At 49.6% G+C, this 98,052-nt stretch carries 90 protein-coding genes, 5 tRNA genes, 1 pseudogene, 2 riboswitches and 1 other annotated feature (1 of these 99 running past the window's edge); of the genes and pseudogenes, 29 read left to right on the top strand and 67 right to left on the bottom strand.

The window, feature by feature from the left end; translation table 11 throughout:
• Positions 1–102 (top strand): annotated as a pseudogene (locus tag ABCW45_RS07020) (Type 1 glutamine amidotransferase-like domain-containing protein); the annotation flags it as partial.
• A gap of 371 nt (positions 103–473) precedes the next feature.
• Here ABCW45_RS07020 and tyrS read toward each other — a convergent pair.
• Positions 474–1,697: a tyrosine--tRNA ligase gene (gene tyrS / locus ABCW45_RS07015; protein ID WP_015553064.1), complete on the bottom strand. Its 1,224-nt coding sequence runs from the start codon at positions 1,695–1,697 to the stop codon at positions 474–476.
• A 705-nt stretch (positions 1,698–2,402) separates the two neighbouring features.
• Between tyrS and uraA the strand changes: the two genes are divergently transcribed.
• Together uraA and ABCW45_RS07005 are read left to right on the top strand one after the other, a co-directional pair.
• Positions 2,403–3,656 (top strand): uracil permease, encoded by a 1,254-nt coding sequence (uraA, locus tag ABCW45_RS07010; RefSeq protein ID WP_215704709.1) that lies wholly within the window; start codon positions 2,403–2,405, stop codon positions 3,654–3,656.
• A gap of 327 nt (positions 3,657–3,983) precedes the next feature.
• Positions 3,984–5,246 (top strand): M20/M25/M40 family metallo-hydrolase, encoded by a 1,263-nt coding sequence (locus ABCW45_RS07005; RefSeq protein WP_118531088.1) that lies wholly within the window; start codon positions 3,984–3,986, stop codon positions 5,244–5,246.
• Positions 5,247–5,382: 136 nt separating this feature from the next.
• On the opposite strand, the gene atpC is transcribed toward ABCW45_RS07005, so the two are convergent.
• The 12 genes from atpC to ABCW45_RS06945 all read right to left on the bottom strand — a co-directional run bounded on the left by atpC (position 5,383) and on the right by ABCW45_RS06945 (position 15,879).
• The gene (gene atpC, locus ABCW45_RS07000) at positions 5,383–5,787 is read right to left on the bottom strand and encodes an ATP synthase F1 subunit epsilon (protein WP_117513781.1); all 405 of its coding nucleotides are present in this window, start codon (positions 5,785–5,787) and stop codon (positions 5,383–5,385) included.
• Positions 5,788–5,798: 11 nt separating this feature from the next.
• On the bottom strand, positions 5,799–7,190 hold the full coding sequence (atpD, locus tag ABCW45_RS06995; RefSeq protein WP_021904594.1) for a F0F1 ATP synthase subunit beta: 1,392 nt from the start codon (positions 7,188–7,190) through the stop codon (positions 5,799–5,801).
• A gap of 162 nt (positions 7,191–7,352) precedes the next feature.
• On the bottom strand, positions 7,353–8,228 hold the full coding sequence (atpG, locus tag ABCW45_RS06990) for an ATP synthase F1 subunit gamma (protein ID WP_343220533.1): 876 nt from the start codon (positions 8,226–8,228) through the stop codon (positions 7,353–7,355).
• Positions 8,229–8,243: 15 nt separating this feature from the next.
• Positions 8,244–9,746 (bottom strand): F0F1 ATP synthase subunit alpha, encoded by a 1,503-nt coding sequence (gene atpA / locus ABCW45_RS06985; protein ID WP_021904592.1) that lies wholly within the window; start codon positions 9,744–9,746, stop codon positions 8,244–8,246.
• Between the two features lie 98 nt (positions 9,747–9,844).
• A complete protein-coding gene (atpH, locus tag ABCW45_RS06980) occupies positions 9,845–10,393 on the bottom strand; it encodes an ATP synthase F1 subunit delta (protein ID WP_015553055.1) in 549 nt (182 codons plus the stop codon).
• Entirely contained in the window at positions 10,381–10,896 is a 516-nt protein-coding gene (atpF, locus tag ABCW45_RS06975; protein WP_021904590.1) for a F0F1 ATP synthase subunit B, read from the bottom strand. The genes atpH and atpF overlap by 13 nt, the downstream gene beginning before the upstream one ends.
• Before the next feature lie 69 nt (positions 10,897–10,965).
• On the bottom strand, positions 10,966–11,220 hold the full coding sequence (gene atpE, locus ABCW45_RS06970) for an ATP synthase F0 subunit C (protein ID WP_015553054.1): 255 nt from the start codon (positions 11,218–11,220) through the stop codon (positions 10,966–10,968).
• A 113-nt stretch (positions 11,221–11,333) separates the two neighbouring features.
• Positions 11,334–12,026 carry a F0F1 ATP synthase subunit A gene (atpB, locus tag ABCW45_RS06965; RefSeq protein WP_015553053.1) on the bottom strand — a complete coding sequence of 231 codons (693 nt, stop codon included), beginning with the start codon at positions 12,024–12,026 and terminating at the stop codon, positions 11,334–11,336.
• Between the two features lie 89 nt (positions 12,027–12,115).
• Complete coding sequence (locus tag ABCW45_RS06960; protein ID WP_215704707.1) at positions 12,116–12,502, bottom strand: hypothetical protein; 387 nt, start codon at positions 12,500–12,502, stop codon at positions 12,116–12,118.
• Positions 12,503–12,618: 116 nt separating this feature from the next.
• Entirely contained in the window at positions 12,619–12,927 is a 309-nt protein-coding gene (locus ABCW45_RS06955; protein ID WP_117513775.1) for an AtpZ/AtpI family protein, read from the bottom strand.
• A gap of 307 nt (positions 12,928–13,234) precedes the next feature.
• Entirely contained in the window at positions 13,235–13,855 is a 621-nt protein-coding gene (locus tag ABCW45_RS06950) for a hypothetical protein (protein ID WP_343220532.1), read from the bottom strand.
• Positions 13,856–14,772: 917 nt separating this feature from the next.
• Entirely contained in the window at positions 14,773–15,879 is a 1,107-nt protein-coding gene (locus ABCW45_RS06945; protein ID WP_021904586.1) for a M20/M25/M40 family metallo-hydrolase, read from the bottom strand.
• Positions 15,880–16,275: 396 nt separating this feature from the next.
• Between ABCW45_RS06945 and ABCW45_RS06940 the strand changes: the two genes are divergently transcribed.
• A complete protein-coding gene (locus ABCW45_RS06940; RefSeq protein ID WP_343220531.1) occupies positions 16,276–17,820 on the top strand; it encodes an AbgT family transporter in 1,545 nt (514 codons plus the stop codon).
• Between the two features lie 83 nt (positions 17,821–17,903).
• Here the strand turns inward: ABCW45_RS06940 and ABCW45_RS06935 are convergent, their stop codons facing one another.
• The gene (locus ABCW45_RS06935; protein ID WP_117503115.1) at positions 17,904–18,530 is read right to left on the bottom strand and encodes a nuclease-related domain-containing protein; all 627 of its coding nucleotides are present in this window, start codon (positions 18,528–18,530) and stop codon (positions 17,904–17,906) included.
• Positions 18,531–18,912: 382 nt separating this feature from the next.
• Between ABCW45_RS06935 and ABCW45_RS06930 the strand changes: the two genes are divergently transcribed.
• The gene (locus tag ABCW45_RS06930) at positions 18,913–20,451 is read left to right on the top strand and encodes an AbgT family transporter (RefSeq protein ID WP_015553046.1); all 1,539 of its coding nucleotides are present in this window, start codon (positions 18,913–18,915) and stop codon (positions 20,449–20,451) included.
• 142 nt (positions 20,452–20,593) lie between these two features.
• Here ABCW45_RS06930 and ABCW45_RS06925 read toward each other — a convergent pair whose 3' ends face one another.
• Entirely contained in the window at positions 20,594–21,118 is a 525-nt protein-coding gene (locus ABCW45_RS06925) for a C-GCAxxG-C-C family protein (RefSeq protein WP_015553045.1), read from the bottom strand.
• Between the two features lie 148 nt (positions 21,119–21,266).
• Between ABCW45_RS06925 and ABCW45_RS06920 the strand changes: the two genes are divergently transcribed.
• Positions 21,267–21,338, top strand: a tRNA-Gln gene (locus ABCW45_RS06920).
• 199 nt (positions 21,339–21,537) lie between these two features.
• Here ABCW45_RS06920 and ABCW45_RS06915 read toward each other — a convergent pair.
• The 11 genes from ABCW45_RS06915 to ABCW45_RS06865 all read right to left on the bottom strand — a co-directional run bounded on the left by ABCW45_RS06915 (position 21,538) and on the right by ABCW45_RS06865 (position 28,642).
• Positions 21,538–21,611 (bottom strand) — tRNA-His (locus ABCW45_RS06915).
• 36 nt (positions 21,612–21,647) lie between these two features.
• A tRNA-Arg gene (locus tag ABCW45_RS06910) sits at positions 21,648–21,721 on the bottom strand.
• Positions 21,722–21,744: 23 nt separating this feature from the next.
• Positions 21,745–21,815: transfer RNA gene (locus ABCW45_RS06905), tRNA-Gly, on the bottom strand.
• 90 nt (positions 21,816–21,905) lie between these two features.
• Positions 21,906–21,980, bottom strand: a tRNA-Pro gene (locus ABCW45_RS06900).
• A gap of 282 nt (positions 21,981–22,262) precedes the next feature.
• Positions 22,263–22,787 (bottom strand): metallophosphoesterase family protein, encoded by a 525-nt coding sequence (locus ABCW45_RS06895; RefSeq protein WP_015553044.1) that lies wholly within the window; start codon positions 22,785–22,787, stop codon positions 22,263–22,265.
• Positions 22,788–22,790: 3 nt separating this feature from the next.
• Positions 22,791–23,393, bottom strand: coding sequence for an XTP/dITP diphosphatase (locus ABCW45_RS06890; protein ID WP_343220530.1), 603 nt, complete (start codon positions 23,391–23,393; stop codon positions 22,791–22,793).
• Positions 23,394–23,400: 7 nt separating this feature from the next.
• Positions 23,401–24,924: a lectin like domain-containing protein gene (locus ABCW45_RS06885; RefSeq protein ID WP_343220529.1), complete on the bottom strand. Its 1,524-nt coding sequence runs from the start codon at positions 24,922–24,924 to the stop codon at positions 23,401–23,403.
• A 68-nt stretch (positions 24,925–24,992) separates the two neighbouring features.
• On the bottom strand, positions 24,993–26,159 hold the full coding sequence (locus ABCW45_RS06880) for a THUMP domain-containing class I SAM-dependent RNA methyltransferase (RefSeq protein WP_117551832.1): 1,167 nt from the start codon (positions 26,157–26,159) through the stop codon (positions 24,993–24,995).
• A 259-nt stretch (positions 26,160–26,418) separates the two neighbouring features.
• The gene (locus tag ABCW45_RS06875; protein WP_015553041.1) at positions 26,419–26,733 is read right to left on the bottom strand and encodes a rhodanese-like domain-containing protein; all 315 of its coding nucleotides are present in this window, start codon (positions 26,731–26,733) and stop codon (positions 26,419–26,421) included.
• A 291-nt stretch (positions 26,734–27,024) separates the two neighbouring features.
• Entirely contained in the window at positions 27,025–27,201 is a 177-nt protein-coding gene (locus ABCW45_RS06870; protein WP_015553040.1) for a hypothetical protein, read from the bottom strand.
• An 82-nt stretch (positions 27,202–27,283) separates the two neighbouring features.
• Entirely contained in the window at positions 27,284–28,642 is a 1,359-nt protein-coding gene (locus ABCW45_RS06865) for an MATE family efflux transporter (protein ID WP_015553039.1), read from the bottom strand.
• 372 nt (positions 28,643–29,014) lie between these two features.
• A riboswitch (THF riboswitch) is annotated at positions 29,015–29,112 on the top strand.
• Between the two features lie 66 nt (positions 29,113–29,178).
• Here ABCW45_RS06865 and ABCW45_RS06860 point away from each other — a divergent pair.
• Complete coding sequence (locus tag ABCW45_RS06860) at positions 29,179–29,763, top strand: folate family ECF transporter S component (RefSeq protein ID WP_117483501.1); 585 nt, start codon at positions 29,179–29,181, stop codon at positions 29,761–29,763.
• 127 nt (positions 29,764–29,890) lie between these two features.
• Here the strand turns inward: ABCW45_RS06860 and ABCW45_RS06855 are convergent, their stop codons facing one another.
• The 3 genes from ABCW45_RS06855 to ABCW45_RS06845 form a co-directional block, all read right to left on the bottom strand.
• Complete coding sequence (locus ABCW45_RS06855; protein WP_117551835.1) at positions 29,891–30,577, bottom strand: C40 family peptidase; 687 nt, start codon at positions 30,575–30,577, stop codon at positions 29,891–29,893.
• A gap of 378 nt (positions 30,578–30,955) precedes the next feature.
• Positions 30,956–31,450, bottom strand: coding sequence for a DUF1700 domain-containing protein (locus ABCW45_RS06850; protein WP_117551836.1), 495 nt, complete (start codon positions 31,448–31,450; stop codon positions 30,956–30,958).
• A gap of 6 nt (positions 31,451–31,456) precedes the next feature.
• Positions 31,457–33,394 carry a fructose-bisphosphatase class III gene (locus ABCW45_RS06845; protein WP_015553035.1) on the bottom strand — a complete coding sequence of 646 codons (1,938 nt, stop codon included), beginning with the start codon at positions 33,392–33,394 and terminating at the stop codon, positions 31,457–31,459.
• Between the two features lie 428 nt (positions 33,395–33,822).
• Here ABCW45_RS06845 and ABCW45_RS06840 point away from each other — a divergent pair, with 428 nt between their 5' ends.
• The 5 genes from ABCW45_RS06840 (at position 33,823) to ABCW45_RS06820 (ending at position 38,098) form a co-directional block, all read left to right on the top strand.
• Complete coding sequence (locus ABCW45_RS06840) at positions 33,823–34,632, top strand: MBL fold metallo-hydrolase (protein ID WP_117551837.1); 810 nt, start codon at positions 33,823–33,825, stop codon at positions 34,630–34,632.
• A gap of 148 nt (positions 34,633–34,780) precedes the next feature.
• Positions 34,781–35,329 carry an NUDIX hydrolase gene (locus ABCW45_RS06835; RefSeq protein WP_117469035.1) on the top strand — a complete coding sequence of 183 codons (549 nt, stop codon included), beginning with the start codon at positions 34,781–34,783 and terminating at the stop codon, positions 35,327–35,329.
• A gap of 195 nt (positions 35,330–35,524) precedes the next feature.
• On the top strand, positions 35,525–36,670 hold the full coding sequence (locus tag ABCW45_RS06830; RefSeq protein ID WP_343220528.1) for a DUF4317 domain-containing protein: 1,146 nt from the start codon (positions 35,525–35,527) through the stop codon (positions 36,668–36,670).
• Position 36,671: 1 nt separating this feature from the next.
• Positions 36,672–36,986, top strand: a complete 315-nt coding sequence (locus ABCW45_RS06825) for an MGMT family protein (RefSeq protein ID WP_343220527.1) — start codon at positions 36,672–36,674, stop codon at positions 36,984–36,986.
• Positions 36,987–37,096: 110 nt separating this feature from the next.
• Positions 37,097–38,098 (top strand): SH3 domain-containing protein, encoded by a 1,002-nt coding sequence (locus ABCW45_RS06820; protein WP_343220526.1) that lies wholly within the window; start codon positions 37,097–37,099, stop codon positions 38,096–38,098.
• 172 nt (positions 38,099–38,270) lie between these two features.
• Here the strand turns inward: ABCW45_RS06820 and ABCW45_RS06815 are convergent, their stop codons facing one another.
• The 4 genes from ABCW45_RS06815 to ABCW45_RS06800 form a co-directional block, all read right to left on the bottom strand.
• Positions 38,271–38,444, bottom strand: a complete 174-nt coding sequence (locus ABCW45_RS06815) for a helix-turn-helix domain-containing protein (protein ID WP_158552993.1) — start codon at positions 38,442–38,444, stop codon at positions 38,271–38,273.
• A 15-nt stretch (positions 38,445–38,459) separates the two neighbouring features.
• Positions 38,460–39,068 (bottom strand): sortase, encoded by a 609-nt coding sequence (locus ABCW45_RS06810; RefSeq protein WP_181968459.1) that lies wholly within the window; start codon positions 39,066–39,068, stop codon positions 38,460–38,462.
• Positions 39,069–39,284: 216 nt separating this feature from the next.
• Positions 39,285–40,100, bottom strand: coding sequence for a Cof-type HAD-IIB family hydrolase (locus tag ABCW45_RS06805; RefSeq protein ID WP_243021258.1), 816 nt, complete (start codon positions 40,098–40,100; stop codon positions 39,285–39,287).
• A 94-nt stretch (positions 40,101–40,194) separates the two neighbouring features.
• The gene (locus ABCW45_RS06800; protein WP_118297281.1) at positions 40,195–41,520 is read right to left on the bottom strand and encodes a glycosyltransferase; all 1,326 of its coding nucleotides are present in this window, start codon (positions 41,518–41,520) and stop codon (positions 40,195–40,197) included.
• A gap of 163 nt (positions 41,521–41,683) precedes the next feature.
• Positions 41,684–41,938, top strand: a binding site (T-box leader).
• Positions 41,939–42,233: 295 nt separating this feature from the next.
• On the opposite strand from ABCW45_RS06800, the gene ABCW45_RS06795 reads away from it, so the two are divergent.
• The 3 genes from ABCW45_RS06795 (at position 42,234) to ABCW45_RS06785 (ending at position 45,299) form a co-directional block, all read left to right on the top strand.
• Entirely contained in the window at positions 42,234–43,313 is a 1,080-nt protein-coding gene (locus ABCW45_RS06795) for a TRAP transporter substrate-binding protein (protein WP_015553025.1), read from the top strand.
• 236 nt (positions 43,314–43,549) lie between these two features.
• Entirely contained in the window at positions 43,550–44,038 is a 489-nt protein-coding gene (locus tag ABCW45_RS06790) for a TRAP transporter small permease (RefSeq protein ID WP_117483514.1), read from the top strand.
• A gap of 1 nt (position 44,039) precedes the next feature.
• Positions 44,040–45,299 carry a TRAP transporter large permease gene (locus ABCW45_RS06785; RefSeq protein WP_015553024.1) on the top strand — a complete coding sequence of 420 codons (1,260 nt, stop codon included), beginning with the start codon at positions 44,040–44,042 and terminating at the stop codon, positions 45,297–45,299.
• 154 nt (positions 45,300–45,453) lie between these two features.
• Here the strand turns inward: ABCW45_RS06785 and spoVG are convergent, their stop codons facing one another.
• The 3 genes from spoVG to ABCW45_RS06770 form a co-directional block, all read right to left on the bottom strand.
• Entirely contained in the window at positions 45,454–45,729 is a 276-nt protein-coding gene (gene spoVG, locus ABCW45_RS06780) for a septation regulator SpoVG (RefSeq protein WP_015553023.1), read from the bottom strand.
• 128 nt (positions 45,730–45,857) lie between these two features.
• On the bottom strand, positions 45,858–46,979 hold the full coding sequence (glgD, locus tag ABCW45_RS06775; protein ID WP_117469024.1) for a glucose-1-phosphate adenylyltransferase subunit GlgD: 1,122 nt from the start codon (positions 46,977–46,979) through the stop codon (positions 45,858–45,860).
• On the bottom strand, positions 46,976–48,250 hold the full coding sequence (locus tag ABCW45_RS06770) for a glucose-1-phosphate adenylyltransferase (protein WP_117503103.1): 1,275 nt from the start codon (positions 48,248–48,250) through the stop codon (positions 46,976–46,978). Before ABCW45_RS06770 ends, glgD begins: the two co-directional genes overlap by 4 nt.
• A 489-nt stretch (positions 48,251–48,739) precedes the next feature.
• Here ABCW45_RS06770 and yfcC point away from each other — a divergent pair, with 489 nt between their 5' ends.
• The 3 genes from yfcC (at position 48,740) to fucO (ending at position 52,390) form a co-directional block, all read left to right on the top strand.
• Positions 48,740–50,251 (top strand): putative basic amino acid antiporter YfcC, encoded by a 1,512-nt coding sequence (gene yfcC, locus ABCW45_RS06765; protein ID WP_015553020.1) that lies wholly within the window; start codon positions 48,740–48,742, stop codon positions 50,249–50,251.
• Positions 50,252–50,482: 231 nt separating this feature from the next.
• The gene (locus tag ABCW45_RS06760; protein ID WP_343220525.1) at positions 50,483–51,064 is read left to right on the top strand and encodes a TetR/AcrR family transcriptional regulator C-terminal domain-containing protein; all 582 of its coding nucleotides are present in this window, start codon (positions 50,483–50,485) and stop codon (positions 51,062–51,064) included.
• A 177-nt stretch (positions 51,065–51,241) separates the two neighbouring features.
• On the top strand, positions 51,242–52,390 hold the full coding sequence (gene fucO / locus ABCW45_RS06755; RefSeq protein WP_015553018.1) for a lactaldehyde reductase: 1,149 nt from the start codon (positions 51,242–51,244) through the stop codon (positions 52,388–52,390).
• A gap of 91 nt (positions 52,391–52,481) precedes the next feature.
• Here the strand turns inward: fucO and ABCW45_RS06750 are convergent, their stop codons facing one another.
• Positions 52,482–53,792, bottom strand: coding sequence for an amidohydrolase (locus tag ABCW45_RS06750; RefSeq protein ID WP_117483517.1), 1,311 nt, complete (start codon positions 53,790–53,792; stop codon positions 52,482–52,484).
• A 264-nt stretch (positions 53,793–54,056) separates the two neighbouring features.
• Here ABCW45_RS06750 and asnS point away from each other — a divergent pair, with 264 nt between their 5' ends.
• The 3 genes from asnS (at position 54,057) to ABCW45_RS06735 (ending at position 58,572) form a co-directional block, all read left to right on the top strand.
• Positions 54,057–55,448, top strand: coding sequence for an asparagine--tRNA ligase (gene asnS, locus ABCW45_RS06745; protein WP_343220524.1), 1,392 nt, complete (start codon positions 54,057–54,059; stop codon positions 55,446–55,448).
• 215 nt (positions 55,449–55,663) lie between these two features.
• Positions 55,664–56,740: a metallophosphoesterase family protein gene (locus tag ABCW45_RS06740; RefSeq protein WP_117469018.1), complete on the top strand. Its 1,077-nt coding sequence runs from the start codon at positions 55,664–55,666 to the stop codon at positions 56,738–56,740.
• Entirely contained in the window at positions 56,737–58,572 is a 1,836-nt protein-coding gene (locus ABCW45_RS06735) for an ATP-binding protein (protein ID WP_117469017.1), read from the top strand. Before ABCW45_RS06740 ends, ABCW45_RS06735 begins: the two co-directional genes overlap by 4 nt.
• A 369-nt stretch (positions 58,573–58,941) precedes the next feature.
• Here the strand turns inward: ABCW45_RS06735 and ABCW45_RS06730 are convergent, their stop codons facing one another.
• The 13 genes from ABCW45_RS06730 to ABCW45_RS06670 form a co-directional block, all read right to left on the bottom strand.
• Positions 58,942–60,480, bottom strand: a complete 1,539-nt coding sequence (locus tag ABCW45_RS06730; protein ID WP_343220523.1) for a nitrite/sulfite reductase — start codon at positions 60,478–60,480, stop codon at positions 58,942–58,944.
• 137 nt (positions 60,481–60,617) lie between these two features.
• Positions 60,618–61,112 carry a tRNA (uridine(34)/cytosine(34)/5-carboxymethylaminomethyluridine(34)-2'-O)-methyltransferase TrmL gene (trmL, locus tag ABCW45_RS06725; RefSeq protein WP_343220522.1) on the bottom strand — a complete coding sequence of 165 codons (495 nt, stop codon included), beginning with the start codon at positions 61,110–61,112 and terminating at the stop codon, positions 60,618–60,620.
• A gap of 192 nt (positions 61,113–61,304) precedes the next feature.
• Complete coding sequence (locus tag ABCW45_RS06720) at positions 61,305–62,477, bottom strand: aminotransferase class I/II-fold pyridoxal phosphate-dependent enzyme (RefSeq protein ID WP_117469014.1); 1,173 nt, start codon at positions 62,475–62,477, stop codon at positions 61,305–61,307.
• Complete coding sequence (locus tag ABCW45_RS06715) at positions 62,474–62,956, bottom strand: Lrp/AsnC family transcriptional regulator (RefSeq protein ID WP_015553011.1); 483 nt, start codon at positions 62,954–62,956, stop codon at positions 62,474–62,476. The genes ABCW45_RS06720 and ABCW45_RS06715 overlap by 4 nt, the downstream gene beginning before the upstream one ends.
• Before the next feature lie 24 nt (positions 62,957–62,980).
• Positions 62,981–63,571 carry an AIR synthase-related protein gene (locus tag ABCW45_RS06710; protein ID WP_117483522.1) on the bottom strand — a complete coding sequence of 197 codons (591 nt, stop codon included), beginning with the start codon at positions 63,569–63,571 and terminating at the stop codon, positions 62,981–62,983.
• Positions 63,572–63,596: 25 nt separating this feature from the next.
• Positions 63,597–65,123 carry a VanW family protein gene (locus ABCW45_RS06705; RefSeq protein ID WP_117503096.1) on the bottom strand — a complete coding sequence of 509 codons (1,527 nt, stop codon included), beginning with the start codon at positions 65,121–65,123 and terminating at the stop codon, positions 63,597–63,599.
• Positions 65,124–65,473: 350 nt separating this feature from the next.
• Positions 65,474–66,217: a 3'-5' exonuclease gene (locus ABCW45_RS06700; protein WP_015553007.1), complete on the bottom strand. Its 744-nt coding sequence runs from the start codon at positions 66,215–66,217 to the stop codon at positions 65,474–65,476.
• 54 nt (positions 66,218–66,271) lie between these two features.
• Positions 66,272–68,125 carry a B12-binding domain-containing radical SAM protein gene (locus tag ABCW45_RS06695; protein ID WP_343220521.1) on the bottom strand — a complete coding sequence of 618 codons (1,854 nt, stop codon included), beginning with the start codon at positions 68,123–68,125 and terminating at the stop codon, positions 66,272–66,274.
• Between the two features lie 11 nt (positions 68,126–68,136).
• Positions 68,137–68,625: a deoxycytidylate deaminase gene (locus ABCW45_RS06690; RefSeq protein WP_343220520.1), complete on the bottom strand. Its 489-nt coding sequence runs from the start codon at positions 68,623–68,625 to the stop codon at positions 68,137–68,139.
• A 134-nt stretch (positions 68,626–68,759) separates the two neighbouring features.
• The gene (locus tag ABCW45_RS06685) at positions 68,760–69,830 is read right to left on the bottom strand and encodes an L-threonylcarbamoyladenylate synthase (protein WP_343220519.1); all 1,071 of its coding nucleotides are present in this window, start codon (positions 69,828–69,830) and stop codon (positions 68,760–68,762) included.
• A gap of 331 nt (positions 69,831–70,161) precedes the next feature.
• Positions 70,162–70,956 carry a creatininase family protein gene (locus ABCW45_RS06680; protein WP_343220518.1) on the bottom strand — a complete coding sequence of 265 codons (795 nt, stop codon included), beginning with the start codon at positions 70,954–70,956 and terminating at the stop codon, positions 70,162–70,164.
• Between the two features lie 199 nt (positions 70,957–71,155).
• A complete protein-coding gene (locus tag ABCW45_RS06675) occupies positions 71,156–71,794 on the bottom strand; it encodes an ECF transporter S component (RefSeq protein WP_117566743.1) in 639 nt (212 codons plus the stop codon).
• Positions 71,795–71,953: 159 nt separating this feature from the next.
• A riboswitch (FMN riboswitch) is annotated at positions 71,954–72,071 on the bottom strand.
• A gap of 59 nt (positions 72,072–72,130) precedes the next feature.
• Positions 72,131–73,294, bottom strand: coding sequence for a polysaccharide deacetylase family protein (locus ABCW45_RS06670; protein ID WP_015553001.1), 1,164 nt, complete (start codon positions 73,292–73,294; stop codon positions 72,131–72,133).
• 292 nt (positions 73,295–73,586) lie between these two features.
• Here ABCW45_RS06670 and ABCW45_RS06665 point away from each other — a divergent pair, with 292 nt between their 5' ends.
• The gene (locus ABCW45_RS06665; protein WP_015553000.1) at positions 73,587–74,897 is read left to right on the top strand and encodes a M18 family aminopeptidase; all 1,311 of its coding nucleotides are present in this window, start codon (positions 73,587–73,589) and stop codon (positions 74,895–74,897) included.
• 47 nt (positions 74,898–74,944) lie between these two features.
• Here the strand turns inward: ABCW45_RS06665 and ABCW45_RS06660 are convergent, their stop codons facing one another.
• From ABCW45_RS06660 to ABCW45_RS06650, 3 genes are read right to left on the bottom strand one after another with little or no spacing between them, the layout of a single operon-like run.
• Positions 74,945–75,391 carry a hypothetical protein gene (locus ABCW45_RS06660; RefSeq protein WP_117469005.1) on the bottom strand — a complete coding sequence of 149 codons (447 nt, stop codon included), beginning with the start codon at positions 75,389–75,391 and terminating at the stop codon, positions 74,945–74,947.
• Positions 75,348–75,524: a hypothetical protein gene (locus tag ABCW45_RS06655; protein WP_165859933.1), complete on the bottom strand. Its 177-nt coding sequence runs from the start codon at positions 75,522–75,524 to the stop codon at positions 75,348–75,350. The genes ABCW45_RS06660 and ABCW45_RS06655 overlap by 44 nt, the downstream gene beginning before the upstream one ends.
• 17 nt (positions 75,525–75,541) lie before the next feature.
• The gene (locus tag ABCW45_RS06650) at positions 75,542–76,240 is read right to left on the bottom strand and encodes an N-acetylmuramoyl-L-alanine amidase (protein ID WP_117514484.1); all 699 of its coding nucleotides are present in this window, start codon (positions 76,238–76,240) and stop codon (positions 75,542–75,544) included.
• Between the two features lie 253 nt (positions 76,241–76,493).
• On the opposite strand from ABCW45_RS06650, the gene ABCW45_RS06645 reads away from it, so the two are divergent.
• The 4 genes from ABCW45_RS06645 to ABCW45_RS06630 all read left to right on the top strand — a co-directional run bounded on the left by ABCW45_RS06645 (position 76,494) and on the right by ABCW45_RS06630 (position 80,985).
• Positions 76,494–77,546: a threonine aldolase family protein gene (locus tag ABCW45_RS06645; protein WP_343220517.1), complete on the top strand. Its 1,053-nt coding sequence runs from the start codon at positions 76,494–76,496 to the stop codon at positions 77,544–77,546.
• Positions 77,547–77,607: 61 nt separating this feature from the next.
• Positions 77,608–78,993, top strand: a complete 1,386-nt coding sequence (locus ABCW45_RS06640; protein WP_343220516.1) for an amidohydrolase — start codon at positions 77,608–77,610, stop codon at positions 78,991–78,993.
• Between the two features lie 239 nt (positions 78,994–79,232).
• The gene (locus tag ABCW45_RS06635) at positions 79,233–80,087 is read left to right on the top strand and encodes a tyrosine-type recombinase/integrase (RefSeq protein WP_117469002.1); all 855 of its coding nucleotides are present in this window, start codon (positions 79,233–79,235) and stop codon (positions 80,085–80,087) included.
• 106 nt (positions 80,088–80,193) lie between these two features.
• On the top strand, positions 80,194–80,985 hold the full coding sequence (locus tag ABCW45_RS06630; protein ID WP_343220515.1) for a tyrosine-type recombinase/integrase: 792 nt from the start codon (positions 80,194–80,196) through the stop codon (positions 80,983–80,985).
• 27 nt (positions 80,986–81,012) lie between these two features.
• Here the strand turns inward: ABCW45_RS06630 and ABCW45_RS06625 are convergent, their stop codons facing one another.
• The 4 genes from ABCW45_RS06625 to ABCW45_RS06610 form a co-directional block, all read right to left on the bottom strand.
• Positions 81,013–82,662, bottom strand: coding sequence for a glycosyl hydrolase family 18 protein (locus ABCW45_RS06625; protein ID WP_343220513.1), 1,650 nt, complete (start codon positions 82,660–82,662; stop codon positions 81,013–81,015).
• A 347-nt stretch (positions 82,663–83,009) separates the two neighbouring features.
• The gene (locus ABCW45_RS06620) at positions 83,010–83,309 is read right to left on the bottom strand and encodes a hypothetical protein (RefSeq protein ID WP_117483596.1); all 300 of its coding nucleotides are present in this window, start codon (positions 83,307–83,309) and stop codon (positions 83,010–83,012) included.
• A 277-nt stretch (positions 83,310–83,586) separates the two neighbouring features.
• Positions 83,587–84,189 carry a hypothetical protein gene (locus ABCW45_RS06615; RefSeq protein WP_147327029.1) on the bottom strand — a complete coding sequence of 201 codons (603 nt, stop codon included), beginning with the start codon at positions 84,187–84,189 and terminating at the stop codon, positions 83,587–83,589.
• Positions 84,138–85,490 carry a serine/threonine protein kinase gene (locus ABCW45_RS06610; protein ID WP_158552990.1) on the bottom strand — a complete coding sequence of 451 codons (1,353 nt, stop codon included), beginning with the start codon at positions 85,488–85,490 and terminating at the stop codon, positions 84,138–84,140. Before ABCW45_RS06610 ends, ABCW45_RS06615 begins: the two co-directional genes overlap by 52 nt.
• 274 nt (positions 85,491–85,764) lie before the next feature.
• Between ABCW45_RS06610 and ABCW45_RS06605 the strand changes: the two genes are divergently transcribed.
• Complete coding sequence (locus ABCW45_RS06605; protein ID WP_117503086.1) at positions 85,765–86,529, top strand: adaptor protein MecA; 765 nt, start codon at positions 85,765–85,767, stop codon at positions 86,527–86,529.
• Positions 86,530–86,801: 272 nt separating this feature from the next.
• On the opposite strand, the gene ABCW45_RS06600 is transcribed toward ABCW45_RS06605, so the two are convergent.
• Complete coding sequence (locus tag ABCW45_RS06600) at positions 86,802–87,008, bottom strand: DUF1858 domain-containing protein (protein ID WP_015552988.1); 207 nt, start codon at positions 87,006–87,008, stop codon at positions 86,802–86,804.
• 577 nt (positions 87,009–87,585) lie between these two features.
• On the opposite strand from ABCW45_RS06600, the gene ABCW45_RS06595 reads away from it, so the two are divergent.
• The gene (locus ABCW45_RS06595; RefSeq protein WP_117483534.1) at positions 87,586–87,756 is read left to right on the top strand and encodes a DUF362 domain-containing protein; all 171 of its coding nucleotides are present in this window, start codon (positions 87,586–87,588) and stop codon (positions 87,754–87,756) included.
• 120 nt (positions 87,757–87,876) lie between these two features.
• Here the strand turns inward: ABCW45_RS06595 and ABCW45_RS06590 are convergent, their stop codons facing one another.
• The 4 genes from ABCW45_RS06590 to ABCW45_RS06575 form a co-directional block, all read right to left on the bottom strand.
• Positions 87,877–88,542, bottom strand: a complete 666-nt coding sequence (locus ABCW45_RS06590) for a helix-turn-helix domain-containing protein (RefSeq protein WP_117468996.1) — start codon at positions 88,540–88,542, stop codon at positions 87,877–87,879.
• A gap of 249 nt (positions 88,543–88,791) precedes the next feature.
• Positions 88,792–90,126: a replicative DNA helicase gene (gene dnaB, locus ABCW45_RS06585; RefSeq protein ID WP_343220511.1), complete on the bottom strand. Its 1,335-nt coding sequence runs from the start codon at positions 90,124–90,126 to the stop codon at positions 88,792–88,794.
• A gap of 173 nt (positions 90,127–90,299) precedes the next feature.
• On the bottom strand, positions 90,300–90,746 hold the full coding sequence (gene rplI / locus ABCW45_RS06580; protein ID WP_015552983.1) for a 50S ribosomal protein L9: 447 nt from the start codon (positions 90,744–90,746) through the stop codon (positions 90,300–90,302).
• A 1-nt stretch (position 90,747) separates the two neighbouring features.
• Positions 90,748–92,787, bottom strand: a complete 2,040-nt coding sequence (locus ABCW45_RS06575) for a DHH family phosphoesterase (RefSeq protein WP_117567665.1) — start codon at positions 92,785–92,787, stop codon at positions 90,748–90,750.
• 1,034 nt (positions 92,788–93,821) lie between these two features.
• On the opposite strand from ABCW45_RS06575, the gene ABCW45_RS06570 reads away from it, so the two are divergent.
• A complete protein-coding gene (locus tag ABCW45_RS06570; RefSeq protein WP_343220510.1) occupies positions 93,822–94,634 on the top strand; it encodes an MBL fold metallo-hydrolase in 813 nt (270 codons plus the stop codon).
• 62 nt (positions 94,635–94,696) lie between these two features.
• On the opposite strand, the gene ABCW45_RS06565 is transcribed toward ABCW45_RS06570, so the two are convergent.
• The 5 genes from ABCW45_RS06565 to ABCW45_RS06545 all read right to left on the bottom strand — a co-directional run.
• Positions 94,697–95,872, bottom strand: a complete 1,176-nt coding sequence (locus tag ABCW45_RS06565; protein ID WP_343220509.1) for a DUF819 family protein — start codon at positions 95,870–95,872, stop codon at positions 94,697–94,699.
• Positions 95,873–96,523: 651 nt separating this feature from the next.
• Complete coding sequence (gene rpsR / locus ABCW45_RS06560) at positions 96,524–96,790, bottom strand: 30S ribosomal protein S18 (protein ID WP_015552975.1); 267 nt, start codon at positions 96,788–96,790, stop codon at positions 96,524–96,526.
• A 121-nt stretch (positions 96,791–96,911) separates the two neighbouring features.
• Positions 96,912–97,406, bottom strand: a complete 495-nt coding sequence (locus ABCW45_RS06555) for a single-stranded DNA-binding protein (protein ID WP_021905147.1) — start codon at positions 97,404–97,406, stop codon at positions 96,912–96,914.
• A gap of 18 nt (positions 97,407–97,424) precedes the next feature.
• The gene (gene rpsF / locus ABCW45_RS06550) at positions 97,425–97,712 is read right to left on the bottom strand and encodes a 30S ribosomal protein S6 (RefSeq protein ID WP_015552973.1); all 288 of its coding nucleotides are present in this window, start codon (positions 97,710–97,712) and stop codon (positions 97,425–97,427) included.
• A 240-nt stretch (positions 97,713–97,952) separates the two neighbouring features.
• On the bottom strand, positions 97,953–98,052 hold the final stretch of the coding sequence (locus ABCW45_RS06545) for a tripartite tricarboxylate transporter permease (protein ID WP_117468990.1). 1,403 nt of this gene lie beyond the right edge of the window; only the last 100 of its 1,503 coding nucleotides appear in the window; its start codon lies beyond the right edge, outside the window — the gene reads right to left on this strand; it ends in the stop codon at positions 97,953–97,955.

The following is a 98,052-nucleotide window of genomic DNA, read 5'->3' as shown; positions in this document are numbered from 1 at the left end:
AAAATAATGACTGAGTTTTCGGATTTGAATCTATGCCCAATTAACAACCGTCAGGGAATTGTAATTGATGGTGAAGATTCAAAGGTTATTTGCAAAGACTAATTTGAAAATTCCAGTTTGTCAATTACAAGTGACATTGAAAGAGTCAGCCCATTCAAGGTGCTGGCTCTTTCAAAAATTCCATTCTAATAAATTGCATGATAACTTAGAGTAAAAATGAATACCCATTAGCCGGAAATGAATAGAAAATGAATAAAAGTGTGGTGTTTCGTATAATTATGAGTTAGTATGCATCAGACACACTTTTGTAAAAAGGGAGTTTTTTTATTTAACGTTACAGTACACGGGCACTCCATGCCCGCGCACTGTAACAGGATTTTGCCGATGCTTCGCATTCCGAATCGGCAAAATCCGCGGTCATGACGGTATCATACGGAATTTTCAGTTCAGAAAATTCCTCCCATGAAAAGTAACTATTTGACTACAACGCGTCTGAAGTTCTTCTTACCGCGCTTTACAACGATTCCTTCACCGGAAAGCTGCTCTTTCGTGTATACAGCCTTAATATCCTTCACGATCTCACCGTCTACGGAAACGCCGCCCTGCTCTACGTTTCTTCTCGCCTCAGAACGTGACGCGCAGAGGCCGGATTTCTGTACGATGGAAAGGAGGTCGATCGAACCATCAGAAAGATCTGCGTCGGAAAGTTCTGCTGTCGGCATTTCTGCCGCAGCGCCGCCTGCGAATAATGCACGTGCGCTCTCCTGTGCTTTCTTTGCTTCCTCCTCGCCGTGAACAAGGCTTGTAAGCTCGTATGCAAGGATCTCCTTCGCCTGATTTAACTGGCTGCCTTCCCATTTGTCCATCTCATCGATCTGCTCAAGCGGAAGGAATGTGAGCATGCGCAGGCACTTTAATACGTCTGCGTCACCGACGTTTCTCCAGTACTGGTAGAACTCAAACGGAGTTGTCTTATTCGGATCAAGCCATACAGCGCCGGACTGGGTCTTACCCATCTTCTTGCCCTCAGAGTTTAAGAGCAGTGTGATCGTCATTGCATGAGCGTCCTTGCCGAGTTTTCTTCTGATCAGCTCTGTACCACCGAGCATGTTGCTCCACTGGTCATCTCCGCCGAACTGCATGTTGCAGCCATATCTCTGGAACAGCTCGTAGAAGTCGTAGCTCTGCATTAACATGTAGTTGAACTCTAAGAAGCTTAAGCCTTTCTCCATTCTCTGCTTGTAGCACTCCGCGCGGAGCATGTTGTTGACGGAAAAGTGCGGTCCGATCTCTCTTAAGAAATCAATGTAATTTAAGTTCATAAGCCATTCAGCGTTGTTTACCATCATGGCTTTTCCTTCGGAGAAGTCGATGAAACGGCTCATCTGCTTCTTAAAGCAGTCACAGTTGTGCTGAATTGTCTCAACCGTCATCATAGTTCTCATATCGGTACGTCCGGACGGATCTCCGACCATTCCGGTGCCGCCGCCGATCAGCGCGATCGGCTTGTTTCCAGCCATCTGTAAACGTTTCATTAAGCAGAGTGCCATGAAATGTCCAACATGAAGGCTGTCCGCAGTCGGGTCAAAGCCGATATAGAATACGGCCCTTCCCTCGTTTACCATTTTACGGATCTCTTCTTCGTTTGTGACCTGCGCGATTAATCCACGGGCCTGTAACTCTTCGTAAACTCCCATTTTGTTTACTCCTTTTCTGTAATTTTCTGCGGATGTTCGTTTCTTCCGCCTGTGTTGGTCTTTATATGAAGACCTGCTATCCGGACGAAGCGTTCTTTCTCCTGCTGCCTGACTCTTTCAGTCTCAGTCCAGTCCGGCAACTCCGGCACTGAACATTCTCATTGCAGGTACAAAAAAGCCCCGTCCCTTGTTTCCCAAAAGGACGAGGCATACGCTCGTGTTACCACCTGATGTTCCCGAAACGCTCACACGCTCCGGCTCATGGAGTCCTCATCATAAAAGACCCCGGCATTTCTAACGGGTGCCAGTTCCGTCACAGCCTACTCACATTCTCCGGATATCTCCGTTCACGCTTTCGGTGTGCAGCTCCGGGATGTATTCAGAAAAAGAAGTCCGCGCGCCTCTCATCCACCGGCAGCTTTCTGTGCGGAGCAGGTCATTTCCCTACTTGTTCCCTTCATCGCTTTTCCATTATATACCGCATGCTTTAACGCGGCTATATGGGTCATTATATGGAGATTCCAAAGCTTTGTCAAGAGCGGAAGCCCAGAAATTCGTTAACTTCATATCCTTTCCTGCAATTTCCCCCTGATTTTTTCTGGACAAATAACAGGAATGTGATAGAATAGAAAAAATGCCTGAAACCGGGAACGTCCGGCGCAGGAGCAAGTACTAAAAAACCAATTATTCTCAAGGAGGTCCCGTATGGAAAGCCATAAGATCATTCAGGTGGACGAAAAGGTTCCCTTTAACCTTCTGATCCCCCTGAGCATCCAGCACATGTTCGCCATGTTCGGCGCATCTGTTCTCGTTCCGTTCTTATTCGGAATTAATCCAGCCATCGTTCTTTTCATGAACGGTGTCGGCACCCTCATGTTTATCTTTATCACAAAGGGAAAAGCTCCCGCCTATCTCGGTTCCAGCTTCGCGTTTCTCGCTCCTGCCGGTATCGTGATCGCAAAATTCGGATATGAATATGCCCTCGGCGGATTCGTTGCCGTCGGTTTCGTCGGATGTATCCTCGCATTCATCATTTATAAGATCGGATATAAATGGATCGACGTCGTTCTCCCGCCTGCTGCCATGGGGCCGGTCGTAGCCCTGATCGGATTGGAGCTCTCTTCCAGCGCGGCAAGCAATGCGGGACTCTTAGACGAGACCATTGATCCGAAGAATCTGATCGTGTTCCTCGTGACACTTGGCTTTGCCGTTTTCGGTTCTGTCCTGTTCCGGGGATTTTTATCTGTTATCCCGATCCTGATCGCCGTGATTGCCGGATATGTCGCTGCCGTTGCATGTGGGATCGTTGATTTCTCTGCGGTTGCCGCTGCCCCGATCTTTGCGATCCCGAACTTCACCGCTCCAAAATTTAATATGGAAGCGATCATGATCATCATGCCGGTCATCCTTGTCATCACCTCCGAACATATCGGACATCAGGTCGTAACAAGTAAGATCGTCGGCCGCGACCTCTTAAAGGATCCGGGACTTCACCGCAGCATCTTTGGTGACAACTTCTCCACCATGGTATCCGGTCTCATCGGCTCCGTACCGACGACCACCTACGGTGAGAACATCGGTGTCATGGCTGTCACAAAGGTTTACAGTGTGCAGGTCATCGCCGGAGCGGCTGTGATCTCCATCATCTGTTCCTTCATCGGCAAATTATCGACCCTGATCCAGACGATCCCGGGTCCGGTCATCGGCGGAATCTCCTTCCTGCTCTACGGTATGATCGGAACCTCCGGTCTCCGCATTCTGGTCGACTCAAAAGTCGACTACGGAAAAAACAGGAATCAGGCCCTGACCGCTGTGATCTTCGTAACCGGTCTCTCCGGGATCAAGGTGAATTTCGGCAATGTGCAGCTCACAGGTATGGTCCTTGCATGTGTTGTCGGTATGATCTTAAGCCTGATCTTCTATATTTTTGATAAGATGAAGCTTACAAATGATCAGTAAAAGTAACTAAGTGTAACCATCTGGAATAAAACGTAAACTTGCAGGTTCTGCTCCGGTATGCGGTTCATCTCCGCTATCGTTTCAGAACCTGCTTTTTATTTTTTCTACAGCCTGTCCCGCACACATTTCCCCGTCCTTTTTATTTTTTACTCCCGGCTCATTCAAACCGATACTTTTTTTCTGCCCTCTTTTCCCTTTTGTTATCTGACGATATTTCCTATATAAACTATACTTACAGAATTATTAGTTTTCTCTGTTTTATTTACAAATTTTCTTTTTCGCGCTATGATATTTCTATCATATACAAATCGAAAGGATGGTTCCCACATGAAAGAAGCGATTCAGACACTTATAACGTCCGACAAGATGGCTCACGCCTTCGAATACCTGAAACAGGATGAAGCGCACACCATCGACCAGCAGATCGAGCTTGTTCAGATCTCCTCCTTCAGCCCATTTGAGGAGAAGCGCGCGATCCGTTTTAAAGAGCTTCTGACCGAGGCAGGTCTCGATCCGGTGATGGACGAGGTCCACAACGTGTACGCCCATATCCATGGAACCGGAAACGGTCCGACTCTCTATGTCTCCGCTCATCTGGACACTGTATTCCCGCCGGAAACTCCGCTCCCGGTGAAACGCGAAGGAACAAAGATCTACGCACCCGGAATCGGCGATGATACCCGCGGACTGGCTGAGATCCTTACGCTGGCAAGAGCCATCAAAGAATCCGGCTTAAAACCGGTCGGAGATATCATTATCGGCGGCAACGTCGGTGAGGAAGGTCTCGGAGACCTCCGCGGCATGCGCCACTTCTTCTCGAAAAACGCTGATAAGGTTGACGGTTTTATCTCCGTTGACGGTGCAGGCTGCCTGATCTGCCACGGCGGCACCGGAAGCCACCGCTACGAGGTAACCTTCCGCGGACCGGGGGGACATTCCTTCGGCGCCTTCGGTCTTGTAAACCCGATCTTTGCCATGGGCCGCGCCATCTCCTATATCTCTGAGCTCCGCACCCCGAGAGAACCGAAGACTACCTTCTCCGTCGGTGTCGTAAACGGCGGAACCTCCATCAATGCCATCGCGTATGAGTGTTCCATGCTTGTCGATATCCGTTCCAACGGCTTAAAGGAGCTTGAAGAGCTTGATGCAAAGCTTCAGGAGTGCATCAAACGTGCAGTTGAGGATGAAAATAACCGTTGGGAAACCGAGCGTTCCTACGAAGAATCTAAGGACAGCTTCGATCACAACGGACGTATCACAGTGGATGTAAAACAGATCGGAAACCGTCCGGCAGGAAGCCAGCCGAAGGACTGTGAGATCGTGAGCGCCACAGCCTCTGCGTTCCAGGCATGCGGCGAAGATGTAGAATTCGAAAGCGCAGGAAGTACCGATGCAAATATCCCGATCAGCCTCGGAATCCCTGCGATCTGCGTCGGCGGAGGCGGAAAAGGCGGTGCCTGCCATTCCGTTGACGAGTGGTACGACAGCAAAGACGCCTATAAGGGATCTCAGAGAGTCCTTGCGGCGATCTTCGCGCTTGTGGGACTCGATGGGGTAAGTGAGCCGCTGCTTTCCAGGCGGAAAAAATAAGCTCCGCGCCAAAATACCTTTTGTCTCCAACATCATAAAATAAAACAGCATGCCGGAAAGTCTCCTGTAAGTCCTTCTTACAAGCGTTCTTCCCGACATGCTGTTTTATTTTCCACTGCGTTTCACAGTTCTATCTTTAGTTTCCATCCACCAGCGACAGTCTCACCAGCGCCCGCTTCAAAGCGGCTTCAGCGCGGTCAATATCGGTCTGTGGATTCTTTTCCGCCAGACGTCTCTCTGCGCGGATCCTGGCTTCATTGGCTCTCTTGCCATCGATGTTTTCCGGCCACTCGCAGGATTCCGCGAGGATCGTTACCTTCTCCGGCAGGATCTGTAAAAATCCGGAAAGCAGCGCCGCTTTTTTCACGCCGTCTGCCCCGTGGATCTTAAGAACGCCCGGTGCAACCGCGACGACCATCGGGATATGCTTCGGATAGATTCCGGCTTCCCCGTCTGCCGTGTTGAGCTCCACCATCGAAACCTCTCCGTCGAAAAACGCCTCATCCGGCGTAACGATCTGAAGTCTCATCATTTCCGCCATGTCCACACCCCCTATTTCACGCGGGCGAGAACATCATCAATATTTCCTGCGTTGAGGAACAGATTCTCCGGAATATCGTCATGTTTGCCTTCGAGGATCTCCTTGAAGCCCTGGATCGTCTCGGAAAGCGGAACATAGCGGCCTTCCAGACCGGTAAACTGTCCGGCTACGAAGAACGGCTGGGATAAGAATCTCTGGATCTTTCTCGCACGGGATACGGTAAGCTTATCTTCCTCGGAAAGCTCATCCATACCGAGCATTGCGATAATATCCTGAAGTTCTTTATATCTCTGCAGCACTTCCTGTACGCCGCGGGCAACCTTATAATGCTCCTCACCAACAATACGCGGATCAAGGATACGGGACGTAGACTCAAGCGGATCTACAGCCGGATAAATACCAAGCTCTACGATGGAACGGCTGAGTACGGTCGTCGCGTCCAGATGGGTAAAGGTATTTGCCGGAGCCGGGTCTGTTAAGTCATCGGCCGGAACGTAAACTGCCTGCACAGACGTGATGGAACCGTTCTTTGTGGAGGTGATCCGCTCCTGGAGGGCACCCATCTCTGTCTGTAAAGTCGGCTGGTAACCTACGGCTGACGGCATACGTCCGAGCAGCGCTGATACCTCGGAACCAGCCTGACTGAAACGGAAGATATTGTCGATGAATAACAGCACATCTTTTCCGCCTTCGTCACGGAAATATTCTGCCATGGTAAGACCGGTAAGGCCCACACGCATACGGGATCCCGGCGGTTCGTTCATCTGGCCGAACACCATGGTCGTCTTATTGATAACGCCCGAATCGGACATTTCATAGTAAAGGTCATTTCCCTCACGGGTACGCTCACCAACGCCTGTAAATACGGAATATCCACCATGCTCTGTCGCAATATTTCGGATCAGCTCCTGAATCAGGACTGTCTTACCTACACCGGCACCGCCAAACAGACCGATCTTTCCACCTTTCTGGTACGGGCAGAGAAGGTCAACGACCTTGATACCTGTCTCAAGGATCTCTGTCTCTGTGGACTGTTCCTCAAAGCTCGGGGCTTTGCGGTGGATCGGGAGCTTTTTCTCCGTCTTCGGAGCTTCTTTATTGTCGATCGGCTGTCCCAGAACATTGAAAATTCTTCCAAGTGTCTGCTCACCGACCGGCACCATGATCGGTCCGCCGGTCGCTACGGCATCCATGCCGCGGACAAGACCGTCGGTGGGACCGAGAGCGATGCATCTTACCGTATCATCACCGAGATGCTGGGCAACCTCAACCGTGAGGACCCCGCCATCCTTTGTGGTGATCTCAATGGCGTCATTGATCTCAGGCAGCCCGCCCTGGGGAAATTTGATATCCAGAACGGCACTGATGACCTGAGTAATTTTACCAATGTTTTTCTCTGCCATCTCACTTCTCCTTGTCTCTATCATAACTATTCAGCCACTCAGGCCAGCGGTAAAAATCCATTCCAGCACATTATGTTGACTGATTTCTGTCTCCTGTATGCTGTCTTTTACCTCCAGCACCGCAAGTACGCAAGTCTGCCAAATAATTACTCATATTTCTTTTTAACCATCGATGGCATTCGCGCCCGCGATGATCTCTGTCAACTCCTGAGTGATAGATCCCTGACGCGCACGGTTGTACTGCAGCGACAGTTTTTCGATCATCTCTTCCGCGTTGTTCGTCGCCGAATCCATTGCAGTCATTCGCGCGCCGTTCTCACTGGCAACGGCCTCCAAGAATGCCCCGTAGATCAGGCTGCTCACATACTTCGGAATAATTGCATCCAGAACTTCGTCCTCGTCCGGCTCATAGTTCATAATGAGAAGATCCGGCTTTTCTTCTTTTACTTCGCCCTTTGGCCCTGCTGCCGCAAGATCCACCGGCAGAAGCTTTAAGAACGTCGGGATCTGGCTTACGGTATTTTTGAACGCCGTGTACGCCAGATAGATCTCTCCGATCTCATTCTTCTCAAACATGGCTAAAAGCTCTTTTGAGATCTGCTGCGCGTCGGAGTAAAGCGGCTCGTCGATCACATCGGAGTAATCCGCTTTGATCTCATAGCCTTTCCTTGCGAGTCCGTCGCGTCCTTTCCGCCCGATTGCGAAGATGAGGGCGTCCTCTTTCGGGATCCCACTCTCCGTCACGAGACGGATGATGTTGGAGTTATATCCGCCGGCAAGTCCGCGATTGGAAGAAACGACGATAACTGCCTTTTTCGTCGAATCCCCGCTCTTTAAATAGCGGTGCCGGATCCCGGTGGATTTCTTCAGCATCTCCTGGATCGTCTGGTACATCAGATTGAAGTACAATCTCGAATTTTCCGCCTTCGTTCTGGATTTCTGGAGTTTTACAGTGGCAACAAGTTTCATGGCTTTGGTAATCTGCTCGGTACTCTCAATACTGGATTTCCTTCGTTTAATATCTCTCATGGTTGCCATGATACATCACCTGCCTTATCTTGCTGCCTTGCACTCTTCAATAGCTTTTTTCAGCAATTCTTCAGTCTCCGGTGTCATCTGCTTTGCCTCGCGGATGCTTGCCGGAATCTCCGGATACTTTGTATCGATAAACTTAAACAGCTCTTTCTCAAAATCAAGAACCTGATTTGTCGGAATATCGAGGAGATATTTCTTTGTCGCCGCGTAGATAATGATGACCTGATACTCGACCGGCATCGGCTGATACTGCGGCTGCTTTAAAACTTCACGGATGCGTTCGCCCTGGGCAAGCTGTTCCTTTGTGCTGGCGTCAAGCTCGGAACCGAACTGGGCAAAGGAAGCGAGCTCGCGGTACTGGGCAAGCTCCACACGGATCGGGGCAGCGATCTTCTTCATCGCCTTGATCTGTGCCGCGCCGCCAACTCGGGATACAGAAAGACCCGCGTTGATCGCCGGACGGAAACCGGAGTTGAACATCTCGGTCTCTAAGTAGATCTGTCCGTCTGTGATGGAGATGACGTTTGTCGGAATGTAGGCCGATACGTCACCCGCCTGCGTCTCAATGATCGGAAGTGCGGTAAGGGAACCGCCGCCAAGGTCATCGGAAAGTCTGGACGCGCGCTCTAACAGTCTGGAATGCAGATAGAAAACATCGCCCGGATATGCCTCACGTCCCGGCGGTCTCTTAAGAAGCAGGGACAGGGTACGGTACGCCGCCGCATGCTTACTTAAGTCATCGTAAACGACAAGCACATCCTCGCCGTTCTCCATCCACTCTTCACCGATTGCGCAGCCGGAATACGGGGCAATATACTGTAACGGGGCAAGGTCAGAAGCTGTGGATACGACAAGTGTCGTGTAATCCATCGCGCCAAACTCCTCAAGAGTTTTCACGATTGTCGCAACTGTTGATGCTTTCTGTCCAATTGCAACATAAATGCAGTGAACTCCCTGTCCCTTCTGGTTAATAATCGTATCGATCGCGATCGCCGTCTTACCAGTCTGACGGTCGCCGATAATAAGCTCACGCTGTCCGCGTCCGATCGGAACCATGGCATCGATCGCCTTGATACCTGTCTGAAGCGGGGTATCTACGGATTTTCTCTCGATAACACCGTGGGCAACACGCTCGATCTTTCTGAATTTATCCGTAAGGATCGGACCTTTTCCATCGATAGGCTGTCCTAAGGCATTCACGACACGTCCTGTCATGGCATCGCCCACAGGAACCTCAACGACACGTCCTGTCGTCTTTACGGTGTCTCCCTCACTGATGCTTGAGGAATCACCGAGCAGAACCGCTCCGACGTTGTCCTCCTCAAGGTTTAACACCATGCCGTAAACCTCTCCCGGAAATTCCAGAAGTTCTCCCTGCATGGCATTCTCAAGACCGTGGATTCGTGTAATGCCGTCCGCTACCTGGATGACAGTACCCACGTCAGAGACTTCCAGCTTCGTCGAATATCTTTCGATCTGCTCTTTGATGACCGAGCTGATCTCTTCTGGTTTTAAATTCATTTGAGGTCTGCACCTTCTTTCTTTTCCATTTCATCACGTAACTGTTCAGTATTATTTCTGCTGCCGGACTGCTGTTTCCGGTCCCGGATCCGCCGGGATCACGCCAGCTGCAGCTTCATTAAGTCTCTCCGGATCTCACCGAGTCTTGTCCTGATGCTGCTGTCCACCACACGGTCACCGATCCTGATCACGAGTCCGCCGAGGATCGCAGGATCGACGCTATAGGTAACTTCCAGACTCACAAAAGCTGTGGTCTCCAAAAGCTTCGCCTCCGTATGGGCCTTCTGCTCCGCGGAGAGCTCCACCGCGCTTGTGACAGTTACGATACCGATCTTTTTATATTCCTTTACACGATTCACAAAATAGTCGAGGATCTTCGGGAGTTCCTTCTGCCGTCCCTTTTCGATCACGGTCTCAAGAAATCCCATCAGGTCATCGGAAACTCTTCCTTTAAAGATATTTTCCACGACCTTTAACTTCTCTTCTTTTATGATCTGCGGATGGTTCAAAAATTGTACAAGGTCTGCATTCTCCATGAGGATCGTCTGCAGTGACTGTACTTCCTCATATACGGGCGACAGCATATCCCGCTCCATGGCAGCTTCAAACAGCGCGTCGCCGTAGACCTTTGACACTAACTTTGCCATGTGCTCTCACCCATTTCCTTTAAAGTCTCCTCGATCAGGGAATCCTGGATCTTTACATCCATGGAAGCGGCAACCGCCTTCTCTGCCATCAGGGACGCAATGGAAACGATCTCCGTCTTCATGTCCTCAAGCGCTTTCTTCTTCTCCAGCTCGATCTCCCGGTTTGCCCGGTCAACGATGCGGTTTGCTTCCTCTCTCGCTTCCGCTAAGATATCAGCTTCCTGCTTTTTCGCTTTTTTCCTCGCTGCGTCGAGAATTTCCTGCGCCTCTTTGTCGATGGACTTTATTTTATCCTCATACTCTGCTTTCAGCGCGAGCGCATCTTCGCGGCTTGTCTTTGCCGTTTCCAGATCACCCGCGATCCGTTTTCTTCTTTTTTCCAGTACTTCACGCGCCGGATTAAAGAGGAAATACGACATTACAAAGAACAGGATAAAAATATTGATTCCCGTGATCACAATGTCGTTGATCCATTGAGGGTCAAAATTTATTAACCGTTCCAAGGTCTCATCTCGCCTCCTTTACAAACTTCCGCGCATACCCGGAAGTTTTTTCCTGTTCCCATATCCGGATCAACCGAACGGCTTAACGAACATAAGGATAATGGCAACAACAAGACCATAAAGACCGGTCGTCTCGGCAACGGCCTGTCCAAGAAGCATGGTCGATGTAATATCAGATTTCGCGCCCGGGTTGCGGCCGACTGCAGATGCGCCGAAACCAGCGGCGATACCCTGTCCAACACCAGGTCCGATACCGGCGATCATCGCGATACCGGCGCCGATTGCTGAGCAAGCATGGATCAAATCCTGTCCTGTAATATTCATAGATAAAACCTCCTGTAAAAAAATTTTATAGCTGTCATTCGCAGCTACAGGCAAAATCCTTTCCGATCGACTGCGTCGATGGGGTCCTGCCTTCCCTGTTCTGCCCTGCGTTCCTACAGTTTATCATTTACATAGACCATAGTCAGCATGCAGAATACGTATGTCTGGATACATCCGGAAAACAGGTCGCAATACACATGAAGTGCGGCCGGAATACCGATTTTTAATAAGACCGGCATCATTCCGTACCAGAGACCCATGATAATAACTCCGGACAGCATGTTCGCGAACAGACGAAGGGAGATCGAGATCGGATTCGCAAATTCACCGATCAGATTGATCGGGAACAGCACCGGGAGAGGTTGAAACAGTCCCGTAAAGTGTCCGACACCATGATTTTTGATTCCCTGGTACTGTACGATCGCAAACGTGACCAGACCAAGAAGGAACGTAACACCAAAGTCGGCAGTAACCGTTCTCAGGCCGAACAGACCGCTCAGGTTGCAGAACAGAATAAACAGAAAAATCGTTCCGATATAGTTCGCAAACCGGTTCGCTGAACTGCCAAGAATCCCCGTGGTCATATTTTCCAGCATTTCCATACCGAATTCGATGATATTCTGGAATGTTCCAGGTACATCCGTTGCATGTTTTAATGCACGGTTCGCGGCTATCACCAGAATCAGCAGAACGATCGTAACGATCGTCATTCCGACCGTTGTTGTCGTCAGCCAGAGTTCATGACCGAAGAGATGGTATTTCACGATCCCGTGGATCATGAAATCAGCACCACTGCCACCACTCATTCTTTTTCCTCCTTTCCTTAAGACTCATGAAAGACTGCTGTCTGTTCCAAAACAGCAGCGTATAAGGCTCTATCCGTCAAGCCTGAAGCTCAGGCCTTACGGTCGGTTCGTTTCTGAAGTACCGGATACACATAAGCTCCGGTCTTCAATCCCAGTGCGCCGAAAACGACCGCCAGAAGGTTGATCGTCGTAAATTTCCATAAAAGGCACACCAGTATTACCGCGCACAGGCTGCGGATCAGCGAATGGATCACCATCTTTTTGCTGCTGTACGCCCCATCAGCCGATTCCACACAGAGTTCCGTGGATCTCGCGATACTGATGAGCAGTACCTCCGCCGCCGCGGCTCCGATCAGCACTCCGGCGATCACCGGAACGGTTCGGAAAAAAATAAGGCAGATGAGAAGCAAGATCATATTATGGATCAGAATCCCGATGCTCATTCCCACTACCTGCCTCTTTGTCTTATCACTCACGATTGTTCCACCCTTTCAATTACCCTGCCGAGGCTGTCTTCTGCCGGACAGTTCCCTGCTGCTTCATATTCCGCTTTCGTTTACGGGTACCGTCTTCTTTGCCGTCCCTTCGGCCGTCACCGCCATCTTTTGGGACGGTCAGCACCGTCTCCGGTTCCGAAACGGCTCTCCCACTGCTTTACCTGCTCTTTCTTTTCCCTGTCTTCGTCTTCTTTCTCTCTGTCTACGATATGCTTCGCCATCTTATATGCACTCAGGCCGCCCGAAAGAACCCCCAGGATCAGAAAGATCAGAACGGTATGAAGTCCGGTCTTTTTATCGATCCAGCTTCCGAGAAGCACACAGATAAGGACCGGTGTCACAACATTGAGTCCGAACTGGGTGATCAGCACCAGGTTTTCGAGTCCGTTTTTTTTCTGACGCATTTTCTCCCACCTCACTTACCGCGTAACGCATACCGCCATTATACTAAATATTTGCGGATTTGTCCATTTCTACGCATCAACTTTACAGATATTTCATGAATTCTTTTGTCAATAATTTGCTATATTTGGACACAGTTGGATAATTGTCCTAAAATCGTCAAATGGCTTTCCGGGCAAATCCAGATCTGATTCATATTTCTTCTATATTTATATATAGAAAAAAGAGACACAGATACTTCTATGTCCTTTCATTTTTCTTCAGACTTTATTTTCTTATGTAGAGGATCCATCGGTCCGCCCATGATTTTCAGTAATTCATTCCTGTGATCGCAAGTTCTCCGTCCACGGTAATGCCGAGGATGATATTCGGAACACCATCGCCCAGAACGATTCCTGCCATAACCGGTTCAAGGGTATCAACATCCACCTTTCCGATCGCTGCCTCCATCTCATCGGAGAAGATCTCAACCGGGTCCAGTTTCATGAAATCTTCCTTTGTATCCACCATTCCGCCGTTTGTCTTCACACAGGAGATAAACGCCGGAAAATCAATATGGTCCGCGAGGCCTTCCATATCCTTACTCTTCACGATCTCGACAAGCTCCTTTGCGTAAGACTTGTAATCCGTTTTTTCAAGCTTTGCAGCCACCTCACTCTGGAGCTTCGCCAGCTCCTCACCGGAGATCTCCTCCACCTGTACACCTTCAGAGCTCTCATCTGTCTCGAACGCTCCCGGACCTTCCGCCATCTTCGGATCCACATTAGAAAGATCCGGTTTTGTCGTGTCCGCCGCTTTCGTTTCCGCATCGGAAGCTTCTGTCGTTGTCTCTGCTGCGGTTTCCTGTGTCTGTGTATGTTTTGATCCGCATGCGGTCGCCATCACTGCTGTCATGCAGAGCGCCGCCGCCAGTAAAACGTGTTTCTTCATGATTAAAAGTTCCTCCTCTGATCTTATATGTGCTCCCGGATTCTTCTTTTATATGTGCTCCAGGAATCATCTGCTTTTCCGGTTTCTGCCTCGCAGACATCTCCCCGGGTACTCAGGGCATTTTCCGGCGTACAGCCATCTGTTATACTGCATCAGAACTATACCACGGCTCTTTTTTCATGACAATAAACAATTTCTAAAGAAATGGTTATTTTTTCGTTAGAAAATCTCCACTTATTTTATTTTCCTTTTAGAGTTTCTCCATACTTCCGTCACATTCTTCCTGTATACTTTGTATCATAAAAGATACCAATCAGCAAAAACATCACGAAGCGTTTTATAAAAACGAAAGACGAGGCGTGTAGCGCCTGATCAGGTATATATAAAAATGGGGCCGGCAGGCAAATGAAATGCGCGCACATTTATGCCGGACTCGACTAAACATAATTCTCGGATCCACAAGGATCCGGAATTGACATATATTCGATACTCATACATCCCCCTTTTTTAGTATTTGTGTGAAAAAACTCCGGTATGCCAGAACCGGAGTTTTTTCATGTCTGAAAATCAATCGACGTGTCCTCTCACCCGGCACAGGTATTTACGACAATCTGCATCTTCACGCGAATGCGCATCTTAGGGCACGTTAGTGCCTTTTTTATCTGGTCGTTCCATCGTAATCTCCTGTTAAATAAAAAAGAATGTGCCTTGGCACATTCTCGCGCCTCGCGCGGTCGCTTGCGACAGTCTACATCTTCGCGCGAGTGCGCATCTTTGGCACGTCAGTGCCTTTTTATGTAACAGGAAATTCCTCGGAATTTCCTGTTACATAAAAAACAGAGCAGCCCTTTTATCGGCTGCCCTGTAATCTATTTGCCTTCTTTTTATATATTCCGCAAATCTTATTCTATTATTCATTAGTGTGTCATCAGATCCAGAACAAGCTCCGCGCACTTATTGAGGTTCTCGATCTTCAGCGTCTCGCCCGTAGTATGTACCTTCGTCATACCGGTAGAGAGAACGATCGGCTTGATTCCGTGAAGGGCCATTACGTTCGCGTCGCTTCCGCCGCCGCCCTTTGCAGTCATCGGTTCGCAGCCGATGCGCTTGCAGGACTCGAACACTCTCTGTACCATCGGATCGTCGTTCGCAACATTGAAGCTTACATAGTTTGTCTTTAACTCGATCTCAAGCTTTGCGCCCATCTCGTCACAGGCATCCTGTAAACATTTCTGCATATGGGCAGCCTGCGCGTTTAATTTATCGAGGTTGCGGCTTCTCACCTCTGCCACGAACTCAGCCTTTTCCGGAACGATATTGGTTGCGTACTCAGCCTTTAAGGTACCGATATTGCAGGTCGTCTCCTCATCAATACGGAGCAGGTTCATCTTTGCGATTCCCTTTGCCGCTACCTGGATCGCACTGATTCCCTCTTCCGGAGCAAGTCCTGCATGGGAGGAACGTCCGATGATCGTCGCGAAGATCTTGATCTGGCCAGGTCCGCAGGTTAAGATCTTTCCAACATCACCGCTGGCATCGAATACCATTGCCTCTTTGCCTTTGATCATGGACAGATCCATATTTTTAACGCCGTTCATTCCGCCCTCTTCACCGATGGTGAATAAGATCTCTGTGTTGCGGCACGGAAGATTCTGCTCTTTGATCACCTTGACAGCCTCCATGATCGCCGCGATTCCAGACTTGTCATCACCGGAAAGGATCGTAGATCCGTCTGTATGGATAATTCCGTCATCGATCAACGGTTTGATCCCGTTACCCGGAGTCACGGTATCCATGTGCGCACACATAATAGTCGGCTCACCCGGAATCGTTCCCGGAAGATATGCGCATACGTTAAATCCGTTGGATCCGAACCCCTCTCCGGCCTTATCGGTCTTTACTTCCAGACCGAGTGCCTTCAGATCCTCAACTAACTTTTCCCCCATCGCTTTCTCATTCTTTGTCTCGCTGTCGATCATCGCGTAGCCAATGAATGTGTCGAGCAGTCTCTTTTCGTTAATCATCTGCTAACCCCTCCTGTTTTTCCTGCTGCAAAGACCTCTTTTCCGGGCCCTGCATCGCAAATCTTACTCAATCATCTTAACATGGATCTGCCATCTCCGCAAGAAAATACCTCAGCTTTATCCGGTTTCCTGACCGGATCTCTCTGGATCCATTTTGTTTTTGTCTGAATTTTCTAATTTATTCGAATTGCATTAATAATATGAGCTGTAAAAACATTTGACTAAATAAAAAAAGGTGTGGACAGTTATTTACAAAAGATATATAATCGTTTTATAAAAAGTTAATATTTTTCATTCTTAGCAAAGAATTAACTTTTTACTTTATCGGCGAAATTGCTGGAAATCTTCCTGTTTTTTCAGTTATTTCGTACTTTTACTATCACAGGAGGTTTCTGTATGAGCGAAAACACCAATACTGCAACAAAGCAGACCTGGCTCGACAAGGCATTGACCGTAGTCGAAAACGTATGTAACAAACTTCCCGATCCGGTAATCCTGTTCTGCTGGCTCTTCCTTTTCACAGCGATTATCGGTACGATCGCAACGATCAGCGGAGTCAGCCTTATCAACCCGGCATCCGGAGAGACCGTTGTTTCCCAGAACTTCTTCTCGGCAGACGGACTTGACTGGTTCCTTAATAATATGGTAAAGAACTTTACTGGTTTCGCACCGCTTGGTCTGGTAATCACCATGACACTCGGTATCGGTCTCTGTGAGGAGTCCGGACTGATAATGTCCCTCTTAAAGGGATGTCTGAGCGATGTTCCTCCGGCTCTTATTCCGTACCTCATCGCATTCGTCGGTACGATTGGAAATATTGCTTCCGATACCGCAAACATCATCGTTCCTCCGCTTGCTGCACTCCTCTATATCGGTGCAGGAAAACATCCGGTCGTTGGTATGATCTGTGGATACGCAGGCGCGAACGCCGGCTTTACCGCAAACTTGATGGTTGCCGGTACCGACTCCCTGCTTCAGGGGCTTACAAACGATGCAATCAAGGGCTTTTTACCGGATACAACTTTCCAGGTAGATGTTACCTGTAACTGGTTCTTCATGATTGCTTCTACATTCCTCTGCTCGATCGTGATCGGTTTTGTTTGTACAAAGGTTGTAGAGCCGCGTTTCGGAAAATACGAAGGCAATACTGATGAAAAGATTGAAAAGCTGACAAGCGAAGAAAGCAAAGGACTCCGTGCCGCTGCAATCACAGCCATCGTGTATATCATTCTCCTCGTAATCGGCTTCTTTACCGGTCCGTTAGCCGCTGAGAACGGTGCCTTCGTTGGATCTCCGCTCTTAAAGGGTCTGATCCCGATCCTGTTTGTATTCTTCTCCGTTTGTGCGATCGCATATGGCTTCGCTTCCGGTAAATTCAAAAAATCCGGCGACATCAGTAAAGCAATGAACAAGCAGATGGCAGCAATGGGCTCCTACGTTTCCTTCTGTTTCTTCTGTGGACAGTTCCAGGGCTTATTCAACTGGACAAAGCTTGGTACACTCCTTGCGATCGGCGGTGCTGATCTTATTCAGTCCGCAGGCTTCACAGGTATCCCGTTATTCATCTGCTTTATCTTCGTTGTAACCTGTGTAAACATTTTCATGTCCTCCGGTTCCGCAAAATGGGCGATCTTCGCACCGATCTTCGTTCCGATGTTCATGCTCCTTGGCTACCATCCGGGCTTTACACAGTTACTTTACAGACTTGGCGATTCCCCGACAAACGCAGTTACTCCGATGTCTGCGTATATCTGGATGATTCTTGCAACCGCACAGACAAAGTACATGAAGGATATAAAGATCGGTACTCTTATTTCCAACCTTCTTCCGATCGCTGTTATCCTTGAAGTGATCTGGGTGATCTTCTTCATCATCTGGTATCTCATCGGTCTTCCGATCGGACCGGGTGTTGGTTCCACTCTTCCGGTTGGTATCCTTTAAAACTTTCGGCAGTACATAACAGATTTGTCAAAAAACGGGCAACTCCATTCCGGAACTGCCCGTTTTATTCATCTTCCGTTTTCCTATTTTGCAAGTTCTTTTATAATAGAAGAAACCTTATCGTAATCGTACTGGACTTCTTTTACACCCGACTGTTTTTTATACCAGCTCTTTAATTCCTGATACGTTGTGGAGAAAGAACCATATCCGAGATACAGCTCCGGAGTCTGGAAGTTGTCCGCGAATACGACCATCGGCATCACCTTCAGGCTCTGAACTCCGTTTTCTTCCATCACCTTTGTGATCTCCGCCGCGCCTTTTTTCAGCTCCAGAAGCGGATTTTCAAACTCCTCTTTTCTCTTTGCGTCCTCTCTCCGCCACATTGCTCCGTCCGGAGTTCCGTATATCTTAATTCCCCAGCCGTAAGTTCTTACAAGGTAAACGCCTCTCTTATCCATAAGGACCACATCAAACGTCATTTTTCCTTCCGGCAGATTTAAAGTCGCGTTCTTTAAAACCTCACCGGGCTTTCCGCAGATCTTCTTCAGCCGTCCGGAAACCTTTTCCACTGCCTTCTCGTGGTTCCGCTGTTTGTTCATGTGTTTCGCGATCAGCCAGAACACCAGCACACCGGCCAGTATGTAGGCAAAGAACATAAAGTAGTCCTGCGCCGAATGAAGTTTCCATGTCTGAAAGTTTCCACCAAACATATTATATCCTCCCAGGTATTCAATTAACCGCACATTGGCACTTGCTGCCACTGACAGTCTTTTTTGAATCCGTCAGGCAGGATTCCTTTATTATCTGTCATCACGTTTCATGCACGATACTTTATCTTAACATGAAACCACTATAAACGCAATAATCTTCTCATAATCGCCATTTCCTGATTTGTGCATTTTTACCAAATATTTATCATTCCATTTGGCGAAATCTCCGGCTTTTTTTTCAGTTTTCTAATCTAAAAATAAAAATTATAAACACTTTATAAAAAACATATAGCTTTTTTGAACCATTTATAGTATAATATCCATGCAAGCGGGATCTCGGGGGTTTAGGTCCCGTAAATTAAGTTTACAGGAGGTTTTTCAAATGAGTGAAAACACTACCGCTAAGAAAACCGGCGTGGACAAACTGATTGATGGTATCGAAAAAGTTTGTAACAAATTGCCGCCGCCAGCGATTCTGTTCTGCTGGCTCTTCCTTATCACAGCCATCATCGGCTGCATCTTCAGTGTAATGGGCGTTGCCCTTACAAACCCGGCTTCCGGAGAGGTCGTAACATCTGCGAACCTGTTCTCCAAAGACGGCGTTGACTGGATCTTAGGCAACATGGTAAAGAACTTCACAGGCTTCGCTCCGTTAGGTCTGGTTATCACCATGACACTCGGTATTGGTCTCTGTGAGGAGTCCGGAATGCTGATCTCCATGCTGAACAGTTCCTTAAAGAACGTTCCTGCAGCTATGATCCCGTACGTAATCGCATTCGTTGGTACCGTTGGTAACATCGCTTCCGATACCGCTATGGTCGTTATCCCGCCGATGGCTGCCATCGTTTACATGGGCGTAGGCAAGCACCCGGTAGTTGGTATGATGGTTGGTTACGCAGGTGCTCAGGCCGGTTTCACAGCAAACCTGATGGTTGCCGGTACTGATACTCTGTTACAGGGTCTTACAAACGATGCGATCAAGGCATTCATCCCGGATACAACATTCCAGGTTGACCCGACCTGTAACTGGTTCTTCATGATCTTCTCCACCTTCCTCTGTGCAGCAGTTATCGGATTCTGTTCCGTACATATGATCGAGCCGCGTTTCGGAAAATACGAGGGTGCCGGAGAAGCAAAACTTGAAGAAGTTACTCCGCAGCAGAAGAAAGGTCTTAATGCTGCAGCTCTTACCGCGATCATCTACATCATCATCATTGCAATCGGATTCTTCACCGGTCTTCTTTCCGGCGAGAACGGTGCGTTTATCGGATCCCCGCTCTTAAAGGGCCTGATCCCGATCCTGTTCGTTCTGTTCTGCCTCTGCGGTCTTGCATACGGCTTCACTGCAGGCACATTCAAGAACGCTGTTGATGTCAACAAGGCAATGTCAAAGCAGATGGCCGGTATGGGTTCCTACGTTCTGTTCTGCTTCTTCTGTGGACAGTTCCAGGGCTTATTCAACTGGACAAAGCTTGGTACACTCCTTGCGATCGCAGGTGCTGACGGACTCGAGGCTGCTGGCTTCACAGGCATTCCGCTCTGTGTAGCTTTCATCCTTCTCTGCTCCTTCGTCAACATCTTCGTATCCTCCGGTTCCGCGAAGTGGGCTATTTTCGCTCCGATCTTCGTTCCGATGTTCATGCTCCTCGGTTATCATCCGGGCTTCACACAGTTACTTTACAGAATTGGTGACTCCCCGTTCAACTGCTGGACACCGATGTCCGCATATATCTGGATGATCTTAAGTGTTGCTCAGACAAAGTACGTTCCGGATCTCAAGATCGGTACTCTGATCTCCAATATGATCCCGATGTCCATCGTTCTTCAGATCGCATGGATCATCGTAGTTGTTATCTGGATGATGATCGGACTTCCGTTCGGACCGGGCGTAGGCGTTGCTCTTCCGGCTGGAATCCTCTAATTCAGAGTATAGCAGCTTACAAAGCTTATTGTGTAAAATATAACGGCAGAATGACCCGTCGCTTTTGCGGCGGGTCATTTTTTGTTGCCATAATGATACCTCAGAGATGAGTTCTTTTCTTCTCAAGATCGGAAATTCAATTCTATTTCTGTAGTTCTTCCAAGTGTCTCTCCAGAATATCCGCTGCACAGGCTGCAAGCTCTGCACATGGGCGCTTTTTATAGTAGCTCTCCGTTCTCGCCTCCGGAACCGGAGTTGTATCCGAATTGATCCCCGATAAAAGTTCCCTGCAGATATAGCTGCCGTTCTCGTCTTTAAACGTCGTTACAAGCTTCTGAATCCTTTTATAGTGATCCTGCTTCTCCGCCGCCGCTTTCGGGTCTGTATAGCCTTCCAGAGCCCCACAGACCAGTGCCATTCCGCTGACACAGCCACATACCTCCCGAAGTCTTCCGAGGCCGCCGCCAAACGAGGACGCCAGGCCTGCCGCCATCTCTCTGCTGATTCCGCGCGTCTCCAGTTCATCCGCAAACGCCAGTGTCACCGCCTGAGAGCAGTTGTAACCTTCCCGGAACAATTCTCTCGCCAGCTCACCTCTCGATTTTAAACAGACTGATCCGTTTTTTTCTGTGTTTTCCACAACCTTTGCTGTTTTTTCCTCTGTCATTGCTATATTCCTTTCCTGTCAAACCATAGTTACAGTTCTGCCATGCGCTTTCTCATCCAGATCAGCATATGGCAAACCAGATGGCAAGTTGCCAATCCTCTGCTTGTTTTTTTTTCAGTCTTATGATAGAATACTAATGTTATGGCAATGGGCCATCGCCAAGCGGTAAGGCACAGGACTTTGACTCCTGCACTCGAGGGTTCGAATCCCGCTGGCCCAGCGGAAAAAGGCTGAATTTCTATTATGGAAATTCAGCTTTCTTCATTTTCGTTGAGTTCATTTTCTATTTCCTGAATCATCTTCAGAATGCTTTCCCGACAATGTTCCACCGCATCCGCGCACACGTCCAGATCTTCCTTCAAATCTAACCTTTCATAAAATACAAAAAAGCCCCGGGAACTGCTTCCCAGGGAAATACGGGTGGATACAGGGATTCGAACCCTGGGCCTCCAGAGCCACAATCTGGCGCGCTAACCAGCTGCGCTATACCCACCATAATATAAAATTCGAAATCACACTTGATTTCAAATGAGCCTGAAGGGATTCGAACCCCCGACCCACGGCTTAGAAGGCCGTTGCTCTATCCAACTGAGCTACAGACTCATTATGCTTTTTCGCAAAAGCAAAGCGGGTGATGGGAATCGAACCCACGTATCCAGCTTGGAAGGCTGGTGTTCTACCATTGAACTACACCCGCAGGAAAATTTTTCTTTTTTCGCTGACCATTAGATTATATCTCACATCCACTCATTTGTCAACAAGTTTTTTATCTTTTTTTCGATAAAAATCGGGGTGACAGGATTCGAACCTGCGACTTCCTGGTCCCAAACCAGGCGCTCTAGCCAAGCTGAGCCACACCCCGGGGATTTCGCAAAGCATTTAAAAACAAAAGTTCACTAAATGCGTTTAAAATTATACCGTAGATAGGTTGGATTGTCAACCACTTTTTTTATTTATTCGAGGCTTTATTCGAGGCTGAATCCTCCACTATCTCTGTTCCGGCGGCATTTCTTCTACAATTGGCTGCATACGCACTTTCTGCGCAGGCAGCTATCTGATTTCATACAAAAAGCAGTTCCGAACTTATTCTTCGAAAACTGCTTTCTGATTTTATCTGTTTTGTGCCAATTATTTCCGGTCCCGCCTAGTAAAGTCCCGACGGAATATCCCTGTCCTGATCCACATAACAGACCGTATAATGTGCCTCACCGTTCCGATCAAGCTCCATCAGCATGTAGGACGGCTTTCTTCCGTCCTGTCTCGGATAGGAGAGACTTCCCGGGTTCAATACAACAAGCCCGTCCTCACAGTACTCCAGATGCGGCTTGTGGGTATGTCCGAACATGACGATATCGGCTTTTCTGGCTCTCGCCTCTTCCTTGATCGTCTCCAGCTCGAAAGATACGCCGTACATATGGCCATGGGTCAGAAATGCCCGGTATTTTCCGATCGAGATCTCCTTCTCCCTGTCTGTCTGGGAGAAGAAGTCATTATTTCCGCGCACCACGCGGATCACGCAGTTATCATTATTTACCCATTCCTTAAAATATGCCTCGCTGCCCTCGGTATCGCCCAGGTGGATCAGCATATCGAACGGGGACTGTTTCTCAATAATTTCCCTGAGATTTCCATCTCTTCTGTGGGTATCGCTCACGATCAGAATTTTCATACTTTATTCTCCGATCTCTTCTGCAAGACGTTTCTTCATCGCCCGAAGCGCTTTTCCGCGGTGACTGATGGCATTCTTCTCATCCATGGTGATCTCCGCCGATGTCTTTCCGTACTCCGGCAGCATCAGGATCGGGTCATAGCCGAATCCGCCTGCGCCAGCCGGTTCATGGGCGATCACACCCTCCATGGTTCCCTCCGCTGTCAGGGTTCTTCCATCCGGGAGAACTGCCGCGATCACGCAGACGAAACGCGCCGTGCGCTTTTTCTCCGGAACACCATCAAGGCGGTGGATCAGGTTCCAGTTTTTAATTTCATAGGAAGTCTTCTCTCCCATGTAGCGCGCGGAGTAAACGCCCGGCTCCCCGTTCAACGCATCGATCACAAGACCGGAGTCATCTGCCAGAACGATCCCGCCTGTCTTCTCCCACACGGCTTTTGCCTTAATTAACGCATTTGCCGCGAATGTATCTCCATCCTCAACAATATCAATATCCACACCGGCTTCCTTCATGGACAGGATCTCCGCCCCGAGGTCTTTTAAAATCTCGCAGATCTCCCGCATTTTTCCGGCATTTGATGTTGCAAAAACAATTTTATGTTCCATGTATCTCTCACTTTCCAATTTTCCGGCTGTAGGCCTTCAGGCACACGTTGCATCTCTTGGATGTCTCCGTCCGTTCCCACAAAGAGCCATCAAAACTAATATACCCCTCGCCGTCGCCTATGTCAACATTTCCGGTCCGTCCGCTCCCAGCATACTCCACCGCCACCGGCTGCGTCGTCCCAGGCGTGCGGATCTTTACCGCCACAACGAACAGTTCCCCTGCGTCCAGTCCTTGGGACTTTGCCAGGTTCACCGTATAAAATCCCGTATCCGGCAGTGTCCCGGATGCCAGGATTTTTCCACTGTCCGCCTGAAATTTCACATTGTTTTCCACATGTTCACGGAAGCTGTCCCCGTCAAACACATACACTTCATACTCCGTGTCCGGTGCCGTAGCGTAGAAGCCCACTGCCTCCAGTGTCTCGTCCGACTCCGCTGTATACGCGTTTGCCATCCAAGCCTCAGGCTCGCCGAATCCCATCTGCCCGGTCCAGCCGCAGAGGTCGCTCTGGTAATTCCTGTCGAAATTGTCCGCCGGTTCGATGCCGCAGTAGGAGATTCCGCTCTCCGCGATCCAGCTGTCCTCGTAGGACACATGGAAAAAGCCGCCGTCTCCGAAGTTCTCTCCCCAGCTGTTCACGCAGAGGAACGCTCCGTCCGATTCCGGGGTCGATGCAAATTTTTCTTTCGGATAGTTGTCATCCCATCCGATGATCACCGCGTCATGGTTCGGTTCTTCGCTGCCTTTGTAGCAGACATCCTCATCACTCACCCGGTTTTCTGACGGGAGGTAGAGGGACGTCTGGACACCGCCATATAAATACACTGCCCGTTTTACCGCGTCGTAATTCCGTTCCGGCAGGATCCGGATCTCCTGGGCATGGCAGACAGGTGCAAGACCGTCCGGCGAAGTGCTGTCCCCATAGGGATCATCCTCCTCAGAGACAGGTCCCTGCCAGGCTAAAAGGTACGCCATCGCCATACTGTAATCGCCGCCGGAATTCTGGCTGATCCCAAAACTGTTATGGATCGACATGTGGTCCGCCGAGAGCGGCACCGCCATGGACTCCGGCATGGAGGTCTCCACCGCCTTTAACGCCGCAAACGCCCAGCATGTGCCAAGATCTCCCTGGTCGGAGACGGAGACAGTCCGATGCTCACGGATGTCATAGGATGAGGGGAGTTCTATGGCTTCCGGATCCGAATTTCCGCTGCCGGAAGCCTCCGTTCCTGCATCTGTATTCTTCTGGTCAGGATCAGCTCCCGCTTCATCTGTTTCTGCCAGATCTACGCCGCCATCTGTCAGCGTTTCCTTACCGCCGTCCGTGCTTTCCACACGCTCCGCAATATCCTGGTCAGATTCTTTCTCTCCGCCTTCCTGTTTCGGATCCAGCACAAAGGCGATCTCTGTGGTTACCAGATCCAGGATCTCTGTCCTCGCTGTAAAGACAGCCCCGGCTGCCAGCACCGCGATCCCGCAGATCCACAGACCGTCCCTGTTTCTGCGCCCTTTTCTTCTTCGACTTCTCATATCCGCTTACCTGCGTTTCTGCCTGCAATCGGCATTTTTGTCATCTCTGTGTGTCTGCTGCCGTTCTGTTATCTCTCTTCTCTTCTGTCCTCACGCTTTCTCGGTGGTTTCGGTCCTAAGAACTGGTAGAAGTAGGTCTTCATCATACCATTGTAGATCTTCCGATTCTTATCCGCCTTGCGACCGAAATACCGCTCGGTGTCTTCGTAAGCCGTAATGATATAGGCAGACCAGGAATCCAGCGCTGCGAAGCGCTCGCCGATGGTCTTATATAACTCCGGCAGGTTCTTTTTATCTTCAATTCGCTCACCGTACGGCGGGTTCGTGATCAGGAAGCCGTACTTTTTCGGGTGGCTCAGGTCGCTGACGGATCTCTGCTGGAAATGGATCAGCTCATCCACTCCTGCTGCCTTCGCGTTCGCTCTCGCCGCACGGACGATATCACCGTCGATATCATATCCTTGAATATCCGTCTGGACGGAGAGGTCCACGAGATCGTTCGCCTCGTCCATGGCGTCATACCAGCATTTTCTGGGGATCAGGTGCTTCCAGTCCTCGGACAGGAACTCACGATTCATTCCCGGTGCCATGTTTGCCGCGATCATCGCCGCCTCGATGGGGAAGGTGCCGCTTCCGCAGAACGGGTCCACGAGGATCCGGTCACTCTTCCACGGGGTCAGCATGATGAGAGCCGCCGCCAGTGTCTCCGTGATCGGTGCTTTACTCGTCAGTGTGCGGTAGCCGCGCTTATGCAGGGACTCGCCGGTGGTGTCGAGAGCCACTGTCACCGTGTCCTTGTGAAGGAAGACACGGAGCGGGAAGCTCGCGCCGTTTTCCGGGAACCACTCGATCCCGTACGCCTTTTTCATCCGCTCCACCATGGCTTTTTTCATGATGGACTGGATGTCAGACGGGCTGAAAAGCTTGCTCTTGATGGAGGACGCCTTTGCGACCCAGAATTTCGCGTCCTTCGGGAGATATTCCTCCCACGGGATCGCGCGGGTTCCCTGGAACAGATCCTCGAAGGTCTCCGCATGGAAGCTGCCGACTTTTAAGAGCACGCGCTCTGTCGTTCTGAGGAAAATATTGGCGCGGCAGATCGCCTCCGCATCGCCGATAAACGTCACACGGCCATCCTCCACCTGGCTGACCTCATATCCGAGATCCAGGATCTCCTTTTTCATGACTGCCTCCAGGCCGAAATGGCATGGGACGATTAATTCAAATGTATTCAATCTGATTTTCTCCGTTCTGATGTGTCATGTAACTGCCTGGTATCTTAGCAGTTACTGTATTTTCATAGTTTCGCGCCATCCATGACTTACGCCAAATGGTCATATTCCATTTAATTTTAAGGGTTTGCAGCGTCCCTGTCAATCCCTGCCGAACCTCAAAGCAGACTTACATTCCACATTTTTTCCGAACTGCTTATACAATAAGCCTGGCTCCCGGATGCAGCTTATCGCTGATAGCCGCGTTCGGTGCAAGAATGTGCTACTCTTTACATCTCACATAATACTTCCCTCTATAATAATGAAGTCCCCCAAGTGCATTCACCGCGTCATACCCGCACCCTGCAAGCTTCCTCGCCGCAAGCAGGCTCTGGCCCCCGTAGGCGCAGTAGATGACCACCGGGCGGTCTTTCGGAATCTCCGCCTCCACTTCATCCAGCCGCTCATAAGGCAGGTTCACAGCCCCCAGGAGATGTCCTGCCTCATATTCCCTCTGCTCCCGCACATCCAACAAGGTGAATGTCCGCTCCCCGTCCAGAAGATACTCCAACTGCTGCACCGAAATCGTCCGAAACATATACCTTCTCCTGAAACATATCCTTAATGTAAGGTATGCCGGGCGGTCCGGACAGGTTCTATGTACACTATTACACAAAAAATGTGCCTTGGCACATTCTCGCACCTCGCGCGGTCGCTTGCGACAATCTGCATCCTCGCGCGAGTGCGCATCTTTGGCGTGTTAGTGCCTTTTTATGTAACAGGGATTTCCCAGGAATTCCCTGTTACATAAAAACAGCGGCAGGTTCTGCTCCTGCCGCCGCTTTCATCATATTCTGCGAATGTGTGCTGTCTTCACATCCACATCTTTTTATCTCTTGCAGTTTCTGCCATTATCCATAGAGTCCCTGGAACTGTTTCTTGTGCGATTCTGGCTGCTGTTTTCAGAACGGTTCTGGCTGTTTCTGCTCTGATTCTTTGTCTTATCGTAGGTCTCAGACTCGCTGCTCTTCATGTTGTCGTCCATATCATAGCTGTTTCTTGCCATTTTTTCGTACCTCCTAGAGTGGTTTTCAAGCCGCGGACATTTTCCGCCGCTGCATCCTCTAGTATGGTCCGTTCCCGAACGATTATGCAGCTTCCCCGAAAAGAACTTTTAATTTTTTCATACAGTGGAAGAACGCCGGGATCAGGAAAGCATCCGCGAAGATCCACGCTAACGGGCTTGCAAAGCATGCCGGAAGGAAGCCGAATACCGGAACGAGGCAGAAGCCCACGAGAGATCGCGCCGCCATCTCGCAGACACCCGCGAGGATCGCGAATGTGGAGAATCCCATTCCCTGGATCGTAAAACGCACCACATTCACAAAGGTAAGCGGTATGTAGAACATGCTGTTTCCGATAAGGAACATCGCCACGCGCCCGATGATCTCCGTCTGGTCCGCGTCCATGAAGAGCAGCGCGATATACTTTCCACCGAAGAACAGGATCACAAATGCGATCACGGAGTAAATGATTCCGATCAGACTCGCCGCCTTCAGTCCCTCTTTCACGCGGTCCAGCTTCTTCGCTCCCACGTTCTGTCCCGCGTAGGTCGCCATGGTTCCACCCAGAGCATCAAACGGACAGCAGAAGAACATGCTGACCTTGCTTCCTGTGGATACCGCCGCAACCGCCATGGAACCTAAGGAGTTTACCGCAGTCTGGAGCACAACGCTGCCGATGGCCGTGATGGAATACTGGAGTCCCATAGGGATTCCCATACTGCAGAGGGTGCCGAGCATTCTTCCGTCTGGCTTCCACTCGCCGTTTTTCATATGAAGGATCGGGTAATGCCTGATCATGTAGATCAGGCACAGTACCGCGGAGATTCCCTGGGAGATGACCGTCGCCAGAGCCGGTCCGCCAACGCCCATGCCAAGGACCAGGATCGTAAAAAAGTCGAGACCGATGTTCATGAGGGAGGACAGGAGCAGGAAGTAGACCGGTGTCTTGCTGTCGCCCAGACTTCGGATGATGCCCGCCAGCATGTTATAGAGGTATGTGACCGGGATTCCAAGGAAGATCACAAAAATGTAATCATAGGCGCCCTGGATAATGTCCTCCGGCGTATTCATCCACTGTAAAATGTTCATGCAGAGCAGTCCGACGATCGTCGTCATGACCACCGCAAACACCGCTGAGAGCCATCCGGCGTTCGCCACGAACTTCCTCATTCCCGTATAATCACCCGCGCCGAACTTCTGCGCCACCGGGATCGCAAATCCGCTGCAGGCACCGGTACAGAAACCGATGATCATAAAGTTGATAGAACCCGTCGAACCAACTGCCGCCAGGGACGATACCCCCAGGCATTTTCCGACAATGATCGTGTCTACCATGTTATAAAACTGCTGAAAAAGAAATCCCAGCAGCATCGGAACTGCAAAGCTTAAGATCAGCTTCATTGGCGATCCGACTGTCAGATCCTTTACCTCACTTTTCTGCATATGTAACTCTCCTGTGTCATTTTACTCAGTTTTTATGTTCTGTAAATCATGGTTCCGGTTGAATCTTCCTGACTCTCTGACATACGTTTCCCATGGTCTACATGTTTCAAACGAACTTGCTGTATTATAAATCAGTGTTTTCAAAAAGTATATATATCAAAACACCGAAATTACGTAAATTTTTTCCACATTCTTTCGTCAAAAAAGCTTTTCGGCCGTATAGTTTCGACCCGCCTGCGTTTTCCGGGTACATGTTCCGTCTGATTTTCGCCTTTCTTCCGTTTTTTCCTTATTTCACCCTTTACATTCCGCACCATTCATGATACTGTAATTGCATCAGGGGCGCTGACCGCCCTGAAAATCAAACAAACATGCAGAGTAGACGTGTGCGCGTCAAGTGCCCGCCAGACAGGGAGTTGCTGGCAGGACGAAGGGAATTTCCCGCGGTGCACATATCGCATCCCGCTGCATCAGAAGATAGCTCCGTATATTATCTCCTGTTGTGGTCCGAGAATCTGCAAAGGAGGTATTTTTTTATGCAAAAAAGCTCGAACGACCTCTTTTCCAGGATCTTTGAATCATCCCGTGAATTCAAGAAGGTCACCACTATCACTACCTGCGCCATGTTCGGCGCGCTGTCCGTTGTACTTGGATACTACTCCTTTAAAATCACACCAAACTTAAAGATCGGCTTCGGTTCCATCCCAAATATGCTGGTGGATTATCTGTTCGGCCCGGTCGTCGGCGGATTATTCGGCGGCGCTATGGATGTGATCAAGTTTATGTTAAAGCCGGACGGCGGATTTATGCCGGGCTTTACGTTCAACGCGATGCTTGCGGCGTTTATCTACGGCCTGTTCTTCTATAAAAAGAACCTTTCCCTGCCGCGGATCCTCACGGCAAAGCTCGTGGTGATCGTTCTCTGCAACATCGTCCTCGGCACTTACTGGTTGACGCTCTTAAACGGAAAGGGATTTTTAGCAATTCTGCCAGCCCGCGCCATCAAGAACCTGATCCAGTGGCCGGTGGACTCCCTGATCTTCTTCCTCGTGGCGAAAACCTTGGAACAGGCAGGAGTGTTTAAGCTTATTCTTCATGCTGGGAACCGTCAGAGAAGATAGTATAAATCTGCTGCTGACGACCTCTTTCGAATGTATCGCAGTAAAAAAATGCTCTCTGCAGCAATCCTAACGATCTGCTGTAAAGAGCACTTTTTTAATCCCTTTTATCCTTTATCCAATTTTCAGGTTAATCGCCAAGTACATTTACGATTCTCACCGGTGTGCGGTAGTTCCATCTGGAAACCTTGATTCCGGTTCTCTCTGTGGAGGCATGTACGATCTGTCCGTTTCCGATGTAGAGAGCAACATGGTTGATCCTCTTTCCGGATCCGTAGCAGATAATATCGCCCGGGCGCATCTCGGAGCTGCTTACCTGGCGGCCCATACGAGACTGTCCGCCGGAAGAATGCGGAAGTTCCACTTCTGCTGCGTGACGCATTACATAGGAGGTAAATCCAGAACAGTCAACACCAGTATTCGGGTTTGTTCCGCCGTATTTGTAGCGGTTTCCTACGAACTGGAGCGCATATGTAACAATTTCGGAACGGAGATCATTCTCAACTTCGATAGCTGCCTCAAGTTCTGCCTCGTCGGCTTCTGACTCAGCCGCTTCCTCCTCATCGGAGTCTGCCTCATCAGCATTTGCTTCTTCTTTATCTGTCGTCTCTTCAGAACTCTCTGTTTCTTCTGTCGCTGTCTGCTTGTCCTCTTCCAACGGGTTTCCGTTTTCATCGAAGTGGATGATTCTTACGACCATCTTGTCCTCTTTTACAGATGCCGTTGTCTCGTCCGCGAAGGAAACGATCGGAAGGGCTGCTGTTAAGGCCATACATAAGCAGGTGATTTTTAAAGTTCTGAAAAGTTTATTTGTCATTGAAATCCTCTTATTATTAAACTTTAATGGTTTGTAATGTTTGTTACAAATATATTACGTTTTGTTACAAACAAATTATATTTCCTAAGGCTCCTTTTGTCAATAAAAACAAAGGAATTCATAAACTCTTAATAATTTAGGCAAAAACCGCCAACAATGTGGCAAAAATGCGGCGTTCCATACTGAGAGCGCCGCACATGTTTACATAACTTATTTCAATTGTAACATCCTGTAATCTGTTGATTTTTTCAGTAAAATCAGGGTTTTTCGGACATTTTCGTCTTTAAATCCATGAACTGATCCGCCATTTTCTGTGTCCGTATCTGCAGCTCACATTCACGGTCGCCTGTTCATTTCTTCCTATTAACATCTGTTTTATTACCTGCCCCGGAAGTTCTTAACAAGCCAATAAATAATAAGGCACATTAAGATAGGTCCGGAGAACCGGATCAGCAGGTAAAACACGCTGCCCATAATGCTGAACACAACAGAGATCACAAGGAACAAGAGCACAACAAGGGCTAATTTCCAGTACCACTTATTCAGATCGAAATAATGGATATTCGGCGTGGAGCCGTTCTGATAACTTTCCTGGCTGTAAGTGCTTCTTCTGTCATCGCCCCGCGGGGACGCGTCCTCAAAACTTCCATAACCGTCTCCAGTCTCTCCCGCCGCCTCAGCGGAATCGATGATCGTTCGGGCCACGATATTCGGCTCGCCGATCTCCTCAATAATTTCATCCATGGTACGGCCTTTTCCCAACTCCTGGGAAAGATAATCCGCGTAATAATTCAGGTTGTCGCGGATGACCGACGCCGGGACCTCACCCGAGAGTGCTTCCTCCAGGCGTCTTAAAAATTCGTCCTTGTTCATGTAATTTTACTCCAGTTTTTCTTTAATGATGCCGCCGCGGTACACTGCCACGAGCTCCTTGAGGTCCGCGATCTTCGCCGCAAGCTCTTTTCCTGTATCCGTATCCGCAACCATCACACGCTTTTTCATCTTCTCTACGATCATGACTTTCGGCGTGTTTTCATGGTTCCGGTCAAAAGGCTTGTGCTCCGCCAGGGCAAGGTGGTGGGAATTGAAGATCAGGGTGTAGCCCGCGATTCCCGTCTTCGGCTGGTAAGACTTGGAAAGACCGCCGTCAATAACGAAGAGCTTTCCATTTCCCTTGATCGGACTCTCGCCGTCCTTTAATTTAACCGGGACATGGCCGTTGATGATGTGGGAGCCTTCGATCGGAAGTCCGAATTCCTTGAGGATTTTATTACAGAATTCCTCTTTTTCGCACAGTTTATAATACGGGTTCATGTTTTCCTTCGCGGCTGCCTTGTCAGCGACAAAGTAATTCTCGAAGGTCGCCATATTGTCCTTTCCGTATACCGGGGACTTCGGTCCGCACCATAAATACCACATAAAATCGCGGTACCAGTCCTTCGTCGGATCGTCATCCGGCAGGAAGTATGCCATCTTCACCACGTCCTCGAGATAGTCAAGCAGACGTTTTCCGGAGTAGATGATCCCCTTGAGCTTCAGTTCCTCGAAGGTTCCATCCTCTTTCATCGGGATGCAGCCGTGATATAAAAGGTTCGAGTTGCACCGCTTGTACATCGCGCCGTGGGAATACACAAAGCGGATATGGCGGTGAAGCGTCTCGCTGTGGCGGAAGGAAAGTGCCAGGCTGTTGATCAGCTCCTGCTCTTCCTTCGTGAGCTTTAACGGGTCCTTCGGGTCGATCGTCGGGAAGTTCATATCCAGCATCTTGTAGTCTTTTCCGTGGATATTTACGGTTCCCTTCTCAAAATTGATATGTTCCAGATGGATCCGGTCATTGATCTGGTAATCCGGGTGGCGCTTCGTGATCTGGCCTTCCACCTTGAACTGGATCACTGTGATCGCCTTGTGCATCTTCGCCGCAAGTCCCGGGTCTACCGCATCATAGATATTTTCATCCAGAATCTTCGGAAGGAACCGCTCACACGGGTCATCCCGGTAGACCTTCGCCGCAAACATGGACAGCGGGCGGAGATTGATTCCGTAACCGTCCTCAAGAACGTCGAATCCGTTGTAGCGGATCGCGATCCGGAGCACATTGCAGATGCAGGCCAGATTGCCTGTGGCTGCGCCCATCCAGGAGATATCGTGGTTGCCCCACTGGATATCTACATCGTGGAAGTGCATGAGCTCGTCCATGATAATGTCCGCACGCGGTCCGCGGTCGAAGATATCACCGATGATATGCAGGCTGTCCACGGTCAGGTTCTGGATCAGATTGCAGAGTGCCATGATGAACTGGTCACCCATCTCGATGTCGATGATGGAGTGGATGATTTCATCATAATAAACTTTCTTGTTGTCATCGTTGTAGTCCACATGAAGGAGCTCGTCGATGATATATGCGAATGCCGGGGGCATTTTTTTTCGCACTTTCGATCTTGTAAATTTTGAGGATACTTCCTTACAGATGCGTACCAGGCGGTAGATCGTAATTCTCTGCCAGTCTTCTGTAAATTTCCCCTCTTTCTGGATCCGGCGGATGTTCCGTTCCGGATAGTAGATCAGATTCGCTAAAGCGATCTCCTCCTCGTCTGAGATCACGTAGCCGAAGGTCTCCGATATTTTTTCACGGATGATACCGGATGCGCTGCGGAGCAGATGAATGAACGCTTCATATTCGCCGTGCAGATCGCTGAAGAAATACTCGGTTCCCTTCGGAAGTCCGCGGATCGCCATCAGGTTGATGATCTCACTGGATGCCGCTTTCACTGTCGGATACTCTTTTGCAAGCAGCTTCAGGTAGTCCAAATCTCTCATTGTCTCTGTTTTCCTCCCTGCGTTTTTCCGGGCGCGTAAATTTTCTCCTGCCGTTCCTGGTCCCGTTTTCCCCACATTTTTGCTGAGTTTTTCGCGGGATCTTTCCGCTTTGCCGGTTAAAAATTTAACCGCCTGGGAATTGCTTTTCCATTTATTTTATAGTAACATATTCATATTCAAAACTCAACAAAAGAATGGATGACACCGGGGACCGGACCTTCACTTTGGTTACTGTTCACGCTTTGCGCAAACAGTAACTGATTTTGCCGATGCTTCGCATTCCGAATCGGCAAAATCCACTACCACCACTGTATTGTACGGAATTTTCAGTTCAGAAAATTCCTACCCGTGTACAGTAACCCACTTTGGATTGCCCAGGAAGCAGATTCTGCGCAGTCAATGTACTCTTCAGAAGGGAGATTTTTCTTATGAACAGCGAACTTCTCTACGTTTTTGGGACCGGAAACGCGACGGTCACAAATCTTTACAATACATGCTTCGCCCTCAGAGACGGGGATGAATATTTCATGGTGGACGCCGGCGGCGGAAACGGGATCTTAAAGATCCTGGACAACATGCAGGTTCCGTTAGAGCACATCCACCACATTTTTGTGACCCACGCCCACACGGACCATGTTTTAGGCATCGTCTGGATGGTCCGCATGATCGCCACAAAGATGAAAAAGGACCAGTATGTCGGAGATGCCTATATCTACTGCCATTCAGAACTTATCGAGACGATCAGGACGCTCTGCCGCCTGACGATCCAGGATAAATTTTACAACATGATCGGCAACCGGATCCATTTAGAGGAAGTGAAGGACGGCGAGACCCGCCATATTTTAAGCTACGACGTGACATTCTTCGATATCCACTCCACGAAGTTAAAACAGTTCGGATTCACGCTGACATTAAATAATGGAAGAAAGCTCACCTGCGCCGGGGATGAACCGTACAATCCGGTCTGTGAGAAGTATGTCCGCGGCAGCGACTGGCTACTCCACGAGGCATTCTGCCTCTATGCGGAGCGGGATATCTGGAAGCCGTACGAGAAGCACCACAGCACCGTGAAGGATGCCTGTGAACTGGCGGAGTCCCTGGGGATCCCGAACCTCGTGCTCTGGCACACGGAGGACAGCAATGTTGCCGGTCGGGAACGGCTTTATAAGAGTGAGGGAAAACGCTATTACAGCGGAAATATTTATGTGCCGGATGATGAGAGTTTAATCGCTTTATAGTGAGACTGATCGCAGTATGGCACTCTGTTCTCCATCATCTTTTGTCTGCCTGGGCATTTTGCCGGTTCGGCAATTCGTTAAATTGGTCTGTCCTCTTGCGCAGGCTGGATTTTAGGTTATATTTGTCCTGATTTAGGAGGAAAAGGTTATGTCTATTAAACCGTGGATCTGCAACGGATCCAGGACGATCGTAAAGGACCGCTGGATCGATCTCCACGCCGATGACTGCGCACTGCCGGATGGCACGAAGATCTCTCCGTTTTATGTAAATGATGTTCCGGATTTTGTTGTCGTGGTCGCCGTCACCGTTGACGGGGACTTCGTTTTCGTGCGCCAGTACCGCCATGGAACGAGACAGATCCTTTTGGAGCTTCCTGCCGGATGCATGGAGCCGACAGATGCGAATCCCGCAGCCGGGGCTGCAAGGGAACTCTTCGAGGAGACCGGCTATGCCGGAAGTGAGCCGGTATTTCTCTGCAAGGTCGCGCCGAACGCGGCGTGTATCAGCAATTTTGCCCACTGTTATCTGATCACAGACTGTAAGAGGGTCAGCGGGCAGCATCTCGATGCCACCGAGGATCTGGAGATCGTTGTGATGTCCGCCGGGGAGACGCGAAAGCTGATGACGGAAGGCGGACTCGTGCAGGCGGTGCATGTGGCGGCGATGTATTATGCGGAGAAGATATTAAATAAGTAGATATCTCTACAGCTATTTATTTTCAGCTGCCTTTCGTTCCCCTGTGCTCAGCGCAACAGCTGCACGACGCTGTCAATCAGAGGATCCATCGATCATCAATGATTTTCTCTCCAGCCATACTTTCATTTTTATTACTTTTACAATTAAACAGAACGTCGTTTATAGCTGGAGATTTATTTGAAAAGGATACATATTATGAATAAACGTGAAATTTCAGAAATCAAGAAACAGTTTAAGAAGGATAACAACGCCATCACCCGCATCTGCGGATGCTACGTTGATGCCGAAAAGCAGATCAAGACGACCTTAAAGGAGGCGTTCTTCGCCCTGTCCGAGGAGGAGATCTTTAAATACTACGAGATCTTCAAAAAAGCCCTCTCCGGGGGAATCGGAAAGAATCTCCACAACCTGGAGTACTCTATCCACGACGAAGGTCCGGACAGCGCCCACGAGCTTCTCATGAAACTCCGCGATGAGAAGCTCGCCGACGATGAGACCGTGGATACCTTTTATAATAAGGTAATCGAAAATTACGAGTACGGCGAAAACTACTATATTATCCTGATCCACAGCGCCTACGATGTGCCGGGAAAAGCGTCCGACAATGAGGAAATGTTCGACGCATCCGAGGAAGTCTACAACCACATCCTCTGCTGCATCTGCCCGGTAAAGCTCTCCGAGCCGGGTCTCTCCTACAATGAGGCGACCAACGCCATCGAGGAGCGCCCCCGGGACTGGTGGGTACAGACTCCGATGACTGGATTCCTGTTCCCGGCCTTCAACGACCGCGGCAGCGATATCCACGGTGTCCTGTATTTCTCCAGGAATCCGGAGGGGCTTCACTCCGAGTTCATTGACGCCTGCCTCGGCGCTCCGACACCGATCTCCTTCAAGTCCCAGAAAGAAGCGTTCCAGGAGATCCTGACGGATACTCTCGGCGAAGAGTGCGACTATGAGATTGTCCGCCAGATCCATGAGAATCTCACGGAGCTTGCGGAGGAACATAAAGAGGATGAGATTCCGTTAACGCTCACAAAGCCGGAAGTCAAAGATCTTTTGGAAAAGAGCGGCGTGGAGCCGGAGCGCCTGGAGCACTTCGATAAAGTCTACGAGGAAGCCGCCGGGGAGAATACCGCGATCCTCGTTCCGGCGATCACCGGAACCGGAAAATTTGCCGTGAAGACACCGGATGTGGATATCAAGGTCAACCCGGACCGTCTCGATCTCGTAGAAACCAAGTTCATCGGTGGACGCCGCTGCCTTGTAATTGCCGTTGAGGACAACGTGGAAGTCAACGGCATGCCGGTGAAGATGTGGGAGGAGCAGAAGGAGGTGCGGTAACATGGCACCATCCGCCCGTTTTACTGAAGATTTCGCATACGAGGTCCTGTCCGTAGTCGGGGAGATTCCCGAGGGAACCGTCACCACCTACGGCCAGATCGCCCGCCTCATCGGCAGGGACAAAAACTCCCGCCTCGTGGCCCGGGTCCTCTCCCACGCCTCAAACTACGGAGACTTCCCCTGCCACCGTGTCGTAAACCACTCCGGCCGCCTCGTCCCCGGCTGGCCGGAACAGGCATTTCTGCTGCGGCAGGAAGGCGTAGAGCTGAAGGACGCGATGCATGTGGACCTCAGGAAATATCAATGGGAATGCTGATTTGACAAATTTCTCCATTTTTGCTATAATTTCTTCGTAATAGTTTTGTAATATTTGAAATAATTCCCGCAATATAACCGGGACATTCAACTGATATGAGGAGATTTGGCATGAGAAAATTACAGAATCTGATTTCTGACTTTTCAAAGAAGTTTCTTTTAAAAGCGGCCGCTGCCGCGTCTGTCCTGTTCCTTTCCACTGCACTTTTAACTCTTCCATCTTTCGCCGCATCCGCCTACGACAATCTTGCCGTGGCAAATGTGACAAGTGAACCGTTAAATATGCGGACGAAACCGTCCACGGACGGAGAGATCGTCGGAAAGTGCTACCGTGGAGCGGGCGGAACCGTATTAGAGAAGAAAGATGGCTGGACGAAGGTCCGTTCCGGAAAAATTGAGGGATGGATGTGTGACAAATATCTGCTCTTTGGGACAGATATCGAGCCATTGGCGAAGGAACTCGGTCTTCTATCCGCGAAGATCACCGCGACGACCTTGAACGTCCGCGAGATTCCGTCCACAGATTCCGCAATCTTAAAACAGGCGGCCGAAGGGGATTCCTTCCCTGTCTTAAGTGAATCCGACGGCTGGACAAAGGTCCAGCTCTCCGCCGACACAAACGGCTATATTTCCAGTAAATATGCCTCCATCGGCCCGGTTCCTGCTGCCGCTGTTGACGCAAAGGAAGAGTCCGCGGCGCTGAGCGCATCCGGAAACGGAACCTCTGCGGCACCGTCCTATGTAATCTCCGCCACCGAAGATGAGATCTACCTGATGGCAGCCTGCGTGGCCATGGAGGCCGGTGACGATTCCTATGAAGATAAGCTCGCTGTAGCAAGCTGTATTGTAAACCGTGTAAAATCCGGAAAATGGGGCAAAACGATCTCCGACGTGATCTACGCCGATGGCCAGTTCCCCGGCGCGTCCTCCGGCCTGTTGGACAAATACCTGGCAAAGGGTCCGTCCAAGTCCTGCATCAAAGCCACCAAAGATGCTCTGTTAGGTTCCAACAATATCGGCGACTATCTCTACTTCAAATCCGCCAAACACGCCTCAACAGGCAGCTACTCTTCCTACAAGATCGTTGGCGGGAACTGTTTCTACAAAAAATAATATTTTATCTGCAAGACCTGCCATCGGCAGCTTCTTTCAGATGAATTGCAGCAAAAAAACAGGGAAAGCCTACCTTCTCCGAAGGTGCTTTCCCTGTTTCCGTACACATACCCCATTTCCTTTAATAACGCTTCAACTAAAAATGCTCTTCTTAAAAATCAACACCACTCTCCTACACTTCTGTTACAATCCATTTCTTAACCCCGTCTGTACTGAATCCAACGATTTCGGCAATCTCTTCAACCGAAATTCCCTTTTCGCTCATTCGAACCGCCGTATCCTTAGCCTGGCTTTCACGCCCTCCCGCATAGCTCTCATTTCTCAGGTCTTCCATCGCCTTACACATTTCTCTCACTCCTCTCTATTCTTCGATCTCCCTGCATCTCACCGCCGCCCGCGCTTTCCCCTTATTCGTGCAGGTAAACAGCGTCAGATCCCAGTCCCCGTCCTCCATCTTTTCGATGTCATAGCCGCCGACCGTCTCAATTTCCGTCACTTCATAGGAAAACACATTTCCATCCGCATCCGTAAACACCACGGAATCACCTGGATTCAGGCGCTTGATGCCAGAAAAATGGGTGCGGTAATTGTGTCCGGCGATGATCATATTCTTTAAGTACGCAGAACCACTGTAGCGGCACGGCGCTTTTTTGAGCTTCGCGTCGCTCCACTCGCTGATAACCGGAAGCTTGAGCCCCAGCGCCGGAATCTCGATCATCCCCACACATTCCTGTCCATTTACCTCCACTGTCGGCATTTCCATCTCCGGATTCTTCTTATATTCCGGCACCAGTTCCTTTTTCTCCGTCTCCAGCCGCTCCGGCAGAGCTGCTGTCAGTGACTCCATCCGGACCACCATCTCCTCTGACTCTGCTCCGGCCCGGTCTGATTCTCTTATATTATAAACAGTAAGAAGAAGAGCCGCCGCGATCAGCAGCAAACCCACGCCTGTTAAAAGCTTCCCTTTCATAGTCTTACTATCCCGTCCTCCATATTGCATATGCTGTCTGTGTTTTTTTCAATTGTATTGTTTTTCTGTTCTGCAAGAACTCTAAAAAAGGATGTACCTTGGCACATTCTCGCGCCTCGTGCGGTCACTTGCGACAATCTACATCTTCGCGCGAGTGCGCATCATTGGCACGTTAGTGCCTGGCAGAATTCATCCGTCTCGAAATCTCAATTTTTCTCAGTCCTTAAATATCTCCTTCAGCCTCTTCAGCAGCCCTTCCTCATCATTCTTCCCGATCACCATCGGTGCCCGCCTCCGCACATTCTCCGGCGCATTTCCCATCGCCACGCCAAATCCTGCCGCACGCATCATGGAAAGATCGCTCTCGCCGTCACCGAAGGCCGCTGCCTCTTCCGGGGAGATTCCGAGTTTTCCACAGAGCGTCTTCAAACCTTCCGACTTTTCCACGCCCGCTGCCGTGATCTCCAGATATTCCAGGTTGGAGGCCGCGGACTGAAGATCAGAGAAATCTCTTGCCAGAACCGCCGCCAGCTTTGTCATCACGTCCGGATCTCCCATGAGGAGAAATTTATGAATTCCGCCTTCTGTTTCAAATGTATCTTTAATAGATCCAATTTCAGCCGGAAATCCCACGATTTTCTCTTCCCGCTGCTCTCTCCAATCGTCCCGGTCATCCACGATCCACTTTTCGCCGCCGAAGGTATTACAGGCAACAGCCGGAAAATCCTTATCCAGCATCGCCTTCAGTTCCAGTGCCCGCTTAAGCGGGATCCTCTTACTGTAGATCTCATTTCCGTCATCATCAAGGATCAGCCCACCGCAGAACGCAATGATCGGTGCATGGTTCCCCAGCATTCTCTTAATGACCCGCACGCCTTCCGGTGACCGCGCGGAAGTCAGGATAAACGGGATCCCCTTATTCTCAAGATTCAGGATCATCTCCTTCGTCCCCTCCGTGATCTGTCCGTCCGACGTCAGTAGCGTGCCGTCGATGTCACTGAATACGATTTTGCAAGCTTTTTCTTTTTTCATCTTTATCTCCATATTTTTGATGTTTATCCGTTGTATTTCCACAGCAGTACGACTGCCTGACGCAGTCCGCAGCTTCGCGCGAATGCGCCTTCTCCTATCCCCGCTGCAAAATACTCATCTCGTTCTCCCGCACTTTCCGTGCCAGCAGCGTATACTGTCTGATCTCTTCCTCTGTAAAATTTCCAAACTTCGCCTGATAGTAATCGTTCTCCGCCGCCTCAAGATCCGGGATCACAACTTCTGATGCCGGAAGAAGTTCCAGTCGGATCTTTCGTTCTGTTCCCCGCCTTCTCGGAAGCTCCGTTACCTCAACCATCTTTTTCGCGGACAGCCGCTGAACCGCCACCGCGAGGTCTCCGCGGCTAAGATCCATAAGATCCGCAAGATTCTTTCTGCTCAGTTCATGGCTTGCATCCTTCAGATATAAAAGCAGAGAAAGTTCCTCCATTGTCATATCATGCTTCAATGCCGCCGACTCCAGATATCTCTCCAGAAGTTTCCGGTCCCGGTATTTATCCACAATGATCCCATCATCGGAGATCACCTCCTGCAGCGCACTGCTCCGCTCCTCTCCGAGCTTCCGGTTTCCGGGGATCGATGCCGGAAAAACAAAGCCGTCCTTCGCTGCGTCCACCAGAAAATGGTACACCTGAAGCCGGTTTTTCTCATAATCCTCTTCGTCCAGCACATGTTTATAAAAGTTGTTGTAGTACTCAAACATCATAAGCTTCATCTTCACAGTCTTCGTGATGCTGATCTTCTGGTTCACCAGCGAACCTTTTGTCTTTACATAATAATACACCGGTGTCCTCAGCGCATAGAATGTCTCTGCATAGCGGACATATTCCAGATTGAACATGAAATCCTCACACCAGCTGATCTCCGCATCCATCCGGATCCCGAAGCGGTTTACGAGATCGCGCCGGTACAGCTTATTCCACAGCACTCCATAGTAATAATCCGCCGGATTCTCCATCATAAAGGACGCGAATTCCTCCCGGTCGATCACGCAGTCTGACTCGATGTCCCCTTTTCTGGATACCATATCCCCAACGACGCGGTAAAAATCGGAGATCACCATATCACAGCCATGTTCCTCTGCCGCCCGGACCATAAGCTTTGTCGCATCCGGCGTCAGCCAGTCATCACTGTCCACAAACTGGAGATACATTCCCTTTGCCCTTTCAATTCCCTGATTTCTCGTGTCTGAAACCCCGGAATTTTCTTTGTGGATCACCACCACACGCTCATCCGTCTTCGCATACGCATCACAGATCGAGCCTGACATATCTCTGCTCCCATCATCTACGAGGATCAACTCAAAATCTTTATATTCCTGTCCGAGAATACTGTCCACACAGCGGTTCAGAAATTTTTCCGCATTGTAGACAGGAACAATTATACTGACGGTCGGTTTCATTCTCCTCCTCCATTCTCTATAATAACCTGTTGGAATATCTCCTATGAAATAAATTTACTATACGATCTATCATATCATATTTTTCTCACAATACGCGATTTATTTTTTAAAATTCTCTTGACTTTTGAAAATCTGTGACTATAATAAAGGGCAGTTTTAAATATTCCTTGCGATGATGGGAACGCTCTTAACGAAGGTCTTTCAGAGAGCAGCTGGCTGGTGAAAAGCTGCAGACACCGCGTTACAGACAATCCTCCCGGAGCTAACCACTGAAAGTGTTCCAAGTAGGCTGGTTCGGTTTACACCCGTTAACGTGTTGCCTGTTAATTTTTCATATTTGAAAAACGACGGGATCGAGAGGCTGTTTTTTTGACAGCAATAAGAGTGGTACCGCAGAAGTTTCGCTTCTGTCTCTTAAAAAATAAGAGACAGGAGTTTTTTTTTACCCCGAAAGCGTTGTCAGGCGGATGAACAGACTGCGTGCTCGCACGCAAGGATGTTCAGACATTTGACAACCAAGCCGGCATGAGTAAGCAGAGCGAAAGCCCGGATTACGAATGCCGGCGGAGATTGCGGGAGCACGCAGTGCGGAGCAATCTCCTTTCGCGCACTTTGCCAACACCACCATCAATTCCTTAGTTTCTTATCTGCGAGGGGCAGTTAAGATATATACTTATAATCCATCTATTCTTAAAAGACTTTAGGAGGTCATTATGAAAAAAAGTGCAAAATTATTATCCGCCGTTATGGCAGGCGCTATGGTTCTTTCCATGGCAGGCTGTGGCTCTTCCAGCAATTCCACAGAGACAACTGCTGCTGCCGCTGAGACAACAGCCGCTGCCGCTGATTCTTCCGCTGCTGAGAGCAAGGAAGCGACTTCAAACACAGACGCAACCGTAATAAAGCTTGGTACGACCGTAAACGAGCAGGACAGTTTCCAGGTATGCGCTGAGAAATTCGCCGAGCTCGTAAAAGAGCGCACAAACGGCGCCTACGAGATCGAGATCCATCCGAACGGAGCTCTCGGCGACGAGCGTACCATGCTTGAGAGCATGCAGATGGGTACTCTTGATATGGGTATCATCACAAGCGGTCCGTTCGTAAACTTCTCCAGCGCTATGGGTGTTCTCGATATGCCGTTCCTGTTCGCAAACAACGAGGAAGCTTACAAAGTCCTCGACGGTGAGATCGGTAAAGAGCTCCTTGGAACACTTGAGGATGCTGACTTAAAGGGTCTCGCATACGCAGAGCGTGGTTTCCGTAACATCACAAACAGCAAGAAGCCGATCACAAACGCGGCTGACGTTGCAGGCTTAAAGCTCCGTGTCATGGAGAACGACGTTTACACAGCTACCTTCAAGGCTCTTGATGTAAACGCGGTTCCGATGGCATGGTCCGACGCTTTAACAGCTCTTCAGCAGGGCACCATCGATGGCGAGGAGAACCCGATCAACGTTATCTACTCCTACAAGCTCTGGGAGTCCCAGAAGTATGTAACCCTTGACCGTCATTCCTACTCCACAGCGATCATCACAATGAGCAACGACCTCTTCAAGTCCTTACCGGAAGATGTTCAGAAGATCTTCGAGGAATCCGCACAGGAAGCTGCTGAGTACGAGCGCCAGTGGGTTGCAGATCAGGAAGCTGACCAGCTCCAGGAGATCAAGGATCATGGTATGGAAGTCGTCGAGAACCCGGATGTAGACAGCTTCCGTGCAGCTGTTCAGAGCGTATATGACGCTTACCCGGATTACGCTGATTACATCAAAAGAATCCAGGACGCATTAAAGTAATTTCGCAGCTGTTTGATTTTAAAGTTCGGTGCTAAAATCCGTTAACATTGCCCCGGCAATGGGATTTTTAAAGCAGGTTCTTCGGCTGCCCAGGGAAACCCGGGCAGCCGGAACTGTTACCACTGATGTATTGTATGGAATTTTCAGTTCAGAAAATTCCTACTCGCGTACTGTAAATCAGAACCGCTTTAGCACTTTCCATGTAATTGTTTCGGTTTTCAAAGGAGGAAACACCGTTGGCTTTCGTTAAGGGATTTCACAAACTCAGCGATGTTCTGGACACCATCTGTTCCTACATCATCGTTGTCATGCTCGGCGCCATGGTCGTTATTACCGGCGCACAGATCGTCTGCCGTATGGCATTCACCGCCCTCTCCTGGAGTGAGGAAGCGACCCGTTACCTTTTAGTCTGGTCATCATTTTTAGGCGCAAGCTGTGTATACAAGCACAGCGGCCATATCTCCATCACCTTCGTTCAGGATATGGTTCCGGCCGCATTAAGCAAAGTCTTAAAACTTCTCGTCCATGTGGTCTGCACAGTTCTTTTTGTTGTCGTGATCATCTATGGTATGAAATACTTCGGAAAACAGGGAAACCAGCTGTCTGCAGCGATGCGTCTTCCCATGAAATATATTTACCTCTGCATTCCGGTAGGATGCGGATTCATGCTCGTACACGCGGTTGACGCGGTTCTTGGACTTTTATTTGGAAAGGAGGAGGCATAACATGGCAGCATTATTATTCATTTCCTTTATCGTTCTGCTTCTGATCGGCGTTCCGGTCGCATTCGCGATCGCGGCGGCAGCTCTCCTCGTCCTCTTAAAAGGCGATGTAAAGCTCCTGATCCTCGTGCAGCGTATGTTCGCCAGCACCGACTCTTTCTCCCTGATCGCAGTCCCCTTCTTCATCTTTGCCGGCGACCTTCTCGCAAAGGGAAAAGTTTCCAAGGTGCTCGTTGAGTTCGCCGAGTCCTTACTTGGTATGTTAAAGGGTGGTCTTTCCATCGTATCCGTCCTCGCCGGCATGTTCTTCGCGGCGATCTCCGGTTCCGGTGCCGCTACGACAGCCGCTGTCGGTGCAACACTGATCCCGGAGTTAAAGAAACGCGGATACCGTGAAGATTCCGCCGCTGCTCTGATCGCAGCTGCCGGAACCATCGGTGTCGTTATCCCGCCGTCCGTTCCGATGGTATTATACGCCGTTATCTCTGAGGACAGCGTAAACACTCTTTTCAAAAACGGATTTGTCCCGGGAATTTTAATGGGCGTGATCCTCGTTGCGATCTCCCTCTATCAGGCGCGCAAGTTCAACTACCCGAAGGGAAAAGCGTTCTCTGTCGGAAACGTGCTCCACACCTTCAAGGAAGCGATCTGGGGAATCTTAATGCCGCTGATCATTCTCGGCGGAATCTTCTCCGGTTACTTCACACCGTCTGAGGCGGCTGCCGTAGCGGTTATCTACGCGATCTTCGTCTCCTTCTTTATCTACCGCGACCTTGATTTCAAGGGTCTCGTTGAGATCATGAAGGGAAGTGCAAAGACATCTGCCGTTATCATGATCATCATCGCATGCAGCGGTCCGTTCGGCTGGGTTCTCGCAAACTACAAGATCCCGGAAGCCATCGCAAGCGGAGTATTGGGAATCTCCACAAACAAGTATGTGATCATGTTCCTGATCTCCCTGATCATCCTGCTCGCAGGAGTCTTCATGGAGACCTCCTCCGCGATCATCATTCTTTCCCCGGTGTTCCTGCCGCTTGTCAAGGCCATGGGCATCAGCACCGTACATTTTGGAATCCTCTTCGTAGTTGGTATCGCCATCGGTATGATCACACCGCCGGTTGCCATCAACCTGTTCGTTGCTTCCGGTATTACGGGACTTCCAATCGAGCGGATCTCCAAATCTGTTATCCCGTACCTGATCGGACTGATCATCGTATTCTTCATGATCGTATATGTTCCGCTTCTGATCCCGGGACTTATGTAATCGTATAAGAGATCATAATACGCGAAAAAAGTCCGCCGAATCTTTTCACGATTCGGCGGACTTTCTATTTCCCCATTCACAAGCCGCTCTCTGCGGCTATATCTTTTTGCAGGACCTGCGTCAGGCTGTCACTCCGGACAAGTTTCCCGGAAAACTAAACTGCCTGCGCTTCCTCCAGTGTGGTTGTCTCGTACTTGTCGAGGATCACTCTCTGGATCATGTCCCGTGTTCCGGAATTGATCGGATGGGCGATATCGCGGTATTCGCCATCAGCAGCTTTTCTGCTCGGCATCGCGATAAACAGGCCTTTCTCCCCTTCAATGACCTTGATATCGTGGATCACGAACTCGTTGTCCAGTGTGATGGACACGATCGCCTTCATTTTTCCCTCTTTCTCAATTCTTCTCACACGTACATCTGTTACCTGCATAATAACCTCCCCCATCTGCGCTCCCCGCAGATTTTATGTAATCACCGGCCAGTCAATATTTGAATGCCTGTCTTTCTGCCTTTACCGCACCGTCCGGAATATCCCGTCTCCGAACTGCGGCACCCTTTTTACAGGGTATATCTCTCGTTCTTCTCGATCACGATCTTCACATCGTCCGGCTTTCCGATATACGTCGTATTCGCCCGGATCGTATCACGGCTCTCAACGATGCAGTTCTCGATAACGGTATTATCCCCAATATACACGTCATTTAAGATGATCGAATTCTTGATGATACAGTTGTTTCCGATATAGACCTTCTTAAACAGAACTGAATTCTCTACCGTTCCGTTTAAGATACAGCCGCTGGATACCAAGCTGTTCTTCACAACTGCGCCCGGATTGTATTTTGCCGGCGGAAGGTCATCCACCTTGGAGTAGATATCCGGATACTCTTTGAAGAAGTAATTGCGCACTTCCGGTTTTAAGAAGTCCATATTTGTCTGGTAGTAAGCATCGACAGAAGCGATGTTGCTCCAGTATGTATTTAACTTGTACGCATAGACCCGCTTGAGACCTTTGTAGCGCACCAGAATGTCCTGTACGAAGTCATATCTGTCCTCGTTCGCGCAGCGCTCGATAAGTTCGATAAGCTGACGGCGGCGGACAACATAGATACCGCAGGAGATCGTGTGGGAATCAGCCACCATCGGCTTCTCCTCAAACTCAACGATCCGTCCGTCGGCATTCGTCTTCACCATACCGAAACGTGTCACATCCACATCACCCGGCATGTCCTTGCAGACAACCGTGATATCGGCTTTCTTTTCGATATGATATTCCAGGACCTTATTGTAGTCCAGCTTATAGATACCGTCTCCGGCAGCGATCACTACATATGGTTCGTGGCTTTTCTTTAAAAAGTCCAGATTCTGGTAGAGCGCGTCTGCTGTTCCGCGGTACCAGTCGCTGTGCTCCGCCGTGATCGTCGGAGTAAATACATACATTCCGCCCTGTTTTCTTCCGAAATCCCACCATTTGGAAGAGCTTAAATGTTCATTTAAGGAGCGGGAGTTATACTGTGTCAGTACGGCAACGCTCTGGATATGAGAGTTGCTCATATTGCTTAACGCAAAATCCACGCTTCGGAAACTGCCCGCGATCGGCATCGCCGCGATCGCTCTCTTATTGGAAAGTTCGCGCATCCGCTTGCTGTTTCCGCCTGCTAAAACAATACCGATTGCTCTCATACGATTCCACCTGCCTTTACAATGTAGCCGCCGCTCTCAAGCGCTCCGTCCGGATAATCCTCCGCGGTCGTCACACCTGAAATTGCTGTATTCTTGCCGATCTTTACGTTCTCCGGGATCACAGAGTGTTCGCCGATCGTCACAAGATCAAACTGGTATACTTTCTGGTCATATTTGCTCGGCGCATATTCACCAACACCAAGGTGCGCCCCGGCGCCGACCTTTACGTCCTCGGCCACGATCGCTTTTTCTATCACCGCGCCTTCACCGATCACGCTGTCCTGCATGATGATGGAGTCTTTGACTACAGCGCCTTTCTCGATCGTTACGCCGGATCCGATCACAGAGTTCGTTACCTCTCCGTAGATCTCGGAACCTTCGCCGATGATACACTTTGTGATCTTCGCGTCCGCGGAAATATACTGCGGCGGGATCCGGTCGCTCTTTGTATAGATCTTCCAGTATTCCTCATACAGGTTGAATTCCGGAATAATGTCGATGAGCTCCATATTTGCTTCCCAGTAGGAGCCGAGAGTTCCGACATCTTTCCAGTAACCATTGTACTCATATGCAAAGATCCGTTTGCCCTGCTCGAAGCAATACGGGATCACATGTTTTCCGAAATCACAGCCCGGCTCCTCGGAAAGCTTGATGAGCGCTTCCTTCAGTGCCTTCCAGCTGAAGATATAGATACCCATGGAAGCGAGGTTGCTTCTCGGGTTCGCCGGTTTTTCCTCAAATTCCGTGATCTTATTGTTGTCATCCGTGATCAGGATTCCGAAACGGCTTGCTTCCTCGATCGGCACCGGCATAGCGGCAATCGTGACATCCGCATTATTCGCTTTGTGATATTCCAGCATGACCTCATAATCCATTTTGTAGATGTGGTCGCCGGAAAGGATCAGAACGTATTCCGGATTGTAGGACTCCATGTACTCCAGATTCTGGTAAATTGCGTTCGCGGTTCCTGTATACCAGTCGCTGCCTTTACTTCTCTCGTAAGGGGGCAGGATCGTAACGCCGCCGACGTTGCGGTCTAAGTCCCACGGAATACCGATTCCAATGTGCGCGTTTAAACGTAAGGGCTGGTACTGGGTCAATACTCCCACAGTATCAACACCAGAGTTGATGCAGTTGCTGAGCGGGAAATCAATAATTCTGTACTTTCCGCCGAAGGAGACGGCCGGTTTTGCCACTTTCTGTGTTAATACACCGAGGCGGCTTCCCTGTCCTCCTGCCAACAGCATCGCTATCATCTCTTTTTTTACCATGATATCACCTCTTGCTGCTCTTTTTGTCCCATACATTAGTTTCTTAGATGGTGACTCTATTATAACATACTTTTTAGAAGATGTGAACAAACTTTTCATCCTTTCAATCCCAATTTTGTGTATATTCTGACATTTTTTTCTTTTTGTATGATACGCAATACAATACCTATGTTCCTGATTGGTTACATAAGTACCAAAAATGCTGATTCGAAATTGTATAAACCTATTAATAGTTACTGTTCACGCCTTGCGCAAACAGTAACTGATTTTGCCGATGCTTCGCATTCCGAATCGGCAAAATCCACTGCCACCACTGTATTGTACGGAATTTTCAGTTCAGAAAATTCCTACCCCTGTACAGCAACTATTAATATGTAGGATTAAAGGAAAAGAGTAATGACGTATCACAGAATTTATGTTAATATAGTAGATACACTACCTGTGCGGGGGATTTCACAGGCAGAGAATACAATTATGGGGGGATAAGCCATGGAGAAAAAAAAGGGCTTCCAGATGCCGCACACTTACATCATCATTTTTGGTGTCATTCTGTTCGCGGCTCTGCTCACCGTATTTATCCCGTTGGGTAAATACGACACAAAAGAAATCACGTATATGCAGAACGGCGTGGAAAAAACAAGAACCGTTCTGGATCCGGAAAGCTTCCAGTATATTCTGGATGAAAACGGAAACAAAGTGACCAAAGCAGCTCCGATCTTCGGAACCGAGGACTTTGGCGGTCAGGGAATTTTAAACTATGTATTCGAGGGTATGACCGTCGGCGATAAGAATGGTACCGCTGTCGGAATCATCGCCTTCATTCTGGTCGTTGGCGGTGCCTTCGGTATCGTTCTCCGGACAGGCGCGATAGAAAGCGGCATTATGCGGGTCATCGCTTTGACAAACGGACGCGAGATCCTTCTGATCCCGATCCTCGTAGTCCTGTTCTCCCTCGGAGGCGCAGTCTTCGGTATGGGTGAGGAGGCAATTCCGTTCGTTATGATCCTCGTACCAATGTTTATCGCAATGGGGTATGACGCAGTTGTCGGAATTATGTGCTCCTACGTATCTACACAGATCGGCTTCGGTTCTTCCTGGCAGAATCCGTTCGGACTGGCTGTTGCTCAGGGTGTTGCCGGTATTCCGGTCATGTCCGGTGCATGGTTCCGTATCCCGTTATGGATCTTCTTCACAGGACTTACGATCGTCTTCACGATGCGCTACGCAGTAAAGATCAAGAAAGATCCGCAGCTCTCCGTTGCGTATGAATCTGACGAAGAATACAGAAAAGAATTCGCAAAGAACGGCAAAGAGATGCCGCCGTTCACTCTCGGCCACAAGCTTGTTCTCCTCACGGTCGCTGCCTGCATGGTATGGACGATCTGGGGCGTTGTAAGCGAGGGCTACTATATCCCGGAGATCGCTTCCCAGTTCTTCGTGATGGGTCTTGTTTCCGGTATCATCGGCGTTGTCTTCAAGCTGAATGACATGAAAGTAAATGATATCGCAAAATCCTTCGACCACGGTGCTGCCGATCTTTTAGGCGCTGCAATGTGTGTCGGAATGGCGCAGGGTATTATCATCATCCTCGGTGGCACAAGTGCAACCGACGGTACAGTCTTAAATACGATCCTTCACAGCATCAGCGACGGAATGCAGAATTTCCCGCCGGTGATCTCCGCATGGTTTATGTATATCTTCCAGTCCGTGTTCAACTTCTTCGTTGTATCCGGTTCCGGACAGGCTGCACTTACCATGCCGATCATGGCTCCTCTCGCCGATCTTGTCGGTGTCGAGAGACAGGTTGCTGTTGTTGCGTACCAGCTTGGTGACGCCTTCACAAACTTCATCGTTCCGACCTCCGGCTGTCTCTTAGGCGCGCTGGCCGCAGCAAAGCTCGACTGGGGCAAATGGGCAAAATTCCAGATCAAATTCCAGGCTGTCCTGTTTGCATTCGGATCCATCGCTGTGATCCTTGCCGTTGTGATCGGTCTCTCATAAAAACCGGTCTGCCTTTGGGCTCAGCCATCTGAAGCTCATTCAGGTATAACAAAAACTCCGTATCATCCGCGTGACTCGATCGCGGATAATACGGGGTTTTTTTGAACGCTTCCCGATGATATCTGAAGAGGGAGCTAACCGGAGCAAAAAGACTTTCTCCCTTGGGAAAAATATGATAGAATTTACTGAATACAATAGCACCGGTCGCGATACCGTAGAAAGGAGCTTTTAATGATCGAATCCAGCACGCCTGCCATGAAGGGGGAAAAAACAAAATACCGTCTCGCCGCAGCCATGAAGGAATGCATGAAGACAACTCCGGTCGATGCGATCACTGTCCGCCAGATCACAGAGCGCTGCGGCGTCACCCGCCAGACCTTTTACCGGAATTTTCTTGATAAATATGACCTGATCAACTGGTATTTCGACAAGCTCCTCGCCCGCTCCTTTGAACATATGGGACGCGGGACCACGGTCCTTGACAGCCTGGAGAAAAAATTTACATATATTCAGGAGGAAAAGGCGTTTTTTGCCGCTGCATTCCGCTATGACAGGCAGAATTCCCTGCGGGAGCATGATTTTAAGCTGATCCTCGCCTTTTATGAAAATCTGATCCGGGAAAAAAGCGGCAGACCGGCCACCCCTGAGATCCATTTTCTTCTGGAAATGTACTGTCAGGGCTCGATCACCATGACCGTAAAGTGGGTTCTCGGTGGCATGGACCTAACCCCGTCCCAGTTTGCCGGGCTTCTCGTCCGCGCGATGCCGGCAGCATTGCGGGATCTGTTTCTTGAGCTTCATCTGCTGTCCTGATCTATTGTTATTTTGCACAATTTTTCTATGTCTTTCTTTTGCAATATGTCGATTTTCCTTAAAGTGTTACACTTGACCTTTTCTGTAACTTTCTTTTTGCCCTTCAAATTTGTTAATATAATAACAAAGGCACAGAAAGCTTTTGAGAGCAAGTATTCATGGAAGGAGTTTTTTATCATGGCAAATCGTATTATGTTAAATCAGACATCTTATCACGGAGCAGGCGCGATTCAGGAGATCGCGAACGAGGCGAAAGCCCACGGCTTTAAAAAGGCGTTCGTATGTTCCGACCCGGATCTCGTAAAATTCAAGGTTACCGCCAAAGTAACCGACATTCTGACCGCAAACGGTCTTGACTACGAGCTCTACTCCGATATTAAAGCAAACCCGACGATCCAGAATGTCCAGCACGGTGTTGAAGCATTTAAGGCATCCGGCGCTGACTACCTGATCGCCATCGGCGGCGGCTCCTCCATGGATACCTCCAAAGCGATCGGCATCATCATCGCAAACCCGGAATTTGAGGATGTAAGAAGTCTTGAGGGTGTTGCACCGACGAAAAAACCGTGTGTTCCGATCATCGCCGTTCCGACAACAGCCGGTACTGCTGCCGAGGTTACGATCAACTATGTTATCACCGATATCGAAAGAAAGCGTAAATTTGTATGCGTTGACCCGCATGACATGCCGATCATTGCTGTTGTTGACCCGGATATGATGTCCTCCATGCCAAAGGGACTTACCGCTTCCACCGGTATGGATGCCCTGACCCATGCCATCGAAGGCTACACAACAAAAGCTGCCTGGGAAATGACCGATATGTTCCATCTGAAAGCCATCGAGATCATCTCAAAATCCCTGCGCGGTGCTGTGGCAAACACAAAGGAAGGCCGCGAGGGAATGGCTCTCGGTCAGTACATTGCCGGTATGGGCTTCTCCAACGTTGGTCTTGGCATCGCCCACTCCATGGCACACACACTCGGTGCTGTCTATGATACCCCGCACGGTGTTGCCTGCGCAATGATGCTTCCGATCGTTATGGAATATAATCAGGAATGCACCGGCGAAAAATATCGTGAGATCGCGCGTGCAATGGGCGTTGCAAATGTTGATTCCATGTCTCAGGACGAATACCGGAAGGCTGCTGTTGACGCTGTCAAGAAGCTTTCCGCGGATGTCGGAATTCCGTCTGTCCTTGAGGCGATCAAAGAGGAAGACCTTCCGTTCCTTGCAGAGTCCGCACATGCAGATGCCTGCGCGCCGGGCAACCCGAAGGATGCCAGCGTAGAGGACCTGAAAGACCTGTTCCGCAAGATCATGGCATAAAAGTGCCTTCTCGCATTTATGAAAAGAGCTCCGGCAAATTGGCCGGAGCTCTTTTTATCTGTCGCTTTTTATCGCATGCCCTTCTCACCCATTAGTGCATAATGTCATAAACCACACCGCAGAAGATCTTCACCGCATTCGGAAGAACCTGCTCGTCGATATCGAAGATACGGCTGTGACCCGGGCCGGCTTCGTGGGTGAGGACGCGCATGAAGGTCGCCTGTCCGCCCTGTTCCTGGACGCGGTTCATCATATAGGAGACATCCTCGCTGCCGCCGTTTTTGCTGCTCATTTCCTTCGCAACCGGCAAATGGAGATCTTCCTCGCAGACTCTCTTCACCCGCTCCATCAGCGCCTCACTGCTCGCCAGGGAGTTTGCCGCGCCCATAAGCTTCATCTCACAGGTGCATCCGTGCATTTTTGCCGCGCTCTCGATAATGTTCACTGCGTAATTTTTCATGTACTCGTTGATCTCGGTGGTCTCACCGCGGACCTCGATCTCCATCTTCGCCTCGTCCGCGATAACATTCCGTCCGCTTCCGGCGACAACGGTTCCCACATTTACTCTGGACACACCGCCGGAGTGACGCGGGATCGCATAAAGGTTTAAGATCGCCGTTCCGACTGCCAGCATGACATTCCGTCCAACCTCCGGTGATCCGCCCGCATGGGCAGATTTTCCGTGGAAGATCACATCATATTTTGTCGTTGCGAGAGAACCATAGCTTCCCGGAATTACCACTGCCGGATCGTCCTCTTTCTTATTTGTCACATGAGAGCCGATCAGGTAATCCACACCGTCAAGGTGTCCGTTATCAACGATGGATTTCGCGCCGCGGACGCCCTCTTCCGCCGGCTGGAAGATCAGCTTTACTGTTCCGTGAAGCTGGTCCTTTATAGACATCAGAACTTTCGCCACACCGAGACCGATGGTGGCATGTCCATCATGTCCGCAGGCATGCATGAAGCCTTCATTTACGGAGTTAAATCCCTCCTTCGCCGGTCTGTGGCTCGGATCATGTTCCTCGAATACGCCGAGGGCATCGATATCAAACCGCATGGCAACCGTCGGGCCCTCGCCGCAGCGCAGGATTCCGATCACACCGGTCATTCCTCCCTTTGTGTACTTAACAAACTCCGGATCCGCTCCCTGGGCAACGGCACGCTCATACTGTTCCTCTAACTTTTCCTCAGACGGAACGCCCATTCTGGAATCCTTTTTGCAGACCTGATCTCCGACAAGCACTTCATATCCGAGCTCTGTCAGTTTCCGCGCAATAATGGACGATGTCCTCATCTCAAACCAGCCCGGCTCCGCGTACTTATGAAAGTCACGTCTCTGCGCTGTAAGGTCACCTGCCATCTCATCGCTCATGGTCTTGATCCGATCGTAAATATTCATTCGTTTGCCCTCCCGTGTGCTATTTTATTATTATTATAGTCGATATTTCGGGATTTTTCTATAAAAACTTATTTTTCTATTTCTATTTTACTTACAAATCTTGATGGACTCTGTAATTTCTGCTCGGGAAGCCTTTAAAAAACTCCCGAAAACCCCCGTGTTATGCCCATTTCACCTTGAATCCCCATAAAAAATACGCTATACTAATACCAGATTGCACATTTATCTAAGCTAAGAAGAGAGATATAAGGAGAAGGAAGAATCATGCAGTTGACAACAGTCAAAGAGCTCTTTAAAGAGCGTGAGAAATATTTAGATAAGGAGATCACTGTCGGCGGATGGATCCGCAGCATTCGTGACTCCAAGGCATTCGGCTTTATCGTATTAAACGACGGTACAAACTTCGACACCTTACAGATCGTTTACCATGACACAATGGCAAACTTCGCTGAGGTCTCCAAATTAAACGTCGGCGCTTCCATCATCGTTAAAGGTACTCTTGTGGCAACACCGGAGGCAAAGCAGCCGTTTGAGATCCAGGCAACAGAAGTTACCGTTGAGGGGGCTTCCAGCGCAGACTACCCGCTCCAGAAAAAACGCCACACCTTCGAATATCTTCGTACGATCCCGCACCTTCGCGCGCGTACCAATACATTCCAGGCTGTATTCCGTGTGCGTTCCCTGATTGCTTACGCGATCCATCAGTACTTCCAGGAGCAGGGCTTCGTCTATGTCCACACTCCGTTAATCACCTCCAGTGACTGTGAGGGTGCCGGTGAGATGTTCCAGGTAACGACTCTCGATCTTGATAACGTTCCGAAGACTGAGGACGGCGCAGTTGATTACAGCAAGGACTTCTTCGGAAAGCATACAAGCCTTACCGTAAGCGGACAGTTAAACGCTGAGACCTACGCAATGGCATTCCGCAATGTTTACACCTTCGGACCGACCTTCCGTGCTGAGAATTCCAACACGACCCGTCATGCTGCCGAGTTCTGGATGATCGAGCCGGAGATGGCATTCGCAGATCTCGATGACAATATGGCTGTCGCTGAAGGCATGTTAAAGTACGTGATCCGCTACGTTCTCGAGAACGCTCCGTCCGAGATGAATTTCTTCAACCAGTTCGTTGACAAGGGACTTCTCGACCGCTTAAACCACGTATTAAATTCCGAATTCGGCCATGTTACCTACACAGAGGCTGTAAAGCTCCTTGAAGAGCACAACGACGAATTCGATTACAAGGTATTCTGGGGCTGCGATCTCCAGACAGAGCATGAGCGCTATCTGACAGAAAAGATCTTCAAGAGACCGGTATTCGTTACCGACTACCCGAAGGAGATCAAGGCGTTCTACATGAAATTAAATCCGGACGGAAAGACCGTTGCCGCTGTGGACTGTCTCGTTCCGGGTATCGGCGAGATCATCGGCGGAAGCCAGCGTGAGGACGATTACGAAAAGCTCCTTGCCCGCATGAACGAACTCGGATTAAAGCCGGAAGACTACGGTTTCTATCTCGATCTGAGAAAGTACGGCAGCGTCCGCCACTCCGGTTTCGGTCTCGGCTTCGAGCGCTGCGTAATGTACCTCACAGGAATGGGCAATATCCGCGACGTAGTTCCGTTCCCGCGTACCGTTAATAACTGCGAATTATAAAGAAACAGCAGCCCGCCGCGTCCTTTCGATGCAAGGCAGCCGCAAGGGAGCGCACAGAGATCTGTTGCGCTCCTTTTCACATTTACGCGACGGCGATCCTCTGGTGACCGAACTGCCGCGGTAACCTGAGAAACACGTTTTTGCGGACTTTCACAGTCCACTATCTTGATACTGGAGCGCAGTGTATCTGCAATCCATACACCATGGAGGAATGTATGAAATTTATTCACACCGCCGATATCCACTGGGGCATGATCCCGGACAGCGATAAGCCCTGGGGCAAAAAGCGGGAACAGGCGATCCGTCTGACGTTCCAGGGGATCATCGAGGACGCCAGGGACTCCCGCGCGGACCTTCTTCTGATCTCCGGTGACTTATTCCACCGCCAGCCCTTAGCGCGGGATCTGAAAGAGGTCAACTACCTGTTCTCCACGATTCCGGGAACCCGCGTTGTCATCATCGCCGGAAATCATGACCGGATTCGGAAAAGTTCTGCACTTCTCAGCTTCACCTGGGCCCCGAACGTCACATTTCTGATGGACGAGAACCTCTCTTCCGTCTATTTCGAGGAACTGAACACGGAGGTCTACGGCTTCAGCTACCACACGGCCGAGATCACCGAGGCGAAAGCCGACAATATTTCCCTGCCGGCCTCGAGACGCACCAGAATTCTCATGCTCCACGGCGGTGACGCGAAACATGTCCCATTTGATCGGAATGCGCTGGCCGCATCCCCGTTCTCCTACATCGCCCTGGGACATATCCACAAACCGGAGATTCTTCTGGAAAACCGCATGGCCTACGCCGGTTCCCCGGAACCGCTTGACATGACGGAGACCGGACCTCACGGATATTTTATCGGCGAGATCGACACCACCAGCGGACATGTGACCTCCCTGCAGTTTAAGGAAGTCTGCCAGGCCCAGTATATCCCGCTCGTGGTCAATGTGACGCCCCAGACGACAAACACCGAGCTTTCCCAGATCATCGCCGACGAGATCCGCAAGCGCGGTGCCAACAATATCTACCGCTTCCGGATCCGCGGTATGCGAGACCCGGATATCAGCTTTGACCTGGATTTTCTCTCCGGTCAGTGGAATATTATCGAGATCCTGGACGAGTCGGAGCCACAGTATGATTTCCACGCACTGTTCGCGGAACATCCAAGCGACATGATCGGCTTTTATATCCAGGCACTCATGAAGGATGATATGAGCCCGGTGGAGAAGAAAGCCCTGTACTATGGAATTCATGCCCTGCTTATGACAAAAGATGAAAGGAGCCAGCCATGAGATTACTCGAATTACATATCGACGGTTTCGGAAAATTTCATGACCGGACCATCTCCTTCAACGACGGGATCAACATTATCTACGGAAAGAACGAAGCCGGAAAATCCACGCTTCACACCTTCATCCGCGGCATGCTCTTCGGCATCGAGCGCGGGCGCGGACGGGCGGCAAAGAATGATCTGTATACAAAGTACGAGCCCTGGGAGAACAGCGGAACCTACGAGGGATGGCTGAGACTGGAAAAGGACGGAACCATCTACCGCATCGAGCGCCGGTTCCGGAAGGAAAATAAGTCTTTAAAGATCATCAATGAGACGAAAGGACTGGAGGAAGAGGCGACACCTGCATTTGTCTCCAGCCTGCTTGACGGTCTCACCGAGACCATGTACAACAACACCATCAGTATTGGTCAGTTAAAGAGTGCCACCGAAGACGGGATGGTGACGGAATTAAAGAATTATATTGCCAACATGAACACCACCGGCAATATTTCCTTAAATATCACAAAAGCGACTGCGTTTTTGAGAAACCAGAAACGTTCCCTCGAGGCGGGTCTGATCCCAGAGGCGAGCCGGGAGTTTACCTCTCTTCTCGCGGAGATCCGGAATGTGGAGGCGGAGATCGCCGGTCCGGAGTACGAGAACCAGCTCGCCGCCTACCAGAATATGCGGACCCAGGTCAAGGGCCTGATCGACAACACCCAGACACAGAAAAAGGATCTGGACGAGAAACTGGCAAATGGGAAAAAGGTGCTGTCTGACAACGGCTTTACAGACCGGGCATCCGTGGATGCCATGTCTTCCGACGCGGAGAGGCTTTACAGCGAATATAATACTCTGAATGGGGAGTGTAACAAGAAGTCCAGGAAGGTTCTTTCCGGTCTCACAGCGGTTCTCGGAGTCGCAGGACTGGGGGCTGCAGCGACACTTGGATATTTCAACCTCACCGCCTATCTTCCGGTCTGTGGCGCGGCAGCCACGGCGGCTGTGATCTTCTTTATCATCTCCCTGTTCATCCTCCAGAAAGATAAAGAATACCACAGATTGTTCGACAATACTTCCTCTGAACTTGGCGCGCTTCTCGCGAGACATCTCGGCGATTCCGCAGTGTCTGAGGATGCCATGAACGCGTTCCGGGCGAGAATGGGCGAATTCTCAAAGCTCTGCGATATGGTTACCCAGTCTGAGGCAGAGATCAGGAAGTTCTTAGAAGATTTAAGCAATCTCCAGACGAAACAGGCCGGCTGCAGCGAGATGATCGAGAAACAGCAGCGGACCCAGTGGGAGCTTGAGAAGAAATTAGAGCATTTGAGCAACTGTAAAAATAAGGCGAAGGCATTGAAGCGGACACTGGCGGAAAACGACAGGATCCACGATGAGATCGTCGCCATCGATCTTGCCCAGGAGACTATGGCAGATCTCTCCTCCTCGATCCGTGATTCCTTCGGACTCTACCTGAATAAAGAAGCGTCCCAGTACATTACCGGAATCACCGGCGGGATCTATGACAGCATGAGCATCGACGAGAATCTGAATGTCTTCTTAAACACGAAGACAAAGCTGGTTCCCCTCGAGAACGTCAGCAGCGGAACCATGGACCAGGTCTATCTCGCCCTGCGTCTCGCCGCCGCAAAGCTTCTCCAGGGATCCGGCTCCGGCTTCCCGCTGATCTTCGATGACAGCTTTACACAGTATGATGATGAGCGCCTGAAGACGGCACTGGAATGGCTCGCCTCCGCCTATGGAGGCCAGATCATTATTTTCACATGCCATCGCCGGGAAGCACAGATGCTGCGGGCCAGACAGGTGGAGTTTCAGTTGATTGAGATGTAAAAGATATTTTTCCAGGATGCATCTGCCCTAAAATCATTTTCGAAAATACAAAACGGCCGACAGTTTTTTCGCTGTCGACCGTTTTTATGTTGTTATTCAAATATGAAGTACTTTCGTAACTGTTCAGTAGGTCTGCGCACTTGCTGCGCTGACCGTAAGAAAACATAGGCTGGAAAGCAAAAATCCCATCAGCGAAGCTGATCTGGAATGGATTTTTGCACGTAACTATGAAGGTACTGAATAGTTACGTACTTTCTTAAAAAGCCCTCTTTTACTTATATGAATTCGGGCTCTGAACGAAAGCTTTCGCTGCCTCTGCTGCTTACTTTCATTCTCGGATTTTCCCACTTTTCCACGTATGATTTCCTCTTAAGCGTACTTTTCCACAATCGCCTTAAATTCATCCTCATGCCCCACGATCCATGTCTCCCAGTTCATGTTCCGGCTGGCAACGGCTTTTCCAAGGTCCACGAAGAATTTCGGCAGATCGCGCTCTAAGATCACAGCTCCGGCCTCGCCGAACTTTGCGGCACCCAGCTTATCGCTTCCGCCTACAAACATCTTAAACGCGGACTCCGGCTTTCCGTCAACAGACTTTGCCGCTCCCTGGAAACCGATGGCTGCCGCCTGGTGTCCGGAACAGCTGGACGGGCATCCGGAAATACAGATCCTCGGAAGCGCTCCGTCCGGGATCCCGGCCTCACGGACTGCCTCCACAGCCGCTCTGAGCGCCGCCTGACTGTCTCTTACACCCTGCTGGCAGATTGCAGCACCGATACAGGCTACACTGTTCTCAAAAGTGCTCTGAGCGCCGTCGTTTGTCGCTTCAAGGACTTTCTTCGCCTCGTCAGCAGTGAGGTTGATGATGTAGATCGTCTCATACGGAGCGATCCGGCACTCTGCGTCCGGGATCTCTCTTACAAGAGTAAGAAGCTCCGCAGGTTTTCCTGCCGGAAGACATCCACCAATCGGGTGGTATGCCACCGCATAGAGTCCCGGCTGTTTCTGTGCGACTACACGCTTTCCGGAAATCTCGCCGCTGCCTTTCTTTGTTACCGGCTTTGCTTCCACATGAAGGTCAAGACCGCCTTTTTCTTTTACCTTTGCCACATTCTCAAGGAACGCTTCCTTTAAACCATCAGTGCCCAGAGTCTCCTGCATAAAGCGGGTACGGGCCTTCGCGCGGTTTTCATAATTTCCATGCTGGCAGAATGTCTCGATCATGGCACGGATGTAGTAAAGGATCTCCGTCGCCGCGACATGTTCATCCACAAGGATTCCCATCTTATAGCCGCCGCCGAGTCCGCCCGCGATGCGAAGTGTAAAGGTTCCATCCGGGTTTGCCATAAATCCCATATCGCGGAAGGCGCTGTGTACGGAATCATCCGCACCGTTGCTGAAGGCTACTTTTAACTTTCTCGGCATGTGGATCTCGCCAGCAATAGAGAGCAGGTACTCTGCCGCTGCCTCCGCATACGGTTTTACATCGAATGCCTCACCTTTCTGCACGCCGGAGAGAGGACTCATCATGATATTTCTCGGATTGTCTCCACCGCCGCCTCTGCTGTAAATCTCACTCGCGATGGCTTTCTCCATGAGGACCGGAACCTGCTCTGCTTTCAGGTTGTGGAGCTGCACGGTCTCACAGGTGGTAAGCTTCATAAGCTCCACACCGTAATCTCTCACTGCCTCGGCGAGGAATTCCAGACGTTTTTCCGTCAGGTTCCCGCCTGCCATTCTGAGACGCAGCATGTGCTTTGACGGATCATGCTGTGCATAGCTTCCGAATCCACCGGAGATTCCCTTGTATGCCTTACGGTCGATCTCTCCCTTATCGAACTTCTCGATCGTTCCAACAAATTCATGGATCTGTTCACGGAACTGTTCTTCCCATTTTTCATTCATCATAATTGTATTCTCGCTTTCCCCTTTTTATAAAACGCTTATCTCTTCCCCAGCTGTCTCCAAAACATGCCGGAAATCCACAGCGGAGCTGCTTCGTATCTTGTATCCAATAAGCGCTCTATCATTTTTTAATTTTTCAATTATTCTTTCCAGTGTAAATGATGCAGATGTCCTTCCATCGTCATCTGCTCAAATCCGTTCTGCCGTAACGCCTCATACAGCACGATTGCAACAGAATTCGAGAGATTCAGCGACCGGATATCTCCCCACATCGGGATCCTGATGCAGTTTTCGCGGTTTTCCACCAGGATCTCCTCCGGGATTCCACGGCTCTCCGGTCCGAACATGATGTAGGCATCCGGGTCATAGGGAATATCCGTGTATACATGCTCACCCTTTGTGGTCGCCATGTATATCTTCGCCCCCGGATTCTTCTTTAAGAAATCCTGGTAATCGCTGTAAACCGTTACGTCCAGCTTATCCCAGTAATCCAGCCCTGCCCGGACTAAATGCTTCTCGCTGAGCTTAAATCCCAGCGGCTCGATCAGGTGCAGCTTCGTGTTCGTCGCCACACAGGTGCGCCCGATATTTCCTGTATTGGCCGGCATTTCCGGCTCGTATAATACGATATTCATTGTTGATCTTCTCCTGTCATGTCTGCCGCTTTCCGCTTTCCACGATCACTCAGAACTAATGTCAGCAATCCGGATTTTCTCACGAAATATAAGGTGCAGACATATAAAACCCCGGCCCGACCACCTTCATGATCAAGCCGGGGAACTGTATTTTACATGACCGTCCGCTCAGCGCACAATCACAGCATCCATTTATTTCGCATCATTCAGATGTCTCTTCACGAACCGCTCCATTCTCTCGAGGGCACGTTTCAGATCATTTAAGGAGTATGCATAGGAAATTCTTAAATATCCCTCGCCGCAGTCACCGAATGCGGTACCCGGAACAACGGCAACCTTCTCCTCCTCCAGCAGCTTTAACGCAAACTCATCAGAGGTCATTCCGAACTTCTTGATGCTCGGGAACACATAGAATGCGCCCTGCGGTTCATAACAGTCAAAGCCCATATCACGGAGTGCCTTCACGAGATAACGTCTTCTCTGGTCGTATGCGCTCCGCATCTCAGCTACATCTTTGTCTCCGTTTTTTAATGCCTCGACCGCAGCATACTGGCTTGTCGTCGGTGCACACATGATCGCAAACTGGTGGATCTTTAACATCTGCTTCAGGATCAGCTCCGGCGCACACGCATATCCAAGACGCCATCCGGTCATCGCGTAGGATTTTGAAAAGCCGTTGATCAGAACGGTGCGCTCCTTCATTCCCGGGAATGCGGCGATCGTACAGTGCTGTCCCTTATAAGTAAGCTCTGAATAGATCTCGTCGGAGATAACAAACAGGTCTTTTTCGATACAGATCTTCGCGATCTCCGCCAGATCCTCCGGCTCCATGATGGATCCGGTTGGGTTATTGGGGAACGGAAGGATCAGAACCTTCGTTTTCGGTGTGATCTTCTCGAGTAGTTTTTCCTTTGTAAGACGGAATTTATCTTTTTCTTCGAGCTGGATCGTAACCGGCACACCGTCAGCCAGAACCGTACACGGAGTGTAGGAAACATAGCTCGGCTGAGGGATCAGAACCTCATCCCCCGGATTTAACATGGCACGGAGAGCAATATCGATGGCTTCACTGCCGCCGACCGTGACCATAACTTCCTTATTATAATCATACTCTACATCAAAACGTCTCTTTAAATAATTACAGATCTCGATCTTTAATTCCTTTAAACCTGCATTTGAGGTATAAAAAGTCCGTCCCTTTTCCAGAGAGTAGATTCCCTCGTCCCGGATGTGCCACGGAGTATCAAAATCCGGCTCACCGACACCAAGGGAGATCGCGTCCTTCATCTCGCTCACAATGTCGAAAAATTTACGGATTCCGGATGGCTGGATCGATACGATTTTATCTGATAATGGGTTTCTCACGGTGTAATCATCATCCTTTCATCTTCTGCCTTACCGCACATAACTGTTCCATGATCTTTATACTTCTTGAGGACAAAGTGTGTCGCTGTGCTGAGGACCGAATCCATCGGTGACAGCTTCTCCGATACGAACTGCGCGACCTCTCTCATCGTTTTGCCCTCAATGATCACGGTAAAATCAAAGGCGCCGGACATCAGATATACAGAAGTCACCTCACTGTACTGGTAGATGCGCTCCGCGATCTTATCAAAGCCCATTCCTCTCTGCGGGGTTACCTTCACCTCGATCAGAGCGATCACTTTCTCATCACCTGTGTTATCCCAGTTGATCATCGTGTGATAACCGCAGATAATGTTCTCCTTTTCCATCTCCGCGATCTCATTCGCGACGGCTGCTTCACTCTCACCCAGAAGGGCGGCCAGATCCTTTAAATCAATTCGGCTGTTCTTTTCAATGATCGCCAAAATTTTTTCACGCATAATTGTTCCTCCTCATTGCATCTATCATTCTTTTCCAGAAGCTGCATCCGTAAGCTTCCGGATCTCATCTGGTGCCGGTCGTTCCAGAAATCCGGTCGTTCCGATCCCGACCATTTTTCTGGCGATCCCTTTTTCGACTTTACCGATCACTGCAGACGGGATTCCGGCTTCACTCAGGAGCTTCACGGCATCCCCGCCGTTTTCCACTGCCATCAGGAGACATTCCCCCGATGAAAGTCTGTACGGATTCAGGTCAAAGAGTTCACAGATCTCAATCGTCTCCTGAGCCACCGGGATCTTCCTCAGTTCAAAGGAAATCCCCTGCTCGTAAGCTCCCGATATGGCCCAAAGGGCGGCCAGTATGCCGCCCTCCGAAATCTCTTCCCATTCTCCTGCACCGCAGGCGTTCAGCATCTCCGGAGTCAGCTCTGATTTTTTATCTGCCTGCTCCCGGATCCGTTTGACAAACCACTCCGGGAATCGGGCTGATATCTCTTTTTCTTTTGCCGACAGAGCCGCCTTCACACCGTTTTTTCCGACAGTTCCTGCAACTACCAGATCCTGTCCCGGCTTAAAGATCCCAGCTCCGTTGGGTTCGCGCTCAATTTTTCTCATGATTCCGGTCTCTTTTCTATGCGGCCTAAGCCGCGTTCTCTCCCGCCTGGGCACTCATTCCCGGGCCGTAGTTCTCGCCCGGCTGCGGTCCGGCTGTCTCCGGGGCCGCGGTTTCAGGCGCCTGTGTCTCCGGCGCTGCTGTCTCTGCCGGGGCCGCAGCTTCCGTTTCCGCAGGTGCTGCCGGGGCCACAGGTGTTGTCTCTGCCGGAGCCGCGACTCCTGTACCTACGCGGTAAACAGTCTTTGACGCGTTGTATGTGTCAGAATTCAATAAAGTGCGTTCCTGTAACTGTCCATCTACATAGACGCACTTATATAATTTCGATTTTAATCCCGTATGTCCGGATTCCACCTTCACGCGCTGGCCTGCCGGGAGACTCGGGTCCTGGATCTCCTGGGTAGGGGACGGTGTCGTGGAAAGCGTCTCAGACTCAAATGCCAGAGTCCTGTTCGACGGTCTCGTCTCTTTTCCGTAGATCGTAAAGGTCAGGGTCTTTCCCTTGGTATAGCCCTCGACGTAGATCGGAGTATCATATGGGTTCTTTACCTTAAGGTCTTTATAAGTTCCGGCGATCGCCGCGTCCATGGACGGCTTTACATAGCTGACGGACATGGAGTGGTTCTGTCTCTGGACGATCTCAAGCTCCGCATATAAGGACGCGTTGTAGAGTGTCGTTGAGATCTGGCAGACACCGCCTCCAATGCTGTCAACGGACTTGCCATTTTCGTAAGCAGTTGCCGTCTTGTATCCATTTTCCAGTGTAAACGGATGCATGCACTCATATCCGGAGAGCACTTCGCCCGGCATCAGCACATGTCCGTTGATCTTTCCTGCACCCACCGCAAGGTTTGTGGAACGGGACGCACCGCTTGTCGCAAAGCTGGTGGAGAATGTTCCGAGAACATCCTTGATCGTCGCGAGATCTTCCTCTGTCACCTTCGGCTTTTTAACGGTCACAGACGCCTCCACCCGGATCGCATCCGTATTTTCGCTGTTTAACGCCTCGTTGAGAGCCGCTTTTGTCGCATCCATATCGACAGCCAGACCTTCTTTTGAAGGAGTGATCTCAAATTTTCCGTCTTTTCTTGTGATCGTCGCGTCAACGGCACCCGCCACCGCGGAACCGCATTTCTCGGATACAAAGGAAGATACCTTATCCTGGTCCACGGAGAGATCCAGCTCGATCTTCACCGGATTTACCTCCAGGTCTTTCTTTTTCATATACCGCTTTACAAGGTTTCCCTTGAGCTCCGTCCCCTGAATGGCCTCAGCTACCTCATCCTGGTTATCCCAGGCGACGCCAAGGGTCTGCGCGTCGGACTTCGCCTCCGCGCCGTTTACCACAAGCGTGATATCCTGATTTAATTTTTCATTTACATAACTCTCAATCTGCTTTTCGGCTTCCTCTTCCGTAAGTCCGGAAAGACTGACGGCTCCAACAGAGACCCCGTCCGGGATCCGTTCATCTGCCAGTGTGAAAACCGGGGCAAGCCAAACAAGTCCGGCGCTTAAAATCGCCGTCATGCCTGCGATCCACACATTTTTCTTCATTCTTTTCTCCTCACTGATATCTTCCTGATGCCTGATAGATTTTGGGGCTTCAGCCCGTCACGATTAAAAAATAGAAAGAAGGGAGCCGAGGACCATCGGCACTACCATTGCGAGTACAACTAATACGATTACGATGGTAGAGAAAATCTTTCTTGTCTTTTTATTATTCATGTTAAACACAACATTCACCTCTTCTTGCTTTCCATTCCGGTTACAGCCCATGCCCTGAGCAAACTGCATCAGATTTTACCGATGCTCCGCATTCCAGATCAAAAAGTCCTGGCTGCCATATGCTGTAACTCATTCCGAACTATATTCACTAATATTCATTTTCTCAGGGTTCCGGAAAACTATCCCTGTTTTTTCGCATTTTCCGGGATTCTTCCATACTGGAAAATAATCTTGTCGATCATCCGGGATATCTCATTTCCGGACATGTGATCGATCTCGACAGTTATGTCTATTCTATGATATTTTAGTAAATCCTGCAAGTGTTCTTTTTGCCTTTTCGACGCCGTCCGTTCCTTTTTTGCCTTATATTGGAGCATTTTGGCAGTGAAGAGTTCCGGACGTTCTTTGCCAAACCTTTTTTTCAGTTCCTGGTATAGATTGTGGGCGGCATAGGCATCGGAAAGTGCCCGGTGTGCCGTATCCTGGGTAACCTCAAAGTACGCGCACGCGGCACTCAGATTCTTCTTTTCCTCCCCCGGCATCAGATACCGGCAGAGTTTCAGTGTATCGACCCCGTATTTCTCGAATTTCCGTTTCTGGTTCACTGCGGCCTGTACGAGGAAGCCGTAGTCAAAAATGATCTGGTGGCCGAGAAGCGGGAGGTCTTCGGTGAAGGCCAGGACCTCATCCAGGATCTCCTCGATTCCCGGTGCATCCTTCACCATATCATCAGTGATCCCCGTCAGCTCCACGATCCGCTTCGGGATCTCCCGGTGCGGATTTACCATAGTGTGGTAAGTGTCCGTCGTCTCACCGTCGATCACCTTCACCATGCCGATCTCCGTGATCTTTTCGTGACGGGCACCGATGCCCGTCGTCTCAAGATCCAGGGCGACATAAGAATTTATCATTTCATCTGCCATGTCTGTTCTCCATCTTTACTTTCACTGCATCATCACATATCTGCACAATTTTCTTCATATCCGTGCTCGTTTTGCTGGCACCATCCGGCTTCCCTTCCGGTCATACCGGAAGCGGACTGCTCTGGCGTTTCCTGACAACGGATCCCGATTTTTATAATCAAACAATACAAACGTTCCATCTTCCATATGTTCCAGATGAGCCATTTTCGCCATCTGCTTCGAATCAAATCCCGCATAGCCCGTAAGCCACTGAGGACTCTCTTCCTCCGCCATGAAGAATTCCCGCACTTCTTTCTTGTATGGGGACTGGTCACTGGCAAAGGACGGGCGGCTCTTGATATTTTCGCGGACATAGAGGTCGTACATCAGGCTGTCGCGGAAGTCAGCTAGTGTCAGTTTTACTGCTGTTTCTGCAGCTATCACGCCGGTTTTCTGCTCCATTCCTGCCGGTTCTTCTGCCGCAGGCGTGCTCTGTTCCACTTTAACCTCTTTTTCCTCTAAAAATCTATAAAGGATCTCATACCTTGCCAGCCTGCTGTGACTGATCCCTGTCAGTCCGTTCTTCTCATAATATTCCGCCAGACTCGTAAAAATTTCCGACGGCCGCGCAAATTTCTTTTCCAGCAGTTTCATGGTTGCCGGGAACTGTCCGCTGTTGTAGTAGACCTCCACCATGTCCTCCACGCCCTTCAGCCGGATCACATCGCTGTAGGGCAGCCACTTCGTGGAAAGGACTTCGTATGGCGGAATTCCCCGGTATTTCAGATCATATGCCGCGACCTGCTCTTCCATGTAAGAGCCCTTCAATACTTTTAAGAATCCCATCTGAAGCTGGTCCGGACGCATCCGGTAGACATCGTCGAAGGAGCGCATGAAAGACTCATAATTCTCATAGGGAAGTCCCGCGATCAGATCCAGGTGCTGATGGGTGTTCCGGTAATCGTAGACCCGGTCCACCGCCTGTTTTAGTTTCACAAGGTCCATGTGTCTGTGGATTTCCTTGATCGTATCCGGGTTTGTGGACTGGACACCGATCTCAAGCTGAATCAGCCCCGGGCGCATCTTTCCGATAAGTTCCAGTTCCTCCTCATCGAAGATATCCGCGGAGACCTCGAAATGGAAGTTTGTGATCCCATTGTCATGTTCCACGAGATAACGCCAGATTCCTAACGTGTGATCCCGCTTACAGTTGAAGGTTCTGTCCACAAACTTGACCTGTGGAACCTTGTGGTCCAGGAAAAACTGCAGTTCCGGGAGTACCAGGTCCAGACTCCGGAAACGCACGGTTTTATCAATGGAAGACAGGCAGTAGCTGCAGGAGAACGGGCAGCCGCGGCTGCTCTCGTAGTAGACGATCCTGTTCTCGAATCCAGCCATATCGTCATAGTAGAACGGGATCTCATCCAGGCTCAGAAGGCGCTGGGGACCACGTTCCACGACCTCGCCGCTCTCAGCGCGGTAGGTAATTCCCGGAATGTGATCTAAGTCTAAGCTTGCTGCACACAGTTCTTCCCTTTTCAGATACGCCCGCACAAGCTCCGTAAACGTCAGCTCGCCTTCCCCGCGCATCACGCCGCAGACATCCGGCTCCCTGGTCAGCACTTTTTTCGCGTCATAGGACACTTCCGGTCCGCCGAGCCAGATCTCCACCTCCGGCAATACTTTCTTCACGTCACGGACGATCTCCATGATGTAGGAAATATTCCATATATAACAGGAAAAGCCGATAAAATCCGGCTTTCTCCTGTAGATATCCTGTAAAATTAAGTCCATCTGGTGATTGATGGTGTATTCTCCGATCTCGATATCCGCCCACGGGATCTTCGTCCTAGCAAAGGCGCGCAGACTGTAGACACCCGGATTCGAGTGGATATATTTGGCGTTGATCGCCGCCAGCAAAAATTTCATTCGTTCCTCCGTTATACCCGGTACTCGATCTTACGGCCTGTCGGGTTGTACTGGTAATAGCGCACACCCGCCGCATTCAGCATTCTCTTGGATGCCCGTGTGGACGCGTCGTTCGCGTACTTATCGCTCTCGTAGACGATGGTCTGGATGCCCGCCTGGATGATCGCCTTCGCGCACTCGTTGCACGGGAACAGTGTTACATAGAGCTTGCTGCCTTCCAGACTGCCGCCGCGGTAGTTTAAGATCGCGTTCAACTCACTGTGCGTCACATAGAAATATTTTCTATTATACGGATCCTCGTCTATCTTATCCCACGGGAACTCGTCGTCGGAACAGCCCTTCGGGAATCCGTTATAGCCCATGGACAGGATCTTGTTGTCCTCGCTCACGATGCACGCGCCGACCTGTGTGTTCGGATCCTTGGAGCGCATGGCAGAAAGCTTTGCAACTCCCATGAAATACTCGTCCCAGGTAATGTATCCGTTTCTCTTATCTGACATAGATCGTCCTCCATTTCATATATGTAACTGCCCAACGCTCTCACAGTTACGGGTAAAATCCATTTCTCATTTTAATTGATCGTACTTTTGCCTTTACTGCAGCCACCGCAGCAAGCGCAGGCCTTCCAGCAATTTTATATGTTCACAATATGATATCCGGCTGCCTTGCACAGGCGGTTCATGATCGCCTGGCCGAGCTGGTCTTTGGAAAAGCTCTCGGAGAAAATGCAGTCAACCTTTCTGGCATCGAAATCACGCAGAACTGCAAACAAGTTGTGGGCCACCGTCTCCTCGTGTTCCCGGCTTCCGATCACCTCGAGGTTTCCGCCCTGGTACATGTCCTGACTCTCCTCGGTGCAGATGATGCCGACTTTCTTTCCCTCTGCTTCCGCTTTCTTTGTCTGCTCATTGATGTAGGCAACGACCTTGTCCATGTCGCCTTCTACCAGTGTCATGTCCGCCTTCGGGGCATAATGGCGGTACTTCATTCCCGGCGCCTTCGGCTTGATATCGCCGCTGACCGGTCCTAAGATCACTGGATCGATATCCACCTGGCCCAACGTCTCACGCAGCATCTCAATGGTGATCGCGCCCGGGCGGAGAAGTGTCGGGATCTCGCCGGATACATCCACGATAGTGGATTCCACGCCGATTCCCACATCGCCGCCGTCGATGATCATCTCGATCTTTCCGTCCATGTCCTCGATGACATGTTCCGCCTTTGTCGGGCTCGGTCTTCCGGAAGTGTTGGCACTCGGTGCCGCGATCGGAACACCTGCGAGATGGATCAGACAATTTGCCACCGGATCCACCGGCATGCGGACCGCAACGGTATCAAGACCGCCGGTGGTTCCATAAGGTACGATGTCCTTTTTCGGGAAGATCATGGTCAGCGGACCCGGCCAGTACTTTTCAGCCAGTTTCCGGCCCGCCTCCGGGATCTCCTTCACGATCGCCGGAAGTTCTTCCATACAGGAAATATGGGCGATCAGCGGGTTGTCGGACGGACGTCCTTTTGCCGCGTAGATCTTCTTTGCCGCTTCCTCATTCAACGCGTTGGCACCAAGGCCGTAAACGGTCTCCGTCGGGAACGCCACGAGACCGCCGTTTTTCAAGATCTCAGCCGCCTCTAAAAGCCCTGGATTCTTTTCCAGCGTCTCTCTTGTCTTCTCTTCCTCTTTGATACGAACTACTTTTGTATTCATGTTCTGCACTCTCGATTCTATTACTCAAATGTCCAGAAAACCTGTGTTTCTTCTATACGGTTTCCCATTTTTACGCTCATGCGGCGGTATCGCTGTGGCCTGCCGCGTAATGATAAAGGTGCTGCATAAAACCGCAGCACCTTACTTTGTTCAATTGCGTATTCAGTTTAGCACATGAAAGTTATGGTTGCAACAGATTTCCGGCGGATTTACAGGCTTTTCCGGCATCGTTTCCATTCATTTCAATTTTTCTGTTCTTCTTAATATTGCTGTAATAATGATCTGTCCACCGGTTTCTCAGCACTTTTTCACTATTTTCTGAAACAGTGCCTTAGTCTTTCCACTTTCTGATCTCTTTCAGCCCTGAAAGGATCGACTCCACAAAGCTGTCGTAGATCTGGTTGCCCTTCTCCGCCGTCGCCCCGCTTGGATCGCCGCCGATTCCGATGGGCTTTCCGTCCTCGGTCTCCCACTCTTCTGAAACCCAGCCAAGAGTGATCGGGCCATATACGGTGAATGTCTTGTTTCCCATGAACTTTCTCGGGATTCCCGCCTCGGAGGTCTCCAGCTTTACTGTCTCCGGGCGCTCCGCGAGAACCATGGATGTCTCCATCTCACCGCCGTGGAAATCCCAGATATTTCCAGGTGTCACAGTGTCTTTTACCGCCTGGTTTCCGAAGAATGCGCCACAGTTGATGATAAATATGGCGATTCCGAGCTCACTTCTTACCTCCCTGCTTAAGACCTGGATGATCGGGGAGTTTCCGCCGTGGCAGTTCAAGATTGCGATCTTCCTGAATCCGTGATGCGCCAGGCCTTTGCAGATGTCGTAGAGAACATGATAAAAGGTATCCGGCTTTAAGGTGACAGAACCGCAGAAGTTCACATGTTCCGTGCTGAGTCCCACCGGGATCAGCGGAAAGATCAGCATCGGATAGTCCGGGATCTCCCGGTCTAAGGCCTCTTTGATCCGTCTCGCCGTTCCCTCCGCGATGATCTCGTCTGTACCCAGCGGACACTGGTTTCCGTGCTGTTCCAACGCTCCCACCGGGATCATGACCACCGTCTCGTCCTTGTCGACCTGTTCCATTTCCAGTCTTGTCAGTTCATTATAATATCTTACCATTTTATTTTCTCCGTTTCTTAAGTCATTGCCGCTTCACTATCTCATTTCGGTCGTTATCCGTCAAGTACTGCTGCCACCTGCCAGCGCTCACTTTTGTGCCTGCGCAGGCTTTTGCTCACTTCTCACATAAATTGTAAGTCCCCCGAGGCAGACACGGCTTTTGCCGTCTCTATCCCGGGGGAATCTCCCATTTCAGGTGTTATGCCGCCGTATTTTCAGTTTTCTTTTCTCTGTGAACCCCTGCATGGATGATCACGCTGACATGCTTATATACAAGTGCTGTTACGATCGCATTCAGTCCGCATTTTACAAGGTTGAACGGAACGATCATGAAGATCGCGAATGTATACAGGTTTGTAACTGCCGGGTTGATCTTTGTTCCCATTGCGATGATGTTCTCGATTCCGCCGAAAGCAACTTTTGCGTAGAACGGAAGTGTGATCGCGCAGTTTACGAATACAGCGCCGACGATAGCACAGATGACACCGGCGGCGAGAGCGACCATAGCGGTCTTTTTCGTTTTATGTCTGCGGTAGATCAGGGCAGCCGGTACGGAGAACATGCAGCTTCCAATGATGTTTCCGAGCTCGCCGACATAGTAAGTGCTTGTTCCGTTTAAGAGCAGCTTTAAGAGGTTCTTAACGATCGCGATCAGAGCTGCCTGGGCCGGTCCCATGGCAAAGCCGCCGATCAGTACCGGGAGCTCCGCGAAGTCCAGCTTGTAAAACGGCGGTGCAAACGGAACCGCCACCTGGATCGTCTCCAATACGGCTGCGAGTGCGCTGAACATGGCGATCAGCACGAGATTTCTGACACTTAATACTTTGTTCTGGTTCATAATGTCCCTCCTTGTACTTGTTGTTCTTCTGTTACAAGGAATTGCTGTGCAGGATTGCCGGCTCACACGGACTCGTGGGGATGATTCCCTGTCCATGTAAATAAAAAGACCCCGGACCATTGAAAAAGTCCGGGGCTTGAATGAACTACTCCTGTCATACAATTTCTTCTCTCATCCAGACTATACTGTCGGTTTTGGAATCTCACCAAATCAGCTGCTTTCGCAGGTCGCGGACTATACCGCCGGTGGGGAATCGCACCCCGCCCCGAAGAACGATATTTATTTGTTCGTTAACAGAATATCACATTTTGCTTCATACTGCAATATTTTTTATTCTTAGCGGAAATGTCCATAAGACTGTCCTGCCGCCATGCCACCGCGGAGCTCTGCCATCTCGCTGACTGTCACGAGCTGGTAACCTCTTCTCGTGAGTTCAGGAATCAGCGTCTCTGCCGCAATGACGCTCTGCTCATAGAGGTCATGCATCAGGATGATATCTCCATCCTGCACCTGTCTGAGAACTGTGTCGATGGTGTGCTGCGCGTTTCTCGTCTTCCAGTCCAGGGTATCCACGGACCAGATGATGGACGGCATTCCAGCCTTTGCGAGAACCGCCTTACTGGCATCATTGATCTTTCCTCCCGGCGGGCGGACACCTTTCGGCGCGTTTCCGCCTGCTGCCACAATGGCATCGCGTGTCTGATTTAAGCTCTGTAATATCTCTCCCTCAGACATTCCTGTCAGATATGTATGTGCCCAGGTATGGCTGTCTGTCTCGCATCCGAGATCCGCCATGCGCTTTACGGTAGACGCATAGGACGCAACTCGGTTGCCCACCATGAAGAATGTGGCTCTTCCGCCGTTCGCTTCCAGGGAATCCAGGATCCGGGGCGTATACTTCGACGGACCGTCATCAAAGGTCAGGGCAACCATCGGTCTTGTCGGGTCAACGCTCTTTCCATTCGGGCCTTCCGGTACCTCCGCACCTTTTCCCGTCACCGTTACCCAGAGACCATCCACACGGAGTCCCTGTCCTTCGGTTCCCGCAGTCTCCCCGTTCTTCACCGGAGTTGTCCAGGAGCCATTCTGATATACAGAGTAATAAACATCATAATTCTCCGCAAGCTGTCCGGTAAATGCCATGCGGACCGCTTCTAACGGCATATCTGTCTCGGTGCTTCCATTCGGAGTCATATTTTCCTGCCAGGAAAGCCATCCGCTTCCGCTTAAGTTCACCTGGTAAGAAAGCGTGCCGCTCATTCCCTCAGGTTGTCCCTGAAGGCTGGCGCGGATCGCCGTCACATAGCTTCCGGTTCCAGCACGCGCTGTTTTGCTGTCACCATGATACCCACTCCAACCGGTTCCATGCTCATAAATTCCGTAAACTGCGCCCATATCCGCCGCATATGCCGGATCACCGGTGATTCCCACCGATGCAGCGCAGATCAATACAGCCGCCAGCACCGTGCGGACTGCCTGTCTGATCTTCTTCCAATCCATAAGTTCCCCTCTTTTCCCAGTGATCTTCTCACCATATTGATCGTATTTGTAACTGTTCCATACCTTCGCAGCTACTCGTGACCATATTTTAACATGAAACCGCGAATAAAGGTACCTTTTCGGGACCTTTTTCACAAACTTCAGAAAAACGTCAGAATTATAACGAAAGCTACCAGAATTTCATTTTAACACTTGCGCACATCATAGCGCAAGCTTGCCTGATCTTCATTTTTTTTATATAATAAAGTAGTATGACTTACAGGGGTTATTTATCGAAAGGAGTAACAAAAACATGATTCAAAATCTGAATGAGGAATTATTTTCTTTTATCAAAAAGAGCCCGACCGGTTTCCATGCTGTTCATGAACTGGCAAACTACCTGACCGAGGCAGGCTTCGAGCGCCTCGCTGAGGGCAATACCTGGAATCTTGCTGAGGGCGGAAAGTATTTCGTAACCCGCAACCAGTCCGCGATCATCGCATTCAAGGTATCCCGCAAGGATTATTCCGGCTTCCATATCGCGGCAAGCCACAGCGACTCCCCGACCTTAAAGATCAAAGAGTCTTCTGAGATGAACATCGAGAACCAGTATGTAAAATTAAATGTTGAGAAGTACGGCGGAATGCTCTGCGCACCGTGGTTCGACAGACCTCTCTCCGTTGCAGGACGCATTATCGTAAAAGACGGCAACCGTCTCACAACAAAACTGATCAACGTTGACCGTGATCTTCTCATGATCCCGAACCTCGCAATCCATATGAACCGTGAAGTAAACGACGGTTACAAGTACAACATCCAGAAAGATATGCTTCCATTATACCGCATGAGCAATTCCGGAAAGGCATTCAAAGAGATGATCGCTGAGGAGGCAGGCGTCTCCGTTGACCAGATCAAAGGAATGGACCTCTTCCTTTACAACCGTATGGAAGGTACTGTATGGGGCTGCGACGGCGAGTTTATCTCTGCTCCGCGTCTTGATGATCTCCAGTGCGCATTCACATCCACAATGGCTCTCTTAAACAGTGAAAGTGACCGCTGCATCCCGGTCGTTGCCGTATTTGACAACGAGGAAGTAGGAAGCGGCACAAAACAGGGCGCCGGCTCCACATTCCTTTACGACATTCTCCGCCGCATCAACCGCAGCCTTGGAAGAACAGAGGAAGAGTACCTCACGTCCCTCGCTTCCAGCTTCATGGTATCCGCGGATAACGGACATGCCGTACATCCGAACTACGCAGACAAGACAGATCCGACAAACCGCACCTACTTAAACGGCGGTCTCGTGATCAAGCACAGCGCAAACCAGAAGTACACAACAGACGCTGTTTCCGCAGCTGTTATGCGCTGCCTCTGCGAGCGCGCAGGTGTTCCGTACCAGGAGTTCTTAAACCGTTCCGATATCCTCGGCGGCTCCACTCTCGGAAATATCTCCAACGCTCAGGTTTCCTTAAACACGGTAGACGTCGGACTTCCGCAGTTAGCTATGCACTCTCCGTATGAGACTGCAGGCTCCAAGGATATGGCCTACCTGGAAAAGGCATTTGAAGAGTTCTTCAAATCCGCGATCCGTGCTGAGGGCGACGGTACACTCGTACTTGAGTAATTCTGATAGTAAGATCCGCCGGAATATTCGTGTCTCCGGCGGATCTTTTATCCTTCCAGCCCAGATGAACGTACAGAACGTTTCTTTTTGCCTTCTGCCACCTGGAAAAACAGTTTTTCCGTATATCTCCGGGTAACTGCCTCCGATTCTGAAATTTTTCTGCCCAGATTTGTCTCTACCGCGTCGAATCGCTTAGGCACTGCGTCCATTTCTGCCCGCATCGCGCTCATATTCTTATCCATTCCATCCATCCTTGCAAGCATACGATCCAGTTTTTCATTTGTTTCAACCCATTTGGCATTCAGCTCCTGCATATGCCTTGTCATGCTGATACGATTCTTCTTTATTTCTGCACTCAGATTATTTTCCACCCTATCGATCTTTTCTCCTGTCCGCGCCTCCGATGCTACAATCTCCGCTCGCACCCGGCCTTCCGATGCAATAAACTTTTCATCCATAAGGTCTGAAATCTGTTTCATATCTTCTTTCGTCAAAGTATCCCTCCTTCATTTTTTTCGTCCCAATTGGTAAAAGAATCATAGCATATTGACCTTTTAAATGCCATATCGGATAGTTAAAAACAGGTGGACCTTTTTTGTATAATATGACGATTTTATTTCTCTTCATTTGTACATTTTCCTATCTCATTGCTTCTTATTCAGGTACTCCATGATCCCCATATGAATCGTATATGCCAGCTTATCCTGGTACTCCCCGCTGTTTAAAAGCGCTGCTTCCTTCCGGTTGCTTAAGAATCCGCACTCCACGATCACGATGGGGCATTTCACATGCAGAAGGAGGTAGTAATTGGCATTCGCCTTCGGAAGTCTCCGGTTCTGGTCCCCCAGGACATAGTCAAACCGGTCCTGCAGGATCTCCGCCAGCGCCTTTCCCTTTGACGAATCCCGGTAATAGAATACCTGTCCGCCAGAGACGGATTCCTCGTGATAGCTGTTCTGGTGGATGCTGACCACAAGGTCCGCGCCGCTCTCCTCAATGATCTCACACCGTTTCTTCATGTCCGCCATCTTTTTCCGGCTGTCCGTTTCGGAATAAAGTCCCGTGTCCGTCTCCCGCGTCATAATGACCTTCACATCATCCTGTTCCAGGTACGTTTTCAACCGCTCCGCCACAGCCAGGTTGATATCTTTCTCCAGGCTCCCGTCGACTCCAACCTTGCCGGGATCTGTTCCGCCGTGTCCGGCATCGACCACCACCACCGGTGTCTCTTTTATGTAGGCGTCACCGCTCCCCGTCACACGAATACTCCCATATTTCACCGCCATGACCACCATGGCGAGCAGGCATATGCCGAGAACCGGCTCTATCACTTTCTGCTTCATGCTCTGTTTCCCCGAAAATCCGCTCTTCATAATACTCTATTTCATGAGAAACCTGTTTATGTGCGGATTTTCTTATCTCCGTTCAATCCCACACAAGTTCTGGATTCTGGCTTCCGCTCTTATCGTCATCATCAGCTGAATCCCCATATTCCCCTCAGTGTTTTCAAATCTTTTCATATACTTTCCTGCATTGACACGTCAATATGCCATCTGTATAATAGAGTCAGACAACATGAAAGGTCAGGTTTTTAACATGGCAAATGAAAAATTGAAATTCGTCTGCGATTACATGGAAGGCGCCCATCCGGCTATCATGAATGAGCTGCTCGCCACAAATATGATGCAGACCTCCGGGTACGGTCTCGATGAGTTCTCCGAATCTGCCCGGGATAAGATCCGCAAAGCCTGCGGCGCTCCAAACGCGGAAGTCTATCTCCTCGTGGGCGGCACCCAGACAAACGCTACCGTGATCGACGCGCTTCTCCGCTCCTATCAGGGCGTTCTCTGTGCGGAGACCGGGCACATCGCAGTCCATGAGGCCGGTGCCATCGAATTCGGCGGACATAAAGTGCTCCCGCTGCCCCATACATATGGAAAGATCACAGCCGCCCAGGTCACCTCTTATATGGATACTTTTTTATCTGATGATAATCATGAGCACATGGTTATGCCGGGTATGGTCTATATCTCCCAGCCTACGGAATACGGAACCCTGTATTCCCTGGAAGAACTGACCGACCTCAGCGAGGCATGCCGTAAGTACCATCTCCCTCTCTATGTGGATGGCGCCAGACTTGCCTACGCTCTCGCTTCCCCGGAAAATGACGTGACATTAAGGGATCTTGCGAGACTTTGCGATGTCTTCTATATCGGCGGAACAAAGTGCGGAGCGCTCTTCGGCGAGGCGGTCGTAATCCCGGATCCGGCGCTGATCCCGCACTTTTTCACGATCATAAAGCAGCACGGAGCGCTCTTCGCGAAAGGCCGCATCCTGGGGATCCAGTTCGATACCCTGTTCACAGATGATCTGTACCTTCATATCGGGGAATCCGCCCTCGACTGCGCAGCCGCGATAAAATCCGCGTTAAAGGAAAACGGTTACCAGTTCTTCCTTGAGACTCCGACAAACCAGATCTTTATTATTCTGGAGGACGAAGTCCTGCACCGTCTGGAAGAGCAGGCGGAATTCAGCTTCTGGGAAAAATATGATGACTCCCATACCGTGATCCGGATCGCCACAAGCTGGGCGACAACGAAGGAACACACTGACGCGCTGATCGAGCTTTTAAAGATGAACCGGGCTTGACCTGATGCTCCCGTACAGCGCCTGGTTCCGTCCAATATTACATATTTCAGGAGGTATTTCCATGACAGACAGACAACAGCTGATCGTAAACAACGTAGATACCGTAAAACAGCTCATCCTCGACGCAGAGCGCTGGATCTGGGCTCATCCGCAGACCGGTTACACCGAGTGGCAGGCCCACGACTATCTCGCAGAGAAATACGAGGCACTTGGATACACACTCGTCAAAGCCGGAAACATTCCGGGCTTTTACACCGATGTTGAGACAGGAAAACCGGGACCAAAGGTAGCGATCTTCGGTGAACTGGATGCCCTCGATATCGCGAACCATCCGGAATCCGTAAATGGAATGACCCACTGCTGCGGACATAACGCCCAGTCCGCTGCACTTTTAGGAATCGCAGCCGCATTGAAACAGCCCCACGCCCTCGACGGTCTCTGCGGATCCATCCGCCTCGTTGTCGTTCCGGCCGAGGAGATGATCCAGCTTGCATTCCGTGAGGAACTCCGCCAGAAAGGCATCATCAAGTACAACGGCGGTAAGACCGAATTCATGTACCGTGGTCTCTTAGACGGCGTCGACATGGCCATGATGGTTCACGGCATGACAAAGGGATCCAGCGTTAACGAGGACGGAGATACCGACCTTGACTTTCAGGCACTGCTCGGAATGAACGGATGTATAGCGAAAAATATCCGCTACAAAGGAAAATCTGCCCATGCAGGCGGAGCTCCTCATATGGGAGTCAACGCGGAGTATGCTGCTATGCTGGGTCTCCAGGCATGCAACGACCTCCGTGAGACATTCCAGGAGAAAGATACGATCCGCTTCCATCCGATCCTCATGGGCGCAAACTGCGCCGTAAACATTATCCCGGATGAGATGAAGATCGAGAGTTATGTCCGTGGAAAATCCTTAGAGGCGATCAAACGCGAGAATATCAAGGTAAACCGTGCGCTGACCGGTGCCGCACTGTCTATGGGCGCAGGCGTTGAGCTGAGCGACCGCCCTGGTTACGCTCCGGAGTATCATGATCCGACATTCATGAAGCTGGCTGAGGACTGCTGCGTGGCACTTTGCGGAAGAAAGAAAGTTGTCTTCGACTACAACGGCTGGAGCACCGGTTCCTCCGATTTCGGCGATGTCACCTGCGTAATGCCGGGCGTGCAGATCAACGCAGGCGGCGCTGTCGGCACTCTCCATGGCATCGACTTCCAGATCACCGATCCGAACCGTATGTGCGTGAACGCGGCAAAGGTTCAGCTTTTCCTCGTAGATGCCCTGCTCTCCAACAATGCCGTGACCGCGAAAGAGATCATCGCCAACTACAAGCCGCAGTATCCGTCCATCAAGGCGTACCTTGACGCCATTGATGCGCTGACACTTGATAAGGATGCTGTTCGATATGATGAAAAGGGAAACGCGATTGTAGATTTCCAGAACTAAGCAACCCAATTTCCTTCCGGGCAGCGCAATGCCACCGAACATTTCCCAAAAGCATTGTCTGTTCATTTCCAATCATATACAGCTTATATAAACGTCCGTCGGAGATGTCCTATGTCTCCGACGGATTTTTTGCTTTTCCTCCTTCCTTTCCCCATCAACAACGTATTCTCCAGTTTTCTCTTGCTCTTTTTGTTTCCTGCGATAAAATACTTTCAAAAACAGAAAGGTATGATAATACTATGAGAAAAACTGCTCTTCCCACAGACCGTCTTTCTGAAACGGCCCGTCAAAAACTCTCCAGGTTCGAAGCGTGGCTGCTCCGGAATGGAAAATCTTACCAGACGATCCGTTCCTATCTCTATACTGCCAGGCATTTTCTTTCCCTGTACCCCGAAATCACACATGACAATCTGATGCTCTATAAATGCTATCTCATCGACAGGTACAAGCCCAACACCGTAAATTTGAGGATCCGCGCAATGAACTGTTTTATGGAATTTCTCGAGCTTCCTGACTCCAGGGTCCTTATGGTCCGCCTTCAACAGAAACCATTTCTGGAAAATGTGATCAGCCAGGCCGACTATGAGTACCTGAAAAAATGTCTTCTGCGTGACGGAAAGCCTACCTACTACTTTGCCGTGCGGATCATGGCCGCCACTGGCGTGCGGATCAGCGAACTTCTCCAGATCCGTGTGGAAGATATGATCCGCGGTCAGATGGACCTGTACTCAAAAGGTGATAAGATCCGGCGGATCTACTTCCCGCAAAATGTCCAGGAGACCTGCCTGCTGTGGCTTCAAAACGAAAAGCGCACCAGCGGCAGCTTATTTTTAAACCGTTTCGGAAATCCGATCACCACAAACGGGATCCGGGATCAGCTTAAGGTTTTTGCACTTCGATACAATCTGGATCCATCTGTCGTACATCCCCATGCATTCCGACATCTATTCGCAAAAAAATTTATAGAACAATGTGATGACATTGCGCTTCTGTCCGATATTCTTGGACATGAGAGCATTGAGACTACCCGCATTTACCTGCATAAAAGCAGTACTGAACAGCAGGATCTCTTCAATCAGATCGTAAACTGGTAAAATTCCTGCTGCTCCGTTATTATTCAAAGGATATGTTATGAAAGAACTTCCAAAAGACCAGGAAAACCTGGCAGAATCATTTAGATCATATTTAAGAAAAAAGAATATGTCTGAAAATACCGGAGACGCGTATAGACGGACGATCAGGCAGCTTCTGTCCATCTATCCCATTCCAACCGAATCTCTTCTCCGGAAATACCGGAGTCTTCTGATTGCCAATTACCGCCCCGCAACGATCAATCAGCGGATCTACGCCGTAAATCATTTTCTTCTTTTCCTGGAGGAAGAACAGCCGGAACTCTATCCCGACCTCGCCAGTTTTCGACTCCATGCGGTAAAAATTTCCCGCGACACCTTCCAGGACTCCATTATCACAAACGAAGACTGTGAGACGCTCCAACGGAACCTGAAAGCAGAACACCACGACTTCTGGTATTTCATCGTCCGTTTTCTGGTGACCACCGGTGCCAGGGTCAGTGAGCTGGTGCAGATCAAGGCGGAACATTTAGCCTGCGGGTATCTTGATCTCTACTCCAAAGGTGGGAAGATCCGCCGCATCTACATCCCGGATTCCCTCTGTCAGGAGGCAAAAGCCTGGTGTGACCGCCGCGGTATCACCTCCGGCTTTCTTTTTGTGGGAAAAAATGGACGCCCCGTGACGACCAGAGGCATCCATTCCCAATTAAAACACTATGCAGTCCGGTATGGCATCGATCCTGATACCATGTACCCTCATTCTTTCCGCCACCGGTTCGCGAAGAATTTTCTGGCTCGCAGCAGCGATATCTCTCTATTGGCGGATCTTCTCGGTCATGAGAGCATCGAGACCACCCGCATCTACCTCACACGTTCCAGCAAGGAACAGAAACTCCTGCTGGACAAGATGGTGACCTGGTAGGTCCGGCGTAAAAGCGCCATTATGATCTTAGTTCCACTGGATGGAATCCCACGCGGCAGAATCCTCAAACCCCAGTTTCCAGCACGCGACTCCCGCCAGATCGTTCTGACGGACCACGTTCATCTTTTCTTTCAAGGACCGCTCCTCCTCCATCCAGAGGAACCAAGCACCGTCATTTGTCTGTTTCTCGCCATAATATTGGGCGGTATCCGCCTGCCAGGTAAGCTCCACCTGGTTATTGTCTGCCCACTTCTTCGCATCCGCGATTCCCATCGCCTTGGAGGTGATGGATCCGTCCCCGGCTTCGATCCAGAGTCTCGTGTAGAACGGAACGGCATTGATCAGCTTCTCCTTCGGGACATCCTCGAGCATTCCGGAGATTCCATTCTTCACGTAGCTGATAGAGGACACAGAGCCCGGCTCGCCGCCCGCAAAGTGCTCATCATACCCCATCATAATCACATAATCCGCAACAATTCCCTGTTCTTTCAGGTTATAGAAGCTGTTGTATCTCGCCGGAACATAGTTGTCCACGGACAGGACAATACCTTTCTGGCGGCACGGGATCGATAATTCCCGGATAAATTCGATATAATGGACGCCCGCCTCTGTTTTCAGGCTCTCAAAATCAAGATTCAGACCATCCAGGTCATATTTTTCCGCATCCGCGATCAGGCTGTCGATCAGCCTGCGGCGGGTGGCGGTGGATGCTAACAGCGTCTCCGTCTGGACATCGGCACTGAAGTTATCGATCAGCGCCCATACCTGGAGCCCCTTTGCATGGGCCTTCGCCACATAATCTTTGCTCGCCAGTGACCTATAGTTTCCGTTGTTGTCTGTCAGGGAAAACCATGTCGGGGAGATCACGTTCATCCCTTTTGTCTTTGCCACAATGCTGTCAAAGGTATTGTTTCCGTCCTGGCTTGTTACCTGGTGCCAGCCGAGAACGATCTTTCCGCTCATGCTGGTATTCTTGTATACAGGAGCTGTGAAATTTCCGGAAAATTTCTGGCTCTCCGCGGCTGCCAGGCGCTTATTTTCCACATATCCGATATTTCCGTCGGAAGATGCGACCTTGGACCATTTCTCCATCGTATCGAGAACGGTCACCGTATCGTCCTCTGCGAGGTCTGTGAGGATCTTACTCTTTACGCCGCCTTTTACTCGCAGACTTCCAGCCTTTTTCACCCGCGCTATATTTCTTGTTCCCCAGTCATTGATCAGGACACGTCTTCCATCCCCGGAGTCAAAGGTCTGGATCTGCACATCCGTATAGTTTGCGATCAAACCCAGCGTCAGATAGACCTCATCATCTTTTACAAGAAGCAGCGGAGCGCCGTTGGCCCCCTTTGTCTCCGCGTCCGCATAGACGATCTGGTCCGGGAGCGCGTACACGAGAAGGTCTTCCGTGCTGTCCCAGTAGAACCGCTCATTAATGTGGTCATTCACCCAGGAGACCGGCAGATACGTCTGTCCATTTTCATAGATTCCTGTCTGCTCCTGCCGCTCATAATTATAAAGGATCGCAGTCTCATCCCCGGACACATCATAGACTTCCGCGAGATCCGCCCGCTCTTTCGTCGGCATATACCGGTCCAGTACCTGGAAACCGACAAATCCCACGGCGATCAGGATGATCAGACCGACAGCAACCAATACAGGAACTATTTTTCTCATTCGTTATCACTCTTTCCGCACGCCGGTTCCCAGAATTCTGCGTTCATTTCCGTCTCTCACCGGCGGCATGCTGAATCGTTATTTATTACGGATGATCCGGCAAGGTATACACAGATCGTATACTTTGCCGGATCTTCAAGATAGCTTAAGTATACCACAACGCGGAATGTCTGTCTGTTAACTTTTTGTAACGAATTGTTGTCAGCAGTCTTACGAATCATCTGGCAGAACGATCCCCCAGCTGTTGAATCTATATTACTTCGTACATATAACCTGGTTCATTTCCGTGCGATTTACTGCTATCCAGTACCGCCAGATCCATTCTATTCGGTATCCTCCGTCTTTCCTTATTTTCTCGTTCTTCTCCTCCGACCTTTCGCCTCCATGATATCCGCTTCGCTCAGATAGACCTTATCAAACCGTATCTCCTTCAGACCGCCGCCTTCCGCCTGGACATAATCTCCCATATAGAACATTCCATCCTCACGAACTTCAAACAGTTTCTCCCATTCTCTCTGCCCGGAAAGTTTTCCGTCCATGTAGATCGGGATCCCTTTTTCCGTGTACCGCTTAAGTCCATTCAGATAGCGCGTCATCTCCTCGACACTTCGATTTTCCGAGTCATACGTTCCGCTTGCTGTTTCCATACCCATATACACCTTTCTTTTCTTCGTGCCGCATATCTATGGCATGCACGGTCTTATCGATGCTCTTCATTGAACGTTCTCCCTCTGCGCTGTCGATTTTAAGTTATTAAATGCCTCTGTTCCCGGCTTTTCCGCGATGGCTGAAGAAGGTTATACTGTGACATGTTTTTCCCCGCTGCTGTATTCTTAGCCGGTCAGATCTCATTTATTGTGACATTTCTGAGTATCAGGCTTTTCCCTTTATAACGGTTAGGGAAATCGTCCTTTTATGTCATTTTTACAGAATACGCTGAAAAAATTCCCCGCACTCCTTCGTGACCGAGAAGGCGTCCGCTGAAAACGGAATCCGTTCTGCATTGATCCGAAATCTTCTCGAGAATTCTCTTCTGGTCTCCTCGCTTCCAAATACCGCGAGACTCTGCCAGCTTTTTTTCTGTTTCGCTCTCTGTTCCATCTCGAATTCCCGGAAACTCTCCTGCTGCCACTCCGTAAAGGAACCCACCAGGAACTTTTTATCGCATCTCCAATATAATTCGTTTGCGCCATCTTTGACCGATCCGAAATCGATCAGGATATCGTCATATCCCCTCTGAAGCACCTCCTTCACAGCCTCCGGTCCTGCATACTTATAATAATCCGCATCCAGTACCCTGTATGGATTTTTCTGTCCCATCTGCCCCGTGCAGACGTATTCAAGCTTTTCTAAGTCCCCCGACTCATTAAATTCCAGCAGTATGGCTTTCCTTCTGAGGTATCCCGCGAGATAGTTTGTCAGCATGATCGAAAAATGGGTGCACCCCACCCCGGTATTGCTCCCAGCGATTCCGATCATTCTGCATCGCTTCTCCTGAGTCTCTGTGATAATTTTTTTCTTTTCCATCTGGTTTCCCCTGTACCATCGTTCCATAGATCCCGGTAACAGGTGTTGGCAGCTTTATCTTCTCTGAATGGATTTGAAAAGAACGGAAGAAAGAAATAATGAATATCAGATAAAACTTTTGGAAGTTTCAGACGTGCTTTTTTCTCCATATGATTGAAGAGCAGGATCACATTCCCACGGCTTTTTAAGATCTTCGCCGCATTCACAGTCCTGTCGATCTCCCACCATTTTCCCCCGCATACAAGAACATAAAAATCTGCTTCCGGAAGTTTCTCTTCCGGGCGGATCACTCCCACATCCTTTATGATTACTGGAAAATAAAGATATGGCAGCTTCACAGCCTCGCCATAATAAGGCCGGATGCTTCCGCATCCGATTCGATATACGCCGGTCCGGTCCGTTTTGATTCCCATATTTTTCGCAAGTGTGCGAACCGCAGACGTATCATAAGCTTCCTGATATAAAGCCGGACACCCATTCCGGGTCAGAAAATGAGACATTCCGAGAGCCGCATGGGTTGTTCCGATCCCCGCTGCCGCCCCGGCAAAAACAACGATTCGAGATTCTGCTGCCTGTTCCTTCAGTTGATTTTGCAGCTCCTGCAGCGTTTCCTGCAGTTCATCCGCACTCTGGTAACGCGCTTCTTTCTCCTTTTCCATACACCCGCGGATGATCCGGTCAAACATCCTGTATTCCGGTTCATTCCTGTATTCCGGAACACTTCCCGGCGCATCCCCACGGCTCATAAAGTAGAGCAGCGCACCGATCGCGTACACGTCCGTCCGGCAGTCCAGTGGTTCCCCCGTGTACTGTTCCGGTGCCGCAAAACCGATCGTTCCGTACCGCTCACCAAACGCAGCGGCATCTGACGCGTATTGTGCATGATCAAAATCCGTCAGGCGAAGGACTCCATTGCACACCAGCAGATTTTTGGGCTGCAAGTCTAAATATAAAATAGGATTTTCTGCTGAATTCATAAACTGAATGATACGGCAGATCTGTATTCCAAGATCAGCTGCCGCCTTAACCGACAAGCTGCCCAGGCGTTTTACCAGGGCATATAAAGATTCGCCTTCCAGATATTCTTCGATCAGATAACTGTATCCGGTATCTTCCTCCACATCGTAGACGATGGGGATTCCCGGATGTCTCAGTGTTTTCAGAAAAAGTGCTTCTTTTCTAAAAGTATCATAATCCGCCAGGGATTTCGGGACTACTTTTACCGCCCTGTATTCTTCCAGCTCAACGTGATACGCCAGATATACAGTACCGGATCGCCCGTTTCCCAGCTCTCTGCACAACCGATACTTGCCAAACAGAACGCGCTCGATAAACCGTCACACCTCCTTCCGGCAACACAACCTCTTGCGACTATTCTAATATACACACTCCCGCTTCAGACCATCTTGTAGATGTCAAACTGATTAAATTTTAATAAATTTCCCTCATACGATTGCAAAAACTGAATAGGATATAGTATATTATAAATGTAAAAATGCGGTTTTCTGCCCTCTTATAATGGGAATTACAGCATACCGCGAATATTTTGATTTTAACCAGACAGGAAGTGATCCTATGAAAATAGAACGTATCAATGAAAATCAGATCCGCTGCACCCTCAGCAACTTTGACCTGAGTGTCCGGAATATGAATCTCGGCGAGCTGGCCTATGGAAGCGAGAAAGCCCGTAATCTTTTCCGCGAGATGATCCAGCGCGCCGCAAATGAGGTCGGTTTCGAGGTCGAGGATATCCCGCTTATGGTCGAGGCGATCCCGATGGCGAACGAGAGTGTTATGCTGATCATCACAAAGATGGAAGATCCAGAGGAACTGGATACCCGGTTCTCCAAGTTCTCACCGGAAGAGGACGAGAATGATAACGGATGGGGGAATCTCACCGCGGAAGTGCTGGAAGGCGCTGACGGCCTGATCAATATCCTGACCCAGAGCGGAATTTTAAAGCCGGAGGGAGAAAAAGCTCCTGCGGCACCAGCTGCAACGGCAAATGGACCGCAGGGAAAGGAAGAGTCGAAGAATCCGGCTCAGTTTACAAGGATCTACCAGTTTTCTTCCCTCGACCTCGTCTGTGAAGCCGCACGGCAGACCGGTGCTGTTTTTAAAGGAAACAGTGTTCTCTACAAGAATCCGGAAAATGGGGTCTTCTACCTGATCCTCAAGAAGGAAAATGACAGTGAGAGTTCCTTCAACAGAGTCTGCAATACTCTCTCCGAATACGGAACAAGATTAAAGGGCGATGCCGCTGCGTCCGGCGCTTACTATGCGGAACATTATGATCTGATCGTAAAGAAGGACGCGCTGAAGGTGCTGCAAAACTTATAATCTGACTTCCCAATTGATCAATATTTAAATAGAGCATCTGTAAAAAGCTGCATTCCACAGATTTATACAGATGCTTTTTTATGTGCAAAGTCTGTTTCCAAAATGTCCCCATGTTTTTCAACATACAGAATTTTTATGGCACATTGCTCCATATATGTCAAAATGGAAAAAGGACTGCAGCCGGGAAAATTCTCCCTGACCGCAGTCCTTCTTACATTCTCCGACCTTTCGCACAGTCGGCAAACCAAAACTCTCTCGAGCGGTCACATACATTACTGCTGCTTCTGAGCCAGATACTCGTTAATTACACTTACAAGTTTTTCTACCGGAATTCCGTGAACCATGCAAGCCTCTTCCAGAGACTCCATCTGAGAAGACGGGCATCCGATGCAGTGCATTCCAGCACCCATTAAAATCTGAGCCATATTCTCATCAACCTGAAGAAGCTCACCAATGAGCATTTCTTTTGAAATCTGCATGATAAATCCTCCTTTCACCTTCGAAATCTGCTGAGGGCAATTTTCTACGATTGTTTCCGGCATAACGGACATATCGCCGCATTTGCCAGCATATCGAGAGTATAATACTTTTTTCGTTTCTTGGCAAGGTGGTTTTACAAAATCTGCTGGTACAGCCTCATCATGCAGTTACAGTACACGGGCACTCCATGCCCGCGCACTGTAACAGGATTTTGCCGATGCTTCGCATTCCGAATCGGCAAAATCCGCGGTCATAACGGTATCATACGGAATTTTCAGTTCAGAAAATTCCTACCCGCGTACAGTAACCATCATGCATTCCTGCATGGTATGGTATTTCCAGTTTAGAAAATGCCTGTCCGCCTATGTTGACCATCATGAAATGCTTTCAGCTGAATGACAGCGGGTTGATTTTTGTCTGCAAAGGTAAGAATAGACTAACTCGAGTTGTGACTGTCTAACCGCATGTTTACTGGATTTTTGTTCCTCATTAGGTACATTTTTTCACAATTTTCCCCTTGAATAATTTAACCGTTTATTATAGAATGAAAGAAATAAACAAAGGAGGTATTTTGTTATGGCATATGTAATTAACGATAGCTGCGTTAGCTGCGGTACTTGTGCTGGTGAATGTCCGGTAAACGCTATTTCTCAGGGAGATGGACAGTACGTAATCGACGCTGATACTTGCATTAGCTGCGGTACTTGTGCTGGTGTCTGTCCGACAGGCGCAATCAACGAGGGTTGATCACAAACGCAAACCAATACATAAAAGCCGTTGTTCTATTCGAACAACGGCTTTTTGATTTCTGTGGATTCTGATCCAGAATCCGGATCTTCGCGAAAGGAGTTCTCATTGTTACTCTCATCAAAGCTTATTCCCATTTCTCCCAAACTTTCTCTTTCTGAAGATCGACGGCAAAAACGGCGCTTTCGCCGCCGCAGCTTCCGCCCTCCCTTTATTCTCCTTCTGATAAAGCCGGATCGTCTCATCCAGCTGCCGGAACCGCTCTTCGTCCCGCTCATCTGCCACCCGCATCAGGTAATCGATCTCCTTTAACACTTTATCGTTCACCATCCGGCTGATATCCTGGCTCAGCTTCTCGTTGTTCTCCTCGATAGCCTGTCCGATCATCTGGGTAAGAAACTCCCTGAACTGCTCCGCTTTTTCCCGGTTCATGAGTTCCGCGGCTTCCCCCGGATCCAGCTTTTCCAGATCTCTCTTCTCCTGCTCCGTGCATTCCTTCAATGCCGTCATAACATCCTCCTCAAGAACATCCGTGGGTGCCACCGATTCCCCCTCCGCGTCCAGCGTTTTCGCCAACGCTGTCTTGATCGCCTTTAACTGATACCCCTTTTCCTTCAATTCCTTGATCTGTTTAAAAAGACGGATATGAAAATCCGTATAATACCGATGTCCCATCTCGTTGCGAGGGATGTTCATCTCCAGTTCCTCCTCCCAGTACCGAAGTACATGAGATTCCACATCAACCTTTTTCGAGGCGTCGGAGATCAGATAATGTGTTTCTGACATGGTCATCCTCTTCCTTTCACATGATTTTCGTCACAGTCCGGAAAATTTCTGCCATGAACCGCAACGATTGTTCGACTCTGTTTGATCCAGTTTCTCAGCATGTCCACAGACTGCCGCATGCCTGCAAAACCGTTATCAGATTGCTAATAATATATGTGAAGCCACCCCTTAATATGACAAGAGCGCCCGCTTCCGATGAAATTTCTTCAAATTCCATTCGAAAGCAGGCGCTTGACCATGCATTTACTGCTACTCTTTCGCAATATTCACAAACCGGGTCAGTTCCGGTTTCCAGCCAAGATATACGGTTCCGATCGGGCCGTTACGCTGTTTCGCGATAATAACCTCCGCCGTGTTCGGGTTATCCGTATCCTTATTATAATAATCGTCACGGTACAGGAACATAACAACGTCGGCATCCTGCTCGATGGCTCCGGACTCTCGAAGGTCCGAAAGCATCGGCCTGTGATCCGTTCTCGTCTCGCAGGCACGGGAAAGCTGGGACAGGGCGATCACCGGAACGCTCAGCTCCCTCGCGATGGCCTTTAAGGATCTTGAGATCTCGGAAATCTCCTGCTGGCGGTTGTCCCCGTTCTTTCCGCTGCCCGACATTAACTGCAGGTAGTCGATCATAACGAGGTCGAGGCCATGTTCCAGCTTAACCTTCCGGCATTTGGAACGAAGTTCCATGATGGAAATACCCGGCGTATCGTCAATAACAAGCTTGGAGCTTCCAATCGTACCGATTCCTTCCACGACAGCGTCCCAGTCCGCATCCGTCAGGGTACCGGTACGGAGCTTCTGGGAATCCACGTTGGACTCCATGGACAGCATACGGTTTACCAGCTGCTCCTTCGACATCTCCAGACTGAAGATCAGGCAGGTCTTCTGTCTCCGGACCGCGATATAATCAGTAATATTTAACACGAACGCCGTCTTTCCCATAGACGGGCGGGCAGCGATCAGGATCAGATCCGAAGGCTGGAGGCCGGACATCCGGTAATCGAGATCGATAAATCCGGTAGGAAGACCCGTTACCGTGGATTTTGAGCGGGTCGCCTGCTCGATCTTATCAAGGACGTTCAGCGCGACCTGACGAATCGGCACGAAATCGCCGGAAGCGCGGCTTTCCAACAGGTTGAAGATCTGCTTTTCCGTGTCAGCCAGGATCACTTCAAGGCTGTCCTTTCCGGAATAACAGTTGTTGGCGATCTCCTCGTTGATCTTGATCAGGCGGCGGAGAACCGCCTTTTCATGGACGATCGTGGCATAGGAGCGCACATTCGCGGAAGTCGGAACCGTTGCCAGGATATCGCGGACAAAATCCAGACTGCACACCTCCGGCGGGACATCCTTTTCCTTCAGTCTGTCCTGAAGCGTGACCAGATCCACCGGTTTTCCCTCATTGAACAGCTCCACCATCGTATCAAACATGATCCCGTACTGACGCTGATAAAAGTCGTCCGCGACCACGATCTCCGATGCCGCGATGATCGCATCCCTGTCCATCAGCATGGAACCGATCACCGACTGCTCCGCCTCAACGCTGTGCGGCAAAACCCTTTTTACTAACGCTTCTTCCATCTGTCCGATTTCCTCTCTGTACGTCTGTGTCTATAACTTCGCACGGCTTCTGCATATATTTCTGCAGAAGCCGTTTTCTTTCTTACTTTGCAGGCTGGAACCTCTACCTGGTTTCCTGCCCTGAATTTCAACTATGCTGTCCGCGTATTGCACACGCGGCAGACATTCAGTCTTTACGCCTCAACGACCTTCACGCTGAGTCTTGCTGTTACTTCCTTGTGGAGCTTGATCGGAACCTCAAAGCTTCCGATGCTCTTGATCGGCTCCGGCAGAACCATCTTCTTCTTGTCGATATCAAGCTTTAACTGGTCCTTCGCCGCCTTCGCGATCTCCTTTGTGGAGACGGAACCGAACGCGCGTCCGCCCTCGCCGGCTTTGATCGAAACGGTTACGGACATCTTATCGATCTCCTCCGCAAGCTTCTTAGCCTCCGCAAGCTGCTCTGCCGCAACCTTCTCCGCGTTTGCTTTCTGGAGCTTTAAATCGTTTAAGTTCTTGGATGTCGCCTCAACACCAAGCTTTTTCGGAAGGATAAAGTTTCTCGCATATCCGTCATTTACCTTTACGACCTGGCCCTTTTTTCCAAGTGCCTTCACATCCTCTAATAATACAACTTCCATCTTAAATTTCTCCTTTCTCCAGCATCATATCAATGACGCCTTTCACCTTCTCCTTGGCCTCCTCAACGGTAGCGCCCGGGAGCTGTGCGCCTGCGATCGTTCTGTGTCCGCCTCCGCCCAGCTTTTCCATCATGACCTGGACATTGACTTCGTCGATCGATCTCGCGCTGATATAGATTTTGCCTTCATATGGGGTCAGAACGACAGATGCCTTCATTCCCACAATGTCAAGAAGCTCGTTTGCAGCCTGTGCGCCTACTACTGTCGGGCTCTCCACGCCCTCTGACGGGCACACGCTGATGGCAAAGCATTTCTTATAGACCTCTGCCTGACGGACTGCCTCGGCTCTCGCCTTGTAGTCCTCCATACTGTCACGGAACAACTTCCGTACTCTCGTCACGTCCGCTCCGTTTCTTCTAAGGAACGCCGCCGCCTCAAAGGTGCGGACGCCCGCCTGATTTGTAAAGTTGTTCGTATCGATCACGATTCCCGCGTACATAGCGTCCGCCTCCGGGGATTTGATCCGGATACTGTCAGCAACATACTGTAAAATCTCCGCAACCAGCTCACAGGCGGATGACGCGTAAGGCTCTACATAGGACAGAGTCGCGTTTGTGATGATCTCGCTGGACTGACGGTGGTGATCGATGACAACGATCGTCTTCACGAGTTTTAAAAGGTCCGGTTCTTCTGTGATACTCGGGCGGTTGACGTCAACAACGACAAGCGCCGTATTGTTATCCACGATATCCGCGGCCTCACTTCCCGTGAGGAACAGGTCCTTCGGATAATCGCCGGTCTCAAAGCGTTCCATCATCGGACGCACCGAGGAGGTCACTTCATTGATCACGATATGTGCTTTTTTGTTCAGGGCAGACGCGATCCGGTACATTCCGATCGCCGCGCCGAAGCAGTCGATATCTCCGATCTTATGTCCCATGATCAGAAGGCAGTCCTTTGTCTCAAGAAGCTCCCTGAGGGCATGGGCTTTGACGCGGGCCTTGACACGGGTCGTTTTCTCTAACTGCTGGGCCTTTCCGCCGTAATACTGGATCTTCTGGCCGCATTTTACTACCGCCTGATCACCGCCGCGGCCGAGGGCCATATCGATCGCTGTACGGGCATAATCATAGTTCTGGCTGTAGGTATCGCCGTTCATTCCGATACCGATACTTAAGGTCACCGCCATCTCGTTTCCGATATTGACGGTCTTTACCTCCTCAAGCAGTCCAAACCGCTCTTTTTCCAGACGCGGCATATAGCACTGCTTGATCGCAAAGAAATATTTGTCCTTCTCCAGCTTCTTTACGATACCGTTGACCGCAGAAATGTACTTGTTGATCTTTCGATCGATCAGGGCCGTTAAGAGCGATCTGCGGACTTCCTCGACGCTCTCCAACGCCTCATCATAGTTGTCCAGATAAATCAGGCCCGCGACCATCTTCTGGTCTGTGATCGCCTGCTTGTAGTTGTAGAGCTCTGTCTCATCATAGAGATATACCGCAAGGATCTGCTGCTCCGTCTGCTTCTCCGGGATTCCGGAGGCAAGTTCATCCGGGCGGATCGTCACGCGTTTCATACTCACGCGGTATTTCGATTCCCCATAGATCACATGGACTTCCATCGCATTTTCCATCTTCTCGAGGGATTCCACTGTGATCTCCTTGAAGAGCATTGTCAGGCTTTTCCCTGCGCTCTTCTCTTCTTTGGTCACCGCCTCAAAGGCGCGGTTCATCCAAAGGATCTTACCCTCCGTGTCCGCGATCGCGTAGGGCAGCTCCAGGGACGCCAGAAGCTGTTTCTGACTCCAGCTGTACGCCGACGCAAAGGACACCAGACTGCCGAGAGCCCGCTTCTTTCCGTACATATACAGGGTTCCGGCACACGCCGCGTAGATCACCGTAAATGCAAGCATCACGAATCCCGCCTTGCGTGAGATCAGGTTGACCGCAGCTCCCGCAAGGATTACCAGTGCCGTTAAAAATACCGGCCACTGAAGGTAAAGCTGCAGAATATGGCTGACCTTTTTATCATCTTTCATTCTTATCTCCTATCCGCCGCCCGGTAAAATGGGCATAGCAAGACCATAAAAAGAATGTGCCTTGACACATTCTCGCGCCGAGCGCAGTCGCTTGTGATAGACTCTTCTTGCGCGAGTGTGCGTTTGACACGTTAGTGCCTTTTTATGCATGGAGAAATTCAGGCAGAATTTCTCCATGTATCAGAACCGACTTTGGGGATAGTATACCATAGATACAGGCATTTGTCCATGATCCGCTTGGGGCGGACATGGCACTGCGGTCTATGAAATTCCTGACGTGGATAGCAGCGACGCGGCTTCTAAAACCACCAGTAGCGTAAAATAGACTTTATAGATCAAAGAATTTGTGATAGAATAATATAGGTGCCACCATAACGGTAGGCGGTTTGGCCCTCTTCGCAGAGGGCATGCGTAACCCTCTGATACATCGAAAAAAACGCAAAAAAATAACCGCCCAGTCCTCGCAAAACTAGCGGTTATTTTTTAATCCATATTTTCGAGGGCCAAGCCGTCTATCGGTGGCACTTCTCTTATCTATAATATAACATCTCTTCTTTAAATATTCAAGAGGTCTTTCTGCGATTTTCCTGTAACACTTTCCATGCCATTTCCGTTAAAATCTTGGATATTTCAAAATCAGTTGATAAGAGGACGGGATTTGAGTATAATATAAATGAACCAGAAAGGTTTCCGTGTGGCGACACATGAAAGCTGTACTCTGGCTGGGGAGGGTAATTACCAGCACTTTATGATACTCGGCAAGGCATCGAGGCTGACAGCCAGCATAAAACACGCAATCATAAAAAAGGCGTCGGATAACTTTGGTTGTCCGGCGTTTTTGTTACCCAAATACCGTTGATAGGAAAAATCTAATGAGGAAAAAGATCGATAAGAAAGAGATTGCAAAAGAAATTTGTAAAGCCGCAAAGTTATACAAAACCTCTTTCCTGCAGGAAGTTCGCATTTGTGTTTAATGAAAAAAATAAAGTTATAAGGCAACTATCAATCAATACTTTACGAAAGGATTTTCATTTATGAAAGCAACCGTACTCAGCGACAACATCCCCGCCGAAAATCTCGGCTGTGAATGGGGATTATCAATTTTTATTGAATATCATGGGAAACATATCCTTCTCGATGCCGGGGCATCCGGACTTTTTCTGACGAATGCTGATGTGCTTGGACTGAACATGAAAGACGTGGATTTCGGAGTTCTCTCCCACGCGCACTATGACCATGCAGACGGAATTCCGGAATTTTTCAGGGTAAATTCGTTTGCACCGTTCTATTTTAGGGAAACTACCGGAGAAAACTGCTGCAAAGGTGTCTGGAATTACAAGAAATACATCGGTATTCCAAAGGGCATGTTAAAAAAGTATCCGGACCGGATCAAGCTCGTCTCCGGGGACTTTTCCCCATGTGACGGGGTTTATCTGATTCCGCATAAGACTCCGGGACTGGAGAAAAAAGGAATCCGGGAGCACATGTACCTGAAGGAAAAACGGCGCTGGAGACCGGATTCCTTCTCCCATGAGCAAAGTCTTGTCTTCGACACACCGGACGGTCTTGTGATCTTCAACAGCTGTTCCCACGGCGGCGCCGATACCATTATCCGTGAGGTCACCGCGACTTTCCCGGATAAAAAAGTAAAAGCCCTGATCGGCGGCTTCCACCTCTACAATAAGACCGACGCAGAGATCCTTGCCCTCGCCGAAGGGATCCGCTCCACCGGTATTTCTGAAATCTACACCGGCCACTGCACCGGAGATCATGCCTTTGATCTCCTGAAAGAGACGTTAGGAGAATCCGTTCACAAGCTGCATGCGGGGCTTGTGATGGAGTTTTAAGAAGAAACTCCGCACAGTTTCCCGTGCGGAGTTCTTGTACTACCCGTTTCAATTGTTGTTCTCTACCCGATCAGGCTCATTAAGTATCCTACAAATGCGCCGCCCGGTGTTCCAATAATATTGCCGAGAAGAGCCATCAGGATACCGATCGGAACCAGCGCGCTGCTGTATGCGCCTGCAAGTACCGGTGCTGTCGCAGTTCCTCCGACATTCGCCAGAGATGCAACCGCACAGGTAAAGATATCCAGTCGGATCAGCTTTGCAAGGATTACCATAACTGCTATATGGATCAGCAGGATCAGGAATCCGGCAGCCAGCCATACCGGTGCATTTCCCATAGCAGAAATATCTGCTCTGGAAGCGATCATCGCGATGACAATGTAAAGCATGATATTTGAAACTTCTTCCGTTCCCTTAATCTTTCCAAAGGGAGTCATTGCTACGATCAGACCTGTAGCTGTTACAAGAAGAACTGTCCAGGTTGCCTTATCAAAAACAGGCAGAACAGAAGCAACCATAACACCGGCATCCTTGGACAGAGAGGATATAAAGAAGGATACGCCGATTAAAAGAAGCATGTTTTTCCAGGTAAGAGGTCTCTTGTCCTCCCTTGCCTCTTTTTCCAGAGATGCTCCTACTTCATCGATCAGACGTACATCTGCCTTTGTCCAGTAGTTGAATTCCTTAGAGAAGTTGATCACCCACAGAAGGAACATAACATAGATTACTGCACAAACCGAATCCATTACCAGAGAATATGCCAGACTTTCTTCACTTACATCCAGAATTGCCTGAATCGCCAGCATATTACTGCCGCCGCCTAACCAGCTTCCGCACAGTGCTGCAAGTGCTTTCCAGCTTTCCGGACCCAGTAATTTATGGAAAATGCCATAGCTTACTACAAAACCAACACCGATTGAAATACTTGCTGAGAAGAAACCGATCAGCATTTTCGGTCCTAATTTAATGATCTTTTTCAGATCACAACGCAGCAGCATTAAAAACAGCATTGCGTAAAGCAACGGATTTTTGATCGCTACGTAAATGTCTGACGTATCCTGCAGATCCCATACTTTCATAGTACATAAAAGCATCATGCCTAAATAGATCAGAACGATCGGCGGTGCAAATTTAAAAAAGGTCTGTGCGCCTTTTCCCCGCAGGTACACGGGAAGATTGACCAGAATTGCTGCTAACAGCATTAAAGTGGCCAGATAGATAAATCCATCATGAATCATTTGAAATGCTCCATTCCGCCACCGGATATCGGTGGGCTTTATTTTCTTATTCAGAACAAGTCAAAACGGGCGGTTGAAATTTTCAGCTCCCCCTTCCTTCTCCTTTTCGATACCTTTTCACGAACCGCAGGGCAATGCGGGAATGGCATAAGCAGTGTACTGTTTCTCCTTAAAACTTCCGCAGAAGGCTAAAAAAAGGGTCCAGAATAATGTTCTGGACCTTTCAATGACTTCTCAAATAGTGTACTGCCCTTCCACATTGCTGTTTCTTTTTTTGACTTTTCCTCTACGTAGTATAAAGGGTGTCAGCAAAAAAGTCAATTTTCAGACATAAATATCCTTAAATATCTTTTGATGCAATTTTCATGCAGTTCCTTATTGCAGCTTCTCATATTTTTCCAGCTTTCAGGAAAAACAAATTTCTTTTTCTTATTTCGATTTAATGTCAATACCTGTCATAACTACATCTGTTCAGCGCGATCTTCGCGCGGGTGCACATCATCGACATGTAGTGCCTTTTTGTGTAACAGGAAATTCTCTGCTACGCCAAAAAAGGATCCCACATGATCTCTCATATGGAATCCTCGAATGATGCTTCAAATTAATTAGATAAAACCTTACTTTATCCGTGAAAATCCTTATTCTAAGGAATTATTCACATGTGTACGGCATAAGAGCAATATGACGTGCTCTCTTGATAGCTACTGTTAAAGCTCTCTGGTGCTTTGCGCAGTTGCCTGTGATTCTTCTCGGGAGGATTTTTCCTCTCTCGGATACGTATCTCTTTAACTTGTTTACGTCCTTGTAATCGATCTCGCCGTTCTTATCGCCGCAGAATACGCAAACTTTTTTTCTTCTATGCATGCCGCCTCTTCTTACTCTGGAAGAATCGGACTTGTCACCTTTATTGAATGCCATTTTAAATTACCTCCTGTTAGTTTCGTTGTCTGTAACCGTCCAACGCTTGTCCGGCCACGTGCAAACTCAGTCTACTCACAGCGAATTAGGAGTAACGCACTGTATTGCCTCAGACTGATATTTAGTTGAATGGAAGTCCTTCGTCCTCGACTCCATCCGGGATATTCATAAATCCGTCGCCGATGGCACTGGACGGAGCAGGTCTTGTCCCCTGCTGGTAGCCGCCGCGGTTTCCGCCGCCGTAGCTGTTGCCGCCGCCAAAGCCGCTGTTATCGCCGCCCTGACCCTTGCTGTCAGCGAATTCCTGGTCATCTACAATAATATCTGTTGTATAGACCTTCTGGCCATCCTTATTTACATAGCTTCCGGTCTGGATTCTTCCGGAAACCAGTACACGCATGCCCTGACGGAAATATTTCTCCGCAAATTCACCGGCACGATCAAAAGCTACGATGTTGATAAAATCGGCCGTCTGACCCTGATCGCCGTCCTGGCTTCTTCTGCCTCTTCTGTCAACTGCAAGCGTATATCTTGCGATTGCCATGGAGCGCTCGCCCTGGGAATAGCGTACTTCCGGATCTCTGGTTAATCTACCCATAAGGATAACTCTGTTCATATTCTCACTCTTTCTTTATTAAGCGTCCTGTCTTACGCAAAGATAGCGAACAACCGGCTCCATAATACGGATGTGAGCCTCAACCTCGTTCGGGCAGTTTGCCTCACCCTCGAAGTGGATGAAGTAGTAGAATCCCTCTTTGCTCTTCTGGATCTCGTATGCAAGTCTCTTCTTGCCCCATTCGTCCACATCAACGATATTACCGCCGAAACGTGTGATATAGCCTTTCACTTTCTCAAGTGCGGCTGCTCTCTCGTCATCTTCAAGTTTTGCGCTAAGAACAACTGCTAACTCGTATTTGTTCATAGTTTCATAAACCTCCTTCTGGTCTTCCGGCCCCCGATTTTCAGTATCAGGAGCAAGGATTTTTTACATGTCACAGGTAATAATCTTAGCAAAAAAGAGCAGGAAATGCAAGCACTTTTTGCCTGATTTCCTGCTCTTTTTATACTTTTTTCATTTCCTACCGTCTTTCACACCGGCGGGAAATCCTGCGCCGGTCGAAATTTGGTGATCCGGCCTGTTTTTCAGAAGTTTTATCTGAAATTACGCCGTTTTTCTCGAAAAGATCCCTTTTACTTTATCGATATACGGCTTCGTCCACGGAATATTTCCAAGCAGGACGAATAATGTACAAATCGAAAGA

This window comes from Pilosibacter fragilis (genome assembly GCF_032490495.1).
In the GTDB taxonomy this organism is placed as follows: domain Bacteria; phylum Bacillota; class Clostridia; order Lachnospirales; family Lachnospiraceae; genus Pilosibacter; species Pilosibacter fragilis.
This window is presented reverse-complemented; position numbering and strand designations above follow the sequence as displayed.

Bases quoted from the DNA above. Each gene is read 5' to 3' on its own strand.
- tyrS (WP_015553064.1), bottom strand. From the start codon at position 1,697: ATGGGAGTTTACGAAGAGTTACAGGCCCGTGGATTAATCGCGCAGGTC.
- uraA (WP_215704709.1), top strand. From the start codon at position 2,403: ATGGAAAGCCATAAGATCATTCAGGTGGACGAAAAGGTTCCCTTTAAC.
- ABCW45_RS07005 (WP_118531088.1), top strand. From the start codon at position 3,984: ATGAAAGAAGCGATTCAGACACTTATAACGTCCGACAAGATGGCTCAC.
- atpC (WP_117513781.1), bottom strand. From the start codon at position 5,787: ATGGCGGAAATGATGAGACTTCAGATCGTTACGCCGGATGAGGCGTTT.
- atpD (WP_021904594.1), bottom strand. From the start codon at position 7,190: ATGGCAGAGAAAAACATTGGTAAAATTACTCAGGTCATCAGTGCCGTT.
- atpG (WP_343220533.1), bottom strand. From the start codon at position 8,228: ATGGCAACCATGAGAGATATTAAACGAAGGAAATCCAGTATTGAGAGT.
- atpA (WP_021904592.1), bottom strand. From the start codon at position 9,746: ATGAATTTAAAACCAGAAGAGATCAGCTCGGTCATCAAAGAGCAGATC.
- atpH (WP_015553055.1), bottom strand. From the start codon at position 10,393: ATGGCAAAGTTAGTGTCAAAGGTCTACGGCGACGCGCTGTTTGAAGCT.
- atpE (WP_015553054.1), bottom strand. From the start codon at position 11,220: ATGAATATTACAGGACAGGATTTGATCCATGCTTGCTCAGCAATCGGC.
- atpB (WP_015553053.1), bottom strand. From the start codon at position 12,026: ATGAGTGGTGGCAGTGGTGCTGATTTCATGATCCACGGGATCGTGAAA.
- ABCW45_RS06955 (WP_117513775.1), bottom strand. From the start codon at position 12,927: ATGCGTCAGAAAAAAAACGGACTCGAAAACCTGGTGCTGATCACCCAG.
- ABCW45_RS06950 (WP_343220532.1), bottom strand. From the start codon at position 13,855: ATGAAGAAACACGTTTTACTGGCGGCGGCGCTCTGCATGACAGCAGTG.
- ABCW45_RS06945 (WP_021904586.1), bottom strand. From the start codon at position 15,879: ATGATTAACGAAAAGAGACTGCTCGACACATTCATTGGCTACGCGATG.
- ABCW45_RS06940 (WP_343220531.1), top strand. From the start codon at position 16,276: ATGAGCGAAAACACCAATACTGCAACAAAGCAGACCTGGCTCGACAAG.
- ABCW45_RS06935 (WP_117503115.1), bottom strand. From the start codon at position 18,530: ATGTTTGGTGGAAACTTTCAGACATGGAAACTTCATTCGGCGCAGGAC.
- ABCW45_RS06930 (WP_015553046.1), top strand. From the start codon at position 18,913: ATGAGTGAAAACACTACCGCTAAGAAAACCGGCGTGGACAAACTGATT.
- ABCW45_RS06925 (WP_015553045.1), bottom strand. From the start codon at position 21,118: ATGACAGAGGAAAAAACAGCAAAGGTTGTGGAAAACACAGAAAAAAAC.
- ABCW45_RS06895 (WP_015553044.1), bottom strand. From the start codon at position 22,787: ATGAAAATTCTGATCGTGAGCGATACCCACAGAAGAGATGGAAATCTC.
- ABCW45_RS06890 (WP_343220530.1), bottom strand. From the start codon at position 23,393: ATGGAACATAAAATTGTTTTTGCAACATCAAATGCCGGAAAAATGCGG.
- ABCW45_RS06885 (WP_343220529.1), bottom strand. From the start codon at position 24,924: ATGAGAAGTCGAAGAAGAAAAGGGCGCAGAAACAGGGACGGTCTGTGG.
- ABCW45_RS06875 (WP_015553041.1), bottom strand. From the start codon at position 26,733: ATGTTTCGGACGATTTCGGTGCAGCAGTTGGAGTATCTTCTGGACGGG.
- ABCW45_RS06870 (WP_015553040.1), bottom strand. From the start codon at position 27,201: ATGGCAAGAAACAGCTATGATATGGACGACAACATGAAGAGCAGCGAG.
- ABCW45_RS06865 (WP_015553039.1), bottom strand. From the start codon at position 28,642: ATGCAGAAAAGTGAGGTAAAGGATCTGACAGTCGGATCGCCAATGAAG.
- ABCW45_RS06860 (WP_117483501.1), top strand. From the start codon at position 29,179: ATGCAAAAAAGCTCGAACGACCTCTTTTCCAGGATCTTTGAATCATCC.
- ABCW45_RS06855 (WP_117551835.1), bottom strand. From the start codon at position 30,577: ATGACAAATAAACTTTTCAGAACTTTAAAAATCACCTGCTTATGTATG.
- ABCW45_RS06850 (WP_117551836.1), bottom strand. From the start codon at position 31,450: ATGAACAAGGACGAATTTTTAAGACGCCTGGAGGAAGCACTCTCGGGT.
- ABCW45_RS06845 (WP_015553035.1), bottom strand. From the start codon at position 33,394: ATGAGAGATTTGGACTACCTGAAGCTGCTTGCAAAAGAGTATCCGACA.
- ABCW45_RS06840 (WP_117551837.1), top strand. From the start codon at position 33,823: ATGAACAGCGAACTTCTCTACGTTTTTGGGACCGGAAACGCGACGGTC.
- ABCW45_RS06835 (WP_117469035.1), top strand. From the start codon at position 34,781: ATGTCTATTAAACCGTGGATCTGCAACGGATCCAGGACGATCGTAAAG.
- ABCW45_RS06830 (WP_343220528.1), top strand. From the start codon at position 35,525: ATGAATAAACGTGAAATTTCAGAAATCAAGAAACAGTTTAAGAAGGAT.
- ABCW45_RS06825 (WP_343220527.1), top strand. From the start codon at position 36,672: ATGGCACCATCCGCCCGTTTTACTGAAGATTTCGCATACGAGGTCCTG.
- ABCW45_RS06820 (WP_343220526.1), top strand. From the start codon at position 37,097: ATGAGAAAATTACAGAATCTGATTTCTGACTTTTCAAAGAAGTTTCTT.
- ABCW45_RS06815 (WP_158552993.1), bottom strand. From the start codon at position 38,444: ATGTGTAAGGCGATGGAAGACCTGAGAAATGAGAGCTATGCGGGAGGG.
- ABCW45_RS06810 (WP_181968459.1), bottom strand. From the start codon at position 39,068: ATGAAAGGGAAGCTTTTAACAGGCGTGGGTTTGCTGCTGATCGCGGCG.
- ABCW45_RS06805 (WP_243021258.1), bottom strand. From the start codon at position 40,100: ATGAAAAAAGAAAAAGCTTGCAAAATCGTATTCAGTGACATCGACGGC.
- ABCW45_RS06800 (WP_118297281.1), bottom strand. From the start codon at position 41,520: ATGAAACCGACCGTCAGTATAATTGTTCCTGTCTACAATGCGGAAAAA.
- ABCW45_RS06795 (WP_015553025.1), top strand. From the start codon at position 42,234: ATGAAAAAAAGTGCAAAATTATTATCCGCCGTTATGGCAGGCGCTATG.
- ABCW45_RS06785 (WP_015553024.1), top strand. From the start codon at position 44,040: ATGGCAGCATTATTATTCATTTCCTTTATCGTTCTGCTTCTGATCGGC.
- spoVG (WP_015553023.1), bottom strand. From the start codon at position 45,729: ATGCAGGTAACAGATGTACGTGTGAGAAGAATTGAGAAAGAGGGAAAA.
- glgD (WP_117469024.1), bottom strand. From the start codon at position 46,979: ATGAGAGCAATCGGTATTGTTTTAGCAGGCGGAAACAGCAAGCGGATG.
- ABCW45_RS06770 (WP_117503103.1), bottom strand. From the start codon at position 48,250: ATGGTAAAAAAAGAGATGATAGCGATGCTGTTGGCAGGAGGACAGGGA.
- yfcC (WP_015553020.1), top strand. From the start codon at position 48,740: ATGGAGAAAAAAAAGGGCTTCCAGATGCCGCACACTTACATCATCATT.
- ABCW45_RS06760 (WP_343220525.1), top strand. From the start codon at position 50,483: ATGATCGAATCCAGCACGCCTGCCATGAAGGGGGAAAAAACAAAATAC.
- fucO (WP_015553018.1), top strand. From the start codon at position 51,242: ATGGCAAATCGTATTATGTTAAATCAGACATCTTATCACGGAGCAGGC.
- ABCW45_RS06750 (WP_117483517.1), bottom strand. From the start codon at position 53,792: ATGAATATTTACGATCGGATCAAGACCATGAGCGATGAGATGGCAGGT.
- asnS (WP_343220524.1), top strand. From the start codon at position 54,057: ATGCAGTTGACAACAGTCAAAGAGCTCTTTAAAGAGCGTGAGAAATAT.
- ABCW45_RS06740 (WP_117469018.1), top strand. From the start codon at position 55,664: ATGAAATTTATTCACACCGCCGATATCCACTGGGGCATGATCCCGGAC.
- ABCW45_RS06735 (WP_117469017.1), top strand. From the start codon at position 56,737: ATGAGATTACTCGAATTACATATCGACGGTTTCGGAAAATTTCATGAC.
- ABCW45_RS06730 (WP_343220523.1), bottom strand. From the start codon at position 60,480: ATGATGAATGAAAAATGGGAAGAACAGTTCCGTGAACAGATCCATGAA.
- trmL (WP_343220522.1), bottom strand. From the start codon at position 61,112: ATGAATATCGTATTATACGAGCCGGAAATGCCGGCCAATACAGGAAAT.
- ABCW45_RS06715 (WP_015553011.1), bottom strand. From the start codon at position 62,956: ATGCGTGAAAAAATTTTGGCGATCATTGAAAAGAACAGCCGAATTGAT.
- ABCW45_RS06710 (WP_117483522.1), bottom strand. From the start codon at position 63,571: ATGAGAAAAATTGAGCGCGAACCCAACGGAGCTGGGATCTTTAAGCCG.
- ABCW45_RS06705 (WP_117503096.1), bottom strand. From the start codon at position 65,123: ATGAAGAAAAATGTGTGGATCGCAGGCATGACGGCGATTTTAAGCGCC.
- ABCW45_RS06700 (WP_015553007.1), bottom strand. From the start codon at position 66,217: ATGGCAGATGAAATGATAAATTCTTATGTCGCCCTGGATCTTGAGACG.
- ABCW45_RS06695 (WP_343220521.1), bottom strand. From the start codon at position 68,125: ATGAAATTTTTGCTGGCGGCGATCAACGCCAAATATATCCACTCGAAT.
- ABCW45_RS06690 (WP_343220520.1), bottom strand. From the start codon at position 68,625: ATGTCAGATAAGAGAAACGGATACATTACCTGGGACGAGTATTTCATG.
- ABCW45_RS06685 (WP_343220519.1), bottom strand. From the start codon at position 69,830: ATGAATACAAAAGTAGTTCGTATCAAAGAGGAAGAGAAGACAAGAGAG.
- ABCW45_RS06680 (WP_343220518.1), bottom strand. From the start codon at position 70,956: ATGGTAAGATATTATAATGAACTGACAAGACTGGAAATGGAACAGGTC.
- ABCW45_RS06675 (WP_117566743.1), bottom strand. From the start codon at position 71,794: ATGAACCAGAACAAAGTATTAAGTGTCAGAAATCTCGTGCTGATCGCC.
- ABCW45_RS06670 (WP_015553001.1), bottom strand. From the start codon at position 73,294: ATGGATTGGAAGAAGATCAGACAGGCAGTCCGCACGGTGCTGGCGGCT.
- ABCW45_RS06665 (WP_015553000.1), top strand. From the start codon at position 73,587: ATGATTCAAAATCTGAATGAGGAATTATTTTCTTTTATCAAAAAGAGC.
- ABCW45_RS06655 (WP_165859933.1), bottom strand. From the start codon at position 75,524: ATGAAGAGAAATAAAATCGTCATATTATACAAAAAAGGTCCACCTGTT.
- ABCW45_RS06650 (WP_117514484.1), bottom strand. From the start codon at position 76,240: ATGAAGCAGAAAGTGATAGAGCCGGTTCTCGGCATATGCCTGCTCGCC.
- ABCW45_RS06645 (WP_343220517.1), top strand. From the start codon at position 76,494: ATGGCAAATGAAAAATTGAAATTCGTCTGCGATTACATGGAAGGCGCC.
- ABCW45_RS06640 (WP_343220516.1), top strand. From the start codon at position 77,608: ATGACAGACAGACAACAGCTGATCGTAAACAACGTAGATACCGTAAAA.
- ABCW45_RS06635 (WP_117469002.1), top strand. From the start codon at position 79,233: ATGAGAAAAACTGCTCTTCCCACAGACCGTCTTTCTGAAACGGCCCGT.
- ABCW45_RS06630 (WP_343220515.1), top strand. From the start codon at position 80,194: ATGTCTGAAAATACCGGAGACGCGTATAGACGGACGATCAGGCAGCTT.
- ABCW45_RS06625 (WP_343220513.1), bottom strand. From the start codon at position 82,662: ATGAGAAAAATAGTTCCTGTATTGGTTGCTGTCGGTCTGATCATCCTG.
- ABCW45_RS06620 (WP_117483596.1), bottom strand. From the start codon at position 83,309: ATGGAAACAGCAAGCGGAACGTATGACTCGGAAAATCGAAGTGTCGAG.
- ABCW45_RS06615 (WP_147327029.1), bottom strand. From the start codon at position 84,189: ATGGAAAAGAAAAAAATTATCACAGAGACTCAGGAGAAGCGATGCAGA.
- ABCW45_RS06605 (WP_117503086.1), top strand. From the start codon at position 85,765: ATGAAAATAGAACGTATCAATGAAAATCAGATCCGCTGCACCCTCAGC.
- ABCW45_RS06600 (WP_015552988.1), bottom strand. From the start codon at position 87,008: ATGCAGATTTCAAAAGAAATGCTCATTGGTGAGCTTCTTCAGGTTGAT.
- ABCW45_RS06595 (WP_117483534.1), top strand. From the start codon at position 87,586: ATGGCATATGTAATTAACGATAGCTGCGTTAGCTGCGGTACTTGTGCT.
- ABCW45_RS06590 (WP_117468996.1), bottom strand. From the start codon at position 88,542: ATGTCAGAAACACATTATCTGATCTCCGACGCCTCGAAAAAGGTTGAT.
- dnaB (WP_343220511.1), bottom strand. From the start codon at position 90,126: ATGGAAGAAGCGTTAGTAAAAAGGGTTTTGCCGCACAGCGTTGAGGCG.
- rplI (WP_015552983.1), bottom strand. From the start codon at position 90,746: ATGGAAGTTGTATTATTAGAGGATGTGAAGGCACTTGGAAAAAAGGGC.
- ABCW45_RS06575 (WP_117567665.1), bottom strand. From the start codon at position 92,787: ATGAAAGATGATAAAAAGGTCAGCCATATTCTGCAGCTTTACCTTCAG.
- ABCW45_RS06570 (WP_343220510.1), top strand. From the start codon at position 93,822: ATGAAAGCAACCGTACTCAGCGACAACATCCCCGCCGAAAATCTCGGC.
- ABCW45_RS06565 (WP_343220509.1), bottom strand. From the start codon at position 95,872: ATGATTCATGATGGATTTATCTATCTGGCCACTTTAATGCTGTTAGCA.
- rpsR (WP_015552975.1), bottom strand. From the start codon at position 96,790: ATGGCATTCAATAAAGGTGACAAGTCCGATTCTTCCAGAGTAAGAAGA.
- ABCW45_RS06555 (WP_021905147.1), bottom strand. From the start codon at position 97,406: ATGAACAGAGTTATCCTTATGGGTAGATTAACCAGAGATCCGGAAGTA.
- rpsF (WP_015552973.1), bottom strand. From the start codon at position 97,712: ATGAACAAATACGAGTTAGCAGTTGTTCTTAGCGCAAAACTTGAAGAT.